This window comes from Streptomyces sp. SN-593, from assembly GCF_016756395.1.
GTDB classification, from domain to species: domain Bacteria; phylum Actinomycetota; class Actinomycetes; order Streptomycetales; family Streptomycetaceae; genus Actinacidiphila; species Actinacidiphila reveromycinica.
On the sequence record NZ_AP018365.1, the window covers coordinates 511,579 to 626,921 of the forward strand.

At 74.1% G+C, this 115,343-nt stretch carries 91 protein-coding genes and 5 pseudogenes (2 of these 96 only partly in view); 55 read left to right on the forward strand and 41 right to left on the reverse strand.

The genetic code is table 11. The features are described 5' to 3' along the window. Positions 1 to 73: the 3' end of a sensor histidine kinase gene (locus tag RVR_RS02195; protein ID WP_237404516.1), read on the forward strand. It extends 1,433 nt beyond the left edge of the window; 73 of the gene's 1,506 nt are visible here — the last part of the coding sequence; its start codon lies beyond the left edge, outside the window; its stop codon occupies positions 71 to 73. 87 nt (positions 74 to 160) lie between these two features. Here the strand turns inward: RVR_RS02195 and RVR_RS02200 are convergent, their stop codons facing one another. The 6 genes from RVR_RS02200 to RVR_RS02225 all read right to left on the reverse strand — a co-directional run bounded on the left by RVR_RS02200 (position 161) and on the right by RVR_RS02225 (position 6,791). Then, positions 161 to 892 (reverse strand): SOS response-associated peptidase, encoded by a 732-nt coding sequence (locus RVR_RS02200; RefSeq protein WP_202232164.1) that lies wholly within the window; start codon positions 890 to 892, stop codon positions 161 to 163. An 88-nt stretch (positions 893 to 980) separates the two neighbouring features. Then, on the reverse strand, positions 981 to 2,162 hold the full coding sequence (locus RVR_RS02205; RefSeq protein WP_202232165.1) for a sensor histidine kinase: 1,182 nt from the start codon (positions 2,160 to 2,162) through the stop codon (positions 981 to 983). Then, a complete protein-coding gene (locus tag RVR_RS02210; protein ID WP_202232166.1) occupies positions 2,159 to 2,818 on the reverse strand; it encodes a response regulator transcription factor in 660 nt (219 codons plus the stop codon). The genes RVR_RS02205 and RVR_RS02210 overlap by 4 nt, the downstream gene beginning before the upstream one ends. 4 nt (positions 2,819 to 2,822) lie before the next feature. Next, entirely contained in the window at positions 2,823 to 3,893 is a 1,071-nt protein-coding gene (locus RVR_RS02215; RefSeq protein WP_202232167.1) for an FAD:protein FMN transferase, read from the reverse strand. Positions 3,894 to 4,995: 1,102 nt separating this feature from the next. Further along, on the reverse strand, positions 4,996 to 5,892 hold the full coding sequence (locus RVR_RS02220; protein WP_202232168.1) for a class I SAM-dependent methyltransferase: 897 nt from the start codon (positions 5,890 to 5,892) through the stop codon (positions 4,996 to 4,998). 329 nt (positions 5,893 to 6,221) lie between these two features. Beyond that, a complete protein-coding gene (locus tag RVR_RS02225; RefSeq protein ID WP_202232169.1) occupies positions 6,222 to 6,791 on the reverse strand; it encodes a helix-turn-helix domain-containing protein in 570 nt (189 codons plus the stop codon). Positions 6,792 to 6,996: 205 nt separating this feature from the next. Between RVR_RS02225 and RVR_RS02230 the strand changes: the two genes are divergently transcribed. Further along, a complete protein-coding gene (locus RVR_RS02230) occupies positions 6,997 to 8,703 on the forward strand; it encodes an immunity 49 family protein (protein WP_237404517.1) in 1,707 nt (568 codons plus the stop codon). A 9-nt stretch (positions 8,704 to 8,712) separates the two neighbouring features. On the opposite strand, the gene RVR_RS02235 is transcribed toward RVR_RS02230, so the two are convergent. Continuing rightward, complete coding sequence (locus RVR_RS02235) at positions 8,713 to 10,215, reverse strand: SulP family inorganic anion transporter (RefSeq protein WP_237404518.1); 1,503 nt, start codon at positions 10,213 to 10,215, stop codon at positions 8,713 to 8,715. A gap of 449 nt (positions 10,216 to 10,664) precedes the next feature. Here RVR_RS02235 and RVR_RS02240 point away from each other — a divergent pair, with 449 nt between their 5' ends. Together RVR_RS02240 and RVR_RS02245 are read left to right on the forward strand one after the other, a co-directional pair. After that, positions 10,665 to 11,051 carry a MerR family transcriptional regulator gene (locus RVR_RS02240; protein WP_202238326.1) on the forward strand — a complete coding sequence of 129 codons (387 nt, stop codon included), beginning with the start codon at positions 10,665 to 10,667 and terminating at the stop codon, positions 11,049 to 11,051. Between the two features lie 169 nt (positions 11,052 to 11,220). Next, positions 11,221 to 12,120, forward strand: coding sequence for an alpha/beta hydrolase (locus tag RVR_RS02245; protein ID WP_202232170.1), 900 nt, complete (start codon positions 11,221 to 11,223; stop codon positions 12,118 to 12,120). A 127-nt stretch (positions 12,121 to 12,247) separates the two neighbouring features. Here RVR_RS02245 and RVR_RS02250 read toward each other — a convergent pair whose 3' ends face one another. Together RVR_RS02250 and RVR_RS02255 are read right to left on the reverse strand one after the other, a co-directional pair. Then, the gene (locus tag RVR_RS02250) at positions 12,248 to 13,072 is read right to left on the reverse strand and encodes a 3-hydroxybutyrate dehydrogenase (RefSeq protein WP_202232171.1); all 825 of its coding nucleotides are present in this window, start codon (positions 13,070 to 13,072) and stop codon (positions 12,248 to 12,250) included. A 98-nt stretch (positions 13,073 to 13,170) separates the two neighbouring features. Beyond that, complete coding sequence (locus RVR_RS02255) at positions 13,171 to 13,386, reverse strand: hypothetical protein (RefSeq protein WP_202232172.1); 216 nt, start codon at positions 13,384 to 13,386, stop codon at positions 13,171 to 13,173. A gap of 400 nt (positions 13,387 to 13,786) precedes the next feature. On the opposite strand from RVR_RS02255, the gene RVR_RS02260 reads away from it, so the two are divergent. Continuing rightward, positions 13,787 to 17,662: a glycosyl hydrolase gene (locus RVR_RS02260; protein ID WP_202232173.1), complete on the forward strand. Its 3,876-nt coding sequence runs from the start codon at positions 13,787 to 13,789 to the stop codon at positions 17,660 to 17,662. On the opposite strand, the gene RVR_RS39030 is transcribed toward RVR_RS02260, so the two are convergent. The 3 genes from RVR_RS39030 to RVR_RS02275 all read right to left on the reverse strand — a co-directional run bounded on the left by RVR_RS39030 (position 17,632) and on the right by RVR_RS02275 (position 22,327). Continuing rightward, the gene (locus tag RVR_RS39030) at positions 17,632 to 17,808 is read right to left on the reverse strand and encodes a hypothetical protein (RefSeq protein WP_430393093.1); all 177 of its coding nucleotides are present in this window, start codon (positions 17,806 to 17,808) and stop codon (positions 17,632 to 17,634) included. The genes RVR_RS02260 and RVR_RS39030 overlap by 31 nt on opposite strands. A 98-nt stretch (positions 17,809 to 17,906) precedes the next feature. Beyond that, on the reverse strand, positions 17,907 to 21,026 hold the full coding sequence (locus tag RVR_RS02270) for a glycoside hydrolase family 2 TIM barrel-domain containing protein (RefSeq protein ID WP_202232174.1): 3,120 nt from the start codon (positions 21,024 to 21,026) through the stop codon (positions 17,907 to 17,909). Between the two features lie 275 nt (positions 21,027 to 21,301). Then, a complete protein-coding gene (locus RVR_RS02275; protein WP_202232175.1) occupies positions 21,302 to 22,327 on the reverse strand; it encodes a LacI family DNA-binding transcriptional regulator in 1,026 nt (341 codons plus the stop codon). A gap of 247 nt (positions 22,328 to 22,574) precedes the next feature. On the opposite strand from RVR_RS02275, the gene RVR_RS02280 reads away from it, so the two are divergent. Beyond that, positions 22,575 to 22,976, forward strand: a complete 402-nt coding sequence (locus RVR_RS02280) for a hypothetical protein (RefSeq protein ID WP_202232176.1) — start codon at positions 22,575 to 22,577, stop codon at positions 22,974 to 22,976. Positions 22,977 to 23,045: 69 nt separating this feature from the next. Here RVR_RS02280 and RVR_RS02285 read toward each other — a convergent pair whose 3' ends face one another. After that, positions 23,046 to 23,936, reverse strand: coding sequence for a methylenetetrahydrofolate reductase (locus RVR_RS02285; RefSeq protein WP_202232177.1), 891 nt, complete (start codon positions 23,934 to 23,936; stop codon positions 23,046 to 23,048). Further along, complete coding sequence (locus tag RVR_RS02290; protein ID WP_202232178.1) at positions 23,933 to 25,246, reverse strand: PucR family transcriptional regulator; 1,314 nt, start codon at positions 25,244 to 25,246, stop codon at positions 23,933 to 23,935. The genes RVR_RS02285 and RVR_RS02290 overlap by 4 nt, the downstream gene beginning before the upstream one ends. Positions 25,247 to 25,624: 378 nt before the next feature. On the opposite strand from RVR_RS02290, the gene RVR_RS02295 reads away from it, so the two are divergent. The 5 genes from RVR_RS02295 to RVR_RS02315 all read left to right on the forward strand — a co-directional run bounded on the left by RVR_RS02295 (position 25,625) and on the right by RVR_RS02315 (position 31,214). After that, a complete protein-coding gene (locus RVR_RS02295) occupies positions 25,625 to 27,010 on the forward strand; it encodes an aminomethyl transferase family protein (protein ID WP_202232179.1) in 1,386 nt (461 codons plus the stop codon). Positions 27,011 to 27,060: 50 nt separating this feature from the next. Further along, on the forward strand, positions 27,061 to 27,948 hold the full coding sequence (locus RVR_RS02300; protein WP_202232180.1) for a methylenetetrahydrofolate reductase: 888 nt from the start codon (positions 27,061 to 27,063) through the stop codon (positions 27,946 to 27,948). Between the two features lie 74 nt (positions 27,949 to 28,022). Further along, positions 28,023 to 28,913, forward strand: a complete 891-nt coding sequence (gene purU, locus RVR_RS02305) for a formyltetrahydrofolate deformylase (RefSeq protein WP_202238328.1) — start codon at positions 28,023 to 28,025, stop codon at positions 28,911 to 28,913. 149 nt (positions 28,914 to 29,062) lie between these two features. Beyond that, positions 29,063 to 29,926 (forward strand): bifunctional 5,10-methylenetetrahydrofolate dehydrogenase/5,10-methenyltetrahydrofolate cyclohydrolase, encoded by an 864-nt coding sequence (locus tag RVR_RS02310; protein ID WP_202232181.1) that lies wholly within the window; start codon positions 29,063 to 29,065, stop codon positions 29,924 to 29,926. Between the two features lie 190 nt (positions 29,927 to 30,116). Continuing rightward, positions 30,117 to 31,214, forward strand: coding sequence for an ABC transporter substrate-binding protein (locus tag RVR_RS02315; protein ID WP_202232182.1), 1,098 nt, complete (start codon positions 30,117 to 30,119; stop codon positions 31,212 to 31,214). A 156-nt stretch (positions 31,215 to 31,370) separates the two neighbouring features. Here RVR_RS02315 and RVR_RS02320 read toward each other — a convergent pair whose 3' ends face one another. Continuing rightward, positions 31,371 to 32,945 carry an MFS transporter gene (locus RVR_RS02320; protein WP_202232183.1) on the reverse strand — a complete coding sequence of 525 codons (1,575 nt, stop codon included), beginning with the start codon at positions 32,943 to 32,945 and terminating at the stop codon, positions 31,371 to 31,373. Positions 32,946 to 33,220: 275 nt separating this feature from the next. Here RVR_RS02320 and RVR_RS02325 point away from each other — a divergent pair, with 275 nt between their 5' ends. The 5 genes from RVR_RS02325 (at position 33,221) to meaB (ending at position 40,698) form a co-directional block, all read left to right on the forward strand. After that, a complete protein-coding gene (locus tag RVR_RS02325; RefSeq protein ID WP_202232184.1) occupies positions 33,221 to 34,303 on the forward strand; it encodes a 4-oxalomesaconate tautomerase in 1,083 nt (360 codons plus the stop codon). Between the two features lie 203 nt (positions 34,304 to 34,506). Then, positions 34,507 to 35,175 (forward strand): GntR family transcriptional regulator, encoded by a 669-nt coding sequence (locus RVR_RS02330; protein WP_202232185.1) that lies wholly within the window; start codon positions 34,507 to 34,509, stop codon positions 35,173 to 35,175. 216 nt (positions 35,176 to 35,391) lie between these two features. Further along, positions 35,392 to 37,287, forward strand: a complete 1,896-nt coding sequence (locus RVR_RS02335; protein ID WP_202232186.1) for a methylmalonyl-CoA mutase subunit beta — start codon at positions 35,392 to 35,394, stop codon at positions 37,285 to 37,287. After that, positions 37,287 to 39,602 carry a methylmalonyl-CoA mutase gene (gene scpA / locus RVR_RS02340; RefSeq protein ID WP_237405207.1) on the forward strand — a complete coding sequence of 772 codons (2,316 nt, stop codon included), beginning with the start codon at positions 37,287 to 37,289 and terminating at the stop codon, positions 39,600 to 39,602. The genes RVR_RS02335 and scpA overlap by 1 nt, the downstream gene beginning before the upstream one ends. 7 nt (positions 39,603 to 39,609) lie before the next feature. Continuing rightward, on the forward strand, positions 39,610 to 40,698 hold the full coding sequence (meaB, locus tag RVR_RS02345; protein ID WP_202232187.1) for a methylmalonyl Co-A mutase-associated GTPase MeaB: 1,089 nt from the start codon (positions 39,610 to 39,612) through the stop codon (positions 40,696 to 40,698). Positions 40,699 to 40,756: 58 nt separating this feature from the next. Here meaB and RVR_RS02350 read toward each other — a convergent pair whose 3' ends face one another. Further along, positions 40,757 to 41,164, reverse strand: a complete 408-nt coding sequence (locus tag RVR_RS02350) for a hypothetical protein (protein WP_202232188.1) — start codon at positions 41,162 to 41,164, stop codon at positions 40,757 to 40,759. A gap of 86 nt (positions 41,165 to 41,250) precedes the next feature. Between RVR_RS02350 and RVR_RS02355 the strand changes: the two genes are divergently transcribed. Then, positions 41,251 to 42,438 (forward strand): UDP-N-acetylglucosamine--N-acetylmuramyl-(pentapeptide) pyrophosphoryl-undecaprenol N-acetylglucosamine transferase, encoded by a 1,188-nt coding sequence (locus RVR_RS02355; protein ID WP_237404520.1) that lies wholly within the window; start codon positions 41,251 to 41,253, stop codon positions 42,436 to 42,438. A 315-nt stretch (positions 42,439 to 42,753) separates the two neighbouring features. Further along, the gene (locus RVR_RS02360; protein ID WP_202232189.1) at positions 42,754 to 44,793 is read left to right on the forward strand and encodes an NPCBM/NEW2 domain-containing protein; all 2,040 of its coding nucleotides are present in this window, start codon (positions 42,754 to 42,756) and stop codon (positions 44,791 to 44,793) included. 79 nt (positions 44,794 to 44,872) lie between these two features. Here the strand turns inward: RVR_RS02360 and RVR_RS02365 are convergent, their stop codons facing one another. After that, entirely contained in the window at positions 44,873 to 46,717 is a 1,845-nt protein-coding gene (locus RVR_RS02365) for an RICIN domain-containing protein (protein WP_202232190.1), read from the reverse strand. A 375-nt stretch (positions 46,718 to 47,092) separates the two neighbouring features. Here RVR_RS02365 and bla point away from each other — a divergent pair, with 375 nt between their 5' ends. Both bla and RVR_RS02375 read left to right on the forward strand, forming a co-directional pair. Next, entirely contained in the window at positions 47,093 to 48,037 is a 945-nt protein-coding gene (gene bla, locus RVR_RS02370; RefSeq protein ID WP_202232191.1) for a class A beta-lactamase, read from the forward strand. Between the two features lie 425 nt (positions 48,038 to 48,462). Continuing rightward, positions 48,463 to 49,275 (forward strand): transglycosylase SLT domain-containing protein, encoded by an 813-nt coding sequence (locus tag RVR_RS02375; protein ID WP_202232192.1) that lies wholly within the window; start codon positions 48,463 to 48,465, stop codon positions 49,273 to 49,275. 195 nt (positions 49,276 to 49,470) lie between these two features. Here the strand turns inward: RVR_RS02375 and RVR_RS37275 are convergent, their stop codons facing one another. Further along, positions 49,471 to 50,007, reverse strand: coding sequence for a DUF3761 domain-containing protein (locus RVR_RS37275; RefSeq protein WP_237404521.1), 537 nt, complete (start codon positions 50,005 to 50,007; stop codon positions 49,471 to 49,473). A 202-nt stretch (positions 50,008 to 50,209) separates the two neighbouring features. On the opposite strand from RVR_RS37275, the gene RVR_RS02385 reads away from it, so the two are divergent. Then, the gene (locus RVR_RS02385; protein ID WP_202232193.1) at positions 50,210 to 50,491 is read left to right on the forward strand and encodes a glutaredoxin domain-containing protein; all 282 of its coding nucleotides are present in this window, start codon (positions 50,210 to 50,212) and stop codon (positions 50,489 to 50,491) included. Between the two features lie 48 nt (positions 50,492 to 50,539). Here the strand turns inward: RVR_RS02385 and RVR_RS02390 are convergent, their stop codons facing one another. From RVR_RS02390 to RVR_RS02400, 3 genes are all read right to left on the reverse strand, one after another. After that, positions 50,540 to 51,400: a universal stress protein gene (locus RVR_RS02390; RefSeq protein WP_202232194.1), complete on the reverse strand. Its 861-nt coding sequence runs from the start codon at positions 51,398 to 51,400 to the stop codon at positions 50,540 to 50,542. A gap of 108 nt (positions 51,401 to 51,508) precedes the next feature. Then, on the reverse strand, positions 51,509 to 52,189 hold the full coding sequence (locus RVR_RS02395; RefSeq protein WP_202232195.1) for a helix-turn-helix domain-containing protein: 681 nt from the start codon (positions 52,187 to 52,189) through the stop codon (positions 51,509 to 51,511). Between the two features lie 305 nt (positions 52,190 to 52,494). After that, positions 52,495 to 52,893, reverse strand: coding sequence for a YunG family protein (locus tag RVR_RS02400; RefSeq protein WP_202232196.1), 399 nt, complete (start codon positions 52,891 to 52,893; stop codon positions 52,495 to 52,497). Positions 52,894 to 53,209: 316 nt separating this feature from the next. On the opposite strand from RVR_RS02400, the gene RVR_RS02405 reads away from it, so the two are divergent. The 17 genes from RVR_RS02405 to RVR_RS02485 all read left to right on the forward strand — a co-directional run bounded on the left by RVR_RS02405 (position 53,210) and on the right by RVR_RS02485 (position 75,857). Next, complete coding sequence (locus RVR_RS02405) at positions 53,210 to 54,235, forward strand: LacI family DNA-binding transcriptional regulator (RefSeq protein WP_202232197.1); 1,026 nt, start codon at positions 53,210 to 53,212, stop codon at positions 54,233 to 54,235. Further along, positions 54,232 to 55,197 (forward strand): carbohydrate ABC transporter permease, encoded by a 966-nt coding sequence (locus RVR_RS02410; protein WP_237404522.1) that lies wholly within the window; start codon positions 54,232 to 54,234, stop codon positions 55,195 to 55,197. The genes RVR_RS02405 and RVR_RS02410 overlap by 4 nt, the downstream gene beginning before the upstream one ends. After that, a complete protein-coding gene (locus RVR_RS02415; protein ID WP_202232198.1) occupies positions 55,194 to 56,126 on the forward strand; it encodes a carbohydrate ABC transporter permease in 933 nt (310 codons plus the stop codon). The genes RVR_RS02410 and RVR_RS02415 overlap by 4 nt, the downstream gene beginning before the upstream one ends. Continuing rightward, positions 56,126 to 57,451 (forward strand): ABC transporter substrate-binding protein, encoded by a 1,326-nt coding sequence (locus tag RVR_RS02420; RefSeq protein ID WP_202232199.1) that lies wholly within the window; start codon positions 56,126 to 56,128, stop codon positions 57,449 to 57,451. Before RVR_RS02415 ends, RVR_RS02420 begins: the two co-directional genes overlap by 1 nt. A gap of 238 nt (positions 57,452 to 57,689) precedes the next feature. Next, positions 57,690 to 58,826 (forward strand): ADP-ribosylglycohydrolase family protein, encoded by a 1,137-nt coding sequence (locus RVR_RS02425; RefSeq protein ID WP_202232200.1) that lies wholly within the window; start codon positions 57,690 to 57,692, stop codon positions 58,824 to 58,826. After that, complete coding sequence (locus RVR_RS02430) at positions 58,823 to 60,262, forward strand: ADP-ribosylglycohydrolase family protein (RefSeq protein ID WP_202232201.1); 1,440 nt, start codon at positions 58,823 to 58,825, stop codon at positions 60,260 to 60,262. Before RVR_RS02425 ends, RVR_RS02430 begins: the two co-directional genes overlap by 4 nt. Then, positions 60,246 to 61,391, forward strand: a complete 1,146-nt coding sequence (locus RVR_RS02435; RefSeq protein ID WP_237404523.1) for an ADP-ribosylglycohydrolase family protein — start codon at positions 60,246 to 60,248, stop codon at positions 61,389 to 61,391. The genes RVR_RS02430 and RVR_RS02435 overlap by 17 nt, the downstream gene beginning before the upstream one ends. 473 nt (positions 61,392 to 61,864) lie before the next feature. Next, positions 61,865 to 63,373 (forward strand): ADP-ribosylglycohydrolase family protein, encoded by a 1,509-nt coding sequence (locus tag RVR_RS02440; protein WP_430393211.1) that lies wholly within the window; start codon positions 61,865 to 61,867, stop codon positions 63,371 to 63,373. After that, positions 63,370 to 64,368 (forward strand): ribokinase, encoded by a 999-nt coding sequence (locus RVR_RS02445; RefSeq protein ID WP_202232204.1) that lies wholly within the window; start codon positions 63,370 to 63,372, stop codon positions 64,366 to 64,368. Before RVR_RS02440 ends, RVR_RS02445 begins: the two co-directional genes overlap by 4 nt. A 487-nt stretch (positions 64,369 to 64,855) precedes the next feature. Beyond that, positions 64,856 to 66,022 carry a CaiB/BaiF CoA transferase family protein gene (locus RVR_RS02450; RefSeq protein WP_202238332.1) on the forward strand — a complete coding sequence of 389 codons (1,167 nt, stop codon included), beginning with the start codon at positions 64,856 to 64,858 and terminating at the stop codon, positions 66,020 to 66,022. 176 nt (positions 66,023 to 66,198) lie between these two features. Beyond that, positions 66,199 to 67,041: an HpcH/HpaI aldolase/citrate lyase family protein gene (locus RVR_RS02455; protein WP_202238333.1), complete on the forward strand. Its 843-nt coding sequence runs from the start codon at positions 66,199 to 66,201 to the stop codon at positions 67,039 to 67,041. A 521-nt stretch (positions 67,042 to 67,562) separates the two neighbouring features. Continuing rightward, entirely contained in the window at positions 67,563 to 68,729 is a 1,167-nt protein-coding gene (gene rhaI / locus RVR_RS02460) for an L-rhamnose isomerase (RefSeq protein ID WP_202232205.1), read from the forward strand. Positions 68,730 to 68,981: 252 nt separating this feature from the next. Further along, positions 68,982 to 71,021: a bifunctional aldolase/short-chain dehydrogenase gene (locus RVR_RS02465; RefSeq protein ID WP_202232206.1), complete on the forward strand. Its 2,040-nt coding sequence runs from the start codon at positions 68,982 to 68,984 to the stop codon at positions 71,019 to 71,021. Between the two features lie 280 nt (positions 71,022 to 71,301). After that, positions 71,302 to 72,711 carry a rhamnulokinase gene (locus RVR_RS02470; protein ID WP_202238334.1) on the forward strand — a complete coding sequence of 470 codons (1,410 nt, stop codon included), beginning with the start codon at positions 71,302 to 71,304 and terminating at the stop codon, positions 72,709 to 72,711. Between the two features lie 103 nt (positions 72,712 to 72,814). After that, positions 72,815 to 73,654, forward strand: a complete 840-nt coding sequence (locus RVR_RS02475; RefSeq protein WP_202232207.1) for a (Fe-S)-binding protein — start codon at positions 72,815 to 72,817, stop codon at positions 73,652 to 73,654. Continuing rightward, entirely contained in the window at positions 73,651 to 75,153 is a 1,503-nt protein-coding gene (locus tag RVR_RS02480) for a lactate utilization protein B (RefSeq protein WP_202232208.1), read from the forward strand. The genes RVR_RS02475 and RVR_RS02480 overlap by 4 nt, the downstream gene beginning before the upstream one ends. Next, a complete protein-coding gene (locus RVR_RS02485) occupies positions 75,150 to 75,857 on the forward strand; it encodes a LutC/YkgG family protein (RefSeq protein WP_202232209.1) in 708 nt (235 codons plus the stop codon). The genes RVR_RS02480 and RVR_RS02485 overlap by 4 nt, the downstream gene beginning before the upstream one ends. A 142-nt stretch (positions 75,858 to 75,999) precedes the next feature. Here RVR_RS02485 and RVR_RS02490 read toward each other — a convergent pair whose 3' ends face one another. Then, positions 76,000 to 77,022, reverse strand: a complete 1,023-nt coding sequence (locus tag RVR_RS02490; RefSeq protein ID WP_202232210.1) for a LacI family DNA-binding transcriptional regulator — start codon at positions 77,020 to 77,022, stop codon at positions 76,000 to 76,002. A 549-nt stretch (positions 77,023 to 77,571) separates the two neighbouring features. Continuing rightward, positions 77,572 to 78,162: a TetR/AcrR family transcriptional regulator gene (locus tag RVR_RS02495; RefSeq protein ID WP_202232211.1), complete on the reverse strand. Its 591-nt coding sequence runs from the start codon at positions 78,160 to 78,162 to the stop codon at positions 77,572 to 77,574. Between the two features lie 159 nt (positions 78,163 to 78,321). Between RVR_RS02495 and RVR_RS02500 the strand changes: the two genes are divergently transcribed. After that, the gene (locus RVR_RS02500) at positions 78,322 to 78,885 is read left to right on the forward strand and encodes a YbhB/YbcL family Raf kinase inhibitor-like protein (protein WP_202232212.1); all 564 of its coding nucleotides are present in this window, start codon (positions 78,322 to 78,324) and stop codon (positions 78,883 to 78,885) included. A gap of 196 nt (positions 78,886 to 79,081) precedes the next feature. Here the strand turns inward: RVR_RS02500 and RVR_RS02505 are convergent, their stop codons facing one another. Beyond that, positions 79,082 to 80,320 (reverse strand): IS701 family transposase, encoded by a 1,239-nt coding sequence (locus RVR_RS02505; protein ID WP_202232213.1) that lies wholly within the window; start codon positions 80,318 to 80,320, stop codon positions 79,082 to 79,084. Positions 80,321 to 80,465: 145 nt separating this feature from the next. On the opposite strand from RVR_RS02505, the gene RVR_RS02510 reads away from it, so the two are divergent. After that, positions 80,466 to 81,008, forward strand: a complete 543-nt coding sequence (locus RVR_RS02510; protein WP_202232214.1) for a hypothetical protein — start codon at positions 80,466 to 80,468, stop codon at positions 81,006 to 81,008. 533 nt (positions 81,009 to 81,541) lie between these two features. Continuing rightward, positions 81,542 to 81,857 (forward strand): annotated as a pseudogene (locus RVR_RS37280) (tyrosine-type recombinase/integrase); the annotation flags it as partial. A 145-nt stretch (positions 81,858 to 82,002) separates the two neighbouring features. Here the strand turns inward: RVR_RS37280 and RVR_RS02515 are convergent. Then, the gene (locus RVR_RS02515) at positions 82,003 to 82,263 is read right to left on the reverse strand and encodes a hypothetical protein (RefSeq protein WP_202232215.1); all 261 of its coding nucleotides are present in this window, start codon (positions 82,261 to 82,263) and stop codon (positions 82,003 to 82,005) included. A gap of 219 nt (positions 82,264 to 82,482) precedes the next feature. Between RVR_RS02515 and RVR_RS02520 the strand changes: the two genes are divergently transcribed. Continuing rightward, complete coding sequence (locus tag RVR_RS02520) at positions 82,483 to 83,760, forward strand: tyrosine-type recombinase/integrase (RefSeq protein WP_202238335.1); 1,278 nt, start codon at positions 82,483 to 82,485, stop codon at positions 83,758 to 83,760. 91 nt (positions 83,761 to 83,851) lie between these two features. On the opposite strand, the gene RVR_RS02525 is transcribed toward RVR_RS02520, so the two are convergent. The 10 genes and pseudogenes from RVR_RS02525 to RVR_RS02560 form a co-directional block, all read right to left on the reverse strand. Further along, a complete protein-coding gene (locus RVR_RS02525; RefSeq protein WP_202232216.1) occupies positions 83,852 to 84,232 on the reverse strand; it encodes a hypothetical protein in 381 nt (126 codons plus the stop codon). Between the two features lies 1 nt (position 84,233). Then, on the reverse strand, positions 84,234 to 85,568 hold the full coding sequence (locus RVR_RS02530; RefSeq protein ID WP_488165671.1) for a polymorphic toxin-type HINT domain-containing protein: 1,335 nt from the start codon (positions 85,566 to 85,568) through the stop codon (positions 84,234 to 84,236). 12 nt (positions 85,569 to 85,580) lie between these two features. Continuing rightward, a pseudogene (locus RVR_RS39285) lies at positions 85,581 to 86,201 on the reverse strand (RHS repeat-associated core domain-containing protein); the annotation flags it as partial. 334 nt (positions 86,202 to 86,535) lie between these two features. Then, positions 86,536 to 86,790, reverse strand: coding sequence for a helix-turn-helix domain-containing protein (locus RVR_RS02535; RefSeq protein WP_202232218.1), 255 nt, complete (start codon positions 86,788 to 86,790; stop codon positions 86,536 to 86,538). 113 nt (positions 86,791 to 86,903) lie between these two features. After that, positions 86,904 to 86,975, reverse strand: a pseudogene (locus RVR_RS38835) (XRE family transcriptional regulator); the annotation flags it as partial. Continuing rightward, positions 86,972 to 87,124, reverse strand: a complete 153-nt coding sequence (locus RVR_RS37285; RefSeq protein ID WP_346731513.1) for a hypothetical protein — start codon at positions 87,122 to 87,124, stop codon at positions 86,972 to 86,974. The gene RVR_RS37285 and the pseudogene RVR_RS38835, both read right to left, overlap by 4 nt. Beyond that, positions 87,121 to 87,255 (reverse strand): hypothetical protein, encoded by a 135-nt coding sequence (locus tag RVR_RS38840; protein ID WP_346731434.1) that lies wholly within the window; start codon positions 87,253 to 87,255, stop codon positions 87,121 to 87,123. Before RVR_RS38840 ends, RVR_RS37285 begins: the two co-directional genes overlap by 4 nt. A gap of 102 nt (positions 87,256 to 87,357) precedes the next feature. Then, positions 87,358 to 88,185 (reverse strand): maleylpyruvate isomerase family mycothiol-dependent enzyme, encoded by an 828-nt coding sequence (locus RVR_RS02550; protein WP_202232219.1) that lies wholly within the window; start codon positions 88,183 to 88,185, stop codon positions 87,358 to 87,360. Positions 88,186 to 88,391: 206 nt separating this feature from the next. Further along, complete coding sequence (locus RVR_RS02555) at positions 88,392 to 91,568, reverse strand: glycosyl hydrolase (protein ID WP_237404524.1); 3,177 nt, start codon at positions 91,566 to 91,568, stop codon at positions 88,392 to 88,394. Between the two features lie 424 nt (positions 91,569 to 91,992). Next, the gene (locus tag RVR_RS02560; protein WP_202232220.1) at positions 91,993 to 92,454 is read right to left on the reverse strand and encodes a hypothetical protein; all 462 of its coding nucleotides are present in this window, start codon (positions 92,452 to 92,454) and stop codon (positions 91,993 to 91,995) included. A 29-nt stretch (positions 92,455 to 92,483) separates the two neighbouring features. On the opposite strand from RVR_RS02560, the pseudogene RVR_RS02565 reads away from it, so the two are divergent. Then, positions 92,484 to 92,852, forward strand: a pseudogene (locus tag RVR_RS02565) (TetR-like C-terminal domain-containing protein); the annotation flags it as partial. Between the two features lie 69 nt (positions 92,853 to 92,921). Here RVR_RS02565 and RVR_RS02570 read toward each other — a convergent pair. From RVR_RS02570 to RVR_RS02580, 3 genes are all read right to left on the reverse strand, one after another. Then, positions 92,922 to 93,326 (reverse strand): hypothetical protein, encoded by a 405-nt coding sequence (locus RVR_RS02570; protein ID WP_202232222.1) that lies wholly within the window; start codon positions 93,324 to 93,326, stop codon positions 92,922 to 92,924. 315 nt (positions 93,327 to 93,641) lie between these two features. Further along, a complete protein-coding gene (locus tag RVR_RS02575) occupies positions 93,642 to 94,022 on the reverse strand; it encodes a hypothetical protein (protein WP_202232223.1) in 381 nt (126 codons plus the stop codon). Between the two features lie 96 nt (positions 94,023 to 94,118). Continuing rightward, positions 94,119 to 94,985, reverse strand: a complete 867-nt coding sequence (locus RVR_RS02580; protein WP_202232224.1) for a helix-turn-helix domain-containing protein — start codon at positions 94,983 to 94,985, stop codon at positions 94,119 to 94,121. A 120-nt stretch (positions 94,986 to 95,105) separates the two neighbouring features. Between RVR_RS02580 and RVR_RS02585 the strand changes: the two genes are divergently transcribed. Both RVR_RS02585 and RVR_RS02590 read left to right on the forward strand, forming a co-directional pair. Beyond that, positions 95,106 to 96,482, forward strand: coding sequence for an NsdA family TPR-like regulatory protein (locus tag RVR_RS02585; RefSeq protein ID WP_202232225.1), 1,377 nt, complete (start codon positions 95,106 to 95,108; stop codon positions 96,480 to 96,482). Positions 96,483 to 96,573: 91 nt separating this feature from the next. Beyond that, the gene (locus tag RVR_RS02590) at positions 96,574 to 97,212 is read left to right on the forward strand and encodes a nucleoside/nucleotide kinase family protein (protein ID WP_237404525.1); all 639 of its coding nucleotides are present in this window, start codon (positions 96,574 to 96,576) and stop codon (positions 97,210 to 97,212) included. A gap of 116 nt (positions 97,213 to 97,328) precedes the next feature. Here the strand turns inward: RVR_RS02590 and RVR_RS02595 are convergent, their stop codons facing one another. Then, positions 97,329 to 97,697: a VOC family protein gene (locus RVR_RS02595; protein ID WP_202232226.1), complete on the reverse strand. Its 369-nt coding sequence runs from the start codon at positions 97,695 to 97,697 to the stop codon at positions 97,329 to 97,331. Positions 97,698 to 97,759: 62 nt separating this feature from the next. Here RVR_RS02595 and RVR_RS02600 point away from each other — a divergent pair, with 62 nt between their 5' ends. From RVR_RS02600 to RVR_RS02645, 10 genes are all read left to right on the forward strand, one after another. Further along, the gene (locus tag RVR_RS02600) at positions 97,760 to 98,209 is read left to right on the forward strand and encodes a MarR family winged helix-turn-helix transcriptional regulator (protein ID WP_202232227.1); all 450 of its coding nucleotides are present in this window, start codon (positions 97,760 to 97,762) and stop codon (positions 98,207 to 98,209) included. Between the two features lie 135 nt (positions 98,210 to 98,344). Next, complete coding sequence (locus RVR_RS02605) at positions 98,345 to 99,244, forward strand: Vgb family protein (protein ID WP_202232228.1); 900 nt, start codon at positions 98,345 to 98,347, stop codon at positions 99,242 to 99,244. Positions 99,245 to 100,069: 825 nt separating this feature from the next. Beyond that, a complete protein-coding gene (locus RVR_RS02610) occupies positions 100,070 to 102,688 on the forward strand; it encodes a glutaminase domain-containing protein (protein ID WP_202232229.1) in 2,619 nt (872 codons plus the stop codon). A gap of 49 nt (positions 102,689 to 102,737) precedes the next feature. Further along, positions 102,738 to 105,614: an RICIN domain-containing protein gene (locus RVR_RS02615; RefSeq protein ID WP_237404526.1), complete on the forward strand. Its 2,877-nt coding sequence runs from the start codon at positions 102,738 to 102,740 to the stop codon at positions 105,612 to 105,614. A 347-nt stretch (positions 105,615 to 105,961) separates the two neighbouring features. Next, positions 105,962 to 107,074 carry an ABC transporter substrate-binding protein gene (locus RVR_RS02620; RefSeq protein WP_202232230.1) on the forward strand — a complete coding sequence of 371 codons (1,113 nt, stop codon included), beginning with the start codon at positions 105,962 to 105,964 and terminating at the stop codon, positions 107,072 to 107,074. Between the two features lie 110 nt (positions 107,075 to 107,184). After that, entirely contained in the window at positions 107,185 to 108,891 is a 1,707-nt protein-coding gene (locus tag RVR_RS02625) for a sugar ABC transporter ATP-binding protein (protein ID WP_202232231.1), read from the forward strand. Further along, the gene (locus RVR_RS02630) at positions 108,888 to 109,853 is read left to right on the forward strand and encodes an ABC transporter permease (RefSeq protein ID WP_202232232.1); all 966 of its coding nucleotides are present in this window, start codon (positions 108,888 to 108,890) and stop codon (positions 109,851 to 109,853) included. Before RVR_RS02625 ends, RVR_RS02630 begins: the two co-directional genes overlap by 4 nt. Beyond that, a complete protein-coding gene (locus tag RVR_RS02635; protein WP_202232233.1) occupies positions 109,850 to 110,866 on the forward strand; it encodes an ABC transporter permease in 1,017 nt (338 codons plus the stop codon). Before RVR_RS02630 ends, RVR_RS02635 begins: the two co-directional genes overlap by 4 nt. Before the next feature lie 97 nt (positions 110,867 to 110,963). Beyond that, the gene (locus tag RVR_RS02640) at positions 110,964 to 111,989 is read left to right on the forward strand and encodes a LacI family DNA-binding transcriptional regulator (RefSeq protein ID WP_202232234.1); all 1,026 of its coding nucleotides are present in this window, start codon (positions 110,964 to 110,966) and stop codon (positions 111,987 to 111,989) included. A 257-nt stretch (positions 111,990 to 112,246) separates the two neighbouring features. Further along, on the forward strand, positions 112,247 to 113,479 hold the full coding sequence (locus RVR_RS02645) for an aldose epimerase family protein (protein WP_202232235.1): 1,233 nt from the start codon (positions 112,247 to 112,249) through the stop codon (positions 113,477 to 113,479). A gap of 38 nt (positions 113,480 to 113,517) precedes the next feature. On the opposite strand, the pseudogene RVR_RS37290 reads toward RVR_RS02645, so the two are convergent. Together RVR_RS37290 and RVR_RS02650 are read right to left on the reverse strand one after the other, a co-directional pair. After that, positions 113,518 to 114,180, reverse strand: a pseudogene (locus RVR_RS37290) (phosphatase PAP2 family protein); the annotation flags it as partial. Between the two features lie 622 nt (positions 114,181 to 114,802). Beyond that, a protein-coding gene (locus RVR_RS02650) for a GDSL-type esterase/lipase family protein (protein ID WP_237404527.1) crosses the window boundary here: on the reverse strand, positions 114,803 to 115,343 show its 3' end. It continues 1,040 nt past the right edge of the window; 541 of the gene's 1,581 nt are visible here — the last part of the coding sequence; the start codon falls outside the window, past its right edge — the gene reads right to left on this strand; the stop codon is at positions 114,803 to 114,805.

The window sequence follows — 115,343 nt, forward strand, 5'->3', positions numbered from 1 at the left end:
CGACGTGCGCAGCCGCCCGGGCGCGACGGTCTTCACGGTCACCCTGCCCCTCCCCCACCCGTCACAGGACTGAGCCGGCCGCACCCCGCACCGTCCGGGCCCAGTGCGCCGTCCGGACAACCGGCGGCCGGGCCCCGGTCGTTCGCGGCGCCCTGCGGGCCTACGGAGCCTCGGTGATCAGTTCGGGGCCGTCGTTGCGGACGCTGTTCACCGTGGGCGGGACGGGACGCAGGTCCAGGTCGCCGCCGGAGGGGAGCGCGAGGAGAGCGCGCAGGTCGTCCGGGTCGCCGTGGTCGGGGTCGAGCCAGTCGGCGTGGTGCTCGGCCGCGATCGTCAGCGGCATCCTCGGGTGGACCCGGCCGGAGGAGTCGGTCGCGTCGGTGGTGATGATCGTGCAGGACACGATCCACCCGTCCTCGCCCTCGGGCGCCTCGGGGTCGCGCCAGAACTCGTACAGCCCGGCCATCGCGAGGAGCGACCCGTCGGCCGGGTGCAGGTAGTACGGCTTCTTCACCGCCTTGGCGCGGCCGCCGCCCGGAACGGTCTCCCACTCGTAGTAGCCGTCGGCGGGGAGCAGGCAGCGCCGGGCGGTGAACGCCTTGCGGAAGGCCGGCTTGCGGTGGACGGTCTCGGCACGCGCGTTGATCAGCCTCGCCCCGGAAGCAGGGGATTGCGCCCAGGACGGCACCAGTCCCCAGCGCAGCGGGCGCAGCCGCCGCACGGCCTCGGCGCCGTCGCGTTCCCTGCGCTGTACCACGCCCCACACCTGGTCGGTCGGCGCCACGTTCCAGCTCGGCGCCGGCGCCTGCTCCCCGGACCTGACCTGCACCTCGGCGTCGAACGCGACCGCGAGGTCCTCCGCCGCCCTGGACGCGACATACCTTCCGCACATGCCTCCACGGTGCCACGCCCGCCGCCCCGCGGCCCCTCGCGGACAGCCGCGGCGGGCGGGCCAGGCGCCTGGAGCGCGGACGGGTGCGTCAGGCGTCGCGGCCGAGACCGGCCGGGAGCTCCAGCGCCACGCTCAGGCCCCCTTCCGCACGGGCCCGGGCGGTGGCACTGCCGGCGTGCGCCCGGGCGACCGCCCGCACGATGGACAGTCCCAGGCCGGTGCCGTCCGGCAGGTCGTGCGGGCCGCTGCGGCGCCGGGTGCGGTCGCCGCGGTTGAAGGGCTCGAAGAGGTTCTCCACCCGGTCGGGGTCGAGCGCCGGGCCGTCGTTGAGGACCGTCAGCCGGACCGCGCCGTCGCCGGCCGGCGCGGTGGTGATCCGCAGCAGCCCGCCGTCGCGGTTGTAGCGCACCGCGTTCTCCAGCAGGTTGGCGACCGCGATGCCCAGCAGCGCGACGTTCGCCAGCAGCGGGGCGGAGGCGAGGTCGGCCTCCAGGCGCAGGCCGCGCTTCCTGGCCCGGGCGGCCACCTGGTCCAGCGCCTCGGCGGCGACGTCGCCGAGGTCGTCCTCGACCAGGTCGGTGACACCGCGTTCGGAGCGGGCGAGCACCAGCAGCGCGGAGATCAGCCGCTGGGCGCTGCCGGTGGAGTCCGCGACGTCGGCGGCCATGGTGCGCCACTGCTCCTCGGTGACCACGGGCTTGGCGAGTGTGACCTCGACGGCCGCGCGGGTGAGCGCGAGCGGGGTGCGCAGTTCGTGGCTGGCGTTGGCGACGAACCGGCGCTGGGCGCCGAACGCGCGGTCGAGGCGTTCCAGCATCTCGTCGAACGTGTCGCCGAGCTCCCGCAGTTCGTCGGCCGGGCCGGTCAGCCGCAGCCGTTCGTGCAGCGTGGCGTCGGTGGCCCTGCGCGCGGCGGCGGTGATCTCGGCGATCGGCCGCAGCAGCCGGCCGGCCACCCACCAGCCGACCAGGGTGGACAGCGCGACGACGACCGAGAGCAGCAGCAGCGCGATGACCAGCAGCCGCGAGGCGGCCGCGTCGCGTATCTGGTCGGACAGGCCGACGAAGTTGTCGTGGTCCGGGTCGAGGCTGCTGGGGATCTGGGAGGCGGGCAGCGGCCGGAAGATCTCGTGGTAGAGCGCGGTGGTCATGGCCATCACCAGGGCGCTGCCGCCGACGGTGAACAGGGCCGCGTAGGTGAGCGTGAGACGCCCGCGGATGGTCAGGGACGGGTGGCGCAGCCGGCCGGCCGCACGGCGCAGCAGGTTCACCGGGCGATCCGGTAGCCGGCACCCACCAGGGTCTCGATCACGTCGGGCGGGCCGAGCTTACGGCGGAGCCGGTTGACCGTGACCCGCACGGTGTTGGTGAACGGGTCGGCGTGCTCGTCCCAGGCCCGTTCGAGCAGTTGTTCGTGGCTGAGCACCGCACCGTCCGCGGCCATCAGCAGCCGCAGCACCGCGAACTCCTTGGCGGTCAGGGCCACCGGGCGGCCGGCCCGCCGCACCGTCCGGCGCAGTGTGTCCATCGTCAGGTCGCCGCAGACCAGGGTCACGCCGTGCGAGGCGCGCCGTCGGGCCAACGCCTGGATGCGCAGGGTGAGTTCGGCGAAGGAGAAGGGCTTGCCGAGGTAGTCGTCGGCGCCCAGCGTCAGGCCGTCGACCCGGTCGTCGACGCCGGACAGGGCGGTGAGCATGAGGATCATCGGGGGTTCGGCACGGCGCGCGAGTTCCGCGCACACCTCGTCGCCGGACCGGCCGGGCAGGTCGCGGTCGAGGACCAGGACGTCGTAGCCCCCGGTGACCTCGATCTTCGCCAGCGCGTCGTCGCCGTCGTGGCAGACGTCCACCGCCATGCCCTGGTCCCGCAGCCCCTCGGCCACGACGGCGGCCAGGCGCTGCTCGTCCTCGACTATCAGGATACGCATGGCCTCATCCTGTCCCCTGGCCGCTCCCGCCGAACTCGGAGGGCGGCTCAGGCGGTTGCCGCGCAGGCGGTCCGGGGGCGCCGTCGGGCGCCGGCTCCGACGCCGGCTCAAGGCCGGTGCCGGACGGCGCTGGTGACGGATCGTCGGTCCGGGAGGTCGGTGTCGTTCCCGGACCGGGCCACGGACCGGCCGGCCAGCGCGCGCTCCCGCCCGGCTCCGGTTCCAGGTGGAGCCGGCCGGCCAGGCCGGCGGTGGTGTGGATACGGCCGCCGGTGTCGACGCTCAGGGCCTGGTAGGCCGTGCTCGCGGCGAGGCCGTCGAGCCAGGCGCGGGCGCGGTCCGCGGTCGGCTGCGCCATCGCGGCGGTGGCGTAGAGGTCGGCCCGCGCCAGGTCGGCGCCGACCACGGCGACCTGGGCGAGCGCTCCGCGGGCCGGGCCGGCGGCAAGGGCGGCGCCGGACGCGTCGGCGGGCAGGCCGGGCCCACCGGCCGCGCGGGTGGCGACGGCGCCCTCGCGGATCTCCAGCGTGGCGAGCAGGCCGCCGGCCAGTCGGGGGTCGGCCAGCCGCACCCGCCACGCGGGCCCGCTGCCCGCGTCCGAGCGCAGTTTCAGGTCGCCGCCCGCGTTCACCAGGTGCCGGGTCAGCCCGCGCTCCTCCAGCAGGTCGCTCGCGCGTTCCACCGCCCAGCACTTGACCGCCTTGCGCGGGTCGAGCCGGGCGCCGCCGTCCCGCCCGGCGGCGGGACGGCCGACGTAGCCGCTGCCGTCCCACGCGCCACCGCCGTCGAGGGCGTCGAAGACCTCCTCGCCCACGGCGCGCAGCGTCTCGCACAACTCCCGCGCCTCGCGGCTCTCCCGCGCCCCGCGCCGCCCGCCGGGATCGGCCGCGCCGAGCAGGCCCTCGAACGTCCGGCGGGCCGAACCGCCGGGCCGGGGTGCGCAGAAGACGTCGTCGATGCGGTGCAGCAGCGCGAACGCGGCGCGGGTGGCGAGGTCGAAGGTGCCGAAGTCGGCGGCGTCGGGTGCGGCGATCGAGATCCTGGCGCCGAGGACGCCGTCCCTCACGGTGCGCACCGGTCACTGCCCCGCGGGGGTGCGCGGTGCCCGGCGCCGGGTCGGCGGCCGGCCCGGCGGGACGCCCCGGGCCCGGCCGCGGCCGGTGCGGCCGGCGCGGCGGGTGAGCGCGCCGCTCCCCCTCGACATGGCAGCTCCTTCCAGCAGGCAGGCTCTTTGCCCGCCCACTGTTGCCGCCCCGACATAACGACGAGGTAACACGGCCGTCGTGGCGCCCGCGTTTCGGCCACCTCGGCGGCGGAATGGCCGTTCCCCGTCGGCGGCGACCGATCACACGGCGCCCGGGCCCGGCGCGGGGCGCCGGCTTCCCGCCCGGGCACGACCGCCACCGGCAGACGACGCGGAGCCCGGCGGGCGGCCCAGCACGGTGGCGGCCGGGGCCCCGCACCCGGCGTCCGCCGCCCGCCGACCGGACACCGCCAGCCACGTCCACGACCCGGCACGCCCGGGGGGCCCCGGACCGGAACGGGCACGGTGGACGGCGCGCGCCCGGCGGGCGGCCCGGCGGCGCGCGGCCCGACCCGCGCAAGGCAGTCAAGTGCTGGGCGGTGGAACGCGCGAGCGACCCGCTGGAGGACCACGGGCTGACCCGGCACCCAGCACCCGGCACCTGGCGGCCGGGGAACGGCCGGGGCCCCGCAGCCGGCGTCAGCCGCCCGCCGACCGGACACCGCCAGCCACGTCCACGACCCGGCACGCCCGAGGCGGCCCCGAACCGGAACGGGCACGGTGGACGGCGCGCGCCCGGTCGGCGGCCCGGCGGCGCGCGGCCCGACCCGCGCAAGGCAGTCAAGTGCTGGGCGGTAGAACGCGCGAGCAACCTGCTGGACGACCGCGGGCCGACCCGGCACCCGGCAGCCAGGGCCCCGCACCCGGCGTCCGCCGCCCGCCGACCGGACACCGCCAGCCACGTCCACGACCCGGCACGCCCGGGGCGGCCCCGGACCGGAACGGGCTCGGTGGACGGCGCGCGCCAGGCGGGGTGGGCGGGAGATCGCCCCGTGCCGCGGTCCCCCGGCCGACACGGGTGTACGCCATGGAGCCCGGCGGAGGGCCGGGAAGGGCGACGGGCGGGCGGGACCCGGGGGCGGGGGCGGACCGGTCAGGGTCGGCGGGCGGCCCACACGGTGCGCTCGGTGCGGACCGCGAGGTCGTCGCGGTGCGGGAGCCCGGTCGGGGCGGAGGTGTCGAGCAGCCGGTCGAGCGCGGCGAGGTCGTCGGCGGGGAGGGCCTCGGCGACACCGGCGCGCAGCCGCTTCAGCGCGCTGAGCGCGTAGCCGGCGACCATGCCGTCGTCGGCCGCCGCGATGTGCACGCCGATCGTCCGCTCGCCCTCGACCGCGAACCCCGCGGCGGCCAGCTTGCGTCCCCAGTCGGCGCCGCGGTGCGGGACGTGTTCGGCGTGGTGGCGCGCGAGGGCGGCGTGGAGGCGCTCCTCCAGACCGGGCCGTTCCCGCGGTGCGCCCGCGGGCAGGAAGCGCGGGAAGCCGGCCAGCTCGACGACGGCGAGCAGGCCGCCGGGCGCGAGCAGGGCGCGGACCGCGCCCAGGGTGCGGTCCGGATCGGCCATGTGGTGCAACGACGCCGACGCCCAGACCAGTTCGGGCCGGCCGAGGTCGGGCCAGTCCCCGTCCAGGTCGGCCCGTACGACCCGTACCCGGTCGGCGACGCCGAGGGCGTCGGCCTTCTCCCGCAGCCGGTCCAGGTGGGCGGGCGAGGCGTCGACGGCCGTCACCTCCGCGGCCGGGAAGCGGGCGAGGAGGGCGAAGGTGCCGGCCCCGGTTCCACAGCCCAGGTCCAGGATGCGGCGTGGCCGCCCGTGGACCGGCAGCCACGCGGTGATCGCGGCGGTGTGCTCGGCGAGCACTTCCGCGTCCAGGTCCAGCATCTCGGCCTGGTCGTCGAGGCCGGCGGTGGCGGGGGCAGGGGCGGCGGGCGGGGGCCCGGGGTGGTGGTGCTGCGCGCCGTGCGGAACCGGGTGCGGGGAGGAGTGCGTCATGCCGCCACGCTAGGGCGGCCACGCGTCCGCGGTGGCAGGGCTCCCCGGACCCGCAAGACGGCGGCCCGATCCGCTGCCGTACGCGCAAGGGACCGCGGGCCCGCGCCCCGCGCCGCCCGCCCGCCGCGGCCCACTCGGCGCCCCTTGTACGCCGGCGCCCGGCGCGCCTTGTACGCCCGGACGCGGCGGGAACGACGCGCGCGCTCGGGCGGAGCGACGACCCGGGGGCGGAATGCCTGCCCAGGCGCAGCGACGACCCCGGCGGAGCGACGACTCGGGCGGAAGCCGGCCCGGGCCGCGCGCACCGCGGAGCCGCCGGACCCGCCGGCTCAGGCCCCGTCGCCGCGCTGATGGCCCCGGCGGGCGTCGCGGTCGAAGATCCCCAGGACCTCGCACGGCCCGCCCACGGCACCGATGGCGTGCGGCAGCATCGTAGGGAACTCCGCGGCCTGGTTCGCCTCCACCCGCACGCTGCGGTTGCCGAGCAGCAGGACCGCGGTGCCCGACAGGACGACGAGCCATTCGTGCCCCGGGTGCGCCCGCATCTTGGCCGGGTTGTCGGGCGGCGGGTCCGTCATGCGCTGGCGCACCACGCTCATGCCGGGATAGGCCCGCATCGGCCAGCGCATCAGCCCGTGGGCCGCGTCGATCATCGGGCTGACGACCACGTCGTCGCTCGCGGTCTCGACGAGCTGGTCCAGGGACGTGTCCAACGCGCGGGCGAGGGTGACGAGTTGGTCCAGGGCCAGCCGGCGCTGCCCGTTCTCGATCCGGCTGAGGGTGGACTGGCTGAGCCGGGCGCGACCGGCCAGTTCGTCGAGGGACCAGCCCTGCGCGACCCGCAGCGCCCTGATCCGCCGGCGCACCAGGCTCTCCAGCCCGTCGTCCTCTTGCTTCACGGGCAAGAGCCTATGCCGTTCCCGCAAGCCCGGCCCCGCGCCGCGCCGCCCGCCATCCGTCGGCCACCCCTCCGACCCGCGCACCCCACCCCGACCTGGCGCCCCGTCAACCCCGCCCGCACCGCGGCCCCGCGGCATTCCGCTTCGCCCGCCCGAGTACACCGAATACGATCGCAATGTCATATGAGGACCGTATGATCCTGTCATGCTACGACACATATTCGGTCGCGGTGCGGACGATCGTGATGGTGAGCTGCCGATGCTCACCACGCAGCAGGCCGACTACCTGCGTTCGCTCGCCGCGCCGCATGTCGCCGATGCCGAAGGTCGCCGCACACCGTTGACGCACCTCGCCCGGCGGTGCCGCACGAGCCCGCGGGAGAGCTGGCCCGGCCTCGTGGCGGCGCACTACGCGCGGTCGGCCCCGGGGCCCGGCCCGCAGGCACTGAGCGCACGGGAGCTGGTCGAGGGCGTCCGTCTCCGCCTGCTGCCCGAGGACGCGCTGGACCCCGTGCCCGCCACCACCATGTCCTCCGTCCGCGAGCTCGCGGACGGTGTCCTGCTGGCCCTCGTCCTCGACCGCCCCGGCGGCGTCGGAGTACTCACCGACATCGATGTCCGACGGGCCGGCCACGACGCGCTGGTCGACGCGGCGCTCGCCCGCCTCGCCCGGCTCCCGGTCGAGCACGAGGAGGTGTCCACCGCGAGCGGGGCGGTGCTGCACTTCCTCACCGCCGACTCGCCGTTCACGGCCGGCAAGGCACTCATCCTGGGCGACGTGGTGCGCGACCTCACCGGCGCGGAACTGCCGGACGAGGGCGCGCTGGTGGCGATGCCGCACCGCGCCGAGGTCGTGTACCACCCCATCGTGGACGGCCTGGCGTCCGACGTCCTCGACCACCTCCAGGCGTACGTCGCCGGCGCCCACCAGGCCGGCGCCCACCCGTTGTCGCCGCGGCTGTACTGGTGGCACCGCGGCGACCTGGTCGCGCTCACCGAGGTCGACCCGCGGACCGGCGGATCGGCGCTGCGGCTCCCGGCCGAGCTGCGCGACCTGCTGCGGGGCATGCACCGGCTGCATCGCGCCGGGCGGCTCGCCGGGCGGGCGGGCACCGACGCCGCCGTCGACCTCCCCGACCTCACCCGCGCCACCGCACGGTCCGTCAAGAGCCTGCCCGAGCACCCCGAGGCGCTGGCCGGCACGTTCGCCCAGGCGGTCGCGCTGGCGCACGCGGCCTGCGGGCAGGACCCGCGGGCCGCCGACGCCGACACCTGGGACGCCTGGGCCACCGCCACACAGCTGGGCTCGGCGCTGTTCACCGGAACGCACCCGCTCATCTGCCAGTTGGGCGAGGACGTGCTGCTGTCGGTGCCCGCCTGCCCGGCGGAGCCGCCGGCCGACGCGCGCGGGTGGCTCGACGCCCTCTACCTGGCGCTGGTCTGCCGGCAGCAGGACCGGATCGCCTGGCTGTGCCGGGTCCCGCTCGCGGCGCTGCGCGCGGACGACACGGTCGACGCGTACGTCCTGCACTGGATCGACACCCTCCAGACGTACTTCACCGTCGGCGCCGTCTGCGTCCCGGACAAGCTGCTGGCCGCGCTGGAGACCTCGGTGCCCGAGCAGGCGGGCCGCGCGCCCGGCGACTTCGTGACCATGGTGGACCGGCCGCCCGTCGCGCTCTTCCACCGGCTGGTCACCAAGGACGCCGACGCCTTCGCCGAGGCGCTGGCCGACGCGGTCGCACAGCACACCGCCTTCTGGGGCGACAGCGACGCACCCCGCTCCAGGGTGGCCCTCGGGGCGCTGGCGATGGCGTGCGTGGCCCACGACCAGGGCCTGCCGGTCGACGCCGGGCTGCCGTACCTGCCCAGGTACCTGGTGGGGGGCGAGCGCGTGGAGGACATCCCCTGACGGAAGGGGTCAGTGGCTGCCGGTGAGTTCGCCGCTGAGGTTGCCGTGCATGCGGGCACTGTGCTCGTTGAGGCCGACGATCTCCACGCTCTTGCCGCGGCCGGCGTACTTGGTGGTGATCGCGTCCAGGGCGGCCACCGAGGAGGCGTCCCAGACGTGGGCACCGCTGAGGTCGATGACGACGCGGTCGGGATCGCCGGCGTAGTCGAACTGCGTGACGAGGTCGTTGGAGGAGGCGAAGAACAGCTCGCCGGTGACGGCGTAGACGACGCCGCCGCCGTCCGGGTCGAGGACCGAGGTGACCTCGGTGAGGTGGGCGACACGGCGGGCGAAGATCACCATGGCGGTGAGCGTGCCGACCACGACGCCGATCGACAGGTTGCTCGTGGCCACCACCACGGCGACGGTGACGACCATGACCGCGGTCTCGCCGACCGGCATCCGCCTGAGCGTCGCCGGCCTGATCGAGTGCCAGTCGAAGGTGCCGACGGACACCAGGACCATCACCGCGACCAGCGCGGCCATCGGGATGTGGGAGACCACCGGCCCGAGCACGATGCACAGGACGAGCAGGAAGAATCCGGCCAGGAAGGTGGAGAGCCGGGTGCGGGCGCCGCTCTTGACGTTGATCATGGTCTGGCCGATCATCGCGCAGCCGCCCATGCCGCCGAAGATCCCGGTGACGATGTTGGCGATGCCCTGCCCGATGGACTCGCGGGTCTTGTCGGAGCGGGTGTCGGTGATGTCGTCCACGAGCTTGGCGGTCATCAGCGTCTCCATCAGCCCGACCAGCGCCATCGCCAGGGCGTACGGCGCGATCACCGTCAGGGTGTGGGTGTCGAACGGCACGTCCGGCAGCCCGGGCATCGGCAGCGCGGACGGCAGCCTGCCCTTGTCGCCGACCGTCGGCACCGAGATGCCCGCGGCCACCGTGAAGACCGTCAGGACGACGATCGACACCAGCGGCGCGGGCACCGCCCTCGTCAGGCGCGGGAAGAACACCATCACCGCCAGGCCGGTGGCGACCAGCGGGTAGACCGCCCACGGCACGTCGTGCAGGTTGGGTATCTGGGCGGTGAACAGCAGGATGCCCAGCGCGTTGACGAAGCCGACCATCACCGAGCGCGGCACGAACCGCATGAGCCGCGCCACCCCGAGCGAGCCGAGCACGATCTGGAAGACACCGGCGAGGATGACGGTCGCGACGAGGTACCCCAGGCCGTGGTGGCGGACGACCGGCGCGGTGACCAGGGCGACGGCGCCGGTGGAGGCGGAGATCATCGCCGGCCGTCCGCCGACGACGGAGATGGTCATCGCCATGGTGCAGGCGGCGAAGAGCCCCACCTTCGGGTCGACACCGGCGATCACCGAGAACGAGATCGCCTCGGGGATCAGCGCCAGGCCGACCACCAGGCCGGCCAGCACCTCCACCCGGAGGACCTTCGGGGACAGCCACGGCGGGCGGGGCAGCGCGCGCAGGCGCGCGGGCAGGGGCGAGGATGATGTCTGCAAGACCAGGTGCCTGTCGTGCTCGGGCGCGGCCGGCACGGCTGCGCGGGGAGGCGCGCGGCGCCGGGCGGCGGGCGCGGGTCGACCGCCCCGCTTTCGGGGCGGCGGCGAAGGAGGGGGACGGGTGGCGCGGAAGCGGGCGCCGCGGGCGCGGTGTGCGCACCCGGCGGGTCAGTGCGCGGCCGTCCTCACGGCGGACAGCAGGCGGCGGGCGGCTGGACCATGCGCACGCCTCGTCCTCTCCTGCTCGCGGGTTCTGCGGGGGCGTCGTCGGCCCCGGCACGGCAGTGTGCGGGCACGGGTGCGCGCACACTGGTGGGAGCGGCACACGCCGCCCTCACCCGAGGGCAACCCTACCCTAACGTTAGGGTAGGGATGGCTGGAAATCGCATCGGGACGCGGGGTCCCGCCGAGGAGAAGGGGCCGGGAACACGGTCGTGGAGCGCAGGCACATGCAGATCGGCGAGGTGGCCGAGCGGACCGAGCTGTCCCTGCGGACCATCCGCCACTACGAGGAGACCGGCCTGGTGACGCCCTCCGCGCGGTCCCAGGGCGGCTTCCGCCTCTACACCGAGGCCGATGTCGCCCGCCTCATGGTGATCCGCCGGATGAAGCCGCTCGGCTTCACCCTGGAGGAGATGCGGGACCTGCTGGCCGCCACCGACCGCCTCGACGCCCCGGACTCCTCCCCCGCCGAGCGGGAAGCCCTGCTGGAGCGGGTGCGGACCTACGAAGTGGCCGCCGCGAGGAAGATCGAGGACCTGCGCGTGCAGCTCGCCAGGGCCGAGGACTTCGCCGCGACCCTGCGCACCCGGCTGGATCAGCGCGCCCCCCGCTGAGCGCCCCCGCGCCGTGGCGGCCCGGCCCGCGCGGCGCCTATCCTGCTCGGACGGCGCACCGCCCCGGGCGGCACGCCGGACCGCACACGGCGGCAGGACGACGGCAGGGCGCGACGACGACGGCAGGGCGCGAGGCGGGGCGACGCGACAGCGGGAGGCGGGTGCGGGCATGCGGACGTGGCAGGACGTGACGGTCGAGGTGGCGGGCGGCGCGCTGGCGGTGCGCCGCTGGCCCGGGCGGCCCGGCGCGGGCACCGTGGTCGCCGCGCACGGCATCACCGGCAACGGGCTGTCCTGGGCGGCCGTCGCCGAGGAGCTCGGCGACGTGGAGCTGATCGCCCCGGACCTGCGCGGGCGGGGGCGCAGCCGCGACGTGGCGGGGCCGTACGGCATGGCACGGCACGCCGCGGACCTGGTCGCGGTCCTCGACCGCCTCGGGATCGGCCGGGCGGTGCTCGCCGGCCACTCGATGGGCGGGTACGCCGCGTGCGTGGCCGGCCGGCGCGACCCGGACCGCTACAGCGAACTGGTGCTCGTCGACGGCGGGTTGGGTTTTCCGGTGCCGCGGGACACGGACATCGACGCGGTGCTGCACGCGGTGATCGGCCCGGCGATGGCCAGACTGGACATGGAGTTCGCCGACCGGGCGGCCTACCACCGCTTCTGGGCCGGGCATCCGGCGTTCACCCGCATCGGCGGTCCGCTGCTGGCGGAGTACCTCGACCGCGACCTGACCGGCGAGGAGCCGCACCTGCGCTCCGCGTGCCGGGCGGCGGCCGTCCGGGAGGACGCCGAGGACCAGTTGCGCAACCCGGCGGTGTTCGCCGCGATCCACGAGCTCACGCTCCCGGCCACCCTGCTGTGGGCCGAACGCGGCCTGCGCGACGAGCCGGTGGGCCTGTACGCGCCGGAGGTCGTCGCGGCGAGCGGCCTCGCCGACGAGGGGGTGGCGCTGCACTTCGTGCCGGACGAGAACCACTACTCGCTGATGCTGGGCGCGTCCGGGCCCCGCGTGGTCGCCGCCCACCTCGCCGCCGCGGCCCGCCGCGACCCGGCCGGGCAGGGCTGATCGCCACCCCACCCCGGCCGACGCCCCACCCGGGCCGCCGGGCCACCCCCGGCCGACGCCCCACCCGGGCCGACGGCCCACCCCCGGCCGACGGCCCACCCCGGCCGACGGCCCCCGCGGGGGCGGGTCAGTGCGCCGTCCAGCCCCCGTCGACCGGCAGCGACGCCCCGGTGACGTAGCCGGCGCCGGGCGAGCACAGCCACACCGCGACCCCGGCGACCTCCTCGGGCTCGATCAGCCGCTTGACGGCGGTGCGTTCGAGCATCACCCGCGCGACCACCTCGTCCTCGGGGATGCCGTGCGTCCTGGCCTGGTCGGCGATCTGGGCCTCGACCAGCGGGGTGCGCACGTAGGCGGGGTTGACGCAGTTGCTGGTCACGCCGTGTTCGGCCGCCTCGAGCGCGACGGTCTTGCTCAGCCCCTCCAGGGCGTGCTTGGCCGTGACGTAGGCCGACTTGTAGGGGCTGGCCCGCAGGCCGTGCACCGAGGAGATGTTGACGACGCGGCCCCACCGGTTCGCGTACATGTGGGGCAGGGTGCGGCGCAGGATGCGGAAGGGCGCCTCGACCATGACCCGCTGGATGAGGGCGAACCGCTCCGGCGGGAACTCGTGGACCGGGGCGACGTGTTGGAGTCCGGCGTTGTTGACCACGATGTCGGCGTCGTCGGGCAGCGCGTCCACGGCCTCGGGGTCGGCGAGGTCGGTGACCAGGCAGGTGCCGCCGATCTCGTCGGCGACCCGCGCGGCGGCGTCCGCGGCCCGGTCCACCACGTAGACGGAGGCGCCCGCGGCGGCGAACGCCCGCGCGCAGGCCCGGCCGATCCCGCTGGCCGCGCCCGTGACCAGCGCGGTGCGCCCGGCGAGGAACGGGCCTGCGGGATACGCGTGCGCGCCGGCGGGCCCGTGCTCGCCCGGCGTCGCACCGGGCCGGGGCTGGTGAGTGTTGTCCATCCCTCCACGCTAGGGCCTGTCCGGCGGATCCTGCCGGGCCCACGGCTCCCCCGGCGCCGTACGCCGTACGTCGCGGAGTGCGGGCCCGGCGCGGGGGTTCAGGCGGCGGCCGCCGCGTCCAGGCGGCCTGCCTTCGCCTCGGCGACCAGGTCGGCGAACTGGTCCGCGCTCATCTCCACCCGCTGCCCGAAGTCGTCGGTGATCACGACCCGCCGCTCGGCGGGCGCGGCCGGGTCGACGAACAACTGCGGGCAGCCGCAGTCGCACTTGCCGCAGAACGTGGCGAGCGGTTGCAGGCCGGTGAGGTCGGTCATGGTTCCTCCGTGGGTTGTCAGGCGGCCCGGGCGGGCCGGCGGCACCTCGACTCGTCAGCGGGATACCCCCTGGTCCCGGGCCGCACGCGGACGGTCCGGCCGGGCCGGAAGCACGCCGGCCCACCCGCACGCGCCGCTGTGCCCCCCGCGCCTCGGGCCGCCGCCGGTCGCCGGAACTTTCCCGGGCCCGGGCCCGACTTCTGGGGAAGGGGCTGCCGTGTCCGCGCACCGGGGTGACGGCCGGTCAGGAGGCGGCACCTTCCGGGGGGACAGGCGACACCGCCCGATGGACATATCGTACCGAAAAGGGCGTGTCGCGCTTTTGCCACTCGAATCCGCCGGTAGAAAGGGCGTTGACGCCGGTCGTCCCCGACCGGGCCCCCACACCTCCGGAGGCGCAGTGACCCGTGCACGAGACAGCCGGCTGGGGAACCGGCTGAGGACACGGGTCGCGCTGGCGCTGGCGGCCGTACTGCTCGGCAGCGCGGGCACGGCGACGGCGTCACCGGTCACGGCCGCGGCGGACCGCGGCGGATCCGGCGCCCGATCCGGGGCGGGGAGCCGATCCGGGGCCGGGGACGCCACCGCGCCGCGGACCGCGGAGCCCAACCCGGTCCTCACCGCCGCCTCGTTCGCCCGCCCGCCGGTCGTGGACCGGCCGAAGTACCGGTGGTGGCTGCCGGTCGCCGACGAGTCCGACACCGAACTGCGCCTAGAGCTCCACCAGATCGCGGCGGTCGACGGCGGCGGCGCCGAGGTGACGGCGTTCCCGGCTCCCGACGCGCCGGGCAGCACCCTGCACGGCAGCGAGCCCTACCTGGCGCGGTACGGCTACGGCACGCCCCTGTGGACGCACCGGGTGCGGGTGATGGAGGACGCGGCGGTGGCCGACGGGCTGGTCCTGGACCTCGCGGCCGGGCCCCGCTGGCCGCCGACCGTGCCGACCACCGACAGCTTCAACCAGCCGCAGGTGGCGCAGCAGGTCGTCTACGGGCGGGAGTTCGACGCCCCGGGCAGCACCCGCGCCGGCGCGCTGCCGCCCACGGTCGTCCGCCCGCCGACGGTGACCAGGACGTTGTGCGGCGAGGTCGCCGCGGGCGCCGACACACTCCGGCTCGACTCGACGCGCAACCTCGCCGTCGGGGACCGCCTCGCGCTCGGCGCGGCCGACGGCACCGGCACCGACGTGGTGACCGTGCGGGCGGTCGGCACCTCCTCGCCGTGCAGCACCGCGGCCGCCGCCACGAAGGCGGGTGCGACCCGGATGGAGACGGCGACCACCGACGCCGGCCTGGTCGCCGGCGTGACCGTGACGGTCGGGTCGGGCGCCGACCGGGACACCGCGACCATCAGGACGGCCGGCAGCGCCGCGGGCAGCACCACGCTGTCGTCGGAGACGGTGCCCGGCGCGACCACGCTCGCCCTCGCGTCGGTCGCCGGGATCGCGCCGGGCGACACCCTCACCGTGGACCCCGGCGCGGGCGGCGAGCCGGCACGCGTCGCGGCCGTCGACAAGGCCGCGCACACCGTCACCGTCCCTCCGCTGGCGGCCGCGCACCCCCTGGGCGCGGCGGTCAGCGACGCCGGCCGGGACCTCGCCTTCACCACCGCGCTCGCGCACGCCCACACCGCGGGCGAGCCGGTGCGCGCGTCCGGCACGGGCGTGCGCGTCTCGCCGACCGCGTCGGCGCACCCGGCCGGGGAGCACGCGGTGGACACCGCGAGGAGCGAGCTGGTCGCGGTGGAGGCGGCGCAGTGCGCCACCGCCTGCGACGCCTCGACCGCGCCGGTCCCCCTGGACCGCGCCTCGGTCACGGACCTCACGGGGCGGACCGACGCGCACGGCGGCCTGACCCACACCTTCCCCCGGGGCAACGGCCACCCGTGGGTGCTGCTGGACTTCTACCGGACCGCCGACGGCCAGGCGGTGAACAACGTGTCGCCGAACGGGTCCGCGTACGTCCTGGACCACCTGTCGGCCGGCGGCGCCACCGCGCTGACCGACTTCTGGGACCGTGCCGTGCTGCGCGACGCGTCGGTCCGCGACGCCATCGCGCGTACCGGGCGCACCCTCGGCACCCCGGCGTTCTTCGAGGACTCGCTGGAGCTGTCCGACGAGCTCACCTGGACCGCGGACTTCCCCGCCCGCTTCGCACAGTTGCGCGGCTACCCCGTCACGCAGGCACTGCCGGTGCTGGCCGGGTTCGACGCGCGCCGGGCACCGGCCGCCCCGGCCCCGTTCACCTACAGCGACGGCCAGGGCGCCCGCATGCTCCGGGACTACGAGCGGACCTTCGGCGACCTGTACGCGGGCCGCTACCTGCCCGCGCTCCAGCGCTGGGCCGAGGCGGCCGGGCTGACCGTCAGGGCCCAGACGTACGGCGCCCCGATCGACGCAGCCGAGGCCGGCACCCGCATCGGCATCCCCGAGGGCGAGGGCTTCGAGTTCAACGGGAGGAACCCCGACCAGGACTTCAAGGTGATCGCCGCCGGCGCCGCCCGCACCGGCGCCCCGGTGGTGTCCGGCGAGTGCTGCGCGATCCGGTCCCAGGTGTGGGCCACCACCACCGCGCAGGACCTCACCGGCGAGGTCTACGTCGACATGGCTGGCGGCGACAACCAGATCGTCTGGCACGGCATGCCCTACGCGACCGCCCCGCCCGGCTCCGGCCCCACCTCGTCCTGGCCCGGCTTCAGCTACGGCGGGAACACCGGCTTCTCCGAGGCGTGGAGCCCGCGGATGCCGCAGTGGCGCGACGCCAAGGCGCTCAACGACGACATCGCCCGGATGTCCCTGGTGCTGCGCCAGGGCCGGCCCAGCTACGACGTCGGCGTCTACTACCAGAACACCGGCCTGGCCGGGCAGGCGTACGACGACCCGTCGAGCGTCCTGAGGAACACCTCCGCGCTCGCCGCCGCCGGCTACACCTACGGCTACGCGGACTCCTCCTTCCTCACCGACGCGTCGAAGGACCTCCGCGACGGCGTGCTCTTCCCGGGGGCGTCGGACTACCGCGCGCTGGTCCTCGACGACCCCGCCACCCTCCTGCCGGCCGCCGCCGACCAGATCCTCGCGCTCGCCCGGGCCGGGCTCCCCGTCGTCCTGATCGGCCCCGCCACGCCGGCCGATCCCACCACACCCGGCCACGACCCCGGTGGCGGCGACCGGACCGTCCAGGCCGACTGGAAGGCCCTCTACGCGCTGGCCGGCGACGGCGCCGCGGCGGAGGAGGCCGGGCCCCGCGTCGTGCGGGTGGCCACGGAGGCCGAGGCGCCCACCGCGCTCGCGCGCCTGGGCATCTCCCCCGCGGCCGCGCACGACGGCGGGGACGGCGCCGTCCTGGACGTGCGCCGCGACGACGGCGACACGCAGTACTACTACCTCTACAACAACGGGACGAAGGCGGTGGACCAGCGCCTCACGCTGACCGGCAGGGGCGCGCCCTACGCGCTCGACACCTGGACCGGCGCCGTCACGCCGCTCGCCGGGTACTCCACGGACGGCGACACGGTCAGCCTGGACGTGCGGCTCGGCGCCCACGACGCCCGGGTGGTCGCCGTGAGCACCGACGCCGCGAAGTTCGGCGCGGCCCCCGGTCCGGTCGCCGCCGCCTCGACCACGGCGGACGGCGCGGTCTTCGGCCCGGACGGGAGCCTTGCGATCGACGCCACCCGCGCCGGCGACTACCGCACCACACTGTCCACCGGGCGGACCGCCACCACCTCGATCGCCGACGTGCCGGCGGCCACCACCCTCCTGGACTGGCGGCTGAGCGTGGACAGTTGGACCCCCGGCCCGAGCGGCGCCGCCGGCGACACCGCCCACACCGCGATCGGCCCGATCGCGGTCACCGCCGATCCCGGCACGGGCGCGCTGCCCGCCTGGACGGCGATCACCCGGGCCGCCGGCTACCCCGCCGACCTCCAGGACGTCGCCGGCACCGCCACCTACACCGCCCACCTCACGCTGCCCGACGGCTGGACCGGCGGCCGCCACGCCCGGCTCGACCTCGGCCGCGTCACCGACACCGCCGAAGTCGCCGTCAACGGCACCCCGCTGCCCCCGGTGGACCTCGCCGACCCGTCCCGCGTCGACCTCGGCGACACGCTGCGGGGCGGCGACAACACCCTCACCGTGCGCGTCGCCACCCCGCTGCTCAACGCGGTGCGGGTGGCCCCCGGCACCGGCGCCGCCGGCCGCGCGCGCACCGCGAACGGCCTGCTCGGCCCGGTCGTGCTCACCCCTTACGGCCGCGCCACCGTCTCCGCGACCTGACCGCCCTCCCGCCGCGCGGCGGCGTCAGCGGCGGCGCGCGTCGAGGACCCCTTTGCCATGCTGTTGCGCCGGAGGCCCAGGCGCGCCACCGCCGCCCGGACCCGGGCGGCCATCTCCGGATCGACGGTGGACACGCCGTTGACCACCCGCGAGACGGTCTTGAGGCTGACGCCGGCCTCGCGGGCGACGTCGGTCGTCGTGGGCCGCCGCCCGATCTACATCCGCCGGGTGCGGCGCGGTCACTCTACGCCCCGTCCGCCTCCGTTCCGAGCGTGGCGAAGGCGAGCGTCAAACGGGCCGGGAGGGCGGCCAGTTCGTGTCGCGGCTGGAGGGCGTGGCCGCAGGAGGCACTGCCCAGGCCGTGGTGCTCCAGGTCCAGGTTGAGGTGCGTCCGGCCGTCCGGCCGCAGGTCGGCGGTGTGCGCGGCGGCCTCCAGGTGCTCGGTGGACCACGGCTTCACGGTCAGGTCGAACCACGGGTCGCCGGTGATCTCCAGGCCCGGTACGGCCCGTCCGGCCGACCCGGCCGGCCTGTCCGCCCCGCCGCTGCCGCCGACCCCGCCGACCCCGCCGTCCGCGGTCAGGCGGGCCCGGCGCACATGCCGCCGGTTGCCGTTCTCCTGCGGGAACACGTACGGCGTCTGCATCGCCGCGACGGTGCTCGCGTACCGCCCCACCCGGACGGCCTCCTCGCTGTCCCGGTACGCCTCGCCGGGGCCGAGGCCGAACCAGCTCACCCGGTCGAGCGCGCCGGGCAGGGTCAGCGCGACCCCGAGCCGCGGCAGCGGGACCGGCCACGGAGCGGTCGGCGCGGTGTCCAGGGTGAGCACGAGCCGGCCGCTGGGACCGGTGCTCCAGTGGTAGTCGGCGAGCAGCGCGTGGTCCAGGCCGGCCGGAGCGAGTCTCGTGCGCACCGTGAGGGTGCCCTCGCCGGTGCGGATGTCCAGCACCTTGTGCCGCAGCCGGTGCAGCCCGGCCCGCTGCCACGCCTCCAGCAGCGGCGAGCGGCGCTCGTTGTCGATCGGGGCCCGCCACAGGTCGACCCGCGGACCGTCGAGGTCCAGGCCGCCGAGGCGGACCAGGGTGCCGGTGACGGTGTCGAACTCGCCCGCGCCCAGGGTGACGGTGCTGCCGCGCCGGCGCACCACGGCGGTCGTGGCGCCGTCCGCGGGCGCCGCGAAACGCGGTGCGGGGTGCGGGAGTCCGGCGCCCGCCTCCCCGGGGCCTGACTCCTCCCCAAGCCGCGGGGCGAGTTGGGCCCAGGCCACGGTGTGGCCGGCGTCGGCCCACGGTTCGGCCGCGGACAGCCGCGCGCTCACCGTCAGCCAGCGCTCGCCCGGACCCGCCGCGTCCAGCGCCTTGAGCAGCGCCTCGGGCCAGTCGGCCCGGCCGGTGGCGCCGGCAGCGGTGACCTCCACCTCCCAGTCGCCCTCCCCGGCCCGCTCGCCGTCCGCTTCGAGCAGCCAGGTCCACCGCAGGTAGCCGGTGTCGCGGGTGTGGTGGAGGTTGCGGACCTCGATGCCGCCGCCGTCGGCGCGGGCGGTGATCCGGACCGGTTCGATGACCTTCGCGTACTCCAGCAGGCCCGGCGAGGGGGTGCGGTCGGGCAGCAGCAGGCCGTCGGCGACGAAGTTGCCGTCGTGCACCGGCTCGCCGAAGTCCCCGCCGTAGGCGTGGTACAGGGTGCCGTCGGGGGCGCGCTGGGCGATGCCGTGGTCGATCCACTCCCACACGAAGCCGCCGGCCAGCCGCGGATGGAGCTCGAACAGCTCCTGGTACTGGCGCAGTCCGCCGGGGCCGTTGCCCATCCCGTGGGCGTACTCGCAGAGCATGAACGGCATCGCCCGGCGGCGGGCGTCGTTGGCCGGGTCGCCGGTGCGCGGCTCCTGGCCCGCGCCGATCGCCGCGACCACCGGGTAGTCCGCGTACATCGCCGAGTACAGGTCGGTGTAGGCGCAGTCGTCCCAGTCGCCCTCGTAGTGGATCAGCCTGTCCGGGTCGCGCTCGCGTATCCACTCGGCCATGGCCCGCAGGTTCCCGCCGACGCCGGACTCGTTGCCGAGCGACCAGACGACCACGCTGGGGTGGTTCTTGTCCCGCTCGACCATCCGCTCGGCACGGTCCAGCAGCGCCGGGCGCCACGCCGGGTCGTCGCTCGGGTTGCGGCGCCAGCCGTTCTCCGCGAAGCCGTGGGTCTCCAGGTCGCACTCGTCCACGACCCACAGGCCGTACTCGTCGCACAGGTCGAGGAAGGCGGACTCGGGCGGGTAGTGGCTGGTCCGCACGGCGTTGACGTGGTGCCGCTTCATCAGCAGCACGTCGGCGAGCATGGTCTCGCGGGTCAGGGTCCGGCCGGTGACCGGGTCCCACTCGTGCCGGTTGACCCCGCTGAACAGCAGCGGGGAGCCGTTGGCGGTCAGCACGCCGTCCTCGACGGCGATCCGGCGGAACCCGATGCGCAGCGGCACCCGCTCGGTGGCGGTGGCGAGTTCGGCCGCGTACAGCCGCGGGCGTTCGGCGCTCCAGGGCTCGACACCGGGCACGAGGTGGGGCCCGGCGGGATCGGCGTCGGTGAGGCCGAGTTCGGGCACACTGAGCCGGGCGCCGCCCCCGACGTCGATCCGCAGGGTGCCCTCGCCCGTGCGGTGGTCGTAGTCGGCGTGCACGAAGAAGTCGTCGACGCCGCCGGCCGGACGGGCCAGCAGCCGCACCGAGCGGAAGACGCCGGACAGCCACCACATGTCCTGGTCCTCCAGGTAGGTCGCCGAGGACCACTGGTGCACGCGCAGGGCCAGCACGTTGCGGCCCGGGCGCAGCGCGTCGGTGACGTCGAACTCGGTCGGCAGCCGGCTGCCCTTGCCGTCGCCGAGCGGCCGCCCGTTGAGCCAGACCGCGAAGCAGGAGTCCACGCCCTCGAAGCGCAGCACCGCCGCCGCGGCGCCGGGGAAGCCCTCCTCGACCTCGAACACGCGGCGGTACTCACCGGTGGGGTTCTCGTCGGGCACCCGCGGCGGGTCGACCGGGATCGGGAACGTCACGTTGGTGTAGGCGGGGGCGCCGAAGCGGCCGGGGCCGGGCACGCCGTCCATCTGCCAGCAGGAGGGCACCGCGATGCCGGTCCAGCCGTCGGCGGCGGCGGGCGTGAAGGAGGGGTCCTCGAAGCCCGGGGTCAGGTCGTGCAGGCCCGCGGCGAGCCGGAAGCTCCAGCGGCCGTCGAGGGGCAGCTCGGGCGCGTCGGAGGCGAACGACGCGCGCGGCCGCAGCCGGCCGCTGCCGGGCGAGACGTCCTCGACGTAGGCGCAGTCGTCCGGGCGGTCGCTCGGGCGGTCGCTCGGGCGGTCGCTCGGGATCTGGGCGTGGTCCATCGGTACGACGGTCCTTTCCGGGGTGGTGCGGTTCGCTTCGGTACGGGGCGGGGCGGGCCGGACGCGCCGGGCCGGGGCGGTGCGGCCGGGCCGCGTGAGCAGGGGCGGGGGACGGGGCGGGACGGAGGCGGGGACGGGGGCGGGGCCACCGGGCCGCTGGGCGGGGTCCGGGCGTGGACGCGGCCGGCGGCGCGCGGGGTCCGGGCCCGGTGCGGGGCGGGCGGGGAGCCGGCCGGTGCGGTGGTCCGGGCCCGGCCGGTGCGGTGGGCGGGGGCTCAGCCGGCGGCCGGCGGGGCGGTGGACGCGCGGACCTTGAGCGTGCTCGGCATGATGTTCTCCCGCTGTGCCGGAGGGCGTCCGTCGAGCAGGTCGAGCAGGATCTGCGCGGCGCGCCGCCCGACGTCCACGCTGTGCAGGCTGACGCTGGTCAGCGAGGGGTCGACGAGGTCCGCGGCCTCGGTGTCGTCGAAACCGGCCACCGACACCTCGCCGGGCATGTCCCGGCCCCGCTCGCGCAGCCGGCGCTGCGCTCCCAGCGCCATGCCGTCGTTGAAGGCGAAGACCGCCGTGGGCGGGTCGGCGCGGGCGAGCAGGCGCTCCGCGGCCGCGTAACCGGAACCGGCGGTGAAGTCGCCCTGTTCGAGCAGGTCGGTCGGCACCTCGCGGCGGGCGTCGGCGAAGGCGCGGCGCAGCCCGCGCATCCGCGCGGACATCGCCAGCCGGCTCTCCGGCGGACCGTCGATCACCGCGATCCGGCGGTGCCCGAGGGCCAGCAGGTGCTGGGCCACCGCGTAGGCGCCGCCCTCGTCGTCGGGGTGCACGCAGGTGAAGTCCTCGGCGGTGTAGCCGATCACCACGGTCGGGTAGTCCGCGGTGCGCAGCGCCCTGAGCGAGTCGCCCCCGGCGCCGGCCTCCACCAGCAGGCCGTCCACCTGGCGGCGCTGCACGAAGCGGCGGTAGGCCGACGCCGGGTCGTCGGGCACCTCGCGGGTGGACAGCAGCAGGCCGTAGCCCCGTGTGGTGAGTTCCTGGTCGGCGCCCTGCACCAGGCGGATCAGGTGGTCGTTGGAGAAGGCGAAGCCCGGGTTGTGCGGCAGCACGACGCCCACCACCTCGGTGCGGCCGCTTGCCAGGGCGCGGGCGCCGGCGCTGGGCCGGTAGCCCAGCGCGCGCATCGCGGACAGCACCCGGTCCCGGATCGGCTCGGTGACCGTGGGGTCGCCGTTGATCACCCGGGAGACCGTCTGGTGGGAGACGCCCGCCTCCGCGGCGACGGTCCGCAGGGTCGGCCGGTCGGACACGCGGGACCTCGATTCTCAGTGACCGTTCACATGACAATGTGACACATCCTAGACGCGCGTCGGCGACAACGGAAGAGGTCGAATCCATTGACGCCGCGCACCGGGGCACCTAGCTTGGCGTCGCGTCAAGTGAACGGTCACTCGATCGACGTCCGGCCGGCCCCCGGGGCATGTCCGCTCCTGCCCCGTCCCCCATGGCCCGCGGTGCCGCTGCCCACGACGAATCCCAGGACGAAGGGCCCCTTACATGAGCGAGCAGGAACCCGCACCGACCCCACCCGCGCCCCGCACCCCCGCCGTCAGCCGGCGCAAGCTGCTCGCCTACGGCCGGAACGCCGCGATCGTCGCGGGCGCGGCCCTCGCGATCCCGGCGACCGCCGCCACCGCCGCCCCGGACCACCCGCCGGCCGCCGGCTGGGACGTCATCGGCGCCGACGTGCCCGCGCACCAGGCGCCCCAGCTCGCCGACCTCGTGGACCGGATGCGGCGCGGCGAACCACCCCGGCACACCACCGCCGACGCGCGCCGCACCACCGAGTTCGTCACCGCCCTGTACAAGTCGGCGGCGACCTCACGACCGGTGGCCCGCGGCTCGATCACCCCGGACGACCCGTTCCACCGCTCCTGGTGGCCGGACCCGACCGGCTGACCGCGGACCGGCCGACCGCCGGCGGGGCGCCCCGCGGACCCCGGCGCGCCCCGCCGGAGGGGGCGGGGCTCAGCCGGCGACCGGGCGGGGCAGCACGGCCCGGACGCCGGCGACGAACTCCGGCCGGTCCGCGCGGGACAGGATGATCCCCCGCGTGGACTCCGCGAGGCACGCGGCGAGTTCGACGGCGATCCGGCCGCCCTCCTCGGCGGCCCCGTCGCCGGCCCGTTCCAACCGGTTGACCAGGTCGTCCGGCACGCAGCCGGCCGGCAGTTCGCTCCGCAACTGCCGGGCCTCCGCGAGGGAGCGCAGCGGGTGCACCGTGGCGAGCACCGGTACCGCGCCGTCGACCAGGTCGAGCAGCGCGTCCAGGGCGCGCCGGGTGTAGACCGGACTGGTCACGACGAAGTGCGCGCCCGCGCCGATCCGGCTGCGGATACGGCCGCGGTCCGCGGCGGTGAGGGTGGGCACCGCCCTCAGCCGCACCCCGATGTCGAAGTGCGTGGGCGTGTCCAGCCGCAGGCCGTAGCGGTCGACGCCCTCGTTGAGCCCCCGCAGCAGCTCGATCAGCCCGACGGCGTCGACCGCCCAGCGCCCGTCCGCCTGCGCGCGGTCACCGCTGCCCGGCGCGCTGCCGTTCCCGCACACCAGGCGGGTGACACCGCGTGCGTGCCCGCCCAGCAGGTGCGCCTGGAGGGCCATGACGGTCCGGCTCCAGGTGGTCACCGTGGCCAGGGCGGGTCCGCCGGTGTGCTTCTGGCAGGCGGCGGCGAGGTCGATCGACTGGTTGGTGCTGGTGTACCGCGAGTGCTCCGGCCCGGAGGTGGCGGTCACGATGAGGTCGGCGCCGGCGGCGCGCACCGCGGCGGCGGCACCGGCCGCGGACTCCCGGTCCCCGGCCTCCGGCACGACGTACGCGCCCAGGAGGGGGGCTCCGCTCGTGGCCAGGACGTCCCTCACACGTCACCTCCCAGTCCGTTGACGATCTCCAGGGCCACCTGGGCCGCCAGCCGGTCGGAGTAGGAGCCGAGGTCGAGCCTGCTGATCTTCTCGGCCCGGTGGATGCGGTAGACCACCGTGTTGGGGTGGGTGTGCAGCAGGTCGGCCGCGCGGCGCAGGCTGCCGTTCTGCCGGAAGTAGGCGGTGAGCGTGGCGCAGTAGTCGGTGCCGTTGTCCCGGTCGTGGTCGATGAGTTCCCCCAGCACGTCACGGGCGAAGCCGCCCAGCTCACCGGGATCGCGCACCTGGGCCAGCAGGCGGTGCACTCCGAGTTCGGAGAACACGGTCACCCCGGACAGCCCCGGCATCACGCTGCCGATGTCGACGGCGCGGCGCGCCTCAGTGTACGACGTGCTGATCCGCCCCGCGCCGGTGTGCGGGTCCCCCAGACCGGCGAGCAGCCGGACCTCGGGGAAGCGCGCGGCGACCGCGTCGCGGCAGATCCCGGCCAGCGCGGTGAGCCGGCGGGCCAGGCCCTCGTCGTCGTCGCCCGGTACGAGGGCGACCACCTCGGCGTCGCGGTTGACCACCGTGGCGGCCGGCCAGCGCGTGGCGATCATGTGCTCGACCAGGTCGACGGCGGCGGTGGTCGCCGTGGTGGCGGGGGCGGGGGTCGTGGCGGTGGCGGGGGTCGCGGGGGCGCCGGCGGGCGCGCGCACCGCGGCGACCAGCACCCGGTGCCGCTGGTCGGGTTCGATGCCCAGGTGGCGCGCCCACCCCTCGACGTCGGCGCTCTCGGTGCGGTCGCCCACGAGCACCAGCCCGTCGAACAGTTCGCGGCGGGCCCGCCCGGCGGCGATCGCCACGACCCGGCGGCGGCCCAGGACGACCGCGCAGACCATGGCCGCGTGTTCGGTCACCATGATCCGGGCGTCCTCGCCGGTCTCGTCGGCGTCGTGGCCGGCCGTCACCAGGTGGGCCACCGCGTCGTCGCCCACGAGGATGGGGGCCACCACGAGCGACACCGCCGACGCGCCCGCGGCCGGCAGCGACAGGGCGCGGCGCATGCGGGAGGCGGCGGCGACGAGTTGCGCGACGGCGTCGGGGTCGCTGTCCAGCACTCCCGCGAGGCGCTGCGCGCCGGCCCGGCCGGCGGCCGCGGCGAGCACCGCCAGTGAGTCGTCGACGACCGCGGCCCACACGCCGACCCGGCCGGCGACCACGGCGACGATCTGTTCGAGGTCGCAGTCGGTGGCCGCCAGGCCGGAGAGTTCGCCGCACAGCGCCATCACGTGGCGCAGGTCGGCGAACTCGTTCGCTGCGGCGGTCATCGGGTGCGGGGGTCCCGGCGCGGGTTCCGGTCCCGGGGCGCGGGCGGAGGCGGGGGTGCTGCCACGTCGAAGCCTCCTCGATCCGCGTGCCGCCCGGCCGTCCTGGGCGCCGGGGCCAGCGACGCTACCACGGCCCCCGCGGGCCGTGGCCTGGTGCGACGCGGGCGGTGCGCGGCCGGTGTACGGGGCGGGGTGCGGCCGCCGGGGGTCCGCGGGGCGGCACTGTGCCCGACCACAAAGAGCGGGCGCCCGGCTTTGGGTTCGGGGCCCGTGTGTGGACCGGTGCCGCGGTGCGACCGTGTTTCCGGCGCCGCAACGGCGGCCCCCTCCGGGCCTTTTCCGGCCCCTCCCCTCCCCCTCCCCGACGGAAGGCACGACGTGGACAAGGCGATACCCGAGAGTCTCCAGGCAGCGATCGACCGCGTGGGGAACGCCGTCGACCTGATCCGCGACCAGCCCATCAGGGCGTTCTCGCACGGCCTGGGCTTCGTGCCGCGCGAGTTCACCAACTGGCGGGAGGAGGCGCTGGCGTGGCACACCTCCTGCGCGCTGATGGACCAGTCCCACCACATGACCGACCTGTTCATCGAGGGCCCGGACACCGTGCGGCTGCTCGAACACCTCGGGGTGAACAGCTTCGCCGGGTTCGGCAACGACAAGGCCAAGCAGTTCGTGGCCGTGAACGGCGACGGCCACTACATCGGTGACGCCGTGCTCTTCGGCCTCGGCGACACCTCCGTGGACCTGGTCGGCCGGCGGACCGTCATCGACTGGGTGGAGTTCAACGCGCGCAGCGGCGACTGGGACGTGACCCTCGACCGCGACCCGCAGTCCGTCCAGCGCGGCGGCCGCCCGCCCAGGCTCTACCGGTTCGAGGTCCAGGGCCCGTCGGCCGGCCCGCTGGTGGAGAAGCTGACCGGGCAGCCGATCCCCGACGTCCGGTTCTTCGGCATGGCCACCCTGTCCATCGCCGGCCACCGCGCCCGCGCGGTGCGGCACGGCATGGCCGGGCAGGTCGGGTTCGAGCTCTTCGGGCCGTGGGAGGAGGGCGCCGAGGTCTACGACGCGATCCTGCGGGCCGGTGAGGAGTTCGGCATCAAGCGGGTCGGCTCGGTGGCCTACTCCACCGCCAACCTGGAGTCCGGCTGGATTCCCGGGCCGCTGCCGGCGATCTTCACCGGCGACGACCTCGCCGCGTACCGGGCGTGGCTGCCGGCCACGAGCGCGGGGTCGCTGGGCGGCAGCATGGCCTCGAAGGACATCACCGACTACTACGTCACGCCGTACGACCTCGGCTACGGCCGACTGGTGAAGTTCGACCACGACTTCGTCGGCCGCGACGCGCTGCGGGCCCGCGCCGAGCTGCCGCACCGGCACAAGGTGACGCTGGTCTGGCACCCCGACGACGCGGCCCGGCTGTTCTCGTCGCTGTGGACGCCCGGCCCCACGTACAAGTACTTCGACATCCCCAAGGCGCGGTACGGCCAGTTCCAGATGGACGCGGTGCTGGCCGGCGACCGGCAGGCGGGCATCTCGATGGACTGCGGCTACGTGGTGCGCGACCAGGCGGTGGTGTCGCTGGCCGTGGTGGACGAGGAGTTCGCGCGGCCGGGCACGGAGGTCCGGGTGCTGTGGGGCGAGAGCCCCTGCTCGGCCAAGCCGACGGTGGAGCCGCACGACCAGGTGGAGGTCCGCGCCACCGTGGAGTCCGCGCCCCTGGACCGGTTCGCGCGCACGAAGTACCGCGCCGCCGCACAGGCGTGACCCGGTCCCCGGCCGGCCCCAGGCCGCCCGCCACTTTCACGAGGAGCATCATGCGTCTTGGCAGTTCGCCGGCCGCGGCGGTGGGCACACCGCGGGCGGCCGCATCGCTGCTGGAGGACTTCTCCCTGGAGATGACCGGCAAGGACGTCGCCGGCCTGGAGGAGGCGGCCGCCGGCATCCCCCGGGGGACCCGGATCCACGTCACCTTCCTCGGCAGCGAGGACCTGGCGACGCGGGTGGCCGCGGCGCGGGCGGTCCGGCGGCTGGGGTTCGTGCCCGTGCCGCACCTGTCCGCGCGGCGGCTGCCCTCGCGGGGCGCGTTCGAGGAGTACCTCGGCGCCCTGCGCGCGGAGGGCGCGTGCGAGGACGTCCTGCTGGTCGGCGGCGACCCGGCCGTGCCCGAGGGCCCCTACCCCGACGCCCTGTCGCTCGTCGGCTCCGGGCTGCTGCCGCGGTACGGGGTCCGGCACGCCGCCGTCACGGGCTATCCCGAGGGCCATCCCGCCATCCCCGACCACGTGCTGTGGTCGGCGCTCACGGCGAAGTCCGACGCGCTGGCCGCGCAGGGGCTGGCCGGCGGTGTCGTCACGCAGTTCGGCTTCGACGCCGAGGCCGTGCTCGGCTGGATCGAGGAGGCCCGCGACCGCGGTGTCGCCCTTCCCGTCCGCGTCGGGGTGCCCGGCCCGGCCGGGGTGCGGCGCCTGCTGGCGTACGCGGCGCGCTTCGGCGTCGGCACCAGCACGTCGATCGCCCGGAAGTACGGCCTGTCGATCACCCACCTGATGGGCACCGCCGGACCCGACCGGTTCCTGCGCGCCCTCGCCGCGGGCCTGCGGCCGGAGCGGCACGGCGAGGTGAAGGTGCACTTCTACACCTTCGGCGGGCTGGGGGCGACCGCCGAGTGGGTCGCCGGCTTCAGGACGGAGGCGGGCGCGTGACCGCGGTACGGGGCGGGGCGACGGCAGAACGGGCGACGGCAGAACGGGCGGCCTCCGCCCCCACCCCGCGGGGTGTGCCGGACCGCCGGGCCGGGGCGGCGCCCGGCGCCCCGGCGCACCCCGCCGTCCTGATCGTCAAGGGCGCCGACGCCACCGGCATCGTGGCCGCCGTCACCTCGCTGCTCAGCGGGCGAGGCGCCAACATCGTGGCGCTCGACCAGTACGCCGACGACCCGCGGCAGGGCACGTTCTTCCAGCGCGCCGTGTTCACCATGGCCGACCTGCGGGCCGCGCTGCCCGGCATCAGGTCCGCGCTGGACGGCCTGGCCCGCACCTACACCCTCGACTACACGCTGCGGGACATGTCGGTGCCCAAACGGGTCGCGGTCTTCGCCTCCAAGTCCGACCACTGCCTGCTCGACCTGCTCTGGCGCCACCGCCAGGGACAACTCCCCGTCACCCTCGCCATGGTCGTCTCCAACCACCCCGACGTCGCCGACGAGGTCCGCTCCTTCGGCATCCCCTTCTTCCACGTCCCCTCCGCCGGACCCGACAAGACCGCCGCCGAAACCGAACACCTCCGCCTCCTCAAGGACAACGTCGACTTCGTCGTCCTCGCCCGCTACATGCAGATCCTCTCCGCCGACCTCATCACCCGCCTCGACGTCCCCATCATCAACATCCACCACTCCTTCCTCCCCGCCTTCATCGGCGCCGGCCCCTACGCCAAAGCCAAGGAACGCGGCGTCAAACTCATCGGCGCCACCGCCCACTACGTCACCGAAGACCTCGACGAAGGCCCCATCATCGAACAGGACGTCGTCCGCGTCACCCACGCCGACACCACCGCCGACCTCGCCCGCCGCGGCGCCGACGTCGAACGCGCCGTCCTCTCCCGCGCCGTCCTCTGGCACGCCGAGGACCGCGTCATCCGCAACGGCAACCACACCATCGTCTTCACCTGACACCCCCACCAACCACCACCCCTACCCCCGACCACCGCACCCGCGCCTCCGTGTCCGGCACCGCCGGCGCACCCCGGCGGCCGGCCGCCCTCCCCGCACCACGCCCTACGCCCGGGCCCGACGCCCGCCGGCAGAAAGCGGGTTCGCCCATGACCATCACCATCGACGGCACCAGGACCGCCCGCGCCGTCCGGGCCAGGGTCGCGGCGGAGGTCGCGCGACTGACCGCCGCCGGCACCGTGCCGGGCCTGGCCACGATCCTCGTCGGCGACGATCCGGCCAGTGCCGTCTACGTCGCCGCCCAGCGCCGGGCCGTGCGCGAGGCCGGCATGCGCGACCTGCACCGGCACCTGCCGGCGGACACCCCGCAGCGGCAGGTCGCCGCGGTCGTCGACGGTTTCGCGGCCGATCCGGCCGCCTCCGGCATCCTGCTCCAACTCCCGCTGCCGCCCCACCTCTCGGCGGCCGACCTGATCGACCGCATCCCGGTCGCCAAGGACGTCGACGGCCTCACCACCGGCAGCGCCGGCCTCCTCGCCCGCGGGGCGCGCGGGCTGCGGCCCTGCACCCCGATCGGGATCGTGAAGCTGCTCGACGCGGAGGGCGTCGCGATCAGGGGCGCGCACGTCGCGGTCGTGGGCTGGGGCGGGCTGGTCGGCCGCCCGCTGGCCCAGCTTCTGCTGCACCGCGGCGCCACCGTCACCGTCGCCCACGAGCACACCGCCGACCTCGGCGCCGTCACCCGGCCCGCCGACGTCGTGGTGGCCGCCACCGGGGTGCGCGGCCTCATCGGCCCCGAGCACGTCAAACCCGGCGCCACCGTCGTCGACGTCGGCATCCACCGCACCCCCGAGGGCCTGCGGGGCGACGCCCGCACCGACGAACTCGGCGGCGTCGCCGGACGGATCACCCCCGTGCCCGGCGGCGTCGGCCCGATGACCACCGCCATGCTCCTGGCCAACACCCTGCGCGCCGCCGAGCGGAACCCGCGACCCGACGCCGTGCCCGCCTGACCGGCGAGGCCCCCCGATCGACCGCCGGCAGCACGGCACCCGGCGGGCACGACCACCGCGGGACACGGCGCCGGCGGGCACCGCGGAGGCGTGCCGCGACGTGCCCGCGGACCGCGGCGGCCCGCGTGCCGCCCGCGCCCTCCCCGGACGCGTCCCCATCCACCCGCACGGCACGGTGACAGGAGTTCCCATGAGACAGCACACCTCGTCCGCCCCCCACGGCCCGCGTCTCCCCGGCACCGCCGGCCGCCGCGCGCGCTCAGCGGTGCCGCACCCGTACGGACGCAGCCGCGCGGTCGCCGTGCTCGCCGCGACCGCGCTGGGCGCGGCGCTGCTGACCGCGTGCGGCGCCGGCGACCCCGGGTCGGACGGCACCGTCACGGTGGGCGTCGGCAGCAACATCTTCGAGCTGCCCATCCGGCTCGCCGACGCGAACGGCTACTTCGCCCGGCAGGGCCTGAAGGTCAAGTTCGTGACGCTGAACGCCTCGACCGGCATCTCGGCGCTCCAGTCGGGCTCGGTGCAGTTCCTCAACGACAGCCCCACCGACTTCGTGTCCGCCGTCGCGAAGAACGTCCCGGTGACCGCGATCGCCGCCGACGGCGTCGGCAACCCGCTGGGGCTGATCGTGAGCACCGACTTCGCGAAGCGGCACGGCCTGACCGCCGCCACCCCGGCCGCCCAGGTCGCCAAGGCGCTGGCCGGCTCCACTGGCGGCGCCAGTTCCAACAACACCAAGGCCGAGACCGGCCTGTTCCTCACGTCGTACGGCGTCGCCAAGGACGCGGTGAAGTGGGTCTCGCTGCCGACCCCGGCCGCCGACAAGGCCGCGCTCAAGAGCCACCAGATCGACTGGTTCACCACCTCCGAACCGGCCCCGCTGCAGATCCAGCAGGAGGGCGACGGGGTGGTCGTGGCGGACGCCACCAAGGTGCCGGCCTGGTCGAACGCCCGCACCGGGTACAGCGAGGTGGTGGTGGCGCGCAAGAGCTACCTGAGCCAGCACGCGGGCACCGCACGGAAGTTCGCGACCGCGGTGCAGCAGGCGACCGCGTACATGAACGCCCACCTCGACTCGCCGACCGTGCGGGCCGTGGCGCGCAAGGCGCTGCCCGGGGTGCCCGCGGATGTCCTGGAGTCCAGCCTGCGACTGGTCGACTGGCCGGCCAGGGGCTCGATGTCCGCCGAGGGCTGGAAGACCGCCCTGGCGTTCATCAACTCCCTCGACGCGCTGCCGCAGACGGCGGAGGTCACCGCCGACGACTGGACGGACGCCTACCTCCCCTGACCGCCCCCTCGGTCCGCGTCCCGGTCCCACCGGGGCGCAGCCCCGCGCCCGGCCGCCGTACCTCCCGTCACGGCGGCCGGGCCGCGGGGCCTCACCTGGCCGCGCCGGTCCGCGAGGGCCCGCGCCGGCCGGCGCCCGTGTCGGCGCCGGACGGCCTCAGATGGCCGCGGGCCGGGCCGGTTCGGCCAGGGCCGGGGCCTCGGACCGCTGCGCGGAGCGCAGCAGCAGCACCGTCACCAGGCAGCAGACCAGCGCGGCGGCCGCGCAGACCTCGAACCCGACCGCGTAGGCGTGCCCGAGGGCCTTGAAGGCGAGGCCGGACGCGGACGGGTCGGCGTGCAGCACCGCCACCGGGCCGCCGGAGGAGAGGATGGCGTGCGCCTTCTCCTGGTCGGCGGCGCCGAGCGTGGAGGAGGCCAGCGTGCCGCCGAAGTGGTGGACGGCGTTCGCGGTGGCGATCGCGCCGATCACCGCGGGACCGAGGGTGAAGCCGAAGTCGCGCAGCATGCTGGTGGTGGCGCTGGCCATGCCGGCCAGACTGTGCGGCACCGTCTCGACGGCGGTCGCGGTCACCGCGGACACCGCGAAGCTGAACCCGACGCCGACCAGCCCCATCGGGACGATCAGGGAGGGCAGCGCGCTGTCCGTGATCGGCATCCGGCCGGCGAGGAAGTCGCCGACCGCCATGAGCAGGAAGCCCAGGCCCAGTACCCAGCGCGGCTCCAGCGCGCCCATGAGCCGGTGGGTGAGCGGCAGCAGGAAGATGGTGAGCCCGCTCAGCAGCAGGAACGCCACCGCGGTGCGCATCGAGCTCTGCCCCTGGATCGGGCCCATCCGCAGGCTGATCGCGTACGCGGTACCGAGGAAGGCGAACATGCCCACCACGGTGACGGCGGAGGCCAGCGCGAAGTTGCGGGAGCGGAACAGGTCCAGCCGCAGCAGCGGGTTGCGCACCCGCAGCTCCACCGCGACGAACGCCGCGATGCACACGGCCGACAGCACGAACGCGCCGACCACGGTGGCGCTGCCCCAGCCGTCCGAGGCGCCCTGGATGACGCCGAACAGCAGCGCGCACAGGCCGAGTCCGACCGTGGTCTGCCCGAGCGGATCGAGCGAGCGGCCGGCGGGCGAGCGGGAGTCCTGCGCGGACAGGTGGGTGATCACCGCGTCGCCGAGGGCGAGCACCACGACGATGGTGAAGGCCCACCGCCATTGCAGGTAGGTGGCGGTGATGCCGCCGAGCAGCGGCGCGAGGAAGTTGCCGGTGGACAGGACCGCGGCCCACAGCGCGATCATCCGCGCGCGCCGCGCGGGGCTGCGCTCGCCGGCCACGAGCATGGCCAGGGTGGTGGGGAAGAGCGCGGCGCAGCCGATGCCGGCGATGATCTGGCCGGTCCACATCACGCCGATGCCGTGGGCGGCGGCCGACACCGCCTCGCCGACCGCGAGCATCACGGCGCCGCCCAGCAGCAGGCGCTTGCGGCCGAAGAGGTCGCCCAGCACCCCGCAGGTCAGTTCGAGCACGGTGATCGGCAGCAGGGAGCAGTCGGAGATCCAGGTGAGCTGGGAACTGGTCGGCTCGAAGACCTCCTGGAAGGTGCCGTTGAGGGTGGCCGGCATGGCCAGGCCGATCTGGGCCAGGCACACGGCGAAGAGCGCCGCGACAACCGTTCCGGCCTTCAGTGCGCCCCCGCCGTGCGCGGAGGGGTCTTTCCCTGTCGCTGTTGTCATCGCGTCCTTCGCTCGCTCGCAGGGGGCCGGGCGCCCACCTCCCGAGGGGGGCGCCGGACCGGGCGGGTTCGCCGCGTGCACGGAAGGTAGACTGGCGCGGATTTTGGCGCAAGAGTTGTGACGAAAATTGTTGACGATCTATCGGGGGGGTCGTAGAGTCGCGGCGGAACCGCTGGTCCGCGGGCCGGTGCCGGACAGTACGGCGCCGCCCGCCGGGGCCGGCTCCCGCGGGCGCGCCGGCCCCGGCCCGCCCCGACCGTGAAGGCGAGGCGCCCATGCTCCCCCCATCCGCCGCCGGACTGCCGTGCATGCTGATGCGCGGCGGGACCTCCAAGGGCGCCTACTTCCTCGCCGGTGACCTGCCCGCCGACCCGGCCGAGCGCGACGCGCTGCTGCTGCGGGTGATGGGCAGCCCCGACCCCCGGCAGATCGACGGCGTCGGCGGCGCCCACCCGCTGACCAGCAAGGTCGCGGTCGTCTCCCGCTCGTCCGACCCCGGCGCGGACGTGGACTACCTCTTCCTCCAGGTCGGCGTGGAGGACGCCACCGTCTCCGCCGCGCAGAACTGCGGCAACATCCTCGCCGGGGTCGGGCCGTTCGCGGTGGAGCGCGGCCTGGTCGCCCCCGGGGCCGACCGGACACGGGTGCGGGTGCGCATGCTCAACTCCGGCGGCCTGGCCACCGCCGAGTTCGCCACGCCCGGCGGCACGGTCCGCTACGACGGCGACACCGCGATCAGCGGCGTCCCCGGCACGGCCGCCGAGGTCCTGCTGGACTTCGCCGACACCGAGGGCGCCACCTGCGGCGCCCTGCTGCCCACCGGCGCCGTCCGCGACGTCGTCGACGGCATCGAGGTCACCTGTCTGGACAACGGCATGCCCGTGGTGGTCGCCGCGGCCCGCGACCTCGGCATCACCGGTGACGAGACGGCCGCGGAACTGGCCGCCGACGCCGAACTGGCCGCACGCGTGCAGTCGTTGCGGATCGCGGCCGGCCGCCTCATGGGGCTCGGCGACGTCACGGCGGCGCCCGTGCCCAAGACCACCCTGGTCGCGCCGCCGCGGCACGGCGGAGCCGTCGGCACCCGCACCTTCATCCCGGTGCGCCCGCACGAGTCGATCGGCGTACTCGGCGCCGTCACGGTGGCGACCGCGCTGCTGCTCCCGGGCGCCGTCGGGCACGACCTCGCCGAACTGCCGGGCCCGGGCGCGGCCATGGGGATCGAGCACCCGAGCGGCCGGCTGGACGTCCAGGTCGAGCTGGACACCGGTCGGACGCCGCCGCGGGTGCGCCGCTCCCGCCTGGTGCGCACCGCGCGCAAGCTCTTCGACGGCCGCGTGTTCCCCCGCGCGTCCTGAGCCCGCCGCCCGCCCCGCGCCCGCCGCCCGGACCGGCCGCACCCGGGACCGCCGCCCGAGCACGCCTTTCCGGCCCGCACCCACCCGGAACCGCCGCCACCCGGGACCCGACACCCCGGGCCGGCCTGCACGCGTCGGCCCGCCGAGGCCGTTACGATGTGGAGAACAATATTGTCGCCAATGCAGGGACAGGGGGACCGGCCATGGCTGTGACCGCGAGGACGGCCGCAGCGGCGCACCCGTCCGGACCGCAGGTCGCCGACACCATCCGCGCGGCCATCACCGGCGGGGACTTCGCCCCCCATCAGCGCCTCGTGGAGGCCGAGCTGTCCGAGCGGTTCGGCGCGAGCCGGGCGAGCGTCAGGAACGCCCTCGCCCAGCTCGCCACCGAGGGGCTGGTCGAGCGCATCCAGAACCGCGGCGCCCGGGTGCGCGCGGTCTCGCTCGACGAGGCCGTGGAGATCACCGAGGTCCGGATGGCCCTGGAGGGCCTGTGCGCGGCGAAGGCCGCGGAACACGTCACCGAGGACGACCGCGCGGCGCTGCTCGACCTCGGCGCCCGCATGAAGGCGGCCGTGGCGTCCGGGGACGTCCTCGGCTACTCCGACCTCAACCGCCGGCTGCACGGCAGGGTGCTGGAGATGAGCGGCCAGCAGACCGCCCGCGCGGTCCTGGAGCGCCTGCACGGCCAGAACGTCCGCCGCCAGTTCCGGCTGGCCATGCAGCCCGGCCGCCCCCAGACCTCCCTGCCCCAGCACCTCGCCGTCATCGACGCGGTGTGCGCCGGGGATCCTCCGGCGGCCGAGGCCGCCATGCGCGCGCACCTGCGCTCCGTGATCGAGGCCCTGCCCGCCCTGGAAAACCCCCACTGATCCACTCGGCCGCCGGCGGTGCCCGACGCGGCCCCCGCCCGGGGCTCCCACCGGGCGTCCGGGCACGCGGCCGGGCCACCTGCGGCGATGGCGGCCGGGCGGCGGGCCGGCGCGGCGGTCCGGGCGGTCCGACGTGCCGGATGTCACTCTACGGAGTGGTAACCGAACGGCTCGCGGTGCAGACATCGCCCCCGCGTTCTGCCTAGCATCTGTCCCATGACAGTTCTGCCGGACGACGGTGTCTCTGCGCCCGACGCGTTCCCGCCCGCCACCCGCGAGCAGTGGCAGGAACTCGTGGCGGGCGTCCTGCGCAAGTCGGGCCGGGAGGTCTCCGGCGAGGAGGCCGAGCGCGCCCTGTCGACCGACCTCGGTGACGGCATCGAGGTGCACCCGCTCTACACCGCCGACGACGGCGCGCCCGACCCCGGCCTGCCGGGCTTCCCGCCGTACGTGCGCGGCAACCGGCCGCTCGGTGGATGGGACGTCCGCCAGCGGCACCGCTCGCCGGACCCCGCGGCGGCCAACGAGGCGATCCTCGCCGACCTGGAGAACGGCGCCACCTCGGTGTGGCTGTCCGTGGGCGGCTCGGGTCTGCCGGTGGCCGGCCTCGGGCAGGCGCTGGAGGGCGTCTACCTCGACCTCGCCCCCGTGGTGGTGCAGGCCGGCGCCGAAACCCGCGCCGCCGCCGAGGAGTTGCTGCGGCTGATCGAGCGCCGGGGCGTGGACCCGGGGCAGGCGGCCGGCAACCTCGGCGCGGACCCGCTGGGCCTGGCCGCCCGGACCGGCGACGCGGCGGCGTACGACGACGCCGTCGCGCTGGCCCTGCGTGCCGCCGAGCGCCACCCGCGGCTGCGCGCGCTGACCGTGGACGCGCTGCCGTACCACGAGGCCGGGGCGAGCGCGGCCCAGGAACTCGGCGTCGCGCTCGCCACCGGCGTGGCGTACCTGCGGGCGCTGACCGCCGCCGGGCTCGACGTGGCGGCCGCCTGCGGGCAGTTGGAGTTCCGGTACGCCGCCACGGCCGACCAGTTCCTCACCATCGCCAAGCTGCGCGCGGCCCGCCGGACCTGGGCCAGGGTCGCGGAGGCGGCCGGTGCCCCGGCGGCGGGCGGGCAGCGGCAGCACGCCGTCACCTCCACGGTGATGATGACCCGCCGCGACCCGTACGTGAACATGCTGCGCACCACCCTCGCCTGCATGGGCGCCGGGGTGGGGGGCGCCGACGCGGTGACGGTGCTGCCCTTCGACGAGGCGCTCGGCCTGCCCGACGCCTTCGCCCGCAGGATCGCCCGCAACACCTCCTCGATCCTGCTGGAGGAGTCGCACCTCGGCCAGGTCGCCGACCCGGCCGGCGGCTCCTGGTACGTGGAGCGGCTGACCGACGAACTCGCCCACCGGGCCTGGGAGTTCTTCCAGGAGCTGGAGGCGGCCGGCGGCCAGGACAAGGCGCTGGCCTCGGGCCTGGTGGGCGAGCGGCTCGCCGCGACCTGGCAGGACCGCAGCCGCAGGCTCGCCACCCGCCGGGAGCCGGTGACCGGTGTGAGCGAGTTCCCGGACCTGGCGGAGCGGCCGGTCGTCCGCGACCCCGACCCGACCGACCCGACCGCCCCGACCGCCCCGACCGCCCCGACCGCCCCGGGCGCCGCCGCGGGGCCCTCGGGCGGCCTGCCGCGGGTGCGCCGCGACGAGGCGTACGAAGCACTGCGCGCCCGCTCCGACGCGCACCTCGCGGCCACCGGCGCGCGCCCACGGGTCTTCCTCGCGGCGCTCGGCCCGCCGGCGGTGCACACCGGGCGGGTCTCCTTCGCCTCGAACCTGTTCCAGGCCGGCGGCATCGAGCCGGTACACGACCCGGTGACCGTGGACGCCGCCGGCGTCGCCGAGGCGTTCGCGGCCAGCGGCGCGCAACTGGCCTGCGTGTGCTCCAGCGACGCGCTCTACGCCGAGCAGGCCGAGGCGGTCGTGGCGGCCCTGCGCTCGGCCGGCGCGCGCTGGACCGGCGTGGCGGGCAAGCCCGCGGCGGCCCCCGGCGCCGACGGCCACGTCTTCCTGGGCTGCGACGCCGTCGCCGTCCTGACCTCCGTCCTCGACCGTGCGGGAGTGGCGGCGTGATGCAGACCCCCGACCCCTCATCGACCCCCGGCTCCGCGCAGGCACCAGGCTCCGCGCCCGCCCCCGACCCGTCGCCGGCCGCCGCCTCCCCGGCCGCCGGCCCCTCGCCCGTCCCGGACTTCTCGCGGATCCCGCTCGACGGCGCCGGCCCGGCCGCGCCCGCGGCCACGGTGGAGCAGTGGCGCTCGGCGGTGAAGGACGCGGCCGACGGCGGCGCGGCCGACCTGGTGTGGGAGACCCCCGAGGGCATCGGGGTCAAGCCGCTCTACACCGGCGCCGACCTGGAGGGCCTGCCGTCGCTGGGCACCTACCCGGGCATCGCGCCCTACCTGCGCGGCCCGTACCCGACCATGTACGTCAACCAGCCCTGGACGATCCGCCAGTACGCCGGCTTCTCCACCGCCGAGGAGTCGAACGCCTTCTACCGGCGCAACCTCGCCGCCGGCCAGAAGGGCCTGTCGGTCGCCTTCGACCTGCCCACCCACCGCGGCTACGACAGCGACCACCCGCGGGTGACCGGCGACGTCGGCATGGCGGGCGTCGCGATCGACTCGATCTACGACATGCGGCAGCTCTTCGACGGCATCCCGCTGGACCGCATGACGGTGTCGATGACCATGAACGGCGCGGTGCTGCCGGTGCTCGCGCTCTACATCGTGGCCGCCGAGGAGCAGGGGGTGCCGCCGGAGAAGCTGGCCGGCACCATCCAGAACGACATCCTCAAGGAGTTCATGGTCCGCAACACCTACATCTACCCGCCACGGCCGTCGATGCGGATCATCTCCGACATCTTCGCGTACACCTCGCGCAGGATGCCGCGCTACAACTCGATCTCCATCTCCGGCTACCACATCCAGGAGGCCGGGGCCACGGCCGACCTGGAGTTGGCCTACACCCTCGCCGACGGCGTGGAGTACCTGCGGGCGGGCCGGGCCGCCGGCCTGGACGTGGACGCCTTCGCGCCGCGGCTGTCGTTCTTCTGGGCGATCGGGATGAACTTCTTCATGGAGGTCGCCAAGCTGCGCGCGGCGCGCCTGCTGTGGGCCCGCCTGGTGCGGCAGTTCGACCCGAAGAACCCCAAGTCGCTGTCACTGCGCACCCATTCGCAGACCTCGGGCTGGTCGCTGACCGCCCAGGACGTCTTCAACAACGTCACCCGCACCTGCGTGGAGGCGATGGCCGCCACCCAGGGCCACACCCAGTCCCTGCACACCAACGCGCTCGACGAGGCGCTCGCGCTGCCGACGGACTTCTCCGCGCGGATCGCCCGCAACACCCAACTGCTGCTCCAGCAGGAGTCGGGCACGACCCGGGTGATCGACCCGTGGGGCGGCAGCGCCTACGTCGAGCGGCTCACCCACGACCTGGCCGAGCGCGCCTGGCAGCACATCCAGGAGGTCGAGGCGGCCGGCGGCATGGCGCAGGCGATCGACGCGGGCATCCCGAAGCTGCGGGTGGAGGAGGCTGCCGCGCGCACGCAGGCGCGGATCGACTCGGGCCGGCAGCCGGTGATCGGCGTCAACAAGTACCGGGTGGACAGCGACGAGCAGATCGACGTGCTCAAGGTGGACAACTCCTCGGTGCGCGCCCAGCAGGTCGCCAAGCTGCGGCGGCTGCGCGAGGAGCGCGACGACGCGGCCTGCCAGGCCGCGCTGCGGGCGCTGAGCGAGGCGGCCGGCCGCGCCCCGGGCCCGGACCTGGAGGGCAACCTGCTGGCGCTGGCGGTGGACGCGGCCCGCGCGAAGGCGACCGTCGGCGAGATCTCCGACGCCCTGGAGCAGGTCTACGGGCGGCACGCCGGCCAGATCCGTACGATCACGGGTGTGTACCGCAACGAGGCCGGCCAGTCCCCCACCGTGCAGGGCACCCGGGACCTGGTCGAACGTTTCGAGAAGGCGGAGGGGCGGCGCCCGCGCATCCTCGTCGCGAAGATGGGCCAGGACGGCCACGACCGCGGGCAGAAGGTGATCGCCACCGCCTTCGCCGACCTGGGCTTCGACGTGGACGTCGGCCCGCTCTTCCAGACCCCGGCCGAGGTGGCACGCCAGGCGGTGGAGGCCGACGTGCACATCGTCGGCGTGTCGTCGCTGGCCGCCGGGCACCTCACGCTGGTGCCGGCGCTGCGCGAGGAACTCGCCGCCGAGGGCCGGGAGGACATCATGATCGTGGTGGGTGGGGTCATCCCGCCGCAGGACGTCGCCGCGCTGCACGAGGCGGGCGCCGCCGCGGTCTTCCCGCCGGGCACGGTCATCCCGGAGGCGGCCCGCGACCTGGTGGCCCGGCTCGGCGCCGCCCTGGGACACGAGGAGCTGTAGCCGCGGCATGCTCAGGGACGTCGACGGTTACGTGAAGGGCGTGCTGGAGGGCAGGCGGGCGTTCGTCGCACGGGCGATCACGCTGGTGGAGTCCACGCGCGCCGAGCACCGGGCGCTGGCGCAGCGGCTGCTGACGGAGCTGCTGCCGCACAGCGGGGGCGCCCGGCGGATCGGCGTGAGCGGGGTGCCGGGCGTCGGCAAGTCCACCTTCATCGACGCCTTCGGCACGATGCTCACCGGCATGGGGCACAAGGTCGCGGTGCTGGCGGTGGACCCGTCGTCGACCAGGACCGGCGGCTCGATCCTCGGTGACAAGACCCGGATGGAGCGGCTCGCAGTGGATCCGGCGGCCTTCGTCCGGCCCTCGCCCAGCGCGGGCACGCTGGGCGGCGTGGCGAAGGCCACCCGGGAGTCCATGGTGGTGATGGAGGCCGCCGGATACGACGTGGTGCTGGTCGAGACGGTCGGGGTCGGCCAGTCCGAGACGGCCGTGGCGGGCATGGTGGACTCCTTCCTGCTGCTCACCCTCGCCCGCACCGGCGACCAGCTCCAGGGCATCAAGAAGGGCGTGCTGGAGCTGGCCGACGTGATCGCGGTCAACAAGGCGGACGGGCCGCACGAGCGCGACGCGCGCGGCGCCGCCCGCGAACTGGCCGGCGCGCTGCGCCTGATGCACCCCGCGGACGCCTCCTGGACGCCGCCGGTGCTCAGTTGCAGCGCCCGCGAGTCGAGCGGTCTGGACACCGTGTGGGAGCGGCTGGAGCAGCACCGCGCGGTGCTGGCGGCCGACGGCCGGCTGGACGCCAAGCGCCGGGGCCAGCAGGTGGCCTGGGCGTGGGCGATGGTCGAGGACGAGTTGCTGGGCCGGCTGCGCGGCCACCCGGGGGTCCGGGCGGCGGCCCCGGGGCTGGAGGAGGAGGTCCGGGCGGGGAAGGTGACCGCGGCCGCGGCCGCGGACCGGCTGCTGGCGGTCTTCGACGGCCGCGACCGGCGGGCACCGTCGGACGCCGACAGCGGCGCGGACACCGAGACCGAGACCGGCACCGCCACCCACGCCGACAGCGACACCGACACCGACACCGACACCGACAGCTGACCCTGCCCCGCGGCGGCCGTTCCGATGGCCGGGCGGGGGCGTCAGGACGGGCGGGGCGTCAGGACGGGCGGCGGTCCTGCGGTCCGGCGTCGGCGGGCGCCGGACCGAGCACCTCGACGACGAGCTTGGTGTGCTGGCCGTCGAGCCCTTCCACCATCACCAGCGCGCACGCCTTCACCCGGGCCCGGTACACCCGCTGGACCGGGAGGTCGGCGCGCGGCCGGAGCGGGTAGTCGTTCGGGGCGTAGCTGTTGCCGCCGTTGTCACCGCGGTGGACGTGCATGTGGTTCATGTAGCGGATGTTGGCGGTGACGTCGAGGACGGACGGGTGCCGGAAGGGCTGGTCCCACCCCGGATGCCAGCTTGTGCGCTTCTTCTCCGGCCGGGTGTCGGCGAACTCGGTCACCTCGATCTCGTGCCCGGCGGGTATCGGGGCCGGGTAGTTGAGCGTCAGCGTCGCGTCCATGCGAGCAGGGTAGTGCCGCCCTGCGGCGAGCGGGCCGCCCGCACCCGTGGCGACCGACCGGTCCTCGGAGTCGGTAGGGTGCGCGCGTGAACACTCCCTCTGCCATCCCGCCCGTCCCGACCTCCTTCCGACTGATCGTCACCGGAGGCGGCACCGGCGGACACACGTATCCCGCGCTCACCGCGATCCGTACCCTCCAGGCCCGGCTGGCGGCCGGCGGCGGCGCGCTCGACGTGCTGTGGATCGGCACCGAGGAGGGGCTGGAGGCGCGGGTCGCCCCGGCCGAGGGCATCGCGTTCGACACGGTCGTCACCGGCAAGATCCGCCGCTCCAGCAACCCGCTGAAGATGGCCTCGCCGGCCAACGTGCGGGACATGGCCCGGGTGCCGCTCGGCGTCGCGCAGGCGCGCAGGATCGTCTCCGGGTTCCGCCCCGACGTGGTGCTCGCCACCGGCGGCTACGTCGCGGTGCCCGCCGGTCTGGCCGCCCGCATGTGCAAGCGCCCGCTGGTGCTGCACGAGCAGACGGTGCGGCTGGGGCTGGCCAACCGCAAGCTCGCCGGCTCCGCGGCCCGTATCGCGCTGTCCTCCGACTCCTCGCTCGCCCTGCTGCCCGAGCAGTTGCGCCCCCTCGCGGTGGTGACCGGCAACCCGATCCGCCCCGAGGTCCTCAGCGGCCACCCGGACAAGGCGGTCGACGCGCTGAACCTGTACGGCTTCGAGCGCGGCCTGCCCACGGTGTACGTCACCGGTGGCGCGCAGGGCTCGCAGCAGATCAACGACGTGGTGCGCGACGCGCTGCCGTGGCTGCTGGAGCGGGCCAACGTCATCCACCAGTGCGGACCCGCCAACGTGGAGCCGCTGCGCCGCCACGTGGCCTCCCTGCACCCGGGGCTGGCCGCCCGCTACCACCTGACGGGCTTCGTCGGCCCCGAACTCCCGGACGTCCTGGCGCTGGCCGACCTGGTGGTCTCGCGCAGCGGCGCCGGCACCCTGGCGGAGCTGACCGCCCTCGGCAAGCCGGCCGTCTTCATCCCGCTGGCCACCTCCGCGGGCAACGAGCAGGCGCACAACGCGCGGCACCTGGAGGAGTCCGGCGCCGCCGTCGCGCTCATCGGCGAGGTGACCGCCGACCGGCTGGTGGCCGCGGCGGGCCCGCTGCTGACCGACCCGGCCCGGCGGGCCGCGATGGCCGAGCGCGCCCGTGCGCACGGCCGCCCCGACGCGGCCGACCGCCTGGTGGACGTCCTCCTGTCCGTCGCGGCCCGCTCCTGACACCGTCGGCCCGACCCGGCCGGCCCGACGCGCACCCCCCAGCGACACCCCAGACGTACCCCTGACGGGCCCGGGAAGCTCCCGGGCCCGTCTTTCTCCTGCTCGGAATGATGCACGACTCTTGTCAAAGTCACGTCATGACTCCTACGGTGTGGCCGCGAAAGAAAATGCTCGACTCTGTTGCCTTACGTTGAATTGTCTGCGAAAGAGCCGCCATCAGCCGGACGATCGACGCGTTCGCGCCCGCAGGGCCGCCCCGGGACGGTCGGTCCTGTTCCGTTCGGTTCTCCGAGAATCGCGAGCAGAGGAACCTCCATGCCAAGATCCGTCCGCAGGCTGATCGCCTGTGCGACCGCCGGCGTCCTGTGGGCCGGCGGCCTCGGCGCCGTGGCCGTCACCGCGCAGGTGGCCGTCTCCGCGGCGCCCGCCGCGGCCCTCGACAACGGCCTGGCGCTGACCCCGCCGATGGGCTTCAACGACTGGAACGCGTTCGGCTGCGACGTCAGCGAGCAGCTCATCGAGCAGACCGCCGACTACCTGGTCTCCTCCGGGCTGAAGGCCGACGGGTACACCTACGTCAACATCGACGACTGCTGGATGACGCACACCCGCGACGCCGACGGGCGCCTCGTCCCGGACCCGGCGAAGTTCCCCGACGGGATCAAGGGCACCGCCGACTACGTGCACGCCAAGGGCCTCAAGCTCGGCATCTACGAGGACGCGGGCACCGCCACCTGCGCCGGGTACCCCGGCAGCCTCGGCCACGAGACCACCGACGCGCAGTCGTTCGCGGACTGGGGCGTGGACTACCTGAAGTACGACAACTGCAACAACCAGAGCGACGGCAGCCAGGCCGACTACACGCGGCGCTACACCGCGATGCGCGACGCGCTCCGGGCCACCGGCCGCCCGATCGTCTTCTCGCTGTGCGAGTGGGGCGTCAACGACCCGTGGGAGTGGGCCGGCGACATCGGCAACTCCTGGCGCACCACGGACGACATCAACGACTCCTGGTCGAGCATGCTGGGCATCGCCAAGGCGAACATGCCGCTGGCCGCCGACTCCGGTCCGGGGCACTGGAACGACCCGGACATGCTGGAGGTCGGCAACGGCGGCATGACCGACACGGAGTACCGCAGCCACTTCTCGCTCTGGTCGATCATGGACGCGCCGCTGCTGATCGGCACCGACCTGCGCAAGGCCACCCCGCAGACGCTGGCGATCCTGGGCAACAAGGACGTCATCGCCCTCGACCAGGACCCGTTGGGCTCCGCCGCCACCGTCGTCTCCTCCGACAGCGGCGCCGGCACGTACGTCCTGAGCAAGAAGCTCGCGAACGGCGACCGGGCCGTGGCGCTGTTCAACTCCGCCGACACCGCCCAGCACATCGCCACCACCGCCGCGGCCGCGGGCCTGCCGAAGCGCGCCAGCTACGCGGTGCGCGACCTGTGGAGCCACACCGACCACGACAGCGCCGGGACGCTGTCCGCCACGGTGCCCGCGCACGGCACCGTGCTACTGCGGGTCGGCGCGAGCGCGGCGGGCGGCGCGGCCGCGCTGCTCGACCCGGCGCTGCTCGACACCGGCGTCTCCCACGCCCCCGACCACGTCGAACCCGGCCACAGCGCGACCGTTGACACCTATGCCACCAACCTCGGCGCGCTGCCCGCCACCGGGATCGGCGTCAGCCTCGACGCGCCCACCGGCTGGACGGTGAAGGCCGCCGGCGCCACCCGCGGCCTGCTGCTCCCCAAGGGCCGTACGTTCAGCACGCCGTGGACCGTCACGGTGCCCGCCGGCACCGCGCCGGGCACGTACAGCCTGTCCGGGACCGTCGCCTACGATCCGCCCCTCGGCCGGAAGCAGGTCAGCGTGCCCCTGGCGGGCAGCGTCACCGTCGAGGTGCCGCCGCCGTCCGGCACCAGCTACCTCAGCGACCTGGACTGGGTCGGCGCCACCAACGGATGGGGCCCGGTCGAGAAGGACGAGAGCAACGGTGAGACCGCGGCCGGCGACGGCCACCCGATCACCATCGGCGGCACCGTCTTCGCCAAGGGCCTGGGCACCAACGCGCCGAGCACCGTCACCTACTACCTCGGCGGCGGCTGCTCCACGCTCACCGCGACCGTCGGCGTGGACGACGAGAAGGACGGCAAGGGCACCGTGGAGTTCGAGGTGACCGCCGACGGCACGCAGGTCGCCGACAGCGGGGTGCTCACGAACGCCGACGGGCCGAAGCCGCTGACCGCCGACGTCGCCGGCGCCCAGCGGGTGCAGTTGGTCGTCACCGACGGCGGCGACGGCAACGACAGCGACCACGCGGACTGGGCGGACGCCCAGGTCACCTGCTCCTGACGGCCGACGGCACGAGGGGGCGGGCGGCGGCGCGACCGCGCGTCGCCGCCCGCCCGGGGTGCGCGGGGCCGTCCGCCGCTCAGTGCACCGCGGTCAGCGTCAGGGTCTGCTCCGCGGCGGTCCGGTGCCCGCCGACCGCGCTGCCGCTGCGGTCGGTCCAACTGCGCGCCGGAGTGGTCTCGGCGCCCTGCCGGGAGTCGGCGGACAGCCCGAGCACCAACCCGCTGTAGCGGTTGACCAGCCGGAAGGTTCCGGTCCGCGCGCCGCCGGGGGTGGTGTCGGGGAGGACGAACCACTGCTGCCCGACGGTCGGTCCGCCGGCGCCGAGCGGGGTGAGGACCGGCCGTGTCCCCCACGCGCGGCCGGCCGTGGAGGTGGCCGGCACGCCCAGCGCCCGGCCGGTGGCGGCGTTGGTGATCCGGTAGGAACCGTCGCCGTTCGCGGTGAACGTCCACTCCTGCGCGGCCGATCGGCCGGCCGGACGCGCCGCGGCCGCCTGCCCGCCGCGGGCGGTGAGCACCCGTCCGGCGCCGCCGGCGATCGTGTAGGCCGCCTTCGCGGCGAGAGCCGGGGCGCCGGCACCCGACGGGTCGATCGTGACGTTCGCGTACTGCCCGTCGGAGCCGTCCGCGCAGGCGATGGAGCAGTAGGCGCGGAAGGTCCTGCCGACCACGGTCGAACTGGTCAGGTTCGCGCTGTCCAGCAGCCAGCGGTACCACGACGCGGTCGTGTAGCCGCCGGTGTCGCCGATGAGCGTCCACTTCTGGGTGGCGAGGTCGGCGGTGGCGTAGAACTGCTGGGGCGCGTTCCCGCTCTGGTCGACCGCCTGCGGCTCGCCGATGTAGAGGCCGAGGTAGGCGTCGTAGGAGATGTCCATCGCGAACAGCGGCGAGGTGGGCGGGGCCGTGCCGGCGGCGACCTGCTGGTCGACGGTTCCGGCGTTGTGCGGGTCGTACTCGTCGGCGGGGGCCGTGTAGCCGGTGCCGCCGGCCGAGGTCACCGGCACGATGGTGCTCTCCTTGCCGCCGGTGCCGGGCTGGGACCAGGAGCCGTCGTACCACTTCTGCCAGGAGTCCGGCGCCATCTTCGCCGAGATCGGGGCGCGGGCCACGTGCTCGTAGAACGCCTTCCAGCCGCCGTTCTTGTCCACCGCGCGCGAGCCGTAGTAGACGTAGAAGTACCCCGAGGCGGTGTCCACGAACAGCCGCTGGTCGCCGTCGCCGTAGGAGTAGGTCTGCTGCGGGAAGGCCGTGGTGTCCCCGCGCAGGGTGCTGTAGGGCGAGGTCAGGGCGTGGCCCTTGATGGTCCAGGTGCGGCCCTGGTCGGTCGACTCGGCGTAGTCGATGGCGTCGTAGTGGATGCCGTCGCCGAAGGGCTGCGGGCTGAACTCGTTGTGCACCAGCCCGTACCAGTCGCCGGTGTCGGGGTCCACCCAGGTGCCCACCAGGTCGCAGAAGTTGCGCTGGGTGTAGCCGGAGCCGGCCGGCGCGTTCGTGGCGTCCTTGCCGGTCGGGCTGTTGTCGCAGCGCCAGGTCGTGTCGTCGTTGCGGTCCTGGGGGTTGGCCGGGTCCACCGCGTCGCTGATCGCCGCGGACCGGGTCGCGGTCTCCAGGTCGGTGCCGGTGAAGAAGTCCCAGTAGCGGGGCCCGGTCGGCCCGTACTCCCCGTCGGACTGCTGGAAGTAGTAGGTGCCGTCCTTGTCGATGTACGAGCCGGCCGGGGTGTCGGTGGGGTGGGCGTAGGTGCCCGTCGTGCCCACGGAGACCGTGAAACCGGTCATGTCCGCGGTCGTGTTCGCGGCGGTGTTCGCGGTCGCCCCGGCCGCCGGGGACGGAGAGGCGGCGGACGCGCCGGCTCCGGCGCCGACCGTGGCCATGGCCGCGGCGAGCAGCGCGACGGCCAGTCTTCTTCGAGCGTGTGGCATGCCAGTCCTTCGTCTCGGGAGGTGCCGACGGTCGGGCCCGTCCGCGCGACGGACGGCGGGCGGGTAGGAGGTTGCCCGGAACCCTAGCCATTTGGCATCGATAACACCAGAGCCTCCGTGCGACGATCTCCCGGATGCTCCGGTCGCGGCGGAAAAACTCCCCACGAACTGCCGGATTGCGGCCGTGGCGCACCTGTTTACGGGGTGAAGCGTCGGCGCCGGAGCCGTGGCATCGATAACATGGGGCGGGGCGGAGGAAGGGATGGGGCGGGCGGAGGAAGGGGCGGGGGCGGCGGGCACGGGTCGGCCGCGACGGCCGAGACACCGGGCGCGGGGTCTTTGACCGGGCAGGGCGGGGCGCCCACAGTGGTGCGCATGCGTGCGACGGATCACCGGACCCGGCGGGCGGTGGCGGTGCTCGCCGCGACGGCCTCGCTCGCCGCCCTGCTCGCCGGGTGCGGCGGTGCGACGCCGCGGGGCGCGCACGTCGCACCCGCGCGGACCGCCGCCTCCCGCGCGGGCACCGCGGCGGCCTCGGCGTTCGCCGCGCTGGAGCGGAGCCACCACGCGCGCCTCGGGGTGTACGCGCTGGACACAGGCTCGGGCCGGAGCGTCGCCTACCAGGCGGACCGGAGACTCGCGCACTGCTCGACGGTGAAGGTGCTCGCCGCCGCGGCGCTCCTGGAACGCGACAGCGACGCCGACCTCGACCGCGTCCTCACCTACCCCGCCTCCGACCTGGTGGCGTACTCGCCGATCACCTCCCGGCACGCCGGCCGGGGCTCGGGCGACGGCATGACGCTGCGGGCCGTGATCTCGGCCGCGCTGCGGTACAGCGACAACACGGCCGAGAACCTGATGCTCGACCGGCTCGGCGGTCCGGGCGGGTTGCAGCGGGCGGTCCGCGGCATGGGCGACGCGGTCACCGACACCGACCGCGCCGAACCCGCGCTCAACGACGCCGTCCCCGGGGACACCCGCGACACCAGCACCGCCCGCGCGCTCGGCACCGACCTGCGCGCGCTCCTGCTCGGCGGCACCCTGACGGCCGGGCGCCGTGCGCTGCTCACCGACCTGATGGCGCGCAACACCACCGGCGGCCCCTACGTGCGGGCCGCGGTGCCCCCGGGGTGGAAGGTCGCCGACAAGACCGGCAGCGGCGGCTACGGCACCCGCAACGACATCGCGGTCGTCTGGCCGCCGCACGGCGCGCCCGTCGTGGTCAGCGTGCTCACCGACCGCGGGACCCCCGGCGCCGTCTCAGCGGACACCCTCGTCGCGGACGCCGCCTCCGCCGCGCTCGCCGCCCTCGGGCACTGACCGGCGGCCGCCCGGAATCCGGCGAGCCGTCGCCCTGCCGCGCTGCCGCCTTGCCGCCCGGGCGGTCGGTCGGGCGGTCGGGCGGTCGGGCGGTCGGGCGGTCGCCGGCCCGGTTCCCGGCCGGGGAGAGCGCACGTCCGCGACTCCCGGAGAAGAGCCCGAATTCGGCACCCGGTGCGCATACCCGGGTACGTCCGGTGATGGCTGAGCGGCCCCTGTGTGATCCCCTCGATATCGCCCACGTCACAAACTAAGCGCCTTAGTACGCCCGGGGGGCCGGGCGGCGCCGTGTCGGAGCGGCCATGTGGAGACTGTCCGTTTCGTACCCATTTCTCCTACGGATTTGTCCGTAGAAGCGACCTTTGACCGTTGAATCCGCGACCTCTAACAATTCACAGGTCCCCAACGGAAGAGGTAAACCCGCAATGCAGTTCCCCACGGTCTCCAAGAAGCTCCCCGGCGTCTCCTCGTTCAACCGGCTGTCGAAGAAGCACAAGATCACCGCTGCCGGCACCACCGCCGCAGCCGCGGTCCTGCTCGCGGTCGTGGGCGTGGAAGCGACCGCAGGAGCCGGATCGGCGACCGCGGCGAGCGACGCCACCACCGGGTTCAGCGTCTCCGCCGGTCAGCCGGTCAAGCCGATCAGCGTCCAGTCCAGCCTCGTGTCGCTGACGGCCGCACAGCACGCGAAGCAGCAGAAGGTCGACCTGGCCGCCGCGGCCAAGACGCGCGTGGCCGACGCCGCGCACGAGGCCGCCGCCAAGAAGGCCGCCGCCCACGAGGCGGCCGCGAAGAAGGCGGCGCAGGAGAAGGCCGCGGCGAAGAAGGCAGCCGCCAAGAAGGCCGCCGCCTCGCGCGCCGCGAAGCGCAGCGCGACCAAGGCGAAGGCCAAGGCCAAGCCCGCCGCGAAGACCTACGCCAACAACCTCGACGGCTGGATACGCCAGTCGCTCGACATCATGCACAAGAAGGGCATCCCCGGCTCGTACGCGGGCATCCACCGCAACATCATCCGCGAGTCGAGCGGCAACCCGAAGGCGATCAACCTGTGGGACGTCAACGCCCGCAACGGCATCCCCTCGAAGGGCCTGCTCCAGGTGATCAACCCGACCTTCGACGCCTTCCACGTGTCCGGCACGTCCTGGAACATCTACAACCCGGTCGCCAACATCACCGCGGCCTGCAACTACGCGTTCCACAAGTACGGCTCCATGGACAACGTCAACTCCGCGTACTGACGACGCCGCGCCGACCGGTGCCACCGGACACCCGCGCCACCCCGCTTTCCCGAAGGGCGGCGGACCCCACCAGGTCCGCCGCCCTTCGCCCTCCCCGGCCCCGGTCCGCGGTTACAGGCCGCGGGTACGGGCCGGCCGGCCGCGGGCCGCGGGTACGGGTCGCGGGTACGGGCCGCGGGCCGCGGGTGGACCGGGCTAGTTGTAGAAGACGGCGACCCCGCCGTGGTGGGAGCAGGTCCCCTGGTGGTGCTGGCTGTAGGAGTACGTGCCGTCGTTGCACTTCGCGGTCGCCCCGCCACCGGGCGCGACCGGTGCCTCCGTGTGGTGGGTCGCGCCCGAGCCGGACCCCGACGACGTGGCGCGGTGCGTGGTCGGCGCGGCCGACGGCCGGTGGGTCGTGGGGGCCGCCGCGGGGCGGTGGATGACGGCGGGGGTGTCCGTGACGACGGGCGCGGCGCTGGTCGTGGCCGGCGTGGTCGGCGGGGTGGTCGGCGGGGTGGTGGCCGGCGCGGTGGGCGTCGGCGAGCCCGCCGAGGGCGTGGGGGACGCGGTCGTGGCGGACGCGGTGGTGCTGGGCGGCGCCGGGTTCCCCGTCCCGGAGGCGGCCGGGCCGCAGGCCGCCGCGAGCAGGCAGGCGGCCACCGCGGCGGCGGCCGCGGCGGCACGGACCGCGGCGCGTCTGCCCTCGCGCGCGGCGCCGTCGGATCGGGTGTCACGGGTGCGGGTGCGCATGTTCGTCCCCCCTGGTTCGGTTGCGGAGGGATGAGCGTGCCAGTCCGCTTGGCCGGTCATCGGCGGAGTGACGCAGTTGTGACGTTACGTAGGAGTAGCGGCGGCGCTGTCCCGCTCCGGGCTCCTGGTCCCGGTCCGCACCGCTCCGTTCCGGCCTCCCTCACGCCGTTCCGCCCGGGAGCGGGGTGGGTAGGCTGCCGGGATGGCCGAGCATCCCCAGGACGGCGTCGTCGTGTACCACCAGCCCACCTGCGTCTACTGCATGAAGCTGCTGACGCAACTGCGGTTCACGAGACTGCGGTACCGGACGGTGAACATCTGGCGCGACCCGGACGCCGCGGCGTTCGTCCGGTCGGTCGCGGACGGCAACGAGACGGTGCCGACGGTCACGGTCGCCGGCCACGCGATGGTCAACCCGTCACGCGGACAGCTCCTCGCGGCCGTCAGGGAGCGCGCCCCGCACCTGCTGGCGGGCCGGGGCTGATCGCCGGGCGGACGGTACCCGGCGGGCCCGCGCGCACGGCCGCCGCGTTCAGGCGTGCGGGACCACCGCGACCGGGACCACGGCGCGGTGCAGCACCGCGTGGGACGTCGAGCCGAGGTGGGCCGACAGCCGGGTGCCGGGCGGGCGGCGTCCGATGACGAGCAGGCCCGCGTCCGCCGACGCCGTCACCAGCTCGCGGTCCGCGTCGCCGGTCACGCTCTCGCCGGCGATCCGCACCCGCGGGTACTGCTCGCGCCACGGCGCCAGCGCGGCCGCGAGCGCGCCGGTCTCCCGGGAGCGCAGCGCGGCGTCCGCGTCCGGGCCGCGGCCCGGACCGCCCCGGCCGTACGGCAGCGGCGCGTTCCAGCCGTGCACGACGCGGAGGGTGCCGGTGCGCCGGGCCGCGGCGTCGAACGCGAAACGCAGCACCCGGTCGCTCGGCCGGGCCAGGTCCAGCCCGAGCACGACGTCGCCGCCGCCGCGGGCCTCCGAGGTGCGCGCGGTCCGCACCAGCACCACCGGCACGGGCGCCTGCCCGGCGACGGTGAGCGCGACCGACCCGAGCAGGAAGCCGGCCGCCGCGCCCACCCCGCGCGAGCCCAGCACGAGCAGCGCCGCGTCCTCCGCGGCGGCGAACAGCACCGGCAGCGCCTGCCCGGCCACCTGGTCGACCGCGATCTCCGCGGCGGGGTGCGCGCGCCTCAGGTCGTCGGCCACGGCGTAGGGCGACCAGTCGGCGTTCTCCGGGGCGGGGTGCGGGTCGGCGGGGGCGGCCAGGCCGGGCGGCGGCGCGGCGGCGTTCACCACCCGCAGCGGCACCTGCCGCCGTACGGCCTCGCGTGCGGCCCAGTCCGCCGCGGCCAGGCTCTCGGGGGAGCCGTCGACTCCGACGGCGACCGTACGGCGCATGGTGTCGCCTCCTTCGGTACGGCCGTCCCTCCGCCGGGACTCCTGCCCGGTGAGGGCCCGGGCTCTTCCGCCGGGGCGCCTACCCGGCGGGAGCCGGTGTCCCGCGGCTCACTGCACGCCGATCCGCCGCCCGCTGACCCGGCCGGGGCGGATGCGCACCCACAGCGGCAGGTCGCCCCCGGACCAGGGCTCCACCGCGTGGCGCTCGCTGAGGCGGCGGGCGACGACCGGATCGTCGACGTGCTCGGCCGTGCCGGTGACCAGGACGCTCCAGCCCTGGCTGACCAGGTCGTCCACCCGGTCCACCTCGAAGGAGACGGCGGAGCCCGCGGCGGGCGCGGCCACGCTGTCCGGTGCCGTCCGGTAGACGATGGACGGCGGGTCCGAGGCGTGCACGTCGATCGCGTAGTTCACCGGGAAGACGCCGGGGCTCGGCTCGATCGGCAGCGCGACGCGGCCCACGCCGCGGCTGCCGAGCCGGTCCCAGCACTCGTGCTCGGTGAGGTGGAGCAGCGCGGGGTGCTCGGCCGGTCCGCCCTGCCCGGGTGGCACGCCGGTGCGGCCTTCGAGCAGGTCGTCGTAGGAGAGCTGGAGCGCGGCCGCGATCCGGACGAATCCGCCCGGGTCGAAGTCCACCCCCGCGCCGAGCAGGTGCTGGAGGTACCGCGGTGCCATGCCCGCCTGGGTGGCCAGGGCGCCTTCGCTCAGCCCGAGTTCGAGCCGGCGCTCGGCCACACGGCGGGCGATGACCCGCGGGTCGGGCCGCGTCACGGGGTCGGTGTCGTACATGCTGTCCTCCCTCCGGCCGCGACGGGCGCGTGGCGGCGGGAGGACACCGCGTGCGCGGTTCCCGCCCGGACCTGCCACGCCGGCGCCAGGGCTTACTACCAGCCTGGACCACCTGCCCGAATTGCGCCATACGGGGGATGTGACCCGCCCCTGGCACGCGGGGCGCGGGTGGGCGTTGCGGCGCGCTCGCGGACCGCCTCGCCAGGCGCCCCGTCCGGCGCCCCGATCGCCGCCCCGCCGACCCGCCCGGGTGTGGCGCCTCGGAGTGCGGGTGTCCCGGGCGCGGGTCCGGCGCGGGGCGGGGTTCAGCTCGGGCCGGGCAGCGGGTCCAGGTGCGCGGCGACGCGGGAGCGCAGGAGGAGGTAGTCCTCCCAGCGGCGGGGCAGCGGGCCGGGCGGGCGCTCCAGGGCGCGGGGCGCCCCGACGGTCTGGCCGCGCCGGAACTGCTCGCGGGTCAGGTCGAGTTCGACCCCGCTGCACAGCCGGTTCCACCAGTGGTGACCGCGCTGGACCCCGTCGAGGTGCACCTCGCCGACCAGCAGCAGGCCGCCGAACACGTCGTGGACGACCAGCGCGGTGATGTCGCAGTGGCCCCATGCGGGGTTGTCGGGCCGCCAGTCGGCCCGGTCGTCGGGCGAGCAGGTGTCCGCGGCCCAGCTCGCGCGCAGGGCGTGGTCGAGGTCGCGCAGGTTCCAGGGGCTCATACCGGCAGCCTCCCAGCACCCACCGACAGCCGGGCCCGCGGGCACGGCCGGAGCCCGCCCACCCGTGCACGGCGGGCCCGGGCTCGCGGGAGCGCGGCGCGGCGCGGCGCGAGATGACGGTCCGTCGGGAGGATGACTGGGGCCTCCCTCATGCGTGTGATTCAGCCCACAGCTCATTGACGACCGGTGAAACACCCGCGCAACATGGCGGAAACCCACTTCCCCGGAAGCGGCCCACCGGGCGCGAACTGTAAACGTTTACAGTTCAGTTGCCGCCAGGCTCGGCCCGACCGCAGGCCCAGCGAAAGGACCGAGCATGACGACTTCGGCCGGACCGCCGACCGTCGAGACCATCGCCGCGAGGGCGGGGGTCTCGATCGCGTCGGTGTCGAGGGTGCTGAACGGCCACGGCGCCCGCCCCAACACGGTCCGGCGGGTCCAGCAGGCCGCCGCGGAGCTGGGATACGTCCCCAACGGCGTGGCCCGGTCGCTCAAAGGCGGCCGCACCCGGCAGCTCACCTTCGCCATGCCCGACGTCGGCAACCCGGTGTACGTCTCGATGGTCCGCCAGATACAGGCAATTGCGAAGCCCTCGGGCTACCGGCTGCTGCTGCACTCCACCGACGCGGTCGCCGCGGACGAGCTGGACGTGGTGCGCAGCCTGGCCGACCGGACCAGCGACGGCCTGATCCTGGTCCCGATCCGCGTCACCGGCGAGCACCTGAAGGTGCTGTCCGACGCGGCACGGCCGGTGGTCGTCATCGGGTCGCTGCCCGACGGCGCACCGGTGGACAGCGTGCGGGCGGACTCGGTGTCCGGCGCCGTGCTCGCGATGCGGCACCTGCTGGCCGGCGGCCGGCGGCGGATCGCGTTCGTCAACGGCCCCGACGACACCGTCCCGGGCCGCAACCGCAGCCTCGGCTACCGCACCGCGCTGGAGGAGGCCGGGCTCCCCCACGACCCGGCGCTCACCGTGACCACCGAGTTCGGCATAGCCGCCGGCGCCGCCGCCACCCACCGCCTGCTGGACGCCGACCCCGCCATCGACAGCGTCTTCTGCGCCAACGACCAGCTCGCGCTGGGCGCGGTGCACGCCGCGCTCGACCGGGGCCTGCGGATACCCGAGGAGCTGGCGGTGGCCGGCATGGACGACAGCGAACTGGCCCGCGCCGGGCACCCCGCGCTGACCAGCGTGGACCTCGGCTCGGCCGAGCGCGGCCGGCTCGCCGTCGAGATGCTGCTGGCCCGGCTGGACGGCGGGGACCACGGCGTGCGGTGCGAGACCGTCGCGCCCCGCCTGGTCGTCCGCGGTTCCACCGTCGCGCCGGAGCGCGCGTCGTGAGCGCCGGTGCGGTGCTGCGGCCGCGCCGCGGCCCCAGGCGGGGGGCGGGCAGCGCGCCGCCGCGGTCCACCGCCGCGCGGCGCCGGGTGCTCGGCCTGGACCGGGACGCCTGGTTCCTCCTGCTGCCGGCGCTGATCCCGGTGCTGGTGCTGAGCGTGGGCCCGCTGCTGTACGGGATCTCGCTCGCCTTCACCGACGCCCAGTCCGGCGTCACCAGCTCCACGGCGTTCACCGGCGTCGACAACTTCAAGGAGCTGCGGCTCGACTCGCTCTTCTGGCAGTCCTTCCGGATCGGCCTGCTGTGGGCGGTGTGCGTCACCGTGCTGCAGTTCCTGATGTCGCTGGGGCTGGCGCTGCTGCTCAACCAGAACCTGCGGCTGCGCTGGCTGGCCCGCACCCTGGCCCTGGTGCCGTGGGCGATGCCCGAGGTGGTGGTCGGCATCATGTGGCGGCTGGTCTACAACCCCGACGCGGGCATCCTCAACAACACCCTGCACCACCTGCACCTGACCGACGGCACCACGGACTGGCTGTCCAGCCTGTCGCTGGCGCTGCCCGCGGTGGTCGTGGTGGGCGTGTGGGCGGGCATGCCGCAGACCACCGTGGTGCTGCTGGCGGGCCTCCAGAACGTCCCCCTGGAACTGCACGAGGCCGCCAGCCTGGACGGCGCCGGACTGTGGCGCCGGTTCACCACGGTGACCTGGCCGACCCTCCGGCCGGTGGTCCTGTCGATCACCGCGCTGAACTTCATCTGGAACTTCAACTCCTTCGGCCTGGTCTACGTGCTGACCAGCGGCGGGCCCGGCGGCAAGACCGAGCTGCCGATGCTCTTCGCCTACGACGAGGCGTTCCGCTACGGCCAGTTCGGCTACGCCGCCGCCATGGGCCTGGTGATGGTCGCGGTGATCGCCGTGCTGCTGGCCGTGTTCCTGCGCAACCGCCTGAAGGAGGACGAGTCATGAGCGCGACCGACGCGGCCGGCCCGGCCGCCGTACCCGCTCCCCCGGCGCCCCCGCGGGCCCCCGCACCGGACGGCTCGCCGGGCGCGGGGCGGCGCACCGCCCGCCGCAGGGCGGGCCGCGCGGGGCAGTACCTCGCGCTGCTGTGCTACCTGGTCTTCCTGGCCTTCCCGCTGCTGTGGCTGGTCTCGACGGCGTTCAAGTCCCCGCAGGAGCTGGGCTCGGTGCACCCGACGTGGCTGCCCCGGCACCCCACGCTCGACAACTTCCGGACCGCCTTCGACGAGCAGCCGCTGCTGCACTCCGCGCTCAACAGCCTGCTGATCGCCGGGATCTCCGCCGTCGTGTCGGTGGCGGTCGCGGTGCCCGCCGCGTACGCGATGGTGCGGTTCCGCTCGGTCGTCAGCCGGGCCGGCACCGGCTGGATCCTGGTCAGCCAGATGTTCCCTCTGGTGCTCGTCATCATCCCGCTGTTCATGGTCCTGAAGAACCTGCACCTGATCGACTCCCGGCTCGGCCTCGGCCTGGTCTACGTGGTGTGGACGCTGCCGTTCGCGCTGTGGATGCTCCAGGGCTACGTCCGGGCGGTGCCGGTCTCGCTGGAGGAGGCCGCCGCGATCGACGGGTGCAGCCGGGCCCGGGCGCTGCGCAGCGTGGTGCTGCCGCTGCTCACCCCCGGCCTGGTGGCCACGCTGATGTTCTCCTTCGTCACCGCGTGGAACGAGTTCTTCTTCGGCCTGGTCCTGCTCAAGTCCCCGGAGAAGCAGACGATGTCCGTGATCCTGACCCACTTCCTGGGCGCCGAGGGCGCCGCGGACCTCGGTCCGCTCGCCGCCGCGTCGGTGCTCGCCACACTGCCCAGCCTGCTGTTCTTCGCGCTGCTGCAAAAGCGCCTGGTCGGCGGCATGATGACCGGGGCGGTGAAGGGCTGATGCGCCGACGCACCCTCCTGACCGGCGCCGCCGCGGCCGCCGCGGCGGCCGGATCCGGCTCGCTGCTGTCGGCCTGCGGGTCCTCCGCCGGCGGCGGCGCGCCCCGGCTGGACTTCCTGTCGCTGGCCTGGCAGACGGAGTCCGTCAAGGCCAACAAGGACCTGGTCGCGCAGTGGAACGCGCGGCACCCCGAGGTGCAGGTCCGCTACGTGCAGGGGAGCTGGGACGACGTCCACGACCAGTTGCTGACGTCCTTCGAGGGCGGCGCGGCCCCCGACATCATCCATGACGAGGGCGTCGACCTGACCGACTTCGGCTCCGGCGGCTACCTCGCCGACCTCACCGGGCTGCTGCCGGCGGCCCTGAAGAGCCGCATCCCGCAGAGCACCTGGGACACCGCGCGGTTCGACGGCGCGCTGTACGGGGTGCCGTTCCTCCAGGAGCCGAAGGTCCTCCTGGCCAACCGCACGCTGCTGGCCGGGGCCGGCGTCCGGCTGCCGGACGCCGCGCACCCGTGGACCTGGCAGGAGTTCGAGGACATCTGCCGGGAGCTGTCCCACCACGGCGGCGGCTCCGCCGACCGCTACGGCACGGCCTGGCCGATGAGCTCGCCGGTCAGCCTGACGCTGAACCTGGCGCTGACCGACGGGGGCCGCATCCTCTACAAGGACGCGGGCGGCGACCGTACCGAGGTGCGCTTCGGCAGCGCCGACTCGGCGTTCGCCGAGCTGGTCCGCCGGCAGGTGGGGACCGACCGCTCCGCGCCCTCCAGCGCGCTGGCGCTCGGCGGCGGCGACCTGCTGCCCGGGTTCTTCGCCGGGCGCTACGCGATGCTGCCGCTGGGCTTCTCCTACCGGCAGCAGGTCCAGCAGCAGGCTCCCGCGCACTTCGACTGGGTCACCCTGCCGCTGCCGGTCGGCCAGGGCGCGCCCGACGGCGGGCGGGCCCAGGGCGTCAGCCCGCAGACCCTCTCGGTGGCGAAGTCCTGCAAGCACCAGGAGGCGGCGGTGGAGTTCATCGACTTCATGACCCAGACCCCGCACCTGGTACGGCTCGCCCAGGGCGACTGGATGCCGCCCACGGGCACCGCCGCGCTGCGCGACCCCTCGCTGACCACGACGAAGCTCGGGTGGGACACCGGGATGGCGGTGTCGAAGTACCTCACCGCGTCGCCCGCGCTGAGCATGCGCGGCTACCCGGAGTGGTCCGACAAGATCGCCACGCCGGCGCTCCAGCAGTACTACAGCGGCGCGATATCGCTGGACTCGCTGCGCGGCAAGCTCGTCCGCGACGGCAACCGCGTCTTCGAGCGGTACCGGGGGTGAGCGGGGTGCGGCGCGCCCGTCGGGACGGGCGCGCCGCACCGCCCGGCACCCTCCTCCCCTCCGTCCCCGCCGAAGGAGCCCGCACCGTGTTCCGCGCCCCGCACCCCACCCGTCGCCCCCGCACCGACTCCCGTCCCCGCGCCGCCCGCCCGCCGCCGCGCCGGGGCACCCCGGCACCCCGGCACCCGCAGCGCACGGCCACGCACCACACGCAGGACTCACCAGGAAACGGCACGGCATGAGCACAACTCCCGCCTCCACCGGCGGCTTCGACCCCTCCGGTCCCCCGACCGCGGGCCCGTCCGGCACGGCGACCGCACCGCCGTCCGGCGACACCCGCCACCCCCGTCCCGTACCGGGCAGCCCCCGTGACCACGCGCGCGGCGCGCTCACCGGGCTGGCCGTCGGCGACGCCCTCGGGGCGCCGGCCGAGAACATGAAGCCGTCCCAGATCCGGCGGCGCTGGGGCCGGATCGAGGACTTCGTCAGCGAGGACCCGGCCGGTACCGACGACACCGAGTACGCCATCCTGTCCGGCCTGCTGCTCGCCCGGTACGGCGCCGCGCTCACCACCGGCGACGTCGAGGCGGCCTGGCACGTGTGGATCGCCGACCGCGACGAGGGGCCGTTCCGCGGTGCCGGGTTCAGCGAGCGCGGCACCCTGGAGAACCTGCGCCGCGGCCTGGCCTCGCCGATCACCGCGCAGCACCGCCACGCGTGGAGCGACGGCCTGGCGATGCGCGCGGCACCGTACGGCGTCTTCGCGGCGGGGCGGCCGGCCGAGGCCGCGCGGCTGGTCGCGATCGACGGCACGGTCAGCCACGAGGGCGAGGGGATCTACGGCGGCCAGGCGGTCGCGGCCGGGGTGGCCGCGGCGATGGCCGGCGGCGACTGCTCCGCGGTGATCACCGCCGCGCTGTCGGTGGTGCCCGAGGACTCCTGGACCGCGCGCTCGCTGCGGCGGGCGGTGACCGTGGCCCGGCGGGTACGGCTCGACCCGGCGCTCGGCGTGCTCGACCGCGAGCGCGCGCTGCGCTCGGCCGTGGTGATCGGCGGCTACCCCTGGACCGACCTCGCGCCCGAGGCGGTCGGCCTGGCGTTCGGCGCGTTCGCGCTGGCCGACGGCGAGTTCACCCGCTCGGTGCTCACCGCCGTCAACATGGGCCGCGACGCCGACACCACCGCGGCGGTCGCCGGAGCGCTCGCCGGCACCCTCGGCGGGTACGGGGCGATCCCCGCGCGGTGGTCGGCCGCGATCAAGCCGGTGACCGGGAGCTGCCTGCCGGCCATGGCCGGCTACCACGTCCGCGACATCGCCGACCTGCTCGCCCCCGGCGAGCCGCTGCCCGGCCCGGCACAGCGGATCGCGTCATGAGCGCCGCGACGAGGGCCGGCGGACGAAGCCGTCCCGTCGGCGACGGGCACGACGCGGAGGACGGCGGCCAGGCGCGGGACCGGGTGGCGCGGGAGCGGGTCGAGGGCCTGCTGCTCGGGCTCGCCGCCGGCGACGCCGCGGGGTGGCCGGCAGCGCGCCACCGCGCCGCGCGGATGCCGGAGTGGACGCGCCGGCTGACCCGCGAGCTGGACACGTTCGCGGAGCAGAACGCGACCACCACCCTGCCGGTGCCGATCGCCCTCAACCAGCCGCCGGAGCCGCTGCGGCTGGGGCCCTCGGACGACGCGGAGTGGGCGGCGTTCACCGCCGAGTCGGTGCTGTCCGCGCGCGGCGCGCTCCTCAGCGACCTCAGCCGCGACCGCCGGGTGCGGGCCGCGGTGGACCTGGCCTGGATGTCGCTGGCCGCCGAGATCTCCACGGCCGCCGCCCGCGCCGCGGAGGTGGAGTCCGCGGTGATCCCGCTGCGCGCCCGCATCTCGGTGCGCGCCGGGCTCGGCAACCTCGCCACCGGGCTGCGGCCGCCCGCCACCGGACACGACAACCCGCACTTCTTCGACGACGCGGCGTGCGGACGCGCCTGCGTGCTCGCCGTGGTGCACCCCGGCGACCCGGCCGCGGCCGCCGACCTGGCGGAGTACGACGCGCGCTACACGCAGGACGGCGACGGCGTGCACGGCGCCCGGGCGATGGCAGCCGCGGTCGCGCTGGCGCTGGCCGGCGCGTCCGCCGAGGACTGCGTGCGGGCCGCGCTGGCCGAGCTGCCGGACGGCTCGGAGATCTCCCGCAACGCCGAGCACGCGGTCGCGCTCGCCCGGGCCGCGCGCGCCGCCGAACCCGACGGCCACGCGCGGGCGTTCGGCCTGGTCCCGCTGCTGGAACACCAGATCGTGGACCACGTCTACAGCTACGGCATCGCCGCCGCGGAGACGGTGCCGGTCGCGCTGGCCCTGGTGCTGGCCGCCGACGGCGCGGTGGCCGAGGCGGTGCCGGCCACCGCCTGCCTGTCGCGGGTGGCGGACTCCGCGCCCGCGCTGGCCGGCGCGCTGGCCGGCGCGCTCGGCGGCGCCGCCGGGCTGCCCGTCTCGTGGCGGGACGCGTGCCGGACCCTGCCGGGTTGCGCGCTGCCGCGGCTGGCGGGCACCGACCTGGTGGACCTGGCCGGGCGGCTGGCCGGCGTCGAACCGGAGACGGGCCCCTACGGGGTGGAGCGGACCGCACCGAACCCGTCGTCGTACGGCGACCCGCAGGCCGCGTTCGGCGCGCCTGCGACCGTACCGGCGCCGGCGTCCGGGTCCGTCCCGGCCCCCGCCGCACCCGCACCCGCACCCGCACCCGCACCCGCACCGAACGCCGAGCCCCACGCCCCTGTCACGGATGTCACGGAAGGACCCGGAAGCAATGAAACTCACGCTTGAGGACCGCATCACCGGCTGCCTGGTCGGCGCCGCTGTCGGCGACGCCCTCGGCGGCCCGGTCGAGGGCTGGACGCCCGAGCAGATCACGGAGCGGCACGGCGGCCGGGTCCGGGGCATCGTCGGCCCCTTCTACGAGCAGTGGCGCACCGCGCGACCCATCGCGCCGTACCACAAGGGCGACGGGCACGTCACCGACGACACCCTCATGACGCACGCCCTGGTGCGGGTCTACGCCGAGGTCCGCGACCACCTCGACGCGTACAGCGTGGCCGACCACCTCGTGCCCGACCTGATCGGCACGCCGCGGTGGATTCCCGAGATGGAGGCGGAGGCGCTGCCGCTCCAGCGGATCTTCCTCGCCGAGAAGTGGATCGTGGCCCGGCTGCACTACGGCCACGTGGACCCGCGCGAGGCGGGTGTCGGCAACATCGTCAACTGCGGCGCCGCGATGTACATGGCGCCGGTGGGCGCGGTCAACGCCGGGAACCCCGCGGCCGCGTACACCGAGGCGCTGGAGGTGGCCGCGCCCCACCAGTCGTCGTACGGGCGGGAGGCCGCCGGCGTGTTCGCCGCAGCCGTCGCCGCGGCGTTCACGCCGGGGGCCACGGCCGCGTCCGTGGTCGAGGCCGCGCTCGGCCTCGCGAAGGACGGCACCCGGGCCGCGATAGAGGCGGTGTGCGAGCGGGCCGCCGGCCTCGACGACTGGGAGGCGGCGCTGGTGCCGCTGCGCGAGGCGGTCGCGCCCTTCGACACGGTCGGGCCGCGCTACCGCGAACCCTCGCTCGGCGCCCGCCGGCCCTCCCGGCTGCACGCCATCGAGGAGCTGCCGGTGGCGCTCGGCATGCTGCTGGTCGCGGGCGGCGGGTACGAGCGGGCCGTGCTCGGCTCGGTCAACTACGGCCGCGACTGCGACTCCATCGCCACGATGAGCGGCGCCATCGCCGGCGCGCTCGGCGGCACCGGTGCGGTCCCCGCCGGGTGGAGCGACGAGGTGGCCCGCGCCAGCCGACTCGACCTGCACACGCCCGCGGCGGAGCTGGCCGCGGTCACCCGCGAGGTCTTCGACCTCGACACCGCCCGCCGCCGCGCCCACGAAGCGGCCTTCACGGCGCTGGCGGAGGTCCGATGAGGCCCGCCTCCCCGGACCCGGCCGGTCCGGCCGCCCACCCGCACCCGTACGACGCCCCCGAGGCACCGGCCCGCCCCGCCGCCGGACTGCGGCCGGAAGCCGCGGGGCCGTACGAGGGCACCCCCGCGGACGGCAGGGGTCCCGCGCGCGAGGACGGGCGCGTCCCGGCCGAGCGGGACGTCCCGGGCACGAGCCCGGCTCCCCCCGCCGGACCGCAGCCGGCCGGAGCGACCGCGTACGGCGCCGCGCCGGCAGAGGCAGGCCACCCCGCCGACCGTGAGGCAGCGGCCGCACCGAGCGGCGGACCGGCCCCGCGGCACCGCCTCCCCGCGCACCCCGCCGCTCCCGGCCTCGCGGATCCCGGCCTCGCGGACCGCCTCGACCCGGCCGCCGAACGGACCGGCTCCGAGCGGACGGGCTCCGAACGGACCGGCGCCGCGCCGACGGGCGCCGCGTCCGCCGCCGGAGATCCCCTGCGGGTGACCTGGGTTCAGGTGGAGGACCTGGTCGGGCACGAACTGCGGCAGGCCGGTGAGGACGGGCGGGACGCGGCCGACGTGCGCGCGCGCTGGCTGGCCGCCGGCGGGCACCTCGCGCCGGAGTGGGCCGGGGCGTCGCCCGACCCCGCGGCCCCCGGGCTGCGCGCCCTCGCGGAGCAGTTGCTCGACGAACTGGCGTCGCTGCCGTCGCCGTTGGCGGAACGGGAGCCGACCGGGACCGCCGGCCTCCGCGCGGCCGTACCCGCCCCGCCCCGGGCGGCGCCGGTCGAGCGCCCGGACGCGCTGGCCGAGCGGCTGGAGGCGGCCTGGCTGGGCCGGGCGGTGGGCTGCGTGCTGGGCAAGCCCGTGGAGAAGCTGCCGCTCGACGGCATCCGGGCGATCGCGGTGTCCACCGGGAACTGGCCGCTGCGCGGCTACTTCACCGAGGTGGGCCTGGACCCGCGGGTCGCCGCCCGCTTCCCGTGGAACCGCCGCAGCCGCCCCACCTCGCTGGCCGAGAACATCGACGGGATGCCCGAGGACGACGACCTCAACTACCCGCTGCTCGGGCTGATGCTGCTGGAGGCGCACGGCCACGGCTTCGGCACGCGGGACGTGGCGCGGCTGTGGCTGGACGAGCTGCCCGCGGGCCGCACCTTCACCGCCGAGCGGATCGCGTACCGCAACCTGCTGGCGGGACTGGAGCCGCCGCGCACCGCCGAGTGGCGCAACCCGTTCCGGGAGTGGATCGGTGCGCTGATCCGGGCGGACGTCTTCGGCTGGACCCGCCCCGGCGACCCGGCCGCCGCGGCGGACGAGGCGCGGCGCGACGCCGTGCTGACCCACACCGCCAACGGCGTGTACGGGGCGATGTTCGCCGCCGCCGCGGTGGCCCGCGCGGCCGGTGGCGGCACCGACGTGCACGCCTGCCTGGCCGCGGGCCTGGACGTGGTGCCGCCCGCCTCCCGGCTGGCCGCCGCGGTCCGGCTCGGCATCGGCCTGGCCCGCGCCGAGCCGTCCGGCACCGCCGAGGGCTTCGCCACCGTCGTGGACGAGCTGCACCGGCGCTTCCGGGGCCACCACTGGGTGCACGTCCTGCCCAACGTGGCGCTGCTCGCCGCCGCCCTCACCCATGCCGACGGCGACTTCGCCGGCTCCGTCTGCCGCGTCGTGTCGGGCGGTTGGGACACCGACTCGAACGGCGCGACGGCCGGGTCGGTCACGGGTCTGCTCGCGGGGTCGCCCGCCGCGCTGCCCGGCGAGTGGACCCGCCCGCTGAGGAACCGGCTGGCCAGCACGGTCGGCGGGTTCGACGGCATCGGCTTCGACGCGCTCGCCCGCCGTACCGCCGCGCTCGCCGTCCTGCCGACCGGTACGACCGGTACGACCGGGGCGGCCAGTACGACTGATGCGGCCGGTGCGGCCGGTCCGCATCCGCGGGGGCACGACGCTCCCGCGCACCGCGCCCCCGTCCGGGGCCCGTCCGAGGAGGACGCCCGATGAGCACCGATCCGACCGCTCCGGCGCAGGGCTCCGGCCGCCGCGGCGAGCCACCGCCCGGCAGGGCCCGCATCGTGGTGCTGGGCAGCGCCAACATGGACCTGGCGGCCTACACGCGGGTGGCGCCGGCGCGCGGCGAGACCGTCACCGGGGAGGCGTTCCGCACCGTGGCCGGCGGGAAGGGCGCCAACCAGGCGATCGCGGCCGCGCGGGCGGGCGGCGCGGTGCGGTTCGTCGGCGCGGTGGGCGACGACGACTTCGGGCCGCGGCTGCGCGCCGCGCTCGACGGCGCCGGGGTGGACACCGGCCCGCTGCGCACGGTGCCCGGGCCGAGCGGCATCGCCCACATCGTGGTGGACGGCGAGGGCCACAACGCGATCGTGGTGGTGCCGGGCGCGAACGGCACGGTGACCGGTCTCGCCGACGGCGACGAGGAGGTCATCGCCTCGGCCGGCGCGCTGCTGCTCCAGCTCGAACTTCCGCTGGCCGGCGTCGTCGCGGGCGCCCGGGCCGCCCGCCGGCACGGCGTCAGGACCGTGCTCACGCCCGCGCCGGCCCAGCCGCTGCCGGACGAACTCCTCGCGGCGACCGACCTGTTGGTGCCCAACGAGCACGAGGCCGCCGCGCTCAGCGGCTGCTCCGACCCGCGCGCCGCGGCCCGCGCGCTGCTCGACGCGGTGCCCGAGGTGGTGGTGACGCTGGGCGCGGCGGGCTGCCTGTACGCCACGCGCGGCCGCGAGCCGCTCGCGGTGCCGGCCCTGCCGGCGAAGGCGGTGGACACCACCGCGGCGGGCGACACCTTCGTGGGCGCGCTCGCGGTCGCGCTCGGCGAGGGGCGGCCGGTGCGGGACGCGCTGGCGTGGGCGACGGCCGCCTCGGCGCTGTCGGTGGAGCGCGAGGGCGCGTCGTCCTCGATGCCGTCGCGCGCGCGGATCGACGAGCGGGCGGCGCCCGGCGCCCACGCCGCCGGACGACCGGGGATGCCACCGCCCCGATGAACGGCGGCAGCCGGCCGGACCGCCGCGGAGGGGCCGTACGGCCGGCTGCCCGCGCACCGCTGACGGCCCGGCCCGCCGACCGACACACCGCGCCCTCCCGGCCCCGGCCCCGGCCCTGACCACCGACCACCGACCACCGACCACCGACCACCGACCGAAACCGATGACCGTACGAACCGACGAGCAAGGAACGGCGTCCCGGTGAACCCGCCGGCCGCCGCGGCACGTTGACGAAGCCGAGGTAGCTCCCATGCAGCACCCCCATACCGGCGAGACCCGCCCCGACGCACAGTTCCCCCACCGCCCCGCGCCCGCCCGGGACGGGGCCCCGGCCACCACCGCTACCGGGACCGCCGCCCCGGCCACCACCGGGACCGCCGCCGGCTCCACGGCCGAACCGGCCACCGGCGCGGCCGTTCCGCCGCCGCGGCCCGAGCCGTCGGGCGCGGCGCCCGGTCGCCCGCCGACCGGTGGCCCGTTGGAGGGCATGCGGGTCCTGGACCTGGCCACCCTCTTCGCCGGGCCCGGCGCGGCGACCTTCCTCGGCGACTTCGGCGCCGACGTGGTCAAGGTGGAGCACCCGCGCAAGCCGGACCCGTCGCGCGGCCACGGCCCGAGCAAGGACGGCGTGGGCCTGTGGTGGAAGCACCTCGGCCGCAACAAGCGCACCATGACGCTCGACCTGTCCACCCCCGGCGGCCGGGACGTCCTGCTCCGGCTCGTGGCGTCCGCCGACGTCGTCATCGAGAACTTCCGGCCGGGCACGCTGGAGCGCTGGGGCCTGGGCTGGGAGGAGCTGTCGGCGGCGAACCCCCGGCTGGTGCTGGCCCGGGTGACCGCGTTCGGGCAGTTCGGGCCGTACTCCGGGCGGCCCGGCTTCGGCACCCTCGCCGAGGCGATGAGCGGGTTCGCGTCGGCGACCGGGGAGCCCGAGGGCCCGCCCACGCTCCCGCCGTTCGGCCTCGCCGACTCCGTGGCCGCGCTGGCCACCGCGTACGCCGTGATGGCCGCCCTCGCCGGCCGGGACCGCACCGGCACCGGCCAGGTGGTGGACATGGCCATCATCGAGCCGATGCTCGCGGTGCTCGGCCCGCAGCTCGTCTGGTACGACCAGCTCGGCTACGTCCAGCCCCGGATGGGCAACCGCTCCACCAACAACGCGCCGCGCAACACCTACCGGACCGCCGACGGAGCGTGGCTCGCGGTGTCCTCCTCCGCGCAGTCGATCGCGGAGCGGGTGATGCGGCTGGTCGGGCGGCCGGAGCTGGTCGACGAGCCGTGGTTCGCCACCGGCACCGGCCGCGCCGCGCACGCCGACGAGATCGACGCCGCGGTCGGCGGCTGGATAGCCGGCCACGACCGCGCCGAGGTGGTCGCGGCCTTCGAGGAGGCGCAGGCCGCGGTCGCGCCGATCTACGACGTGCGGGACGTGATGGCCGATCCGCAGTACGGCGCGCTCGGCACCGTCGCGTCGGTGGAGGACGCGGAGTTGGGGCCGATGCGGATGCAGAACGTGCTGTTCCGCCTGTCCGGCACCCCCGGCGCGATCCGCTGGACCGGCCGCCCGCACGGTGCCGACACCGACGCGGTGCTGACCGAACTCGGCCTGGACGGGCCGAGGATCGCCGCGCTGCGGGCGGAGGGCGCGCTGTGAGCGCCGGAACCCGCGCGGCGCGCTCCCCCGAGGACTCCACCGAACACAACGCCGAGGGCACCGCCGAACACCTCGCCGGGCCCTCCGCCGCCCACGGCCCCGCCGACGGCCCGACCGCGGCGCAGGACGCGCGCGCCGGTTCCGGGGAGGCCCGCCCCGAGGCCGGCGACGTCTTCCTGACCTGGCTCTACGTCCCGGGGGACCGGCCCGACGTGGTGGCGAAGGCACTGCGTTCGGGCGCGGACGTCGTCCTGGTCGACCTGGAGGACGCGGTGGCCCCCGCCCGCAAGGAGTACGCGCGGGCCGCCACCGCCGAGTTGCTCGCCGGCCCGGTGCCGGGACCGGCGCGCGTGCACGTGCGCGTCAACGCCCTGGACGGCCCCTTCCTCACCGCGGACCTCGCGGCCCTCGCCGGGCTGCCGGGGCTCGGCGGGCTGCGGCTGCCGAAGGTGACCGGGCCCGGCGACGTGGCGTCGGTGCTGGAGCGGTACGCCGACCTGGCCGGGACGGACGCCGCCGTACCGGGCCTGTACCCGCTGCTGGAGTCGGCGCTCGGCCTGGAGAACGCCTTCGCCATCGCCACCGCCTCCCCCGCGGTGCGCGGTATCGCACTGGGCGAGGCCGACCTGCGCGCCGACCTCGGCGTGGCCGGGGAGGACGCGCTCGGCTGGCCACGGGTCCGGACCGTGGTGGCCGCCCGAGCGGCGGGGTTGGCCCCGCCCGCCCAGTCCGTCTACCCCGACGTCCGCGACCTGGAGGGCCTGGACGCGTCCTGCCGCCGCGGCCGCGACCTCGGCTTCGTCGGCCGCACCGCCATCCATCCCCGCCAGCTCCCGGTCATCGCCCGCGCCTACCTCCCCACCCCCGAGCAGGTGGAGGCCGCCCGCGAGACGGTGGACGCGGCCGCCGCCTCTCCCGGTGCCCTGGCCCTCCCCGACGGCCGGTTCGTCGATCCCGCGGTGGTGGCCGGCGCCCGCCGCGTCCTCGCCCTCGCCGCCCGCGCGCAGGCCCGCCCCTGAGCGCCGACGCCGGCTGACCGCCGACCGCACCCCGGCGCCACCCCGGCGCCACGCCGGCGTGCCGACATACTGAGATACCGACATACCGCCACGGCGCGCACCGGCACCCGGCGGCACGCACCGGCACCCGGCGGCGCAGGCCGGTACCGGCCGCTACGGGGCCGGACACGGGCCGCCGACTCCGGAACCTCCGGACGTCGGCGGCCCGTTGCCGTGGTCCGGGGCCCCGCGTCCTCGGCGGCCCCGCGTCCTCAACGGGCGCCCCGACCCGGCCGGTACGCGTGCAGGCGGGACCGGTCCTCCCGGCGCGGCGGGCTCCGGCCGCACCGGGCGTGAAATGATTCATCACACCGGCTCCCGGCAGGGGCCGCCGTGTGGCGCGCGGAACGGGCGCGCGGCGGCGCGGAGGCGTCATACCACCTGCCGTGGACAGGCCGTCGTATGCCTTGACAGTGCTCCGGGACGGTCCTATCTTCATGGCGTGAATCGATTCATTTCCCACATCCGGCGGAGGGTCTCCCATGCCTGAGCTGTCAGCGGTGAAGGCGGCGCTGAGGGCGCAGGTGATCGAGACCCCGTCCTGGGGCTACGGCAACTCCGGCACCCGGTTCAAGGTCTTCGCCGAACCGGGCGTGCCCCGCGACCCGTTCGAGAAGCTGGACGACGCCGCGCAGGTGCACGCCGCCACCGGGGCGGCCCCCGTGGTCTCCCTGCACATCCCGTGGGACGCGGTCGGCGACTACGAAGCGCTGGCCCGGCACGCGAAGGAGCGCGGGCTGCGGCTCGGCGCGGTGAACGCGAACGTCTTCCAGGACGACGCGTACCGGCTCGGCTCCGTGGCCCATCCCGACCCGAAGGTGCGCCGCCAGGCGGTCGACCACCTGCTGGCCTGCGTCGACATCATGGACGCGACCGGCTCGCGCGACCTGAAGCTGTGGTTCGCCGACGGCACCAACTACCCCGGGCAGGACGACATCACCGGCCGCCAGGACCGCCTGGCCGAGGCCCTCGCCGAGGTGTACGCCCGCCTCGGCGACCAGCAGCGGATCCTGCTGGAGTACAAGCTCTTCGAGCCGTCCTTCTACACCACCGACCTGCCGGACTGGGGGACGTCCTACGCGCACTGCCTCGCGCTGGGCGAGCGCGCGCAGGTCGTGGTGGACACCGGCCACCACGCGCCGGGCACCAACATCGAGTTCATCGTCGCGTTCCTGCTGCGCCAGGGGAAGCTGGGCGGCTTCGACTTCAACTCCCGGTTCTACGCCGACGACGACCTGATGGCGGGCGCCGCCGACCCGTTCCAGCTCTTCCGCATCCTGCACGAGGTGGCCAAGAACGGCGGCTTCGCGGCGGAGACGGGCGTGGCGTTCCTGCTCGACCAGTGCCACAACATCGAGGGCAAGATCCCCGCGGTCATCCGCTCGGTGATGAACGTCCAGGAGGCCACCGCCAAGGCACTGCTGGTCGACCTCGACGCGCTGCGTGCCGCGCAGTCGGCGGGCGACGTGCTGGGCGCCAACGCGGTGCTGATGGACGCCTACAACACGGACGTGCGGCCGCTGCTGGCCGAGGTGCGCGAGGAGCAGGGGCTCGACCCCGACCCGCTGGCGGCCTACCGTGCTTCCGGTCACCAGGAGCGGATCGTCGCGGAGCGCGTGGGCGGCACCCAGGCCGGCTGGGGCGCGTAACCCGGCACGCGGGCAGGCGCGACCCACCGCGCCCGCCCGACCGCCCGATCCGACCGCCCGGCGTACCCGACCTACGCGCCCGACAGACCGGCGTACCCGACCGACCCGCCCGCCCGACCGGCCCGGACCGCCGAGCCCGGTCCCGACCCCGCCAGGCCCGTACCCGTCGTCCGCATCCGCCCGCCGCGCCGTCCGCCCCGTCCCCGTCCGACCCGCACGCCACCCGCCGCACACCGAAGGAAGACGACCGTCATGACCCTGCCTCCCGAGGCCGCCGCGCTGCTCGCGCGTTCCCACCGACTGGGCGCCGACCCCCGCAACACCAACTACGCGGGCGGCAACACCTCCGCGAAGGGCACCTCCCCCGACCCGGTGACCGGTACCGACACCGAGCTGATGTGGGTCAAGGGCTCGGGGGGCGACCTCGGCACGCTGCGCGAGCCCGGTCTCGCGGTGCTGCGGCTGGACCGCCTGCGCGCGCTCACCGAGGTCTACCCGGGTGTGGAGCGCGAGGACGAGATGGTCGCCGCGTTCGACTACTGCCTGCACGGCAAGGGCGGCGCGGCCCCCTCCATCGACACCGCGATGCACGGCCTGGTGGACGCCGCGCACGTGGACCACCTGCACCCCGACTCCGGTATCGCGCTGGCCTGCGCGGCCGACGGCGAGGCCCTCACGAAGGAGTGCTTCGGCGACACCGTGGTGTGGGTGCCCTGGCGCCGGCCCGGCTTCCAACTCGGCCTGGACATCGCCGCGGTGAAGGAGGCCAACCCGAAGGCGATCGGCTGCGTGCTCGGCGGCCACGGCATCACCGCGTGGGGCGCGACGAGCGAGGAGTGCGAGCGCAACTCGCTGCACATCATCCGCACCGCCGAGACCTTCCTCGAACAGCGCGGCAGGGCCGAGCCGTTCGGCCCCGTGCTCGACGGGTACGACCCGCTGCCGGCCGAGGGGCGCCGGGCCCGCGCGGCCGCGCTCGCGCCGCTGCTGCGCGGCCTGGCGTCCGCCGACCGCCCGCAGGTCGGCCACTTCACCGACACCCCCGAGGTGCTGGACTTCCTCGCGCGCGCCGAGCACCCGCGGCTGGCCGCCCTGGGCACCTCCTGCCCGGACCACTTCCTGCGCACCAAGGTCCGCCCGATGGTCCTGGACCTGCCGCCGTCCGCTTCCCTGGACGACGCCAAGGCCCGCCTGAGGGAACTGCACGCGCAGTACCGCGCGGAGTACGCCGCCTACTACGAGCGGCACGCCGCGCCCGACTCCCCCGCCATGCGCGGCGCCGACCCGGCGATCGTGCTGGTACCGGGCGTCGGCATGTTCAGCTACGGCAAGGACAAGCAGACCGCGCGCGTGGCGGGCGAGTTCTACGTCAACGCGATCAACGTGATGCGCGGCGCCGAGGCGGTCTCGACCTACCAGCCGATCGAGGAGTCGGAGAAGTTCCGCATCGAGTACTGGGAGCTGGAGGAGGCCAAGCTGCGCCGGATGCCGGCACCGAAGCCGCTGGCCACCCGGATCGCGCTGGTCACCGGCGCCGGCTCGGGCATCGGCAAGGCCATCGCGCACCGGCTGGCGGCCGAGGGCGCCTGCGTGGTCGTCGCCGACCTCGACGCGGCGGGCGCGGCCGCCGTGGCGGAGGAGTTGGGCGGTCCGGACAAGGCCGTCGCGGTGACGGTGGACGTGACGTCCGAGGAGCAGATCGCGGACTCCTTCGCACAGGCGCTGCTCGCCTTCGGCGGGGTGGACCTGGTGGTCAACAACGCGGGCATCTCCATCTCCAAACCGCTGCTGGAGACCACCGCGAAGGACTGGGACCTCCAGCACGACATCATGGCCCGCGGCTCGTTCCTGGTCTCCCGCGAGGCCGCCCGCGTGATGACCGAGCAGGGCCTGGGCGGCGACATCGTCTACATCGCGTCGAAGAACGCGGTCTTCGCCGGCCCCAACAACATCGCCTACTCGGCGACCAAGGCCGACCAGGCCCACCAGGTGCGGCTGCTGGCCGCCGAGTTGGGTGAGCACGGCATCCGCGTCAACGGCGTCAACCCCGACGGCGTGGTCCGCGGCTCCGGCATCTTCGCCGGCGGCTGGGGCGCCCAGCGCGCCGCGGTCTACGGCGTCGAGGAGTCCGAACTCGGCAAGTTCTACGCCCAACGCACCCTGCTGAAGCGGGAGGTGCTGCCCGAGCACGTGGCGAACGCGGTGTTCGCGCTGACCGGCGGCGACCTCACGCACACCACGGGCCTGCACGTCCCCGTGGACGCGGGCGTCGCGGCGGCGTTCCTGCGCTGAGCCGCGCCGGCTCCGGCCGCGCACCGGGCCACCGTGCCGGTGCGCGGCCGGGCCGCTCCCGCCCGTCCCCGACATCCACCCGCACCCGCTCCGTCCCGCGACGCCCGCCCGCACCCGCCCCGTCCCGCGACGCCCGCCCGCACCCGCCCGCACCCGCCCGACGTACGGCGCCACGCCGCACCGAGCCGCACCCGAGGTAACCGCCGTGCCCCGCAGCCCTTCCTCCGCCTTCCCGTCCGCCTTCGCCGCCGCCGACCTCGGAGCCACCAGCGGCCGCGTCATGGTCGGCCGGGTCGGCCCGGCGAACCTCGACCTGAGCGAGGCGCACCGCTTCCCCAACCGCCCGGTCCAGGCGGGCGGCAGCCTGCACTGGGACGTACTGAGCCTGTACCAGGGGGTGGTGGACGGGTTGCGGGAGGCGGCGCGCTCCGGCGGCGTCACCTCCGTCGGGGTCGACTCCTGGGCGGTGGACTACGGGCTGCTGGACGCCGACGGCCGGCTCCTGGGCAACCCCTACCACTACCGCGACGACCGCACGCAGGAGGCCGTGCCCCGGGTGTGGGAGGCGGTGCCGGCCGAGGAGCTGTACCGGACCACCGGACTGCAGCACCTGCCGTTCAACACCGTCTTCCAGCTCGGCGCGGCCCGCGGCAGCGCCCAACTGGCCGCCGCCCGGACGCTGTTGCTTGTGCCGGACCTGATGGTGCACTGGCTGACCGGCACGGTGGGGGCCGAGTTGACCAACGCCTCCACCACCGCCCTGCTGGACGCGGCGACCGGCACCTGGTCCGGCGAGCTGCTCGGGCGGCTCGGCATCGACCCCGGGCTGTTCCCGGCGATCCGCCGACCCGGCGACGTGGCGGGCCCGTTGCTGCCGGAGGTGGCCCGCGCGACGGGCCTGGCCGAGGGCACCCCGGTGGTGACCGTCGCGTCCCACGACACCGCCTCCGCGGTGGCCGCCGTGCCCGCCGACCGGCCCGGGTTCGGCTACGTCTCCTGCGGCACCTGGTCGCTGGCCGGCCTCGAACTGGACCGGCCGGTCGTCACGGACGCGTCGCGGGCCGCGAACTTCACCAACGAACGCGGCATCGACGGCACGTTCCGGTTCCTGCGCAACATCATGGGTCTGTGGCTGCTGACGGAGACGCTGCGCACCTGGGCCGGCGAGGGGCTGCCGAGCGACCTCGCTCCCCTGCTGGCCCGCGCCGCCGAGGCGCCGCCGTTCGCGGCGCTGGTCGACCCCGACGCGCCGGAGTTCCTGGCCCCCGGCGACATGCCGGCGCGGATCACCGCGTACTGCCGGCGCACCGGCCAGCGGCCGCCGGCCGACCAAGGCGCCATGGTGCGCTGCATCCTGGAGAGCCTGGCCCTGGCGCACCGAGTGGCGCTGCGGACCGCGGCCGAGCTGTCCGGGCGCGACCTCGACGTGGTGCACCTGGTCGGCGGCGGCAGCCGCAACGACCTGCTGTGCCAGCTCACCGCCGACGCCACCGGGCTGCCGGTGGTGGCCGGGCCGACCGAGGCGACCGCGCTCGGCAACATCCTGGTGCAGGCCCGCGCCCACGGCCTGGTCGCCGACCACGCCGCCATGCGCCGCCTGGTGGCCGACACCCAGCACCTGCGGCACTACCGGCCGAGCGGCGATCCACACGCCTGGACGGCCGCGGCCGCCCGGGTCGGCCTGGGCTGACCGCCTTCCCCGGCCCTCCCCGGCCCTCCCGGCCGGACGCCGCGGAACCGCGGCCGCCCGGCCCCGCCGTACCGCACCGCACCGCACACCCCTAAGGAGCCGCATGCGGGTCGCTCTCTTCGTCACCTGCGTCAACGACGCGCTGTACCCGGACACCGGTTGGGCCACCGTCAGACTGCTGGAGCGGCTGGGGGTCGAGGTGGACTTCCCCGAGGCCCAGACGTGTTGCGGCCAGCCCCAGTTCAACACCGGCTACCGGCGGGAGACCGAGCCCCTGGTCCGCCGGATGGCCCGCGCCTTCGACGGCTACGACTACGTGGTCACGCCGTCGGGCTCCTGCGCGGCGATGGTGCGCGACAACTACCCGCGGATCGGCGACAAGGCGCTGGCCGAGGGACGCGGCTCCGAACTCGCCGACGCCGCCGCCTCGTTGCGGGGCCGGATGCTGGAGCTGACGGAGTTCCTGGTGGACGTGCTCCAGGTGACGGACGTGGGCGCGTACTTCCCGCACACCGTCACCTACCACCCCTCCTGCCACGGACTGCGCATGCTCGGCCTCGGCGAACGCCCCCGCAGGCTCCTCCAGGCCGTCAGGGGCCTGGAACTACGGGAGTTGGAGGGCGCCGAGGAGTGCTGCGGCTTCGGCGGCACCTTCGCCGTCAAGAACCCCGACGTCTCCGTCGCCATGGGCCGGGACAAGGTCCGCCACGCCCTCGACACCGGCGCCCGCGTGCTGTGCGCCGCGGACAACTCCTGCCTCACGCACCTCGACGGCATCCTGCGCCGCGAGGCCGCACCCCTGCACAGCCTCCACATCGCCGAGATCCTCGCCTCCACCGAGGAGGAGCCGTTCACACCGCGGCCGGCGCGCGGCGGCGGCACGTCCGCCGGGCCGTCCTCCGCGCGACCCACCACTTCCACTGCGGCAAGGAGCCGGTCATGAGCCGTACCGACCTGGGGATGCCGACGTTCCCGCAGGCCGCCAGGGTGTCGACGAAGGACGCCGGGCTGCGCGCCAACCTCACCCACGCCACCCACACCATCCGCGCCAAACGCGCCGCCGCCGTCGCCGAACTCCCCGACTGGCCCCGACTCCGCGCGGCCGGCGCCGCCGTCAAGGACCACACCCTCCGCCACCTCGACCACTACCTCCTCCAACTCGAACAAGCCGTCACCCAGGCCGGCGGCACCGTCCACTGGGCCACCACCGCCGAAGAGGCCAACCGCATCACCGCCGACATCATCAAGGCCACCGGCGAAACCGAGGTCGTCAAGGTCAAGTCCATGGCCACCCAGGAAACCGGCCTCAACGAAGCCCTCGCCCACCACGGCATCACCGCCTACGAGACCGACCTCGCCGAACTCATCGTCCAACTCGGCGACGACAAACCCAGCCACATCCTCGTCCCCGCCATCCACAAGAACCGCACCGAGATCCGCGACATCTTCACCCGCACCATGGCCGCCTGGGGCCGCCCCGCCCCCGACGACCTCCACGACACCCCCGCCGAACTCGCCGAAGCCGCCCGCCTCCACCTCCGCGAGAAGTTCCTCCGCGCCAAGGTCGCCGTCTCCGGCGCCAACTTCATGATCGCCGAAACCGGCACCCTCGTCGTCGTCGAATCCGAGGGCAACGGCCGCATGTGCCTCACCCTCCCCGACACCCTCATCTCCATCGTCGGCATCGAGAAGACCATCCCCACCTTCCGCGACCTCGACATCCTCCTCCAGACCCTCCCCCGCTCCTCCACCGCCGAACGCATGAACCCCTACACCACCATGTGGACCGGCACCACACCCCACGACGGCCCCAGGAACTTCCACCTCGTCCTCCTCGACAACGGCCGCACCGACACCCTCGCCGACACCACCGGCCGCCAGGCCCTGCGCTGCATCCGCTGCTCCGCCTGCCTCAACGTCTGCCCCGTCTACGAACGCGCCGGCGGCCACGCCTACGGCTCCGCCTACCCCGGCCCCATCGGCGCCATCCTCACCCCCCAACTCCGCGGCACCAGCACCCCCCTCGACGCCTCCCTCCCCTACGCCTCCACCCTCTGCGGCGCCTGCTACGACGTCTGCCCCGTCGCCATCGACATCCCCGAGATCCTCGTCCACCTCCGCGAACGCGTCGCCGACCAGAAGGACGGGCACCGTGCGGAGCGGACCGCGATGAAGGCCGCGACCTGGCTGCTGGACCACCCCGCGGCGCTGTCCGCCACCGAACGCGCCGCCTCCGCCACCCGCCGGCTGCACCCGAACCGGCTGCCCGTGCCCGGGCCCGGCAAGGCGTGGAGCGACGCCCGCGACCTGCCCGACGTCGCGGCGGAGTCCTTCCGCGCCGGCTGGAAGAAGGCCCGCGGCGCCCGTACGGGTACGGGTACGGGTACGGGTACGGGTACGAACGAGCCGAAGCACGACAAGGACAAGGACACCCCGCGATGACGCAGCCGGCCCCCTCCACCAGCCCGGGGACGCCCACCAGCCCGGAAACCCCCTCCAGCCGGGACATCATCCTCGCCCGTATCCGGGCGGCGCTGTCCGACGTCCCCCGCACCCCCGGACCCCCCGACACCAGCGGCATCCCCCGCGACTACCTCCAGGCCCACGTCCCCGACGACGACCCCACCGCCCTCACCGACCTCCTCGCCGCCCACCTCACCGACTACCGCGCCCACGTCCACCGCACCACCACCGGCCGGCTCCCCCAGGTTCTCGCCGAGCTCCTCGCCACCCGCCGCACCCGCACCACCGTCATCCCGCCCGAACTCCCCCGGGAATGGCTGGCCCGCACCACCGGCATCACCCACACCACCGACCACCCCCACCTCACCGCCACCCAACTCGACGGCATCGACACCGTGATCACCGGCTGCGCCCTCGCCATCGCCGAAACCGGCACCCTCGTCCTCGACGCGGGCCCGGACCAAGGACGACGCATCCTCACCCTCGTCCCCGACCACCATGTCTGCGTGGTCCGCGCCCCTCAGCAGATCGTCGCCTCCGTGCCCCGGGCCCTCCCCCACCTCGACCCCACCCGCCCCCTCACCTGGATCTCCGGACCCTCCGCCACCAGCGACATCGAACTCAGCCGCGTCGAAGGCGTCCACGGCCCCCGCACCCTCGACGTCATCCTCGTATCGGCGTGAGCCCTCACGCACCGGCGTGACCGCTCGTGCGCCGGCGTGGACACCCGCGCCCCCGGACCCGGCTCCGCGTACCCGGAGCCTGGGCCCGACCGTCCGGAACGGCGATCGGGCCGACGGTGGGGACGGCGGTCGGGACGGCGCGTCAGCGCACCGGGAGGCTGGACCCGCGGACGACCAACTCGGGCAGCAGGACGGCGCGTTGGTGCTGGTGCTGGGCGGCGCGGGGGCCGGTCTCCTCCAGCAGGAGTTCCGCGGCCATCCGGCCCATCTCGGCGGCCGGCTGCCGTACGGAGGTCAGGGGGACCACGGCGGCCGCGGCGAACTCGATGTCGTCGTAGCCGACGATCGCCAGGTCGCGCGGGACCGCGATACCGGCGGCGTAGACGACCTGGAGGACGCCGAGGGCGAGCAGGTCGTTCGCGCAGAACACCGCGGTGGGGCGCTGGGCGAGGCCGAGCAGGCGGGAGGCGGCGTCGCGGCCGGCGGCGACGTCCAGCCGCTGGGCGGGGATCTCCAGCAGCGACTCCGGGCCGAGCCCGGCCTCGGCGAGGGCCTGGAGCATGCCGGCGCGCCGGTCCTTGACCTGTTGGAGGTGCGGGGGCCCGCTGATGTACGCGATCGTCCGGTGCCCCGCGGACACCAGGTGGCGGCCGGCGAGGGCGCCCCCGATCGTGTCGTCCACCGACACCGAGCAGCCGTCGTCGGCCTCGCCGGCACCCCGGTCCACCAGCACGAACGGCACGTTCTGCTGCCGCAGCAGGTCGAGGCTCGCGCCGGTCGGGTCGGCGGGGGTGAGCAGCACCCCGCGCACCCGCTGCTCGGCGAAGAGCGAGACGTACGTCGCCTCCTCGGTGGCGCTCTGGCCGCTGTTGCAGAGCATCACGCCGAGCCCGGCCTCGCGCGCCGCGGACTCCGCGCCGCGCGCGACGTCCACGAAGAACGGGTTGCCCATGTCGAGGACGAGCAGCGCCATGATCCGGCTCTGGCCGGCCCGCAGTTGGCGGGCGGACTCGCTGCGGACGTAGCCGAGTTGCTTGATGACGCTCTGCACGCGGTCCCTGGTCTCCTCGGAGACCAGGTCGGGGCGGTTGATCACGTTGGACACCGTGCCCACCGACACGCCGGCCTGCCGCGCCACGTCCTTGATCCCGACCATTCGCACCATGTTCTCCTCAAAGGGGCTCTGCGCGCACCGCCGGACCGCAATGTACTGAACGGGCCGGAGGTTTCCCCATTGAAACAGTTCACTCGGGCCGTCGCGGCAGCGGGCGGCCGCATCCGGGTCCGGCGCCGGCAGCCGGTCCACGGGGGGCTGACGGGTCCGCGGCAACCTCGCCCGGCGACCCATCGACCGATTGAAACTATTCAACCCACGGCCTCGACCCTAGGGCCGGCCTCGACGGACGTCAAGCCTCGCGGCTGGCGTACACCCCCATACCCACTGCAACCGCGCCCCGATCCCGCCGGGACCCTGCCAGGACCCCGATTTGATGCATTCAATTCCGCCGGGCGGGCGGGGTGCGCGAGGGGGCGGGAGCGGGGGCGCGCGGGAGAGCGGGGGCGGGACCCGGCGAGCGCCGGCGGGCCGCCGAGGAGCCGCGCGGGCACGGGAGGACGCGGGCACGGGAGGACGCGGGTCCGGTGGTCGCAGGGGCCGGGCGCACCCGGGCACGGCCCGGCGCCATCCGGGCGCGGACCACCCTCGGCCGCCGGGTCAGCGCGCCCCGTCCGCCGGCTTCCGGGCACGCACGCCGTCGAGTTGGAGCGCGAGGTGCCGGCGCCAGTCCGACGTCAGGCTCGGCCGGAAGTACATCGTGGACATCAGCCCGGTGGCCAGGACGGGGAAGTCCGCGAAGGTCAGGTCGTCCCTGACCGCACCGGCGGCGATCGCGCGCTCGATGACGCGGCTGCCGATCTCGCGGAACTCGGCCTTCTGGTCGTCGATGTCGCCCCACGGGCGCTGCTCGGACCCCAGGAGCGCGAGCTGGAAGGCCGAGTCGCCCTCGGCGGCTTCGAGGTAGCCCCGGAGCAGCGCCTCGAACGCCTCACCGGGGTCGGCGGTCCGCTCCGCCGCCCGCGCCATCTCGGTGAGCTGCTCGAAACGGCGGGTGACGATGGCGGTCAGCAGCGCTTCCTTGGTCGGGAAGTGCCGATAGAGGGTGCCGAGGCCCAGACCGCAGTGCTGCGCGATCTCGTCCATCTGCGCCTCGCGCCCCTGGCGCGCGAACAGCTCGCCGGCCGACGTCAGGATCTTCTCGCGGTTGCGGCGGGCGTCGGCGCGCAGGGGTCGGTCCGTCTCGCTCATCTCGGGCCCGACCCTACACGACGACGACCTAACCTGAACCGGAGTTCCGCTTCCGTGTAGGGTGTGGAGCTGTCGGGACGTCCGCGGCCGTGCACACCCTCGCCGCCGTCCCGCGCCCGTCCGCCTGCCTCGTTCACCACCTTGGGAGCCACGAACACGATGCCCGCGAACCCCCTTGGCCTGGCCCTCCGCAACAAGCGCGTCGGCCCCGGGAAGCTGGTCTGGGCCCGCCCGGAGCTGCGCGCCCCCGAGAGCTTCACCCTCAGCAGCCCCGACTTCGCCGACGGGGGCCCGCTGCCGGAGCGCTACGACGGCCGGCTCCGCGGCCACAACACCTCCCCCGCGCTCCGGTGGACCGCGCCGCCGGACGCGACGGCCGAACTCGTCCTCGTCGCCGAGGACGCGGACTCACCCTTCGGCAGTCCCAACACGCACGGGCTGGCGGCCGGCATCGACCCGGCGCTCGGCGGCCTCCAGGTCGACGGCCTGACGGAGGCGGGCGCGGTCCCCGGGATCGTCCTCGGCAAGGCCGGACCGCACCGGGGCTGGTTCGGCCCGATGCCGATCCGCTCGCACGGCCCGCACCGCTACGTCTTCCAGGTGTTCGCGGTGGACCGCCGCCTCGGCCTGCCCGCGAAGTTCAAGCTCGCCGACCTGCTCGGCGCCCTCCCCGGCCACGTGATCGCCCGGGCCACCCTGACGTCCACCCGCGAAAAGCCCTGACCCCGGCACGCCCCCTCACTGCACCCCCCGGACCAGGCGCTCGCTTTGGCCGACCGGGGCCCAGGACAGCTACACCCCCAGCGGCAGCGCTCCCTCACCCCAGAATGGTTCATTCTGCCGGCCTTGCCCAATCGGAAGTTGGACAGGGCCGACAGAATTTCCAATGACCACTTAGTACTCCAGCTGTAGATAGCGATCATGCTTTGCTCGCGGCTTGACGACTGTAGTGGCTGGCCCGAGAACGAGCTTGATGGCGCCGCCGCCAGTGGGACCAGCGGAGCCAGTGGTTCGCCTCGTGAACAGTGCGGCCCATCAGGGCGTTTAAGAGTCGCTGGATTTCGTTGCAGGTCAGCGGGATCAGGTCGTCGGGGCCTGGGCGGAGACGGTGTTCGTCGGCGCGGACGACGGCCAGGAAGGCGTGGGCGAGCATGGCGAGGGTGACCCAGCGGGACCAGGACCTATATCGGCGGAGCTGATGCTCGTCCAGTCCGGCCAGACCCTTTCCAGACTGGAACGTCTCTTCGACGCGCCACCGGGATCCCGCGACCCGCACCAGGACTGTCAGGGGTACCGGCTCGGGCGCGTAGCAGCGGTAGTAGGCGAGTTCGCCGGTGGTGCGGTTGCGGCGGATCAGCAGGTGGCGGTGGCCTGGCGCTGTGTCGGGTAGGTCGATGTGAGCCCAGTCGTAGAAGCAGTGCCCTTTTGCTCCGGCTCCGGCGGACAGCTTCTGCCAGGCCCGCTTGGGGAGCTTCTTGGCCAGGATGTCCGCGCGGAACTTCCCGGCCCCGGTGGTGACCTCGTCAGTGCGGGCCACTGCGAGCACGTAGCCGGTGGCACGGTCCTCCAGGGAGGCCCGCAGTGTGGGGTTGCCGCCGTAGACCTCGTCCCCGGCGACCCAGGGGACGTGGTGGCCGGACTCCAGAAAGCGGCTGATCATGCGGGCGGCCAATTCGAGCTTGGTGGCGAACGCGGCGTCCGGCTCCAGTCCGGCGGCCTGGCAGCGGTCGGGCTGGTCAGTCCACGAGCGCGGGATGTAGAGCTCGCGGTCCAGCGCGGCGTGTCCGTGCCGCCCTGCGTAGGCGAGGTAGACAGCGACCTGGGCGTTTTCGATCCTGCCCGCAGTTCCGGTGTACTGGCGCTGGACGCCGACCGTGTGAACCCCCTTCTTCACGTCGCCGGTCTCGTCGACCACGAGTACCGCCTCGTCGTCGTGCAGGTGCTCGACCACGTAGTCGCGCAGGTCGTCGCGGACGGCCTCGGCGTCCCACTTGGCACGGCTGAGCAGGTGCTGCATGGCGTCGGGGGTGGCCTCGCCGGCCCATTCGGCGATGGTCCAGCAGTTCTTCCGGGGCAGGTCCGCCAGCAGACCAAGGACCAGGCGCCGTATTCGGCGTCGGGGCTCGACGCGCGCGAACCGGCCAGCGATGCGGTCCATCAGGCCCTCGAACGCTTCCTGCCAGCGGTCAACGTCTACGCTGTGACCTGCGGCCAACGCGTGATCGTTTGTCTTCACACACCGATGATCAACGGTAGCCGCGCCTGCCAGTTCCAGCAGGGGAGATCCTCGTCGAGGAGGCGCGATGCTGGGGCTGCTGGGCTTCTACGACGAGCTGGACGACCGCCCCGGCCAGCCGAGCGGATCGATCCGCGACGCCGTCCGGCCCGTAGGCGAGCCGGACGAGGCGGACCTGGTGGTCTACCTGGACACCGGCCACGTCCTGATCGACGTCATGGAAGGGGGCCAGGACGTCATCACCGGCAGCGCCCACCGGCACTCCCCGGGATGCTCGTCACTGGTGACCGACGGCACCTGGTTGTGGCGCCTGGACTTCCCGCACTACCTCGAAACCCACCACGTTTCGCTGCCCGAGACGTTCCTCGAACACGTCCGCAGCCTGGACTACCTGATGCCCAGCGTCAGCGTCGCGCAGTTCGCTCCGCACTACGACGAGACCATGCCCCTGGTCGGTTGGGCCTCGGCTGTCCCGTGGCGATCGACGGCGACCACACTCATACCTGGACCACGAGTAGTGACCAGCAAAGCCCAGTTCGACGCGGCGATGCTGTCCCAGGACCGGCCACACGGCAGTTGGGGCAAGCGGCGCAAGCCACGGAGCGCGTAGACACCAGCAGCTCAAGAGCGATCTACAGCTGGAGTACTAGGCCGGCCGTGAAATGCCACCAATCAAGCGATCCCGGGATTCGCAAATCCGGATGTCTCATCCCATGGAAATCCCTACCACTCCCTCAGAGCGTAGGCCATGATTCGATCGCCGACCACAGGATCAGTCACTCCACTAAGGATGGTCGTCATCATCAGATCCCGGTCTCGAAGTTCGTCATCAGACAAGGCCTCACGAGCAGTCTCCAGATAAACATCCAGGATCTCTCCGCCGACGCTCACCTGAATGTACCGCTCTATGATCGATTCTCCGGAGCGGGCGACCTGGATTCTACAGGCGGCCCAGCCCTGTCCCTCCCTGATCGGACCAGCGGAGACGTCGGAATCTTCAGCCAGCAAATATTCCAAAAGGTGACGCAAGCACTCCAGAGCAGTCTTGCCACCCGAACGCCCGAGGGCGCCACACTCAAATGCCATGGCTGCCTACCCCTGATACTCAGCCGCCGTCGAAAACTTAGTTGACACGGACGGAACCTGGTCTTCACCACACCCACCGGCTGCCCACTCGACCCCGGCAGCGTCACCCAGCACTTCCGCACCCTCCTCGGCCACGCCGGACTCCGCCGCACCCGTTTTGACGACCTGCGCCACACCTGCGCCGCCTGCTCCTCGAACAGGACGTCGAAGTCGTCATCATCAAGGAACTCCTCGGCCACGCACACGTCGCCGTCACCGTCGAGGTCTACGCCCACGTCCGATTCCGCCTCCACACCAAGCCATCGGAGCCCTCGGCCAGGCACTCAACGGCGGCGATGACAATCCACCCCTCGCCGCAACGACCGCCCAGTAACCCCAACAACCCGAGCAGCAAGGAGCCCCGCACCGCCACCACGGTACGGGGCTCCTCCGTCCACCGCCGTTGCCGTCAGCGCTGCCGTCAACCCTCCAGCGGCCCCAGCGGAGACGCATCCGGCGGAGCCCTTCCAATCAACTTCTCACTCTTCTTCGTCGACCAAGCCGAAGTCCTCAGGGAAAATCATCAACGCCTGCCTCCGCTCAGGTGAACGTTCGTCTGCGGCCAACGAGCGAACAATACTGACAACGACTTCCCGATCCGTATCAGGCAATTCTTCAAGCGTGGCCATCACGTCCTCGAAGGCCGTTGAGGCGAAATCCGCGTCGACTGCTTCTTCGTCGCTTAGGTCGATCGAGACGACCAGATTAACGAGTGCCTTAACAATCACGCGATCGATCATGGCTTCACCACCCGAACATCGATATTATTGATCCCCAGTCGCGCGAACATCCTGGTCGCGCGACTATAGGCTCGCTGGTTCGCCACCTCCCATAGCCCGTGTAGCCATTCTGCTCTAGGGCCATGGACTGATTAATCAAAGTCCTCTAGGTCTTAGCTACTGTGGCAACAGCATACTTGCGGTCAATCAAGATCCCGTTCTCTTCATCAAACCCGTCGAATTTCACCTGGCGAGTGCGGCGACGGCACGGTCTACCAGCGCAAGGACGGCCGCTGGGAGGCCGCCGGATACGTCCTCGCCGCAGGCGACACCCGCAAGCGCATCCACGTCTACTCCACCACGCGGAAGGACGCGCTGGCCCAGCTGACCGAGAAGATCGCCACCAGCAACCGCGGCATTCCCGCCGCCACCGCCCAGGGCAGTGTCGCGGCCTTTCTCACCTACTGGCTGGAGAGCGTCGCCGTCCACCGGCTCCGCGAGAACACCCACACCCGCTACACCGCCGTCGTCCGCCTCTACGTCATCCCCGGCCTGGGCCGGAAGAAGCTAGCCAAGCTCACCGCCAAGGAAGTCCGCACCTGGCTCGACCAGCTCCGCACCACCTGCCAGTGCTGCGCACGCGGCCTCGATTGCGCGCGTGACCAGCCCCAGTGCTGCGCGGCGGGGACATGCTGCCACAAGCGGCTGTCGCCGCTGACGCTCGCCTACATCCACTCCGTCCTCAAATCCGCCCTGGAGCACGCCGTCCGCGAAGAGGAGATCCCCCGCAACGTCGCTCGAAACGTCCGCATGGGCACACCCCGACCCCGCCGCTTCGAACCCCTCACCGCTGAGGAAGCCCGCGCGCTCCTGACCGCGACCGACGGGCACCGGTTGAGCGCGTTGTTCGAACTCGCCCTGCACACCGGGCTCCGCAAGGGCGAACTCCTCGGCCTGCGCTGGGAGGACCTCGACCTGGCCAGCGGAACCGCCAGCATCCGCCGCACCCTCCAACGCACCAACAGCGCCGGCCTGACCGCCCTGCCCACCAAGACCCAGAGCTCGGAGAGGCGCATCGCCCTGCCCACCGAGTGCCTGCGCTCCCTCGAACAGCACCGCGACCGGCAGGTCCAGGAACGCCACACGGCGGGCGTCGGCTGGAAGGCCAGCGGCTACGTCTTCACCCGGCCCGACGGCAGCCCAATCGAGGGAGCCACCCTCACCCGGCACTTCGACGCCTTGCTCCGCCGGGCAAGGCTCCGCCGCATCCGGTTCCACGACCTCCGGCACTCGGCGGCGACGCTCCTCCTAGAGCAAGGCGTCGAATTCGTCGTCATCAAGGAACTCCTCGGCCACGCCCACATCGGCGTGACCGCGACGGTGTATGCCCACGTCCGACTCCGCCTCCAACGCGACGCCATCGATCTCCTCGGCAACGCCCTCCGCGAGCCCGCCCAGCCGACCACTCGACCCGACGACGGCGACGCGCCACCGTTTTGTGAAGCACTCGTCCGCTGACGTTGCCGTCAACTACTGCCGTCAGACACCACAGCGGCCCACCGGAAACCAGATCCCGGTGGGCCGCGGTGCGCTTCCCCTCCACGGGGTGTTAACCGGGGCCTGGGTTGGGGTCGCCTTCGGAGGAGGAGCCAAACCCCAGGCACCCAACCACTTTGAGCGGTTGTGGATCCAGGTAGAGGGGAAATAGGTATCCGGCTCGTTCGCGATCATCCACGTAGGCCACAAGAAGTCCCTGCTCGCCCTTTTCGGCAAGACTCGCAAGGCATTCATCAACCCCGACAATCGGCTTACCACGCCGCTGCAGGCTTCTCACCCTCCCACGAAGGACACCCCGAAGCCTCGACGCCGGAAGGGGCTCGAGCCAGATCTCGAAAGGCGCTCCAGAAATCAATGCGTTCTTGGCCTGAATGTCGGCTTCGGAGCCGGAATCGAATGCGGCGATCAGTTCACTCGCGGAAACTTCGTTCATCTCATTGCCTTCTGACGGGCGACCAGGTCTCCCCGAAGTCGGTACTTATATCGTCGGCTAGGACTTCGCCAGAGATGAGATGTTCGTCTTCAAAGAACCTCTCATACTGAGTCCCGTGGATCTGAATGACTCTTGACGGATCTATGCCTTCCACCCTGACGCGTAGCATCACACCTTCCCCAACATAGTCGTCCCCCAAATTCTCAGCGCCGAACTGGGCAACTTCGGGGTCGTCCGACCAAGAAGTGTAGATGGTATCAGTCGCATTCCCATCTGAGTGGGCATCGATGTCCGTGCTGGTTCCACGGGGCACCGCACGGCCTTCCGCAGCGGCGTCATATTCATGGTGCCCCTTAGCGAGTCCACGGTACAAATAGCCATCGTTGAGATCGCAAATACCGCCATCAGTATTGTGAACCAAAACCGGGGTGGTCCCGGCCAGCACATAGTACGTGTGGAGTTCGTTGACGGTGAGGTTGTACATGTCGACGGTGCCGGGGTGGGCGGCCTTGCCGGCGAGGCGGACGTGGGTGTCGGTGGCCGTTTCGAGGGCGTGGCCGGGGGTGAGTTCGGCCGCGGGCAACCACTTGCGGACGGTGTCGTCCCAGAACGGATGTTGCGAGGTGGTGTGCAGGACACTGGCGCGGCCCTTGCCGGTGTCGATCGTCAGGTCGACGAGGTCGTCGTCGTGGTTGATCCAGGTGGCGGTGACCTTTTCGGCCTTCTTGTGCTTGCCCGTGTCGGGATCCGCCGCCTCGACCTGCTCGCCGGGCTTGATCTTCCCGATGGGTTCGGTCTTCCCGCCGCCCATGAGGACTTGGGTGTCCGGGCTGAAACTGCAGCCGCCGGGGGCCTTCTTGCCGATGCCGAGATCCGGCATCACCTTGTCCGTCACCCAGGCGAGCAGCAGGGCTCCGACCAGGGTTCCCAGCACCTGGGCCGAGTGGCCGTCCCGCGCCTGCTTGTAGGCGTCTTTCAGGCTGGCCAGTGAGTCCTTCGTGTCCTTCACGGCCGCTTCACAGTGAACCCCGTCTGCGCAGGCCACCATGTCGTTAAAGGTGTCGAAGGCGCTTTTTTCGGCTTTACCGTCGAAAAAGTCCTTGATCCCACCCATGACGGACTTACCGGCGCTGCCGGTGAACATGTCGAGCCACTTGCTCAGCCCGGAGGTCTTCTGCCGCTTGCCGCTGAGGACCGCCTGGGGTGTCGGGCTTCCGTGGTCGCAACTGGAGCCGGCGCTCTTGTACGCACCGCAGTAGCTGGACAGGTCCTCGTCCGCCTGGCAGTAGCCGTCGCACACGATTCCCGAGCCGCCCACATGTGACGAGTCGTTCATCAGGCCGTCCGGGTCGGCGCCGGTGACGGGGTTGCCCGCCGCGTAGGAGTAGCCGTTGACCTGCTGCGGGTCGGTCAATTCGAGGACGGGGTCCAGCGAGACGAATCGACCGGTGGTGGGATCGTAGTCGCGGGCTCCGAGATGGGTGAGGCCGGTGATGTCGCTCTCGATGCCGCCGACGAAACCGTGGTCGCCGGTCCATTTGGCGGGCGCGCTGCCCCGTACATTGCCGAACGGGTCACTGCGGCGGTAGGTGACGGCTTGTGTGGTGGCGTCGATCTGGGTGGTGGCGGTGTTGTGCGCGTCGGTCAGTACCCACTTGAGGGAGCCGTCGGAGCCGCGGACCGCGATGTTCTGGCCGAGCCACGCGTAGTAGCGGGTCGCGCTGGTGCTGGTGGTGCCGTTGTCCAGGTGGACCTCGGTGTCGCCGAGGTAGAGGGCGGTGCCGTCGGCGTCCCTGGAGAGGATGCGGTTGCCGTCGGGGTCGTAGAGGTAGCTCTCACCGGTGCCGTCGGCTGCCTGCTCGGAGTCGAGCTGCCCCTGGTCGTTCCAGGTGAGGTCCTCCGTGGTGCCGTTCAGGTCGCGGGTGAGCGTGTTGCCTGCGGCATCGTAGGTGTAGCTGTCCGTGGTGGTGCTGGTCGGCGTCGTCGTGGTCGAACTGGTGAGGGTGTGCGGCTGGGTGCCGTTCGGAGAGCCGGCCGATGCGCCGTAGCCGTAGGTCGTGGTGGTGTCGGCGGCCCCGGAAGCGGGCGCACCGCACGCCCACCTCGCCGTGGCCTGTCCCGCTCCTCAGTGGAGCCCGCATCGGCCCTGTCCTCGTACGCCACTGCCCCCGCGCCCACCGCCCCCAGCACGGCAACCCCTACCGGGTCCCGCACCTCCGTCGGCCGAGCCGGTCGGGAACCGCCGTCACCACCGCCGTCGACGGTACAGACCGCTCGGGGGATTTTGGCAGTTCGAGACCACGTCAGGCAGCCTCGTCGCGCGGAGTGAGGCCGATGCTCAAGTCGGCTCCAAGGGCACGGGCCAGACGGCGCAGCATCGGAAGGGTAGGTACCGTTCCGCCGGCCTCGAAGCGGGAGACCTGTGGCTGTTTCATCCCGCACCGCTCAGCCAGTTCGGCCTGGGACAAACCCAGTTCGGTGCGCCGGTCGTGGACGAGTCTGCCCAGCTCGCGGGCGAGCGCTGTGGAGGCGTCGTGTACGGCTCCTCCCGCGTTCACGCGGCCGGGGTGACGATGGTGACGGTGGGCTCATCCTCAGGGGTGAGGTGCATGTCGACGGTGAGGTCCAGGGCTCGGGCCAGACGCATGATGACGGCGACGGACGGCAGTTCCGTGGCAGTCTCGATGCCTTCGATCTCATCGGTGGTGGTGTGGAGGCGCTCGGCCAGGTCGGCCTCGCTCAGCCCGAGTGCTTGCGCCGGTCGTAGACGGCCTTGCCCAGCGTCATGGCCAGACTGGCTTCTTCGTAGACGCGGTCGTACTCGGGGTCGGTGTCGAGGTGTTCGCCGAGCAGCCGGCGGTGGCGGCGGGTCCTCCATTCGCTGTGATTCATCGGTTCTCCTTGGGGTCGCGGCTGTAGAGGTCGTGTTCAGCGGCTGCCTGGTGCTTGGCTTCGCACAGCCCCTGAGCGGCGTGCGCGCGGTCCGCTTCGGCCTGCTCGCGCATCTTGGTCTTACGAAACACGGTGAGCATCACCGAGGCGGAAGCGCAGCTCGCGAAGCTAGCCGCCCAGGTGATGGGAGTGTGGTTCGTCGAGCGTGGTGGGATGCTCGGCGAGCAGGCTGGCTATTCGGGTTCCCACTCGGCGAGGCGGTCGAGGATCTCGTGGTCGCCGTCGAGGGCGAGGGCGTCCAGCGGGGTGCGGCCGTAGAAGGTCAGGACCAGCTCCGCCGCCGTGCCCCGGGCAGCGACGTCCGCGGCGTCGGGGGCGGCCGCATACGATTCCGCGGCGTCCGGAGCCGTCGCGTCCGGCGCGGCGGCGCGGTCCACGGGGAGGCGTTCCGCCCGCGCGCCCTCCGCGGAGAGCCGCAACCGCCAGGAACGCCCCTCGGCCGCGTGGAAGTCGACCACGGCGGGGTCGTGCGGCCACGCGACCGTCGTCGCGCAGCAGGTGAACAGGAACTCCTCCACCCCGTCGAGCGCGACGTCCCGCGGCAGCGACGGCCGGGCGCCCACCGCGATCCGGGCGTCGTACGTGTGCAGCGCGATCTCCTGGAGCTGGTGGCGGGCGACTCCGCCGGCGGTACGGGGCGACTGCGACGTCCCCCACCACGTCCAGCAGCCGCGGTCCGGGCCCGCCTCCCGCAGGGCGCCGACGAGTTGCCGGGTGGACGCGGCGAGCCACGCCGCCACCGCCGGGCGCTCCCACTCCGCGGTCGGCGAGTCCGCTGGCGCGGGGCCGGCCGCGCGCGCGTCCGCGGGCCCCGCGGCCACGGTGGCACCCCAGGTCCGGCGCCCCTCCCCCACGTGCCGTACCAGGTCGAGCAGCGTCCACCCGGGGCAGGTCGGCACCTCCGCGTCGAGCCGGGGCGCGTCCGCCACCACGGCGCGGAACGCGTCCGCCCGCTCCTCGATCAGCCGCAACAGGTCGGGAAACTCCAGCTCTCTGTGCACCCGGGCTGTCTACCACCGCCACCGCCCGCCCGAACAGCGGTTTTCCCCGCCGCCCCGGCACGACGGCCCCCTTGCCCGGCTCCGGACCGCCCCGACCCGCCCCGACCCGCCCCGACCCGCCCCGGCGGCAACCGCCGCTCCGCCCGGCCCGCCCCCGGCACCACGGCCGCTCCCGGCCCCATCCCCCATGGGGCCGGGAGCGGGTCTCACACCAGCGGCGCCTCCCCGTACGGCGTGAACTGCACCGGCCCGATCAGCCCGTACGGCTGCGGCGCCATCGTGCCGTACACCGCCGGGTCGGACACCCGCAGGCGGTTGCCGAGCGTGGTCGCCACCTCCACCTCGATGGTGTTGGCGCCGCGCCGCAGGTACCCGCCGAGGTCGACCACGGGGTGGATGTGGTCGACGGGGGCGAGCCGGTGGCCGTTGACGGTCACCCGGCAGGTGTCGTACACCGTGCCCAGGCTGAGGTAGGCGCCGTAGCCGCCGCTCCAGGGGCCGTCGAGCTGGACGGTCGTGCGGTAGGTGCCGATCCCGGAGGCGTCGGCGATGTCCGGCAGGGTGGGCCAGGCGGCCAGCGCGTCGAGGGAGAGGCTGTGGCGGACGACCGAGGTCGTGGTGGCCGTGGCTCCGGGCTGCCAGTCCTCGACGTCGAGCTCCCACCGCGTCAGCGTAGTGGGCTGCGGTATCCCGCTCAGCGTGCTGTGCGTCGTTCCGCCCTTGGACAGCGTGGTGGTGTACCTGCCGTCGGCGGTCGCGCGGACCACCAGTCGCCCGTCCACGAAGAGCGCTTCCTGCGCGTCGGTGGTGACCGCGTGCGCGTCCTTGGCGTTGCGGTCGCCGAACAGCCCGGGGGCCCCGACCGCGACCACCATCGTCTCGCCCGGCTGGAGGGTGACGCGGAAGGTCACCGAGCCGTCCTTCCCCTCGGTGTACCGGCCGATCCGGGTGATCTCGCCGGTCCACAGGTCCAGCAGGTAGGGCACGTCGCCGGAGCGCTGCCGCGGCAGCGTCACGTCGTGGTCGATCGCCGCGACCGGCGGCTTGACGGTCTCGGCGTGCTTGCCGTTGCAGAAGTAGTAGTAGTCCACGCCGCCCGCGTACCGGTGGGCGTTGAGCAGCGTGGAGCCGGTGGAGTACGAGACGTACGGCGTGACGCCCAGGTCGTCGAGCGCGGTGGGGATCTGCGTGAGGTCGCTGAGCACCCGCACCCGCGGCTGCGCCAGGAGCTGCGCCATGACCGCGGCCAGCCGGGCGTTCTGGCCGCCGGGGTCGACGCCGGGGATGCTCGGGGCGGACCAGTCACCGAGCAGGATGATCGGCAGGCCCGCCTTGGTGAAGGCGAGGAACTTCTCGGCGGTGGCGACCGACAGCGTGATGTCCATGCCGGAGAAGCGGTCGCCCTCGACGAAGATCGCCTGGTACGCCGGGCCGTTCGCGGCCAGCTTGCCGCCGGTGACCTTGGCCGAGGGCAGGCTGAGCAGCGGTTCGCTGATGAAGGAGTGGTTCCAGCCGAGGGTGATGCCCGTCGCGGTGAACCAGGACGTGCCGATGCCGGTGTCCACGTAGCCGGTCTGCCGGAAGACCGCCACGTCGATGCGCGGCTTCCCGGTCTGGAGCACCTTGTGGATCCGCGAGAGGTAGCCGGACATGTCGGTGATGTGGCGCCAGGTGGGCTGCCGCGGCCCCCACGCCTCGGCGTAGCCGACGGCCCCCTTGTACGGCGTGAAGGCCGCGTAGCCGGGCCACTGGACGCCGGGCAGCTCAGCGTAGGAGAAGCCGTGGATCACCGTCTGGTTGACCCCGGCGGCGTAGGCGCCGCCCATGGTGAGCAGGAACTTCTGCCAGGTGGTGTTGTAGGCGCCGCCGGTGTACGCGCCCGACTCGCAGGACAGGATGGTGGTGCCCGCCATGTCCCGGCCGCCGGTCATGCTGCGGTAGTCGTCCAGGTTGTGGAAGCCCAGCGACTCGCCCTCGGGGATGTCGAGGATCGCGGAGGTGTACGTGGCGTCGGTCTGGAGGCCGTACGGCTGGGCGCGCAGCTTCAGGCCGAGCGCGTTGGCCCACTTCTTGACGGCCGTGGCGTGTTGCGCGTTGTAGAGGTCGGACAGGGTCTGCCAGTAGTCGTGCTGGATCTCGCGGGTCAGCCGGGGCTCGAAGGAATACGCCTGGTTGCCGCCGCTGACCAGCAGGGTCGGCAGGTAGGGCAGCAGCGCGTAGCCGCGCCGCCGGGAGAACTCCGCCAGGACCTGCGGCGTCCACAGCAGCGACTTGCTCTCCAGCTCGATGGAGTCCTCGAACAGGGCGCCGCCGGCTTTGGAGATGAGCCGGCGCACCGGCTTGGTCAGCAGGTCCGACTCCCAGAAGTCGGTGATCGCGCGGGTTCCGACGGTGCTGAAGTGGTCGACCACGTAGGCGGCGGGCACCGTGTGCGGACCGGCCTCCGGGGTCTGGCCCACGCCGCGCTGCCAGTACGCGAACAGCAGCCAGGTGCCGTCGGCGGGCGCGGTCCAGGAGATCTGCGCGCCGACGCCGGCGTCGGTGGACCTCCACGTGCGGGACCCGGTGACGCGGCCGGTCAGGTCGGTCACCGAGCCGGCGTCCAGACCCGTCAGCTTGGTGGTGCTGTAGGCGGTGTCCACCCGCACGGCCTGCACGGCCACGAGGGTCTGCCGGGTGACGGTGCTCGCGGCGGCGGCCAGCGGGGCCGGCACGGCGCCCTGGTACGTCGCACCCGCGGCCACGGACACGAAGCCGTGGGCGAGTTCCTGGAGCGCGCCCTCGCTGTCCGGGGTGATGGTGGGGACGGCGGCGGGCCAGGCGGGGCCGATGGTGATGTCGACGGTCAGGCCGCGCTTGTCGGCCTGCTCCAGCGCCGCTTCCATGCCGGCGATCCACGACGGGCTGCCCCAGCCGTGGTGGGCGGTGTCGAGCACGGAGGTGTCGTCCACGCTGTGGTGCACCGCGGAGATCTCGACGCCGCCGAAGCCCGCGTCGGCGATCTGGTCGATCTCCCGGCGCAGTTCGGCGGTCTCGACCAGGCCGTCCGGCCACCACCAGCGGAACTTCGGCTGGAGCGGGCGGTCGGGGGCCGCCAGCCAGCCCGCCGCGGCCGAAGCGCCCCCCGAGTGCTTCGCGGTCGCCGCGACGGCGTGCGCGTTCGCGTTCGCCGACGGGCTGGCCTGTGCGGCTCCGGCCGCCGCGCCCCAGGACAGGGCGGTCATCGCGCCCGTCGCCGCGCCGGCCTGGAGGACCCTCCGCCGTGTGAGCCGGTCCGCGCCCGCCCGCTCCGGCTGCTCCTGCCGCTCCGGTCGCGCCGCGCGCTCCGGCTGCTCCTGCCGCTCCGGTCGCGCCGCGCGCTCCGGCTGCTCCTCAACGCCCATGACTGCCTGTCTCCCTTGCGGCCCGACCTCGATGAATCGATTAAATCAAGGCTGGACGCTATGGCGGCGCCCGGTCGGCGTCAATCCCCTGAGCAGCCTGAATGTCCGTCAGAACGGAGCTTCCTCGACGGGATTCGCATTGAAACCCTTCAATTCGTGACGGCTGCGACGGGTGGGGCGCGGAGGACGTCCGGCGGCCCGGGCCGCGGGCACAGGAGCCGCACGGAGGGCTCACAGACAACGGGCGGCCGGGCCGGCCGGTCGGCTTCGGGCGCCGGGGGGCGGCGCGGGTGGAACAACGGCACGGGTGGAACTACGGCACGAGCGGACCAGCGTGAGGGCGGACCGGCGTGAGGGCGGAGGGACGGCCGCCGGCGCCCCGACGACGCCCGGCCCAACGGCGCCCGGCCCAACGGCGCCCGTATCAGCGGCCGACCCGTCGCGCGGTCACCACCGCGGCCAGAGGAGCGAGCGCGAACAGCCCGAACATCCAGCGCGCGGTACCGCTCAGGCCGCCCGCACCCTCACCGCCGGAGAAGCCGATGGCATTGGCGATGGTCCCGGCGAGCGCCGACCCGAACGCGGTGGCGGCGAGTTGGATCGTGGTGACCGAGGATCCGGCGAGGTCCTGGTCCGCCTCCGGCGTCAACCGCAGGACGAGTGTGAGCAGATGGGGCCATGCCATGCCGATCCCCCACCCCAGCAGGAGCAGCGCGGCGCCCACCGCGGCCACGGCCGCCACTGCGCCCGAGTGCGCCGGACCGGCGAGGAACAGCCCCACGGGACCGGCCAGGGAGAAGACCGGCCCCGCGCCGATGATCGTTCCACCGCGGTGGGACATGCCGCTGCACGCGATCGAGCCGAGCGTCCAGCCGGCGGCCAGCACCGCGCCGAGGTACCCGGCGGCGAGCGGCCCGAGCCCGGCGCATGCCGCCCGACGCGCTCGCCTCGCTGCTCGCCGACTGCGGGGACGATCCGCGGCGGCGGGATGCCTTCATGACCGCGCTGTTCGACCCGCCGCGGGCCGCCGTCGGCGACGCGCTCGACGGCGCCATCGCGCGCGGGGACCTGCGCGACGACGTCGACCGCGACCTGCTGCTCGACCTGCTCGCCTCACTCGTCCACTACCGCGCGTTGTTCGGTCACGCCGTGACGAGTGACGACGAGGTGGAGCAGGCCGTGCACACCCTGCTGCGCGGGGTCGCCGTCGACTATCCGGGGCTGGTGGAGGTCAGCCGCAGGAAGGACGGGGACCCGCGCATCCACCATCGCCACGCGGGGTGAGGGCGGGGCCGGGCACGGCGCCTCGGGCGGCCGGCCCGCGCCCGCACGGGCTTCTTCCGGGGACGGCCCTCAGTCCCACACCACGGACCACACCGTCGCGCCCGGCGGCACCTCCGGGACGTCGCGGTAGGTGTCCACCAGTTGCGGGATCACCCCGCTGGCCTCGAACCCCTCGGTCCACGCGGCGCAGACGTGCTCCTCGGCCGTGGTGCAGACGGCGACGGCCTCACCGGCGAGTTCGCCCATATCCACGGTGTCCGGGTGCAGTTGGACGCGGACCCAGGCGACGTCCGGCCGCTGCTCGACGGCGCGAAGGCGCGCGAACAGTACGGCGAGGACCGGCCTCCCGTAGCCCCACTGGTTCGGCGCGATGCACTCCTCGTCCTCGTTGCCGTCGAAGAACTCGTCCAGGGTGACGAGCGGCATCACGCCGTCGTCGCCGGCGCGGCGGATCACTTCCTGAGGGGAGATCATGCCCACGGATCCTCGCACGCCCGACCGACACCCACGGCTCCCCGTCCCCCGCCGAAGCACTTCCCGAGCCGCCCGCCGCCTCGGACGCCGCGCGTCACGGAAGCCGGCGGAGAGCCGAGGAACGCGCCCATCACCATGCGCAGCGCGTCCGGCCCCACGCCGTCGACCGCGTCCGGACGGCGGCCCCCGCGCAGGTGCGCGACAACCTGACGTGACGTCAACTGGTGGAACTTCTGCCCTCCAGCGCCCGACCGGCGTGCGGCCCCGGAGCCGTGACCGTGCGCCCGGGGGGCGGAGGGACCCCGGGGGCCGGCCTCAGGCTCCGTCAGGCTCGGCCTGCCGGAGGTCCGCGGCGCACCCGGGCAGGGAGTACCCCTCGTCCTCCTGCCACGGGACGTCGAAGTCGTCCAGGTGCACGCGCCACTCCGCCCCCGGCAGGGCCCGGCGCAACTCGCTGACGGACGCCAGCACATGGCCGATCACCGGAAACACGTGCTCGGGATCGAGCGGCATCTTGGTGGACCCGGCGACGATCGCGTCCGACTCGCCGGCCGCCATCTCGTACAGGTAGAGGCTCTCCTCGTCCGGGTACGGGAAGGACGCCATGTGGTCGGTGACGACGCGGTCCACCGCGACGGCCTCGGCCGACGTGAGGGCCGTCGCCCGGCGCGCGGAGTAGTAGAGGGAAACGCTCATGCCCCGAGCCTACTGAGCAGGTAGGACAGCACCCCGACCAGCGTGGGCGGGGTTGCGGAAACCGGTGAAGCCCTCAAGCCTGAACCCGCGTGCCGCTCACGACTCGGGGCCCTGCGACGGGCCGGGCGCCGCCTGCTCCTCCCGCAGCGCCCGCAGGAACGCCAGCGACTCCGCCGGGGTCAGGGCCGTGTCCCGCAGCACGTCGTACGCGAGGCGCAGCGGTTCGACCTCTTCCGGGTCCTCGGTCAGGTGGCCGCTCCAACTGCCCTGCGTGTACGCCACGGTGGGCGCGTCACGGAAGTAGACCAGTTCCAGGCAGGCGCGGATGGGGTGCGGCCCGCTGCCGAACGGCACCACCTGCACGCAGACGCCCGGCCGTTGGGCCGCCTCGACCAGGTGCTCCAGTTGCCCGGCCCACGTCTTCGGGTCCCGCGCCCCGCGCCTCAGCACGGCCTCGTCGATCAACGCCCGGTAGTGCAGCGGGTCCCGACCGGTCAGTCGCTCCTGCCGGTCGATCCGGCCCGAGACCTCCGCCGCCAACCGCTCCTCCCCCACGTGCGCCGTCTGCAATTGCTCCCGCGCGTAGGCACGGGTCTGGAGCAGATCGGGAACGGCGGCGACCGCGTACTCCTGGATGCTCACCGCCTCCCGCTCCAGCGGCTCGATCCCCGGCAGCAGCCGGTCCTTCGTCTCCCGCCTCGCCAGGTGCCACAACCTCACCAGCAGGTCCCCGGTGCCGTAGACCCGGTCCAGCGCGGCGGCCGCCTCCACCGTCCCGAGCCGCTGCCCCCGCTCCAACCGGTGCAGGTACGACTGCTCGTAGAGGCAGAGCTTCGCGAGCTCCACCAGCGTCAACCCCGACTGCCGCCGCCGGGAGGCCAGTTCCCGCGCGTACCACTCCCGCGCCGACAGAAACGTCCGACCGACGACGCCCCTGCTGCTCGTACCGCCCCCGTCGCCCATACCTGTTCCCCTTCCACCGTGCCGTTCGACTTGCTCTAGGCAACCGGGCCGTCACGCAGAGCGCTATCGTTGGCGAAGCGGGCACAGTTAAGAGCGTTAAGCACAGGGTGAGGCACGGACATGGACGACCGGCAGCCGAACGACGGCCTCAAGCGGCTGTACGCCGCCACGGGTTGGACGCTGCGGCAGTTCGCCCAGGAGGTCAACAAGGTCGCCACGGAGCGCGGGAGGCCCACGCGCTACCAACCACCCTCCGTGCACCAGTGGCTGGACGGCCACATGCCCAAGGAGGCTGCCCGCCCCCTCGTTCTGGAGGCCCTGGCCCGCCGCCTCCAACGCCCGGTCACCCACGCGGAAGCGGGCTTCCCCGCGCCGGCGTCCGCGCCCGCCTCTGCGCACGACAGCCGCGATGCCAGTACCGTGGAGGGTCTACTCGACCTGGGCAGGCAGGACATGGATCCCTCACGCCGCAACATCCTCGGAGCCTCGCTCTTCTCCGTAGCCCTCGCCGTTCCCGGCTGGCAGGACGTGGTGGGCCGGATGGAATCGACGGGGTCCGGTCAGGCGCAGCGGATCGGAATGGCCGACGTCGATTCGGTGGTCGCCATGACCGAGCGGCTTTCGGACCTGGACGACGAGTTCGGCGGTCGGTACGCGCGCCCGATGGCCGCTGCGTTCCTGGTGAACATCGTCGCCCCCTACCTGAAGGCGACTGCACCCGAGAACGTGCGCAGGGCCATGATGTCCGCCGCTTCGTTCCTCTGTTACCTGACCGGCTGGATGGCCGTGGACGAGGGACTGCACGGCACTGCCCAGCAGTACTACACCAGGGGCCTAAAGCTTGCCGGTGCCAGCCACGACCACCTGACCTACTGCCACATCATGCGCGGCATGTCCGTCCAGTCGGTGGACTTGGGGCACGGCCCGACAGCCGTGAAGTGGGCGGAAGCCGCGAGCGAGGCGTCACCCGCGGCGGGGCCGAGGATGGCCGCCTTCATGTCCGGCCAACAGGCCCACTCCTACGCCGTGGCGGGCGAGCGCCACAACGCGCTCAACAGCATCCGCAGGACCGAGGTGTCGATGAGCCGGGCGGAGAGTCAGTCCCGGACCTTCGGCGGATACAGCCCCGCCACGCTCGCCTACCACACCGCACAGGTCAGGTACGCACTCGGCGACGTGGCAGGCAGTGTCGAATCGCTGCAACTCCACTTCCGCCTACGCGAGCCCGCGAACGAGTCGCACCGCAGCGGCATGCGGTTCACCTCGATGCTGGCCAAGCGGCAACTGGCCCTCGGGCACCTGGACGCAGCGTGCGCCACCTGGAACGAGGTCCTCGACGACTATCCGTCGATCCAGTCCGGACGGGTGGACGAGCACCTCAGGGAAATGGCCCGGTCCCTCCGCCCCCACACCAAGAACGCGACCGCCCGCCACCTCTACGAAAGGGCCCGCGTCGTCGCCCCCGCCCTCTTCGACGCGCAGAGGCCCACCACCTGACCGACCTCGCCCCGGGTTCCCGCAACGGCATTCCGTGTCCCCGGGCTCCGTCGACCACGGGCATCGCCGTGGAATCAGTACGGTGGTGGGCGTGTGTGACGTACGAGTGGTATTGATCGGGGGCACGTCGAACGTCGGAAAGTCGACCGTCGCCCAAGTGGTGGCGGAGAGGCTCGGGTTCACGTGCCTGAGCACCGACGGCCTGGCCCGGCACCCCGGGCGGCCCTGGAGGACCCCGGACTGGGAGGTGCCCGCACACGTCGCCGAGCACTACGCATCGCTCACGGTGGACGAACTGATCGCGTCCGTCCTCGACCACTACGAACGACTGTGGCCCCGCATCGAGGAGTTGGTCACGACCCGTGCGGCCGAGGACCGCGGCGCTCGGGGGCTGGTGCTGGAGGGATCGGCACTCTGGCCCGTTCGGGTCGCGGGACTGCGGGTCCCGCAGACCGCCGCCGTCTGGCTCACCGCCGACGACTCCGTGGTGCGCGCCCGCGTCCACGCGGCGGGTCGCTACCAAACGGCCAGCGAGGAGGAACGGGTTCTGATGGACAAGTTCCTGGCCCGCACGCAGCGCTATCAGGCCCTCATGATCGATGCCCTCGACGGGCTGCGCATGGATCGCGTCGAAGCGGGCGGCGAACGGTCCACCGCGGAACTGGCCGACGCCGTAATCGCGACGGCCGACGCGCAGACCACGGTGGGTCGGTCTTCCACCGGTCGGTGACCGCGCATGCCGACGCGGGCGGGGCCCACCGTGATCGGTTCAGGTCGGTCACCGAAGACGGCGCTCAGGGGACCCGCCGCACGGACAGAGCGTCAGCACCGCGGCGTGCGCCCGGCTCAGCCGCGGTCGTGGAGGGTCACCTGGTATCCGTCGGGGTCCGCGAACGTGAAGGTGCGGCCGAACGGCCCGTCCACGGGCGCCGCGACGATCGTCGTGCCGGCGGCGGCGAGCGCGTCGTGGATGTCCTGCGCGTCGGGGGCGTGCAGCCACAGCGCCATCCCCTGGCCCGGCTGCGCCAGCGCGTCCAGGTCGACGCCCGCGACCACGTCGCGGACGGCGAACGCGACCGGCTTGGTGTCGAACACGACGGCGTGCGGCGGCCCCGCGTCGGAGCGCTTCAGCCCCAGGTACCGCTCGTAGAACGCGGCGGAGCGCTCCAGGTCGCGCACCTGTAGGGAAACGAAGTCGGGTCCGGTGACGGCCATGATCCTTACCTCCTCATAGATGTCAGTCTTCTGACATACCCAACGTATGTCAGACTGCTGACATGAGTCAAGGCGAGCCCGGGATCGAGCTGGACACTTCGCTGGGGTACATGCTGAAAGCGGCCTCCAGCGCCCTGCACTCCGCCCTGGAGGCGGTGCTGAGCCCGCTCGGCATGACGATCACGCACTACTCGTGCCTGGAACTGCTGTCCCAGCGCCCCGGGCTGTCGAACTCCGAGCTCGCCCGAGGCACCTTCGTCACCCGGCAGTCGATGAACGTGCTCCTGAAGGCCCTCGAACAGCAGGGGCTCGTCACCCGCGCGGCACGGGCGCCGGTGGGCAGGGCCCTGCCCACCGAACTCACCGCCGACGGGCGCCGCCAACTCGAAACGGCCAGCGCCGCCGTGCGCCGCGTCGAGCAGGCCATGCTGGCCGACCTGGACACCGGCGAACAGGACCAGATGCGGCGCCTGCTCACCACGTGCATCGCCTCCCTGACCGGGCGCGACTAGGGCCTGTCCGGTGGATCCCTCCGGGCTCACGGCGCCCGGCACGATCCGCCGGACAGGCCCCAGCATCCGCAGTCCCACCCGGCCGCGCACCACCCCCGCCGACGGTTCGCCGTCCACCGATCAAGGAACCCGCCGATGCCGAGTCCTCCGTCCGTCGCGATCACCGAGTTCCCCGTCCCCGACCGGGCCGCCGGACCCTACGGCATCACCGCCGGACCGGACGGAGCACTGTGGTTCACGCTGGTCCACCGGGGAGGGATCGGCCGCATCGCCACCGACGGCACCCTCACCGTCCACCCGCTCGAACCGGCCTCCGGCGGGCCGTCGGTCATCACGGCGGGGCCCGACGGCGCGCTGTGGTTCACCGAGTTCCGCGGCCACCGGATCGGCCGCATCACCACGACCGGCGACCGCACGTCGTTCCGGCCCCCGACGCCGGACTGCGGCCCCTACGGCATCACCGCCGGCCCCGACGACGCGCCGTGGTTCACCGAGGCCGGAGCCGACCGGATCGGCCGCATCACCCCCGCCGGGCAGATCACGGAGTTCCCCCTCCCGCTCGCGGGCGCCTTCCCGTCAGCCATCGCCGCCGGCCCGGACGACCGGCTGTGGTTCACGATGAACCAGGCGAACGCGATCGGCGCCCTCGGACGCGGCGGCGACGTCACCGTGCACCCGCTGCCCACCCCGGGCGGCGCTCCGGTCGGCATCACGGCCGGCGCCGACGGAGCCTGCTGGTTCACCGAGATCGGCGCCGGCCGGATCGGGCGGATCACGCCGGACGGGACGATCGACGAGTTCGCCCTGCCCGACCCCGCGGCACGCCCGCACGCCATCACGGCCGGCACCGACGGAGCCTGCTGGTTCACCGAGTGGGGAGCCGACCGCGTCGGCCGGATCACGCCCGACGGCCGGATCGACGAGCACGACCTCCCGGGCCCGGGGTCGGAACCACACGGCATCGTGCAAGGGCCCGACGGCGCGCTGTGGACCGCTCTGGAGATCGGGACGATCGCCCGCCTCACGACACGCTGAGCCGCCCCTCGGCGCTCCGAGCCCGGGCCCCGGCACTCCGTCCGCCGGATTCCCGGCGAACTGGCGAACCCCCGAACCCGCGGACCTCCGCGCACGCCTCGGCGGCGCACTCCGCCACCAACCCCCGCCACCCGCCCGCGACGCGGGCGAAAAGCGTGGGCGGAGCCGCCTGACATCGGCCCCGCCCACGGGTCCCTGCGGCCGGCACGCATCCCGCGCACGCCCGACCGCCGCCGCCGGAGCGGCCCTCGCCGCCACCACGGCGGCGACCGAGGCAGCCCCGAGGTGACAACGTTGTCAGACTATACGCCGTCCGCGCCGCCCGTGGATACCCCTCAGGAGCCCCGCATCCCGAGTCAGGCTCGCCCCGGGGGAGGCGGCATACGCCGGCAGAGGGGCGTCGGCCCGGCCCTGTCCACGCGACCGTGCGCATCGGTCCCCCCGCCGGCCCGCACGGCCCGTACGGCCCGTACGGCCCGCCGGGGAGCGCTCCCCCGGGCCCGTCCGCCGGCATCCCGGGCCGATCGGTTTTACTCACGTTGTAAAGCCCACCGCGGGCCGCCCCGAACGGACTCCGCCGCACGTCGCGGGCCTGCGGTGGGACAGGAGGGACGCCTGTTCAACGGCCGGACCGCGGAGGCCACTTCTGCGCGGGGTATGGACAGGCCCCACGCCAAGTGCTGTCATGCCGGTTGGCGCCAGCCTTTCCAACGTTGAAGAACCCGAAGATCCCGGGCAACGGGCCCCCACGGCCCCTGCTCCCCCCTGCGCGTGTCCCGCACTTCCGTCCCCCCTCCGCGCCCTTCTTCGCAGAAACGGATCACCGTGACATCCGACGACACCCGCTCCCCCCACCCCGGTCGCCGCGAACTGCTCAAGTGGAGCGGCGCGTTGACCGCGGCCGCCGCGACCGGAGGGTGGTTCGCCGCGGGCCCGGCCGCCGCCGCGTCCGCCGGCGCCACGCCCGCGGCGGCACCGCTCGACGCGCACGCCGCGGCCGCGGCCGCCTCCACGTTCGCGCCGCTGCGGCCGCCGGCGGTCCCGCTCGCGGTCCGCTCGCCCTACCTGTCCACCTGGGTGGCCGCCGACAACCTCGCGGGGACCTGGTCCAGCTTCTGGAACGGCCACGTCACCGCGCTGTGCGGCCTCGCCCGGATCGACGGCACCGGCTACGTCTTCGCCGGCTCGCCCAACCTGCCCGCCGGCCCGGCGCTGACCACGATGCAGCAGCTCTCCCTCCAACTCACCGCCACCCGCTCGATCTACCAGGTGAGCGGCGGCGGGGTGACACTGACCGTCACGTTCTTCTCCCCCGTCGACCTCGGCAACCTCCAGCGGCAGTCCGTGCCGCTGTCGTACGTGACGGTGCAGGCGCAGAGCAACGACGGGAAGGCGCACGCGGTGGACGTGCACCTGGACGTGTCCGGCGAGTGGGTACACGGCGACACCTCGACGCAGATCACCTGGGCGCAGCAGCAGGCCGGCTCGATGACGGTGCTCACCGCGCAGCCGGCGGCGCCGGGCGTGCTCCAGGAGCACGGCGACCAGGCGTCGTGGGGGCAGTTGGTGTTCGCCGCGACCGGCTCGGGGCTGACCTGGCAGATCGGGCAGGACACGGTGGTGCGCGCCGCGTCGGCCGGCGGCGGCCGGCTGGCCGGGACGGTGGACGGCGCACAGCCGCGGGCGATCAGCGACCGCTGGCCGGTGCTGGGGCTGAACCGCGACTTCGGCACCGTCAGCCCGGGTACCGCGTCGGCGGAGTTCACGGTGACGCTCGGGCATGTGCGGACCCCGGCGGTGAGTTACCTCGGCACGCAGTTGCAGCCGTGGTGGACGCACTACTGGTCGTCGTGGACGGACATGGTGCAGTGGTTCGACGCCGACCACGCGGCGGCGCTGTCGGCGATGACGGCGCTGGAGCAGCGCATCCACGACGACGCGGTCGCCGCGGCCGGGGGCGGGACCACCGGGGACCACTACGCGGCGGTGTGCGCGCTGGCGCTGCGGCAGGCGGTGGCGGGCACCGAGCTGGTGGACCGGGGCGGCAGCCCGTGGGCGTTCCTGAAGGAGATCTCCTCCGACGGCAACATGTCCACGATCGACGTGACGTATCCGGCCTTCCCGGCGTACCTGTACCTGTCCCCCGCCTACCTCCGGCTGCTGCTGGAGCCGCTGCTCGACTACGCCGAGCACGGCGGCTGGCCGAAGGGGTTCGCCGAGCACGACCTCGGTTCGTCGTACCCCAACGCGGCCGGGCACAACGACGGCAACGAGGAGGACATGCCGGTCGAGGAGTCGGCGGACATCCTGGTCATGGCGGCGGCGGTGGTCCAGCGGCTGTCCGCGGCGGACGCGGCGTCGTTCGCCACCACCCACTACACGATCCTGCGGCAGTGGGCGGAGTACCTGGTGTCCAACGCGCTGGACCCGGGGTACCAGAACCAGACCGACGACTTCACCGGCTTCATCGCGCACAGCGCGAACCTCGCGCTCAAGGGCATCGTCGGGATCGGCGCGATGGGCGTGGTGGCGCGGGCGGCGGGCAACGGCGCCGACGCCGCGCGGTACGCGACGCTCTCGCGCAGCTACATCAGCCAGTGGACGACGCTCGCGGCGGACTCCTCGGGCAAGCACCTCAAGCTCGCCTACGACCAGGACGGCACCTGGAGCCTGAAGTACAACGGCTTCGCCGACAAGCTGCTCGGCCTGGACCTGGTGCCGACCGGGACCGCGGCGGCGGAGGCGTCCTGGTACGCGGCGAACGCGGGCGCGTACGGGGTGGTCCTGGACCCGCGCAACGACTACACCAAGGCCGACTGGGAGGTGTGGACCGCGGCGTGGCTGTCCGACCACGGCCCCACCCGTGACGCGCTGGTGAACGGGGTGTACGGGTACGCGGGCGCCACGCCGCAGCGGGTGCCGTTCAGCGACTGGTACACGGTGGCGAGCGCGGCGCAGCGCGGCTTCCAGGATCGGCCGGTGGTCGGCGGGATGTTCGCGCTGGCCCTGCGGCCGGCGTCCTCGACCGTGGTGTGGTGCCGCATCCAGAACCGGAACTCCGGGAAGGTGCTGGCCGTCTCGGGGATGTCGCTGGCGGACTCGGCCGAGGTCACGCAGTACACCGACAACGGCACCGCGGACCACGTGTGGACGCTGCTGGACAACGGCGGCGGCACGGTGCGGATCGTCAACCGCAACAGCGGGAAGGTGCTGGCCGTCCACGACCAGAGCCTGGACGACGGGGCGCACGTCCAGCAGTACCAGGACAACGGGACCCCGGACCACGTCTGGCGGATCGTCGACAACGGGGACGGCTGGTCGAAGATCGTCAACGTCCGCTCGGGCAGGCTGCTCGCCGTGGACGGCGCCTCCACCGCCGACAGCGCGCAGGTCACGCAGTGGAACGACAACGGGACCACCGACCACCTGTGGCGCATGATCTGACCCGCGCCGCAGCCCCATCCCCCCACTTCCCCGAGCAGGGAGCACGTCCATGGATCGTCGTACCTTCCTTCGAGGCGGCGCCGCCGCCCTCGGCACCGTGGCGTTCGCCGGCCGCATGGTCACCTCCTCCTGGGCCGCCGGCGGCGGCCCGGGGGTGGTGCTGGTCGGCGACACGTCCGGCGGCGGCCTGTACCACCCGTATCCGGCGGGGCTGACCCGCACCCCGTTCCTGAAGCTGCCCACGGGCAGTGTCACCGCGTCGGGCTGGCTGGCGCAGCAACTCGCCCTGGAGGTCGACGGGATCGCCGGCCGCTACGACGAGGTGTCGCACTTCCTGGACACCTCGACCACCGGCTGGTTCCACCCGTCGCAGGTCGGCTGGGAGGAAGTGCCGTACTGGGTCCGGGGGTTGACCTCGCTCGCCGGGGTGACCGGGGACGCGGGCCTGCGCGCGAAGGCCGACACGTGGGTGAACGGGGTACTGGCGACGGGGCAGTCGGACGGCTTCTTCGGACCGACGTCGCTGCGCACCTCGCTCGGCGGCGGGCCGGACTTCTGGCCGTTCATGCCGATGCTCCAGGCGCTGTGCACCTACCAGGAGTACACCGGTGACAGCCGGATCGTGCCGTTCCTGACGAAGTTCTTCGGCTACCAGAACACGTTCGGCGCCTCGGCGTTCAACCAGAGCTGGGGTTCGGTGCGGTGGGCGACGACGCTGCACGCGCTGCACTGGCTGTTCGCCCGGACCGGGAGCAGCGCGCTGCTGGGGCTGGCGGACAAGATCCACCAGTACGGCGCGAACTACGTGGACAACCTGCCGTCGCTGCACAACGTGAACCTGGCGCAGGGCTTCACCGAGCCGGCCTTCGCCGCGCTGCGCGGGAACGCGGCGCTGACCCAGGCGACCTACCAGGACTACGCGACGATCCAGGGCACCTACGGGCAGTTCAGCGGCGGCGGGTTCGCCGGCGACGAGAACGCCCGCCCCGGGTACGGCGATCCGCGGCAGGGCTTCGAGACCTGCGGGATCGTGGAGTACATGCAGAGCTTCGAGTCGATGGTGCGGATGACCGGCGACCCGAGCTGGGCCGACGGCACCGAGACGCTGGCGTTCAACTCGCTGCCGGCCTCGATGGAGCCGGGCCACACCTCGCTGCACTACGCCACCGCGGCGAACCAGGTGCAGTTGGACGACTACGACAAGACGCTGCACCAGTTCGACAACACCTTCTCGATGCAGGCGTACCTGCTGGGCGTCGACAAGTACCGCTGCTGCCCGCACAACTACGGCCAGGGGTGGGCGTACTTCACCGAGAACGCGTGGCTGGCGACGGCGGACAACGGGCTGGCCGCGGTGCTGTACGCGCCGACGAAGGTGACCGCGAAGGTCGGCTCGGCGGGCACCGCGGTGACCGTCACCGAGACCACGAACTACCCGTTCACCGACAGCGTCTCGCTGGTGCTGGCGCTGTCCGGCAGCGTGGCCTTCCCGCTCTACCTCAGGGTCCCGGCCTGGTGCGGCAAGCCGTCGGTGAAGGTCAACGGGACCTCGGTGGGCGCGTCGGGCGGCGCGGGCTTCGTGGCGGTGAACCGCACCTGGAAGAACGGCGACACGGTCGCCGTCTCGTTCCCGATGGAGGTCGCCACCACCACCTGGACGCAGAACCACGACGCGCTGTCGGTGCACCGCGGCCCGCTGACGTACTCGCTGCGGATCGGCCAGAACTTCCTGCGGACCGGTGACACGTCCTCGCACTGGGCGGAGTACGAGGTCTTCCCGACCTCGGCGTGGAACTACGGCCTGGTGCCCGGCACGTTCACGGCCACCACCACCGGGGCGAGCGGCAACCCGTTCACCCCGGAGGGCACGCCGGTGGCGATGACCGCGCAGGCCCGGCCGATCCCCAACTGGCAGGCGGACACGCAGGACGTGGTGTCCACGCTCCAGCCGAGCCCGGTGGCGACGTCGGAGCCGGCCGCCACGGTGACGCTGATCCCGATGGGCGCGGCCGCGCTGCGGATCACCTCCTTCCCCACCGTCGGTTCCGGCGGCCGCGAGTGGCAGCTCCCGGCCACCCCGTCGGCCTCCTGGTGCTGGTCGGGCGACACCGTGAACGCCCTCAACAGCGCCTACACGCCCAGCAGTTCCTACGACCAGTCGCACCCGCGGTTCACCTGGTGGGACCACACGGGCACCAGCGAGTGGGTGCAGTACGGCTACGCCGCGCCGGTGACGGTCTCGGGAGCGTCGGTCTACTGGTACGACGACACCGGGCACGGCCAGTGCCGGGTGCCGGCCTCCTGGCACGTGGAGTACCAGGCCGGGGACGGGTCGTGGCGGCAGGTGTCGGGCGCGGGCGCGTACGGCACGGCGGTGAACGGCTTCAACGCGGTGTCGTTCACGCCGGTGACGACCAAGGCGGTGCGGGTGGTGGCGCAGCTCGCGCCGGGGGTGTCGGCGGGCATCCTGCAATGGGACGTGACGGCGCGTCAGGCGGCGGTGGCGGCCGGCACCTGGTACCGGGTGCAGAACAAGAACAGCGGCAAGGTGCTCGGGGTGGACGGCATGTCGACGGCCGACAGCGCGAACGTCGTGCAGTTCACGGACAACGGGACCGCGGACCACGACTGGCAGTTCACCTCGGCGGGCGACAACCGCTTCACCGTGAAGAACCGCAACAGCGGGCTGCTGCTGGCCGTCGCGGGCGCCTCGCAGGCCGACAGCGCGCAGGTGCAGCAGTACCACGACAACGGGACGGCCGACCACTACTGGCACCTGGTCGACAACGGTGACGGCTGGTTCCGGATCCGCAACGGCAACAGCGGCCTGGTGCTGGGCGTCGACGGCATGTCCACCGCCGACAGCGCGAGGGTCGTCCAGTTCGAGGACAGCAGGACCGACGACCACCTGTGGCGCTTCCTGTAGGAGCGGCCGCGCGGGGCGAGAGGGGGAGCGCCGGCGGCGGAGGCACCACCGCCGGCGCCCGTCAGTGGATCGCACTACGGCGGCGCGCCGGGGCGTACAACGATGTAAAGCCGGGCAGGGAAATGACAGCACGGCAGCGGGACCGTGTCCACCCCGCGCGGCAAAGAAGCCCGGGTTCAGGCGGAGTCGTACCGGACTCTTGACACGTGGACGTCAATCCCCCAGGGTCCTCTACATCGTTGTAAAGGACGGGTCCGGACACCGCTGGTGCCGGCCCCGTCCCCATGCAGCGCGTCCGCGCTTTGCCCCCATTCTTCTTCCCGCATCGACGAGGATGTGATCGGCGCATGAACGTCTCCTTCCGGGCCAGGACCGCCGCCGCGGTACTCACCGCCGGCCTGTGCCTGGCCGCGAGCGCCTGCACCAACTCCGGCAACGACTCTTCCGGTTCGGACAAGGCCGCGGCCACGGACAACACCGCGGCCGCCCAGCAGACCGCCTCGCCCACGGCCGGCGCCGACGGCCCCGCCTGCACCTACCAGACCTACGGCGGCGGCGTCCCGAAGCTGGACATCACCGACGGCAAGACCATCGTCGGGTTCTCCCAGTCCGAGTCGACGAGCAACCCCTTCCGCGCCACCGAGACCAAGAGCATCGAGGCGGAGGCCAAGGCCAAGGGCGTCAAGCTGATCGAGCGGAACGCCAACGCGGACGTCAACGCGCAGAACTCGCAGATCGAGGACATGATCGCGCAGGGCGCCAAGGTGCTGATCGTGGCGCCGGAGAACTCCGACGGGCTCGGCCCGGCGCTCGCGCAGGCCAAGTCGAAGAAGATCCCGGTGCTCACCATCGACCGGACCGTCACCGGCACCGCCTGCGGCGACTTCGTCGCGTTCATCGGCTCGGACTTCTACGGGCAGGCCCAGATCGCCGCCGACGACCTCGGCACGGCGACCGGCGGCACCGCCCACGTCGCGGTCCTCACCGGGACGCCGGGCAACAACGTCTCGACCGACCGGACCAAGGGCTTCGACGACGAGGTCAAGAAGAAGTACCCGAACATCAAGGTCGTCGCCTCGCAGACCGCCAACTTCACCCAGACCGACGGCCAGAAGGTGATGGAGCAGCTCCTCCAGGCCCACTCGGACATCAACGCGGTCTACGCGGAGAACGACGAGATGGCGCTCGGCGCGCTCCAGGCGATCAAGTCCGCCGGCAAGACCCCGGGCAAGGACATCAAGGTCGTCTCCATCGACGGCACCCAGCAGGCGGTCCAGGACGTGGCGTCCGGCGCGCTGGTGGCCGACATCGAGACCAACCCGCGGTTCGGCCCGCTGGCGATCCAGTCGCTGGTGGACTTCTACGGCACCGCGGGGGTGTCCGCGAACGTCATCATCAAGGACGGGCACTTCACCGCGGACAACGCCAAGCAGGCGCTCTCCCAGGGCCTGGTGTACTGACGCCCGCGCGGTCCCGGCCGGGGCCGGACCGGGCCTCCCCACGGCCCGGCCCCGCCGCGCACCGCCCCCACCCGCAGCACCGCGCACAACTCCGCAAGAGGAGGAAGACGTTGGTCCAGCAGGACCCGGACCCCCGCAGCGACGCCGTCCTGGAGGTGGCGGGGGTGGACAAGAGCTTCGCGGGCGTCCACGCCCTGCGCGAGGTGGACTTCACCCTGCGGCCCGCCGAGGTGCACGCCCTGATCGGCGAGAACGGCGCGGGCAAGTCCACCCTCATCAAGGTGATGACCGGCGTGCACCGTCCCGACGCCGGCACCGTACGACTCGCCGGGCGGGCACGGGAATTCCGCCACCCGCTGGAGGCCCAGGCCGCCGGCATCTCCACGATCTACCAGGAGGTCAACCTCGTCCCGCTGATGTCGGTGGCCCGCAACCTGTTCCTGGGCCGCGAGCCGCGCCGCTTCGGGCTGGTCGACCACGGCCGGATGAACCGCGAGGCGTCCGAGGTGCTGGGCCGGTTCGGCGTGCGGGTGGACGTCACCCGCCCGCTGCGCACCCTCGGGCTCGGCGCCCAGCAGATGGTCGCGCTGGCCCGGGCGGTGCAGATCGACGCCCGCGTGGTGATCATGGACGAGCCGACCTCCTCCCTGGAGCCGAAGGAGGTCGAGACCCTCTTCTCGGTGATCCGCGGCCTGAAGGAGCAGGGCATCGCGGTGGTCTACGTCAGCCACCGGCTCGACGAGCTGTACGCCGTCTGCGACCAGGTCACCGTCATGCGCGACGGCCGCGTGGTGCACACCGGGCCGATCGCCGGCCTCGAACGCCTCAAGCTGGTGTCCCTGATGCTGGGCCGGGAGATGTCCGCGGTCCGGGACAAGGGCACCACCGCCTTCGACTCCGACGGCCACGAGCGGCAGGACGGCCAACCCGCCCTGCGCGCCCAGGATCTGACGGTACGCCACCGACTGCACGGCGTCTCGCTCGACGTGCACCCGGGCGAGGTCGTCGGCTTGGGCGGTCTGCTGGGCGCCGGACGCAGCGAGACCGCCAAGGCGATCATCGGGGCGCTCGCCACCGAGCAGGGCACGGTCGAGGTCGAGGGCAGCACGCTGCACCGGCGCAGCCCGGCCGCCGCGATCCGCGCGGGCGTGGTGATGCTGCCGGAGGACCGCAAGGCCGAGGGGGTGATCCCGAACCTGTCGGTGCGGGAGAACATCTCGCTGGCCGCGCTGCCCCGGCTCTCGCGGGCCGGCCTGGTCTCGCAGGCCAAGCAGGACGAGATCGTCACGTTCTTCATGGAGCGGCTGCGGATCAAGGCGTCCGGGCCGGACCAGAAGGTCGGCGACCTGTCCGGCGGCAACCAGCAGAAGGTGCTGCTGGCCCGCTGGCTGTGCCTCAACCCGAAGGTGCTGCTGCTCGACGAGCCGACCCGCGGCATCGACGTCGGCGCGAAGGCCGAGGTGCAGGGCCTGGTCGACGAGTTGGCCCGGGACGGCCTGGGGGTGCTGCTGATCTCCTCGGACCTGGAGGAGCTGATCGAGGGCTCGGACCGGGTGGTGATCCTCAAGGACGGCCGTGTCGTCGGCCACCTCGCGGGCGACGACGTCACCGAGGACGGCCTGCTGGACGCGCTCGCCACCGCCCCGGAGGCATCCGCGCCGCCCGGCCCCGACGCCGCGGACACCTCGGACGCCGCAGCCGTCGCGGACGCACCGGACGCCGCGGACGCCCCGGACGCGACCGCCGAACCCGACGAACCCGCGGACCCGGCAGCGCCGGCGGATCCCGCGCACCCCGCCAAGGAGACGCACGCATGACCTCCCTCACCTGGCCGGGCGCGGCCCTGGACCGCGGCCGGCTGCTGCGGCTGCTCCAGGAGTACGGCGTGTACGCCGCGCTGGTCGTCCTGTTCGCCGTCGCGGTCGGCCTCGACAGCTCCTTCCTGTCGACCGGCAACATCCGGGTCCAGCTCTACCAGGTCGCCCCCACGCTCCTGGTCGCGCTCGGCATGTCCCTGGTGATCGGTACCGAGGGCATCGACCTGTCGGTGGGCGCCACGATCGCGCTCGCCGCCTCGGTGGTGCCGCTGTACGCCGGCTACGGCCTGTTCGCCGCACTCGCGATGGCACTGCTGCTGGGCGCGGCCACCGGCGCGGTCGGCGGCGCCATGGTCGCCTTCGCCCGGGTCCAGCCGATCGTGGCGACGCTGTCGCTGATGATCGGCGTCCGCGGCCTCGCCGAGATCGTCAACGGCAACTCGGCCAAGCCGATCACCCAGTCGGGTCTGCTCGACCTCGGCTCGCGCACCCTCGGCGGCGTCCCCGACATGGCCTGGATCGCCGGGGTCTGCGCGCTGCTGACCGGGCTGCTGGTGCGCCGCACCACCTTCGGCCGGCAACTCGTCGCGATCGGCGACAACCGGCAGGCGAGCCGGCTGTCGGGCCTGCCGGTGCGGCGGGTGCTGATCACCGTCTACGTGCTGTCGGGCGTGCTCGCCGCGCTCGCCGGCGTGCTGATCGTCGGCCACGGCGCGGAGGCCGACCCGGCCAACCAGGGCCTGAACATGGAACTGGACGCCATCACCGCGGTCGTGGTCGGCGGCACCCCGCTGTCCGGCGGCCGGGTGCGGGTGCTGGGCACCGTCGCCGGCGCGCTGTTCATGCAGCTCATCACCGCCGTGCTCACCCAGCACAACGTGCACACCTCCTACACCCAGATCGTCGAGGCCGCCATCATCTGCTTCGCGGTGTACGCCTCCCAGGAGCGAGGGACCCGATGACTTCCACCGCCCTCCAGCCGACCCCGGCGCCGCCGGCCGCGTCCGACGGGCAGGCCGCGCGGGTCCCGGTCCGCGAGCGGATCGCCTCCCAGGTGCAGCGGCACGGCGCGCTGGCCGTCCTGGTCCTCGTGGTCGCCATCGCCTCCGCGACCTCCTCGACCTTCCCGACCTGGAACAACATCAGCAGCATCCTCGGCAGCAACGCCTTCGTGTGGCTGCTGGCGCTCGGCATGACCTTCGTCATCATCACCGGCGGGATCGACCTGTCGGTCGGCTCGATGTTCGCGCTCGGCGGGGTGCTGGGCGCCTACGGCTCGCGGCACGGCACCTGGCTGGCGATCCTGCTGCCGCTGGCGGTCGGCGCGGCCTGGGGCACCGTGCAGGGCCTGCTGATCGCGTACGCGCGCATGGCGCCGTTCATCGTCTCGCTCGTCGGCCTGCTGGGCCTGCGCGGGCTGTTGCAGGCCGTCACCAGCGAGGGCGCGACCACCTACCTGGTCCCGGCCCACTCGTGGTTCCGGCACCTGGGCGCGGGCACCTGGACACCGGTGCTCGTCGTGGCGGCGCTCTTCGTGCTCGGCGCGGTGCTGCTGACCCGGACCCGGTTCGGCGCGACGCTGACCGCGCTGGGGGGCAACGAGCACGCGGCGCGGCTGATGGGCCTGCCGGTGGAGCGGGCGAAGGTGCTGGTGTACCTGCTGTCCGGCACCCTGGCGGCGGGCGCGGGCGCGCTGGGCGGGGCCCGGCTCGGCTCGGGCGTGACCACCATCGGCGTCGGCTACGAACTGACCGCGATCGCCTCGGTGGTGATCGGCGGCACCCTGCTCACCGGCGGCGCCGGATCGATCGGCGGCACGGTCAGTGGCGTGCTGCTGCTGGCGGTGATCCACAATCTGATCGACCACTATTTCTCGCAGTACGGATCGGCGTTCACCGACACCGTCAACGGCGGCTTCCTCGCCGTCGTGGTACTGCTACAGACGTTGCTGAGCCGGACCCAGCAACTGGAGTGAGGACGCCCTGCCGCGGCAGGGCGGCACCGCCGCGGACCGGGGGCCGCAGACCTGAGCCGGACCGCGACGCAACCGGTCCGACCGAGAGAGGAGTTCCGTGGGCGTCAGCCTGAAGGATGTCGCGCTGCGCGCCGGCGTGTCCGTGAAGACCGTCTCCAACGTGGTGAACGACTACCCCCACGTCACGCCCGGCACCAGACGGCGGGTCCAGCAGGCGATCGACGAACTCGGCTACCGGCCCAACCTCACCGCCCGCCACCTGCGCAAGGGCCGGACCGGCATCATCACCCTCGCGGTGCCCGAACTGGGCAACCCCTACTTCGCGGAGGTGGCCGGCGCAGTGATCGACGCGGCGGCCCGGCACGAGCTGACGGTGCTGCTCGACCACACCGCCGGGCTGCGCGAGAAGGAGGTGCTGGTCTCGCAGGGGTTCCGCTCGCACGTCATCGACGGCCTGATCCTCAGCCCGATCCGGCTGGAGAGCGAGGATCTGCTCTCCCGCCCCGAGGCCCCGCCGATGGTGCTGCTCGGCGAGCGGGAGTACGACGCCCCCTACGACCACATCATGATCGACAACGTGGGTGCGGCCCGGAGCGCGGTGCGGCACCTGCTGGACATCGGGCGGCGCCGGATCGCGTTCCTCGGGGCCCGCCGGGAGAGCGCGCGGCAGCCGGCCCACCTGCGGCTGCGCGGCTGGCGGGAGGCGATCACCGCCGCGGGGCTGGCCCCCGACGAGTCGATGGTCGCCGCCACCGAGGGGTACGACCGCGCCGACGGCGCCGCCGCGATGGCCGCGCTGCTGGACCGCGAGGACCGGCCCGACGCGGTGTTCGCGTACAACGACCTGATCGCCCTGGGCGCGATGCGCACGCTGGTCGAGCGGGGCCTGCGGGTGCCCGAGGACATCGCCGTGGTGGGCTTCGACGACATCGAGGAGAGCCGCTTCGGCATGGTCTCGCTGACCACGGTCGCCCCGGACAAGGCCGCGCTGGCCCAACTGGCGGTGGACTGCCTGGTCGAGCGGATCGCGGTCGCGGGCGGCTCCGAACCCCCCAGCCCCCGCCGTATCCTGCCCGGCTACCGCCTGATCGTCCGCGAGTCCACGTCGGTGCGAAGAAGTTAGGGCGCCGCCCGGGGAGGCGCAGGTCACCACCGGTGCCTCCGACCCGCCTCCGGCGGGTGGGGCGTCCGCGGCACGGCCGGGGGGAGCCCCGGGCCGCCGGAGGCGCCCGGGTAGGCTCCGGGCGAGGGCGACCTCGTCCGGGCCCACCGCCGCGCCCACCTCCACCGCCGACCGTCCGCCGCCGCGCCGCGCCGTGCGCGCGACCCGGCAGGACCGCAACGGCCCGCCCGCCCACCGGCCCTCGTCCCAGGATGACCATGCCCTCTCACTCCCCCGTGCCCGCCGCGGCGCCCGCCCCCACCGCCTCCCTGCGCCGCTCGCCCTTCGGCACCGCACCGGGCGGTGACGCCGTCGGATGCTGGACGCTGGACTCGGGCGCCGGGGTGCGCGCCGAAGTCCTCGACTACGGCGCCACCCTGCGCGCCCTGTCGGTGCCGGACGCGGCCGGCCGCGCCGGCGACGTGGTGCTCGGCCTGCCCTCCCTGGCCGACTACACCGCCGAGCACCCCTACCTCGGTGCCGTCGTCGGGCGGTACGCCAACCGCATCGCGCACGGCCGGTTCACCCTCGACGGCCGCGAGCACCAGGTCCCCGTCAACGACCGCGGGCACGCGCTGCACGGCGGCCCGGACGGCTTCCACCGCCGGGTCTGGCGGGCCGCGCCCGCCGACGACAACGGCCCGGCCTCCGCCGCGCTGCGGCTGACCCTGCACAGCCCGGACGGCGACATGGGCTTCCCGGGCGCGCTCGACGTCGAGGTGGTCTACCGGCTGACCCCGGCCGGCACGCTCAGCATCGACTACCGCGCCCGCAGCGACCGGGCCACGCACGTGAACCTCACCAACCACGCGTACTTCAACCTCGCCGGTGCCGGCAGCGGCGACGTCCTCGGGCACACCCTGCGCCTGCACGCGGCCGGCTACCTTCCGGTGACCGCGCAGGCGGTGCCGCTCGGGCCGGTCGAGCCGACCGCCGGCACCGCGTTCGACTTCGGCCGCCCCCGGGCGATCGGCGAGCGGATCGGCGAGCCCGACCGGCAACTGACCGACGCGGGCGGATACGACCACTGCTGGGTGCTGGACGCGGCGGACCCGGCCGGTCAGCCGCGCCCGGCCGCCCGCCTGAGCGATCCGGGCAGCGGGCGCTGCCTGGAGGTGTGGACCACGGAGCCGGGCATCCAGGTCTACACCGGCAACGCGCTGGACGGCTCGCTGGCGGGGCCGGCCGGCCGGCCCTACACCCGGCACGGCGCGGTCTGCCTGGAGACCCAGCACTACCCGGACGCGCCGAACCGGCCCGGCTACCCGGCCACGGTGCTGCGGCCCGGCGCCTTCTACCGCAGCCGGACGGAGTTCCGCTTCCCCCACCTGGGAGCGCCCTCGACGGCGGCGGCCGCCGCCGACGGCTCGTCCGCCGCGTCGCGCGCCGGCGGCCCGGAGGCGGGCCCGCCGGACCCGTCCTCACCGCCCGAGCCGCGCAGCCTGGGGTAGGCGCGCCGGCCGAAGAGCACCCGCTGGAGGAGGAAGCCGATGGCGAGGGTGGCCGCACCGGCCACCGCGTCGGCGAAGAAGTGGTTGGCGGTGGAGATGATCACCACGAACGTCGCCAGCGGGTAGCACACGCCGAGCACCCGCAGCCAGGTCCATCGGGCGAGGAAGAACAGCGTCAGCCCGCACCACGCCGACCAGACGATGTGCACCGACGGCATGGCCGCGTACTGGTTGGACACCGTGGAGACGTGCCCGGAGTCCCAGGAGCCGTGCGTGTGGTGGCTGACGATGGTGTCGATGAAGCCCTCGGACCGCAGGAACCGCGGAGGCGCGAGCGCGAAGAAGGTGAAGCCGACCAGCGCCAGGCAGGTCGCGGTGTACAGCGCGGTGCGCGCGGCCCGGTAGTGCTGCGGCCGGCGCGCGTACAGCCAGATCAGCACCGCGGGCGTGATCGCGAAGTGCAGCGTCGCGTAGTAGTAGTTCATGCCGACCGTCAGCCAGTTGACCTTGTCGACGGCGTGGTTGAGGCTCAGCTCGAAGTCGACGTGCAGCAGCCGCTCGAAGTGCAGGACCTCGCGGGCGCGGTGCAGCGCCTGGGTCTTCTCCCGGGGGACGTAGCGGCGGGTGCGGCTGTAGGCGAGGTACAGGCCGACGGTGAAGGCGAGTTCCAGCAGGAGCCGGGGCCGGTTGCGCGGGCGCATCCGGGCGGGCAGCAGCGGGAGGCGCCGCACGGCGGCGGGGCGGTCGTCGGGTTCGGCGGTCTGCGCGGCGCCGGCCCCGCCCGCGGTGGCGGCGGTCACCGGACACCTCCCGGCCCGGCCGCGGCCCGCCGACGTGCCTCGGCACCACCCCGGGGGTGACGGGTCGGTGCAGGTCCCGGCCTTCGCCCGCGCGGTGACGGGCTCGGCAGGCTCGGCGGATACGCCAGCAGCATGCGGTCGATCTCTCTTCCCGAACGATCCGGCGACGAGCCGGGCGACGCGCCCGACACTACCTCGGACACCAAAACGTCCGTCTACCGATACCGGGAGGACATCTGCGCGCGTCCGGCGCGGTCACGGAGCGTACCCGGCGGGGCGCCGGCGGCCAAGTCGGCGGCCCCGGCGCCCCGGTGGGCGGGGCCGCGGTACGCGCAGGTCCGAAGAGGTCGGCGCGGCGCCCGCGGGCTTGGGCGGCGGCGCGCTCCCCGGCGTGGGACCCCGACCCGCAACCGTCCCCAGGCCTCGTCACATTGGGTGATGAGGGTGATGTTTGCCACACATCGCGCGCACGGGCGCGCCACAGGAAGGGCGCCGGAACCAGGGCGCGCGCGGGCCACGGGCCTCAGGGTGCCGGGGCGGACGTGTCGGGCGGGGTGGACGTGTCGGGCGGGACCGTCGCGCCCGAGGCGCCGGCGCCGTCCCACGCGGTGCCCGTGCTGCGCGTCGGGTCAGGGGAGGCGGTGCCGCCCGGCGAGGCGGTGCTGCCCGGGGAGGCGGTGCCGGCGGGATGGGCGGCCCGGTCCGCCTCGATCGCGCCGAGCGCCTGCTGGTCGGCGAGCGCGATGGCGAGTTCGCCCGCGGCGGTCGGGTGCAGCGGCGCCCGGCCGGAGGCGTCCTGCACGAACGGCTGCTTGCTGCACAGCGCGTGCCCCTCGAACGCGGGCTGGGCGACGGCGAAGTGGAAGGTGGCCGCGCCGCTCTCCAGCACCGCGTTGAGGTCCGACAGCCGCGAGCCGAGCACGTCGGTCTTCTCCGAGGTGATGCCGTCCTTCTCCAGGCAGGCGGTGTCCGGCCCGAACGGGTCGTAGTACTCGTTGAGCACCACGGCCGGGTGGTGCGGCAGCGCGGCGAGCTGTTCGAGCAGGTCCAGGTAGTCCTGGGTG

What these genes read in the sequence shown, in the direction of transcription:
- RVR_RS02200 (WP_202232164.1), bottom strand. Translation starts at nt 892, where the DNA reads ATGTGCGGAAGGTATGTCGCGTCCAGGGCGGCGGAGGACCTCGCGGTC.
- RVR_RS02210 (WP_202232166.1), bottom strand. Translation starts at nt 2,818, where the DNA reads ATGCGTATCCTGATAGTCGAGGACGAGCAGCGCCTGGCCGCCGTCGTG.
- RVR_RS02220 (WP_202232168.1), bottom strand. Translation starts at nt 5,892, where the DNA reads ATGACGCACTCCTCCCCGCACCCGGTTCCGCACGGCGCGCAGCACCAC.
- RVR_RS02230 (WP_237404517.1), top strand. Translation starts at nt 6,997, where the DNA reads ATGCTACGACACATATTCGGTCGCGGTGCGGACGATCGTGATGGTGAG.
- RVR_RS02240 (WP_202238326.1), top strand. Translation starts at nt 10,665, where the DNA reads ATGCAGATCGGCGAGGTGGCCGAGCGGACCGAGCTGTCCCTGCGGACC.
- RVR_RS02245 (WP_202232170.1), top strand. Translation starts at nt 11,221, where the DNA reads ATGCGGACGTGGCAGGACGTGACGGTCGAGGTGGCGGGCGGCGCGCTG.
- RVR_RS02250 (WP_202232171.1), bottom strand. Translation starts at nt 13,072, where the DNA reads ATGGACAACACTCACCAGCCCCGGCCCGGTGCGACGCCGGGCGAGCAC.
- RVR_RS02255 (WP_202232172.1), bottom strand. Translation starts at nt 13,386, where the DNA reads ATGACCGACCTCACCGGCCTGCAACCGCTCGCCACGTTCTGCGGCAAG.
- RVR_RS02270 (WP_202232174.1), bottom strand. Translation starts at nt 21,026, where the DNA reads ATGGACCACGCCCAGATCCCGAGCGACCGCCCGAGCGACCGCCCGAGC.
- RVR_RS02280 (WP_202232176.1), top strand. Translation starts at nt 22,575, where the DNA reads ATGAGCGAGCAGGAACCCGCACCGACCCCACCCGCGCCCCGCACCCCC.
- RVR_RS02290 (WP_202232178.1), bottom strand. Translation starts at nt 25,246, where the DNA reads ATGACCGCCGCAGCGAACGAGTTCGCCGACCTGCGCCACGTGATGGCG.
- RVR_RS02300 (WP_202232180.1), top strand. Translation starts at nt 27,061, where the DNA reads ATGCGTCTTGGCAGTTCGCCGGCCGCGGCGGTGGGCACACCGCGGGCG.
- RVR_RS02310 (WP_202232181.1), top strand. Translation starts at nt 29,063, where the DNA reads ATGACCATCACCATCGACGGCACCAGGACCGCCCGCGCCGTCCGGGCC.
- RVR_RS02315 (WP_202232182.1), top strand. Translation starts at nt 30,117, where the DNA reads ATGAGACAGCACACCTCGTCCGCCCCCCACGGCCCGCGTCTCCCCGGC.
- RVR_RS02320 (WP_202232183.1), bottom strand. Translation starts at nt 32,945, where the DNA reads ATGACAACAGCGACAGGGAAAGACCCCTCCGCGCACGGCGGGGGCGCA.
- RVR_RS02325 (WP_202232184.1), top strand. Translation starts at nt 33,221, where the DNA reads ATGCTCCCCCCATCCGCCGCCGGACTGCCGTGCATGCTGATGCGCGGC.
- RVR_RS02330 (WP_202232185.1), top strand. Translation starts at nt 34,507, where the DNA reads ATGGCTGTGACCGCGAGGACGGCCGCAGCGGCGCACCCGTCCGGACCG.
- RVR_RS02335 (WP_202232186.1), top strand. Translation starts at nt 35,392, where the DNA reads ATGACAGTTCTGCCGGACGACGGTGTCTCTGCGCCCGACGCGTTCCCG.
- scpA (WP_237405207.1), top strand. Translation starts at nt 37,287, where the DNA reads ATGCAGACCCCCGACCCCTCATCGACCCCCGGCTCCGCGCAGGCACCA.
- meaB (WP_202232187.1), top strand. Translation starts at nt 39,610, where the DNA reads ATGCTCAGGGACGTCGACGGTTACGTGAAGGGCGTGCTGGAGGGCAGG.
- RVR_RS02350 (WP_202232188.1), bottom strand. Translation starts at nt 41,164, where the DNA reads ATGGACGCGACGCTGACGCTCAACTACCCGGCCCCGATACCCGCCGGG.
- RVR_RS02360 (WP_202232189.1), top strand. Translation starts at nt 42,754, where the DNA reads ATGCCAAGATCCGTCCGCAGGCTGATCGCCTGTGCGACCGCCGGCGTC.
- RVR_RS02365 (WP_202232190.1), bottom strand. Translation starts at nt 46,717, where the DNA reads ATGCCACACGCTCGAAGAAGACTGGCCGTCGCGCTGCTCGCCGCGGCC.
- bla (WP_202232191.1), top strand. Translation starts at nt 47,093, where the DNA reads ATGCGTGCGACGGATCACCGGACCCGGCGGGCGGTGGCGGTGCTCGCC.
- RVR_RS02375 (WP_202232192.1), top strand. Translation starts at nt 48,463, where the DNA reads ATGCAGTTCCCCACGGTCTCCAAGAAGCTCCCCGGCGTCTCCTCGTTC.
- RVR_RS37275 (WP_237404521.1), bottom strand. Translation starts at nt 50,007, where the DNA reads ATGCGCACCCGCACCCGTGACACCCGATCCGACGGCGCCGCGCGCGAG.
- RVR_RS02385 (WP_202232193.1), top strand. Translation starts at nt 50,210, where the DNA reads ATGGCCGAGCATCCCCAGGACGGCGTCGTCGTGTACCACCAGCCCACC.
- RVR_RS02390 (WP_202232194.1), bottom strand. Translation starts at nt 51,400, where the DNA reads ATGCGCCGTACGGTCGCCGTCGGAGTCGACGGCTCCCCCGAGAGCCTG.
- RVR_RS02395 (WP_202232195.1), bottom strand. Translation starts at nt 52,189, where the DNA reads ATGTACGACACCGACCCCGTGACGCGGCCCGACCCGCGGGTCATCGCC.
- RVR_RS02400 (WP_202232196.1), bottom strand. Translation starts at nt 52,893, where the DNA reads ATGAGCCCCTGGAACCTGCGCGACCTCGACCACGCCCTGCGCGCGAGC.
- RVR_RS02405 (WP_202232197.1), top strand. Translation starts at nt 53,210, where the DNA reads ATGACGACTTCGGCCGGACCGCCGACCGTCGAGACCATCGCCGCGAGG.
- RVR_RS02415 (WP_202232198.1), top strand. Translation starts at nt 55,194, where the DNA reads ATGAGCGCGACCGACGCGGCCGGCCCGGCCGCCGTACCCGCTCCCCCG.
- RVR_RS02420 (WP_202232199.1), top strand. Translation starts at nt 56,126, where the DNA reads ATGCGCCGACGCACCCTCCTGACCGGCGCCGCCGCGGCCGCCGCGGCG.
- RVR_RS02425 (WP_202232200.1), top strand. Translation starts at nt 57,690, where the DNA reads ATGAGCACAACTCCCGCCTCCACCGGCGGCTTCGACCCCTCCGGTCCC.
- RVR_RS02430 (WP_202232201.1), top strand. Translation starts at nt 58,823, where the DNA reads ATGAGCGCCGCGACGAGGGCCGGCGGACGAAGCCGTCCCGTCGGCGAC.
- RVR_RS02435 (WP_237404523.1), top strand. Translation starts at nt 60,246, where the DNA reads ATGAAACTCACGCTTGAGGACCGCATCACCGGCTGCCTGGTCGGCGCC.
- RVR_RS02445 (WP_202232204.1), top strand. Translation starts at nt 63,370, where the DNA reads ATGAGCACCGATCCGACCGCTCCGGCGCAGGGCTCCGGCCGCCGCGGC.
- RVR_RS02450 (WP_202238332.1), top strand. Translation starts at nt 64,856, where the DNA reads ATGCGGGTCCTGGACCTGGCCACCCTCTTCGCCGGGCCCGGCGCGGCG.
- rhaI (WP_202232205.1), top strand. Translation starts at nt 67,563, where the DNA reads ATGCCTGAGCTGTCAGCGGTGAAGGCGGCGCTGAGGGCGCAGGTGATC.
- RVR_RS02465 (WP_202232206.1), top strand. Translation starts at nt 68,982, where the DNA reads ATGACCCTGCCTCCCGAGGCCGCCGCGCTGCTCGCGCGTTCCCACCGA.
- RVR_RS02470 (WP_202238334.1), top strand. Translation starts at nt 71,302, where the DNA reads ATGGTCGGCCGGGTCGGCCCGGCGAACCTCGACCTGAGCGAGGCGCAC.
- RVR_RS02475 (WP_202232207.1), top strand. Translation starts at nt 72,815, where the DNA reads ATGCGGGTCGCTCTCTTCGTCACCTGCGTCAACGACGCGCTGTACCCG.
- RVR_RS02480 (WP_202232208.1), top strand. Translation starts at nt 73,651, where the DNA reads ATGAGCCGTACCGACCTGGGGATGCCGACGTTCCCGCAGGCCGCCAGG.
- RVR_RS02485 (WP_202232209.1), top strand. Translation starts at nt 75,150, where the DNA reads ATGACGCAGCCGGCCCCCTCCACCAGCCCGGGGACGCCCACCAGCCCG.
- RVR_RS02490 (WP_202232210.1), bottom strand. Translation starts at nt 77,022, where the DNA reads ATGGTGCGAATGGTCGGGATCAAGGACGTGGCGCGGCAGGCCGGCGTG.
- RVR_RS02495 (WP_202232211.1), bottom strand. Translation starts at nt 78,162, where the DNA reads ATGAGCGAGACGGACCGACCCCTGCGCGCCGACGCCCGCCGCAACCGC.
- RVR_RS02500 (WP_202232212.1), top strand. Translation starts at nt 78,322, where the DNA reads ATGCCCGCGAACCCCCTTGGCCTGGCCCTCCGCAACAAGCGCGTCGGC.
- RVR_RS02505 (WP_202232213.1), bottom strand. Translation starts at nt 80,320, where the DNA reads ATGGACCGCATCGCTGGCCGGTTCGCGCGCGTCGAGCCCCGACGCCGA.
- RVR_RS02510 (WP_202232214.1), top strand. Translation starts at nt 80,466, where the DNA reads ATGCTGGGGCTGCTGGGCTTCTACGACGAGCTGGACGACCGCCCCGGC.
- RVR_RS02515 (WP_202232215.1), bottom strand. Translation starts at nt 82,263, where the DNA reads ATGATCGATCGCGTGATTGTTAAGGCACTCGTTAATCTGGTCGTCTCG.
- RVR_RS02525 (WP_202232216.1), bottom strand. Translation starts at nt 84,232, where the DNA reads ATGAACGAAGTTTCCGCGAGTGAACTGATCGCCGCATTCGATTCCGGC.
- RVR_RS02530 (WP_488165671.1), bottom strand. Translation starts at nt 85,568, where the DNA reads ATGAACGACTCGTCACATGTGGGCGGCTCGGGAATCGTGTGCGACGGC.
- RVR_RS37285 (WP_346731513.1), bottom strand. Translation starts at nt 87,124, where the DNA reads ATGAATCACAGCGAATGGAGGACCCGCCGCCACCGCCGGCTGCTCGGC.
- RVR_RS02555 (WP_237404524.1), bottom strand. Translation starts at nt 91,568, where the DNA reads ATGGGCGTTGAGGAGCAGCCGGAGCGCGCGGCGCGACCGGAGCGGCAG.
- RVR_RS02570 (WP_202232222.1), bottom strand. Translation starts at nt 93,326, where the DNA reads ATGATCTCCCCTCAGGAAGTGATCCGCCGCGCCGGCGACGACGGCGTG.
- RVR_RS02575 (WP_202232223.1), bottom strand. Translation starts at nt 94,022, where the DNA reads ATGAGCGTTTCCCTCTACTACTCCGCGCGCCGGGCGACGGCCCTCACG.
- RVR_RS02580 (WP_202232224.1), bottom strand. Translation starts at nt 94,985, where the DNA reads ATGGGCGACGGGGGCGGTACGAGCAGCAGGGGCGTCGTCGGTCGGACG.
- RVR_RS02585 (WP_202232225.1), top strand. Translation starts at nt 95,106, where the DNA reads ATGGACGACCGGCAGCCGAACGACGGCCTCAAGCGGCTGTACGCCGCC.
- RVR_RS02595 (WP_202232226.1), bottom strand. Translation starts at nt 97,697, where the DNA reads ATGGCCGTCACCGGACCCGACTTCGTTTCCCTACAGGTGCGCGACCTG.
- RVR_RS02600 (WP_202232227.1), top strand. Translation starts at nt 97,760, where the DNA reads ATGAGTCAAGGCGAGCCCGGGATCGAGCTGGACACTTCGCTGGGGTAC.
- RVR_RS02605 (WP_202232228.1), top strand. Translation starts at nt 98,345, where the DNA reads ATGCCGAGTCCTCCGTCCGTCGCGATCACCGAGTTCCCCGTCCCCGAC.
- RVR_RS02615 (WP_237404526.1), top strand. Translation starts at nt 102,738, where the DNA reads ATGGATCGTCGTACCTTCCTTCGAGGCGGCGCCGCCGCCCTCGGCACC.
- RVR_RS02620 (WP_202232230.1), top strand. Translation starts at nt 105,962, where the DNA reads ATGAACGTCTCCTTCCGGGCCAGGACCGCCGCCGCGGTACTCACCGCC.
- RVR_RS02630 (WP_202232232.1), top strand. Translation starts at nt 108,888, where the DNA reads ATGACCTCCCTCACCTGGCCGGGCGCGGCCCTGGACCGCGGCCGGCTG.
- RVR_RS02635 (WP_202232233.1), top strand. Translation starts at nt 109,850, where the DNA reads ATGACTTCCACCGCCCTCCAGCCGACCCCGGCGCCGCCGGCCGCGTCC.
- RVR_RS02645 (WP_202232235.1), top strand. Translation starts at nt 112,247, where the DNA reads ATGCCCTCTCACTCCCCCGTGCCCGCCGCGGCGCCCGCCCCCACCGCC.